Here is a 115,343-nt window from a genome sequence, read left to right as displayed (position 1 = left end):
GCCGGAATGGTTGTCTGTTCAGACCCCAGCCACAAAGCCTGCAAAGCTGATCAGAAAAAAGGAATCACCCGTGGTATTCATAACAGCTGGTTCGATCTGAGGCAGGTGGAGCTTCCGGCCGGAATGACGCTGCTGGAAAAGATGCAATACGAACATGACCCGTCGCTGATGAGTCCGTCAACACAACAGGCATTGGAGAAAGAGGTGCAGCGGCTGAAGAGCGATGGCATTCGGATGAACCTGGGCACCCTGACGCAGGCAACGCTGGCTTCGGAGGAAGCCCAAACAGTGCTGAAACAGCGGGGGATTACTGTGGTCAGCGAGCAGCGTCCCTTCGTTACCAACAATGGCAACCCGAAAGAATGGAAAATGCTGGTGCCGAAGAAGATTGCTCAGCTTGATGATCAGAATGCACCAGCAGAAGAGAGCCGATAAAAATCCATTGATCTCGCTATGAAAATACAGTTACGGAAAGTGGGACCATACAGGAACTTTTGTACCAGCCAGCCACTCTAAAGATTGTCGAATCCAACCACACGGAAGTGGGTAAATAATACGTTTTACAGGAGTATTGCCATGAATGTTGCCCAGGGAACGGGGAACCCTGTGAGCCTGAGCCCTCACTCTCAACCAAAATTTGATCGACCCAAGCCTGACAATCCTTCGGTAACAGCCTCTGGCCAATGGACAATCAGCCAACCGACCCGCAAGCAGCTACCCTGTCATCCCAGGGAGTCTGAGCGACAAGAGCTACTGCGGGCCGCTGAAAGCGGGCACCTGGCGTTTCGGCGAATTGAATTGGCTGAAGAAAAAAACTACTTTTCGGGTAAGGGTGCGCCAAGACCCTTCACCCTCGCCCTGCCGGGGGAGATGATGCCCACTGAGCCCGTGACAGAACTCTGCGGTAAGTGGATGGTAGGCACTGTTAACCCCCAATGCCTGTACGTCTACAAACGTGATGCCCACAGCTGGCGTATGGAAAGGGGTGCAGATGCCGATAAACTGCACGCAAAACTTCTGCCTGACCTGCAATCATTACACGATGGACTTCTTGGACGTGCCAATATCGTTATCTGGGGAGTTTATGACCGTTTCACCTCGGGACATCTGCGAGCGGACGGAACGTTCAGTTTACCAAAATTAAAATTCTTCAATTTTTCCCGCATGGAACGCTACCCTGAACTGGTGCTCACCGGCTATAGCAAAGAAGACATCCAATGCTTTTGCGTTTACGACGATGCACAGATAAACATTTCCGACATCCTGTGGGAGAAGAGTCAGTGTGAAAAAGTATTGGAGCTTAAACCCTTGCCTCTGGTTGTCTATTGCCACCGCACAGGCTTTGCGCAGGTCTATTTTGATGATGAACTGGACAGTATACCGCTGTGCATGAATGAGCATTCTCTGAATGATATAGCATCCTCACAGGGCGTAGACCCAGACGATTTGAGAGCCGTTCTGAATCTGCTGCCAATGTCTTTGCGGGCAGAAGCAATGAGTTCAGAATTAAGCGTCCCACAAGAAGCAGAACCCGATGCCAGGCACAAATTACAACAGGCCATGGATCTGGTAAGTAATCCCTGTTCATACAGCTACGAGAAGCTCCTGGAATTAAAACAGGGCTTACCCATTCACCAGCATTTTTTTCATGAAGGAGGTTTTACATCATTGCTTAAAATGCTGCTTGTTTCCGAAATGCTCAGATACCAGAAGCCAGAGCAGGAGCAAATTCAGAAACAGGAGGAAGCAGCTTACCGAATGTTTCAGCTGCTTGTGCAAAGTGGGGCAAGTCTGCGGAAAGATTGGTACAGGAGTTTCATCAACGGAATGATAGGTCTTGACTCTTTTATAATGCCACTGGGCATAATGAATTGCATGCTGGTTGCCTTTAGTCCATTTGAATGCATGACTTTGCCCCATCTCAGGAAGATACCTCTGACCGTCTGTCCGGGAGCCATTGTTGAATTTGACCGCATTTGCCAGAAACTGAGTCCACAACAACGGCAGGGCGCTTTGGAAAAAATATTGTGGGGATATGTGGAAGATTGTCGCCCCCCGACTCTTAATACCATCCAGACCTTCTTACTGGCACTGTTTCATTACGAGGCCTCTCCGGACAAAGGCGTTCTGAATCGTTTTAAAGCCCGATTTGCTCACCAATATCCTGAAGGTGAGAAGATTATTGATGATTTCTCTCTGAGTGATTATATCCAATGGCTTGAAAAGTTATGGCTGCAACGGGAAACGCATCCTTTCTACCGGAATTGGCCAGAGCATGTCCAGCAGGCTCAAAAGGACATCCTGGATCTGAAGCAATCTCTCGGTCTGGACGATTCTCACAACCTGGCGACACCCGAAACACCAGCGGTATTACAGTTTGTGGTGGATGCCTTTAGCAGGCCGCCGGTCTTGCCTGATAATGCCGGCGATAATCAAAAAACCATCCTGAAGGTTTTGCAGCATTATTACCGGCGTCCGGGACCGGAGCGGGTGATCCGGAGCATTGAAAGACAAACCTTGCCAACCGTTTGGAAACCGCTGCACAGCTGCAGCCATGTCCTGCGGGCCAGAAATAATGGTCACTGGTATATGGAATTGCTGGAGAAATTTGAGCAGCATTACCTGAGCCCGAAAGAAAAAGAACTCCTGGCGCTGGCGATTATCTATCATGACGCAGCCGCCGAAGATGTCGACAAATCAGCGGAAGAAACAAGATCCGCTCATTACTTCAAACGGGATCTGGCCGGGCACTACCCTGAACAGCTTCTGGATGACATGGCACTGGCGATGGTCAGCAAGGAAAATGATGTCAATGGTGGCGATAAGCAGAAATTGTCTGATTCTGTGCGCTGGTATCTGCGCATATTGCGCTTTGCGGATCGCATGGACATTATCCGTGTTTTTGGGGTTGGGCCTGATTTTCCCGGATTAACGGTGACTCAACCTCTGGGTTTTGACGCCAGGCGTCTTGACTTACCAGCGCATCTGACCAGAGAGTTTACCTCCAAGCCTGACGACAAGGGTGAATTCCAACGGCATCTTGAAGCCGCCATGCACGGTGCGGCTGATCTGGCGCAGGTAACGGGTCGGCCTATGGATCAGCGCAAAAAAAACTATACCGGAGTCTACGGTCTGAGCGGCAATGGCGAAAAGATCTCTGAAAACTTTGAATGGACAACCGAGCCAGTGCAGAGAATGAACCAGTTTATTGACGACAATGTCCGGCGAAAAATGGCTCGGGAGGCCGGAATTGTAGTCTGTTCAGACAACAGCCACAAAGCCTGCAAAGCTGATCAGAAAAAAGGGATCATTCGTGGTATTCATAACGGTTGGTATGATCTCCAGCAGGTGGCGATTCCGGCTGGCATGACACTGTTGGAAAAGATGCAGTACGAACATGACCCGTCGCTGCTCAGTCCGTCAACACAACAGGCATTGGAGAAAGAGGTGCAGCGGCTAAAGAGCGAAGCTATCCAAATGAACCTGGGCACCTTGACGCAAACCACGCTGGCTTCGGAGGCAGCCCAAAAAGTGCTGAAAAAACGGGGGATTGCCGTGGTCAGCGAGAAGCGACGCTACTTTACCGACAATGAACTCCCGATAGAGAAGGAAATGCTGGTACCAAAGAAGATAGCGAAGCCTGATGCTCGGGAGGATGGATGCTCCAGCGGGGTGGGCATGTACAATCCTTTGATCTTGCTTTGAACATGCAGTTACGGACAACAGACTGCAATGGAACTTTTTACCAGCCGTTTACTCCAAGAACGATAGAATCCCTCCTTACGGAATTGGGCAAATAATAAATTTTACTGGAGTATTACCATGAATGTTGTCCATGGAGCGGCGATCTCTGCGAGCCCGTGCCCTCAACCTCAACCTCAACCAAAGTTCGCCACCCAATCGGCAACAGCCTCTGGCCAATGGACAATCAGCGAGCCAACCCGCAAGCTGCTGCCCCATCCCAGGGAATATGAGCGACAGGAGCTACTGCGGGCCGCTGAGAGTGGACGTCTGGCATTTCGGCATATTGGATTGGTTGAAGAAAGAAATTACTTTGCTGGCAAGGGCACACCAAGACCCTTCACCCTCGCTCTGCCCGGAGAGATGATGCCCACCGAGCGAGTAACAGAAGCGTTAGATCAATGGATGGTAGGCATTACTGATCCCAAATGCCTGTATGTCTATAAACGTGACGCACTGACTAATCGGTTGCTGGAGGAGCCCAGCCTAACACCGGATACACTGACAATAAAACTACTGTCTGATCTACGATCATTACACAAGAAAAGTCGTGAGCGTGCCAATCAAATCATCTGGAGAGTTTATCCCCGTTTCACCTCAGGACATCTGCAAGCAAATGGGACATTCAGTTTACCTAAATTGAAACCCGGCGATTATACCCACATTTATAATTTCCCGGAACTGGTGCTCATCCACTATCGCAAGGAAGAGATCAAATGCTTTTGCGTCTACAACGATAAACGGGCAAATATTGCCGATATCCTGGAGTCCAAGCGTCAGTGTGAAAAGGCATTGGAGCTTAAACCCTTGCCTCTGGTCGTTTATTGTCACCACACAGGTTCTGTACAGGTCTGTTTTGATGATGAGCTGGACAGTCCGCACCTGGCCAACAATGGGCATTCTCTGGGTGATTTCGCATTCTCGCAGAGCATTGACCTGGACAATTTCAGAGCCATGTTGAATCTGCTGCCAATCACTTTGCGGGCAGAGGCACTGAGTTCGGAATTAAGCGTCCCACCGGATATGATGCACAAATTGCAACAGGCCATTGAGCTGCTGAGCGATCCCGAATGTTACAGTTGCGAGAGACTTCTGGAATTAAAACAGAGCGGATTGCCCATCGATCAGCGTTTTGTTAAAAAAGCGTCTGTTAATATTTTCGGAGTGCCTGTTAAATCTTTGCTTGATATTCTTCTGGATACCGAAGTAGCCAGACACAATGGGGGCATGGGACCGGCAACCCCTGCTCAGCAGCAACAGGAGGAAGAAGAAGCTTACCGATTATGTCAGCTCCTTTTGCAGAGCGGGGCAAGGCCGACTGAATGGGGCCTGGGCCATATCAATAATATGGAAGAATTTTTTGACTCTGCAATGCCAGTGGGCATCTTCAATTGTATGGTGGCTACCTCTGCTCCCTTTGAATTCCTCACCCTGCAACATCTTCAGCATTTTCCTTTGACCAGTTGTTCGGGAAGCGTCGTTGAATTTGACCGAATCTGCAGGAACATCAGTCCACAGCAACGGCAGACGTGTCTGAGAAAGGCACTACTTTATGTGACAAGTCTGATGCATCCAACCCTTGAACATATTCAGTGCCACTTATTGGCCCTGTTTCATCACGGGGCTTCCCCGAACAAAGACCTTCTGGATAGTGTTAGAGCCCTTCTGGCATTTCATTACCCCCGCAGTAAGAAAATTATGCGCGTTTATTCCCCGGCTGAATATATCGAATGGTTTGAAAAACTGTGGGAGCAACGGAACGAGCATCCTTTCTATCAGAATTGGTTAGAGCGTGTCCGGCACGCCAAGCAGGAAATCGCGGATCTGAAACGATCTCTCGGCATTAACGATTCTGGTGCGCTGACAACACCATTGGCAGCCGGGACACCAACGGCATTACAGTTTATGGTGGACGCGTTCAGCAAACCGCCGGTCTTGCCTGATCATGTCGGCGATAATGAAAAAACCATCCTGACGGTATTGCAGCATTATTACCGCCGTCCCGGACCGGAACGGGTGATCCAGAACCTTGGCAGACAGACCATGCCAACCGTGTGGAAACCGCTGCACAGTTGCAGTCATGTTCTGCGGGCCAGAAATAATGGTCACTGGTATATGGAATTGCTGGAGAAATTTCAGCAATGCTTCTTAAGCCCGGACGAAAAAGAACTCTTATCTCTGGCGATTATCTACCATGACGCGGCTGCCGAAGATGTCGCCAAAACAGAGGAAGAATCAAAGTCAGCTTATTACTTCAAACGAGACCTGGCCGGACACTACCCTGAACCGCTGCTGGATGATGTAGCACTGGCCATGGTCAGCAAGGAAAATGATGTCAATCATAAAGATGAGCAGAGCCTGCCTGAGCCTGTGCGCTGGTATCTGCGCATATTACGCTTTGCGGATCGAATGGACATTATCCGTGGTTGTGGGGTTGGGGCTGATTTTCCCGGATTAACGATGGCTCGACCTCTGGGTTTTGACGCTAAACGCCTTGACTTACCAATGCAGCTGACCAGGGAGTTTACCTCCAAACCAGGCAACAAGACTGAATTCCAACGGCATCTGGAAGCTGCCATGCACGGTGCGGCTGATCTGGCGCGTGTCACCGGGCCACTTCGGGATCAGCGCAAAAAAGACTACACCCAAGTCTACGGTCTGAACGACAATGGCTCAAAGATATCTGAAAACTTTGAATGGACCACTGAGCCAGTGCAGCGAATGAACCAGTTTATTGACGACAATGTCCGGCGCAAAATGGCTCAGCAGGCCGGAATGGTTGTCTGTTCAGACCCCAGCCACAAAGCCTGCAAAGCAGATCAGAAAAAAGGAATCACCCGTGGTATTCATAACAGCTGGTACGATCTGAGGCAGGTGGAGCTTCCTGCCGGAATGACGCTGTTGGAAAAGATGCAGTACGAACATGACCCGTCTCTGATGAGCCCTTCAACACAACAGGCATTGGAGAAAGAAGTGCAGCGGCTGAAGAGTGATGGCATTCGGATGAACCCGGGCACCCTGACGCAGGCAACGCTGGCTTCGGAGAAAGCCCAAAAAGTGCTGAAAGAACGGGGGATTACTGTGGTCAGCGAGAAGCGCCCCTTCGTTACCAACGATGGCGCCCCGAAAGAATGGAAAATGCTGGTGCCAAAGAAGATAGCGAAGCCTGATGTTCAGGAGGATACGCCAGCGGGGTGGGCATGTACAATCCTTTGATCTTGCTCTGAAAATACAGTTACGGACAACAGACTGTAATGGAACTTTTTACCAGCCGGTTACTCCAAGAACCATAGAATCCACCCTCACGGAAGTGGGTAAATAATAAGTTTTACTGGAGTATTACCATGAATGTTGTCCATGGAAGGCGAGCCTCTGCCAGCACGTGCCCTCAACCTCAACCAAACGTTGACACCCGTGCGGTGACGGCCTCTGGCCAATGGACAATCTGCGAATCGACCCGCCAGCTGCCACCCTGTCATCCCAGGGAGTATGAGCGACAAGAGCTACTGCGGGCTGCTGAGAGTGGTCGTCTGGCGTTTCGGCAAATTAGATTGACTAAAGAAAAAAATTACTTTTCAGGTAAGGGAACGCCGAGACCCTTTACCCTCGCCCTGCCGGGGGGGATGATGCCCATTAAGCCCATGCCGGAAATAGAGTTTGGCAAATGGATGGTAGGCATTGTTGATCCACAATGCCTATATGTCTATAAACGTGATGCAGCTACCGTACATCTGCTGGCAGATTTTGGCGCAACTCCGGAAACACTGCGAGCAAAACTACTGCCTGATCTGCAATCAACGCTCGATAGACGTCTTGAGCATGGCAATCAGGTCATCTGGAGAGTTTATCCTCACCGTTTCACTTCGGGACATCTGCAAGCGGATGGAACGTTCAGTTTACCAAAGTTGAAACCCGACAATGCCACCCCTCCACTTGATTACCCGGAACTGGTGCTCATTAAATATGGCAAAGAAGACATCAAATGCTTCTGTGTATACAACGATGTACAGACAAATATTGCCGATACCCTTCGGAACAAACGCCAGTGTGAAAAGGTATTAGAGCTTAAACCCTTGCCTCTGGTTGTTTATTGCCACCGCACAGGTTCTGTTCAGGTCTATTTTGATGATGAACTGGACAACAAACACCTGGCCAGGAATGAGGATTGTCTGGATTATTTTTCGATGTCACAGAGCATAGCCCCGGAAAATTTAAGAGGCATGTTGAATCTGCTACCAATGTCTTTGCGGACAGAGGCACTGAGTTCGGAATTAACCGTATCACCGGATACTGAGCACAAATTGCAACAAGCCATCAAACTGGTGGATGATCCTGATTCATACAGTTATGAGCAGCTTCTGAAATTAAAAGAAAGTGGCTTCCCCATTCACCAGCATTTTTTTCATGAAGGATGTTTTGAATCTTTGCTTGAAATGCTCCTGTGTTCCAAAAGGCTCAGAAACGGACAGCCTCAGGAGAAGCAAATTCAGAAACAGGAGGAAGTAGCTTGCCAAATGTTTCAGCTGCTTTTGGACAGTGGAGCAAGTCTGCCACGACATTGGTGCGTGGAATTCGTTTACTGGATGAATCGTTTTGACGTTAACCCAATGCCACTGGGCATAATGAATTGTATGCTGGCTGCCTTTAGACCATTTGAATTCCTGACTCCGCTCCATCTCAGGAAGCTACCTTTGACCGCCTGCCCTGGAGCAGTTGTTGAATTAGACCGCATTTGCCAGGGGCTTAATCAACAGCAACTGCAGGACGCCCTGGAAGAGCTGGTGCTACGATATTCAAGTGATGGTCAACCCGAGTCTCCTCTCGACATCATGCAGTCTCACTTACTAGCCCTGTTTCACTATGGGGCTCCCCTAAGCAGAAACTTTCTGGAATCTCTTAAATCCAGTTTGCAGAGGGAATATCGTGAAGGTGAGAAGGTTATAGATGATCTTGCTCCGCACGATTATATCGAATGGCTTAAAACACTCTGGGAACAACGGGAAACACATGCTTTCTACCAGAATTGGCCAGAGCATCTTCAGCAAGCTCAGCAGGACGTCGCGGACCTGAAACAATCTCTGGATATGAAGAATTCCCGCGACCTGGCGACACCATTGACAGCCAAGGCACCAACGGCATTACAGTTTCTGGTGGAGGCGTTCAGTAAACCGCCGGTCCTGCCTGATCATGTCGGTGATAATGAAAAAACCATCCTGAAGGTATTGCAGCATTATTACCGCCGTCCGGGTCCGGAACGCGTGATCAGGAGCCTTGGCGGACAGAGCTTGCCAATAGTATGGAAACCGCTGCACAGCTGCAGTCATGTCCTGCGGGCCAGGAATAATGGGCTCTGGTATATGGAGTTGCTGGAGGAATTTGAGCAGCATTACCTGAGCCCGAAAGAAAAAGAACTCCTGGCGCTGGCGATAATCTACCATGACGCCGCTGCCGAAGATGTCGATAAATCAGCGGAAGAAACAAGGTCAGCTTATTACTTCAAACGGGACCTGACCGGGCACTACCCTGAACAGCTTCTGGATGACGTGGCACTGGCGATGGTCAGCAAGGAAAATGATGTCAATGGTGGCGATAAGCAGAAACTGTCTGATGCTGTGCGCTGGTATCTGCGCATATTACGCTTTGCGGATCGAATGGACATTATCCGGGTTTTTGGGGTTAAGCCTGATTTTCCCGGATTCATGGTGACTCAATCTTCAGGTTTTGACGCTGCACGTCTTGACTTACCATCGCAGCTGAGCAGAGACTTCACCTCCGAACCTGACGACAAGGGTGAATTCCAACGTCATCTGGAAGCCGCCATGCACGGTGCGGCTGATCTGGCGCAGGTCACCGGGCAACTTCAAGATTGGCGCAAAAAAAACTACACCCAGGTCTACGGTCTTGCTGCCAATGGCGCAAAGATCTCTGAAAACTTTGAATGGACCACTGAGCCAGTGCAGAGAATGAACCAGTTTATTGATGACAATGTCCGGCGCAAAATGGCTCAGGAGGCCGGAATTGTAGTCTGTTCAGACCCCAGCCACAAAGCCTGCAAAGCTGATCAGAAAAAAGGGATCACTCGTGGTATTCATAACAGCTGGTATGATCTTCAGCAGGTGGCCATTCCAGCCAAAATGACGCTGCTGGAAAAGATGCAATACAGACATGACCCGTCGCTGCTGAACCCGGCAACACAACAGGCATTGGAGAGAGAGGTGCAACGGCTGAAAAGCGAAGGTATTCGGATGAATACGGGCACCCTGACGCAAACCACGCTGGCCTCGGAAGCAGCCCAAAAAGTGCTGAAACAGCGGGGGATTGATGTGGTCAGCGAGATGCGACACCACTTTTTTTTCAGCGACAATGACCTCCTGGTAGAGAGGGAAATGCTGGTACCGAAGAAGATAGTGAAGCCTGATGCTCAGGAGGATGCTCCAGCGGGGTGGGCATGAACAATCCTTTGATCTCGCTATGAAAATAAAGTTAGAGAGAGTGGTACCCTAATGGAATTTTGTACAGACAGTGACTCCAAATACAGCGAGATTCAATCATACGGAAGCCTGTAAATAATAAGTTTTCAGTATTCCCTAAACTGCCTCACATCATTGTCCCGTAATAAGGTTTTTGCTATACAACTATTAATAGAGAGAACCTGTGAATAGGAATTCGCCATGCCAAGGATTGGAAGCAAAAGAGATATACCTCCCTCATTCCTGTCAACGGATGATAAAACTGAAAAGAAGAAGCCAGAAAAAGAAATGCCAAAATAGTGGGTCAGCATCTGAGTCTGATAATTGATAAATAAAAAATGGATAAAATATGAAACTAAGAGGCCCATTCAGAGCAATTTGGCATTTTAATGCTACCAATGACACAAAAAAGTTAGAAGCTGAACAGAAAAAATTTAAAGGTAGGACTGTAGAAGCCGCAAGCCATATTCATGCTGTTAACTACATTCATCAAGGGCATTTTAACCTCTGTGGTGATGCCTGTGTAGAAATGCTCAGAAGATTTTATGGCGATAACCCATTACGTGCTACCACGACAAACTCAAAAAAAGTTGAATCACTTTCTACCAACCCAAGAGGAATATTTAAAGGATTGTCATTAAAAAAAGTATACGAAGAGGCTGATCATTCAAGTTTCAAATTATCTGAATTGCAATTCCCTGATTCATCTGTACCGAAAGAAGAATTAGTTAAATCTTTAACTGAACTGATTTCTGAGGCACCTATTCTTCTTTCATATAGAGAAAATAACTTCTATGGTCATTATGCCCTGTTAATAGGCATTATTGGGGATAAATTAGTCGTTCACGATCCGTGGTCCGGAGGTAGTGAAATAGAATCTGTAGAATGGTTACTGTCACTGCTTTCAGAACATGAATTAGAAGGATTTCTTGCACAAGACAAGGCTGCTGATGACATATTTCCAACAGGCATCATTACAATAAAAGTTGATTCAGAAGATCCTGAATCTTCTGAACCTCCTGAATCTACAGAAGATCTGGATAGTTTACTTGCTAGAGTAAAAGAGCGCCTTAAACGTCAAGCATGATTTGTCTCCTTCCCATGCACCTGAGACTGTCGCGAAGCCCGAAAGCAATTTGATGAGGTTTTGCGACAGTCCCCGGAGCAAGAAGCAGTCAAAAAAGTGATCACCCCACATTCGCTGCTGTAAAACCTTTTCAGAATTAAGGTTGGCGCTGCCACCATGAAGTGCTCAAGTAAAACATTGAGCAGCAGGATAGAACGCACCGGGAGTCCTGTCGGACTCCGGGCTGTCCCTCTCTGCGCTAAAAAGACTATGCTCCTCACTCTTTCCGGTGATTAAAAAAAATAATATGAACTTGCTTTTTTAGAAAATTATGTAAAAAACAATGCCTTGAAAAAAATTATTCTCTACATCATCACTGCCCTTCAATTCTGCCGCTATTATTGAATAAGTTTTCTTTCATCTCGGACAGCAATCCTCTGATTCTGTCTGAAAAAACGAACCTTCATTCTCAACCGATCATTCAAGTCATGTAATGGAACTATCAGGAGGCTGACCGGAGAGGGTCACTTCCGGTTGCGTGTGAAGCTTGTCTTACAGAAGGCGCTTGTGGTTTATCACTGCGAAGGCCCCTGCGCTTTTTTCTGAACAGCGAAATTGATCGGGAGCCGTTGACTGATGATCAAATTACTGAGAACTCCGCTTTGCAAAACCGTAGCTGCAGCTGCTATCACTCTGGGGGCAGTCCTCGGCCCGTTTCAGGCCTATTCCTTTCAGGATGATGAATTGGTGATCTGGGTAGGCGGTGACAAGGCCTACAACGGTATCCGGGAAGTAGGCAAAGGGTTTGAGAAAGACACTGGAATCAAAGTAAAGGTTGAGATTCCGGAAAATATTACCGATCGTTTTCAACAGGCGGCAGCGTCAGGTGGTGGACCGGACATTCTGTTCTGGGCCCATGACCGATACGGTGAATGGGCCCAGAGTGGCCTCCTGTCTTCTGTAAACCCGGCCCCGGATTTCAAAAGCAAAATTGACGATCTGGGCTGGGAAGCCATGACAGTCAACGGCAAAATCTATGGTTATCCTGTCTCTATGGAAGCCATCAGCCTGATCTACAACAAAGATCTGTTACCAGACCCTCCCAGCTCATTTGAAGAAATGTTTCCCCTCAAGGACAAGTTGGCTAAAAGCAAAGAAGGTAAAGTCACCACCATTATGTGGGATCAGATCCAGCCTTACTTCACTATGCCCATGCTCGCTGCAGATGGCGGTTATGTCTTCAAGAAAACACCAACAGGTTATGATGTCAAAGACACCGGAGTCAATAATGCCGGCGCCATGGCCGGTGCAAAAATGCTGACCGAGCTGATTGATAAAGGCGTTATGCCCAGAGGTGTTGATTATGGAGTCATGGAATCCAGCTTCAACAAGGGTCAGGCAGCCATGATGATTACGGGCCCCTGGGCCTGGTCAAACCTCGACAAGACCAAAATCGACGGCAAAAATCTGAATTATGGTGTGGCAGCTTTGCCTGGCATCAATGGCCAGCGTTCAAAGGCATTTGTCGGCGTCTGGGGGGCCACTCTGAACAGTGCCAGTCCCAACAAAGCCCTGTCCAGAGAGTTTCTTGAAAATTACCTGCTAACAGACGACGGTCTTCGTACTATGAACAGTGATGTTCCGCTAGGTGCTGTGGTCAACAAAAGCTACATGAAAGAATTGGAAAAAGATCCTCGCATCAAGGTTACTTACGATAATGCCATCAATGGTTTGCTCATGCCCAATGTACCGGAAATGGGAAAATTCTGGTCGGCTATGGAGTCTGCACTGATGAACATCACCTCCGGCAGACAGGATTACAAGAGCGCGCTTAATGAAGCAGCCAAGCAGATTGTCGACTAGGCTGTCAGTCTAGGAGACTGACTCTGACAGGTTCCCGACAGGCTGACTCTGACAGGCCGGTGTACCATATTTTCGTTAGCCCTTTTAGCAGTCAGCCGCCTTCCAGTTACATCAATGCTATGAAATACGACGTGTAATTTCTTGAGTGATTCCTACAGTGTCACGCTCTCGACATCAGAATATGTGAGTTAAATCTGCCCCGGGAGGCAACTTTATGGAGGCTGATCAGAAAGCACAGAGCCCAATGATCTGGTTGGTGTGGGGAGTAGTTGCCCTGATTGACCTGATACTGCTCTATGGCGTGACCTTAATGTACGCCCGGGGAGAAATTGCCTTTGCTCTGATTATTCTTTTAATTGCCTGTGTCGGTACCTGGGTATTCATCAGCCATAAGGGCTACAACTACCGGTATGTTTTCCCTGCTCTTCTGGGGGTATCGGTATTTATAGTTTTCCCCCTTATTTATACGGTATATGTCGCATTCACAAATTACAGCTCCAGCCATCTCTTATCTTTGGAGCGCGTCAAAACCCAACATCTGGGCAAAACCTACAGAGCAGAAGGTGAGTCCTATCATTTCAAGATCTATCAGCAAGGAGCCAATTATCGAATTCTTTTCATCAGCAACAAGGAGACAGACAAGCACCTCGTAAGCCAGCCGTTCAACGAAACGGTCATTCCAACGCCACTGAAAGCTGACTTTTCACCGGACCTTCCTGAAGGTAATAAATTACCACTCAGGGATACTATAAGGCTTCGGAATATTCTCAAAAAACTAGCCGTAGAACTGCCTGACAACACCGAGCTGACAATGACCAGCCTGAGAAAGTTTGGTCCCATGTCAAAAATCTACCGGGACATGGGTAATGATATTCTGCAAGATACCCGCAATGGCAACCTGCTAAAGCCTGATCATACAACGGGCTACTATATCGAAGTGCCTGAAGGACAGCCTGATTCCGCAGGTGAGCAAGTAGGACCAGGCTTTGTCGTCTATAACGGCTGGGATAATTTCGTTCGGGTTCTCAAAGATCCTGGTATCCAGGGCCCTTTTTTACAAATTTTCATCTGGACTCTGGTATTTGCTGCTCTCTCGGTACTCTTTACCATGACTGTAGGTTTGCTCATGGCCTGTCTGGTGCAATGGGAACCCCTCAAGGGCAATGGCGTTTACCGATTGCTGTTAATACTCCCTTATGCCGTCCCGGCCTTTATTTCTATTTTAATTTTCAGAGGCCTGTTTAATCAGAATTTTGGTGAAATTAATATGTTGCTGAACCTGCTATTGGGTATCCAACCGGAATGGTTCAGCAATGAGTATCTGGCTAAAACCATGGTCCTGATCGTTAATACCTGGCTGGGTTATCCCTACATGATGATTCTCGCCATTGGCCTGTTAAAGTCTATTCCGGATACTCTTTACGAAGCTTCAGCCATAGACGGCGCCTCCCCAATACAGAACTTCTTCAGCATCACTTTCCCGATGATCATAAAGCCACTAACGCCGATGTTGATCGCCAGCTTTGCATTCAACTTCAACAATCTGGTTCTGATTGCACTGCTGACTGATGGTGCTCCCAATATCATTGGTGCCAGCACACCAGCCGGTGCCACCGACATTCTGGTGAGCTATACCTTCCGCATTGCATTTGGTCAGTACGGTCAGGATTACGGCCTGGCCTCCGCTATAGCCACCTTCATCTTCATCATGGTGGGTGTCATAGCCTGGGTGAACCTGAAAGCGACCAAACGGGTAATGGAGTGAACGACTATTATGGTACAGCCTAGAAACCTGAAATACCGGGTGTGGTTCGCAAGAATTTTTATGATTCTGTTTCTCTGTCTGATCATGTTTCCCTTCCTGATGATCATTTCGGTGTCTTTCCGTTCCGGTAATTTCGCCACCGGAGACCTGATACCCCGCAACCCCAGTCTGGAGCACTGGTATCTGGCTTTTGGTATTCCCTGGGAGAATGCCGATGGCTCCATCACTCAGCCTCCCTTTCCGGTCCTTCTCTGGTTATGGAATTCTGTCAAAGTGGCGTTTATTTCCACCGTGTTGATTCTGCTGCTCTCAACCACGGGAGCCTACGCATTCGCCAGACTGAGATTCCGGTTCAAGGAGTCCATGCTGACCGCCATGATGATTTTGCAGATGTTTCCAGCCGTACTGGCACTGGTCGCCATATACTCACTGTTTGAACAGATAGGCAACTATGTTCCCTGGTTAGGACTGGACACTCTGGGTTCGGTGACTGTCGCTTATCTGGGTGGACTGGCTCTGCACATCTGGTTGATCAAGGGCTACTTCGAAACGATAGATTCATCCCTTGAAGAGGCAGCAGCGATCGACGGAGCAACGCCCTGGCAGGCGTTTCGTTTTGTGTTACTGCCACTTTCAACGCCCATTCTGGCGGTGGTATTCATCCTGGCCTTTATTACCAGTATTGCTGAATACCCGGTAGCTTCAGTGCTTTTGCAGAGTATGGATAACCTGACGCTGGCGGTTGGCTCCAGACAATACCTGAATCCACAAAATTATCTCTGGGGTGATTTTGCTGCGGCAGCCGTTCTGTCGGGTCTGCCCATCTCTATTATTTTCCTGTTGTGCCAGCGCTGGATTGTCGGTGGTCTGACTTCAGGTGGCGTGAAAGGCTAGCAGCCTGTCGGACTTAAGCGTCCGTAGCGAGGATTGCAAGAAATTGAGGATAAAAATTTCTGCTTCTGAGGAGAATAGCGAGCTATTTGACGAAGAAGCAGGAATTTTTAGACCAATTTATTGCAACCGCAGTAGGACAGCCTTAAGTCCGACAGGCTGCTAGCAGTCTGGCGGGCGCTGCGAATGAAAAACGGAAAAACTTATGGCTGAAGTTAAGCTTGTTAATATTTCCAAAAGCTACGACCAGGGCAGGACCTGGGTTCTCAAGAACATCAACCTGAACATTGCCGAGGGTGAATTTATAGCATTTATCGGGCCTTCTGGCTGCGGTAAGTCCACTCTGCTTCGAATGGTCTGTGGTCTTGAGGATATCACTGAGGGTGAAATGTATATTGCCGGGGAGCAGGTGAATGACTGGCCACCCAACGAACGCAGGGTGGGCATGGTCTTCCAGTCTTATGCGCTCTACCCTCATATGTCCGTTGCTAAAAATATGGCCTTCGGCCTCAAGCTGGCAAAAGCCGACAAATCATTGATCAACAGCCGGGTTGAAGAAGCCGCCCGCATTCTCCAACTGGAGGCCCTGTTGGATCGAAAGCCAAAAGCCATGTCCGGAGGTCAACGACAAAGGGTGGCTATCGGCCGATCCATCGTGCAGCAGCCCAGGGTGTTTTTGTTTGATGAGCCGCTGTCCAATCTCGATGTCGCGCTTCGGGTTCAGATGCGGCAGGAAATAGCCCGACTGCACAACCGTCTGCAAACAACCTCTATTTACGTTACCCATGACCAGGTTGAAGCGATGACTCTGGCAGATCAGATCGTTGTCCTGAGTCCTCTGGCTCAGGGAGCAGAAAGTAACCTGGAGCAGGTTGGGAAGCCACTGGAACTTTATCACCAACCTGCCAACCTGTTCGTTGCCGGATTTATCGGTTCACCCAAAATGAATTTCTTTGATGGTTTTATTGAAGAAACCGGCAACAACGAAACACGACTCAAGTTGACCACCGGGGAAATGCTACGGGCTAACGTTGACAGTCAGGGTGCCAACAAGGGTGAGCGGGTCGTCTTGGGCATTCGACCGGAAGATGCTCTGGCTGAAACAGACAACGGTAATGCGGTTGAAGGCAAGGTCGAAACGCTGGAACGTCTGGGAGCCGAATCTTACATATACATGAGCCACGATACCATTCGAGAAAACTTCATTGTTCGGGTAGAAGACTCGAAAAAGCGTGAAGCAGGCAGCAAGATGAAAATTGAGCTTCCGGTCCAATTTTGTCACCTCTTCAATGCTGAGGGCATAGCTTTTCGTCGTACCCGGGCGCCAGCCTACGACTTGTGAGAGAGACCGCTATGTCTGATCCTGAACTGATTGAGCAGCTGGCCCGATACTATCGCGTTTCCGGAGAATACAGTGACTGGGCGGGTAAGCCAGTCAGCGTCCCCACTGAATACAAACTGCCGATTCTTGGTGCCATGGGATTAAACGTTGAATCTGACGACTCGATAAAGCAAGCGATAGCAGACATTGAACAGCAAAAGTGGCAGCAACCACTCCATCCCGTGTCAGTCTTCACTAAAGGTCAAAGCTATCAGGTCAGCCTGTACCTTGAGGATCAGCAGCTGGGTCATCTGTTCGAAGGTGAAATAATACTGGAAACCGCTGGCCACCACTCTCTGACCCTGAATACCAGCGATATGCCCATAGAGGCCAGTCGCACATTTGAGGGAAGAACCTACCACCACTTGACGTTCAACTTACCGGATGCTTTACCCCTTGGCTACCACCGGCTCTCTCTGCAAAGTGACAAGATGCAAGACAGCGCTCTGATCATTATTGCTCCTGAAACCTGCTATGAACCTGAGAGACTTGGGAGTGGAAATAAACTATGGGGCTGTGCTATCCAGTTATACACTCTTCGAACCGATCATGATTGGGGCATAGGTGACTTTTCCGGCCTGAGTCAGTTAGCGACTCAACTGGCGGAACAGGGCGCAGACATTGTCGGCCTGAACCCTATTCACGCCCTGTACCCGGCCAACCCTCTTCATGCCAGCCCCTACAGCCCATCGAGCCGAACCTTTATTAATCCGTTGTATATCGATATCACGGCCATAACGGACTTCAGGGAATGTGAAGAAGCTCAGAGACAATTTGAAGATCCTGAGTTCAAAGAACAACTGCAACAGGCAAGAGACGAAGAGTATGTGGACTACAGTCTGGTAGCATGGCTGAAGTTTGGTTTTCTGAACACACTGTTTGATCACTTCCATAAGCAACACCTGAGCCCCGAAAGCTCGCGGGGAAAAGCTTTTCTGGACTTTTGCAGAAACCGTGGCCCCGCTCTGGAGCGACATGCCCTTTATGAAGCTATTTATGAGCACTACAAAAAGCTGGACATCAATAACTGGGGATGGCCTTGCTGGGAGTCACAGTTCCAGAACCCGGAATCCGGTGCCGTCAAAGAGTTTGCCAGCCATAACCGAAAACGCATTCAGTACTACATGTACTTGCAGTGGCTGGCTGAAGATCAGCTGACCAAAGCTCAGGAAGCGGCCATTGAAGCCGGTATGCTGGTTGGCATCTATCGTGATTTGGCAGTAGGCGCAGACACTGGCGGCGCCGATGTCTGGAGTCATCGCGACCTTTACTGTCTGGATGCAGGCGTTGGTGCGCCCCCGGATGGTGTAGCGCCCCAGGGACAGAACTGGGGTTTACCTCCCTTTAATCCTCAGGTACTCATCGCTCAGCAGTACCAGCCCTTTATTGAAATGGTTCAGGCCAATATGAACCACTGCGGGGCTTTGAGAATTGATCATGTCATGGGTCTGCTAAGGCTCTGGTGGTGCCCCAAAGGCAAAACGGCTGATTATGGCGCCTATGTCTATTATCCTCTGAATGACTTTCTGGGCATTATCAAACTGGAAAGCCATCGTCGTCAGTGTCTGGTATTTGGAGAGGATCTTGGGACCGTCCCACCTGAAATCGAAGCTTCTCTGCCTCCTGCCCTGTTTTACTCCAATGAAGTGGCTCTGTTCGAGTGTTTGGGTGATCATTTCACGCTACCTCAGGATTACAAACCCATGGCTCTGACCTGTGTCAGTAATCATGACATCCCTCCTCTGAAGGCCTGGTGGAATTGCCTCGATCTGGATTTGCGCCTGCAACTGGGCATTTATGATCACAACCGGGCTCAGCAAGAAAAAGAGGCAAGACACAGAGAAAAGCTGGCTTTGCTGAAAACACTTGCGAACGTCCATGAATTTCCTGAAGGCATGAACCCGCAGGATATTTCCACAATGGAATACTCAAGGGACTTAATGGAAAAAGTTCATTATTACCTGGCTAAGACAGCATCAAAAATCACAGTGATTCAGCTGGAAGAGGTGTTACAGATCGAATCCCCGGTGAATATTCCGGGAACCAGCGAAGAGTATCCAAACTGGCGCAGGAAGTTAACCGACACTCTGGAGAATATTTTTGCTGATGAATCCAACCGGTCGTTTTTTAACAATATGTCAGTGATTAGAAAGGGCGGTTAGGTTTAGCACAACCAAAGTATAAAAATGTATGCGGCTGCTTTAATAGTGGAAACGGCAGGCTTTAAAGATAATCACTCCGGACTTTTTCTGACCAACATATCAACCTTTTATGCTTAGTCTTATGCCTCGCCATCAATCAAGCCTTTTTCTGGAACCTAACCTGCCTCAATTTGGGCAATAGATTCGTTCAAATGTTTTATGTTGTTCGAAGATGACATTAAATGAAGGTTTTCCATCAGGTTGTTGTAGCTGTCCAGTGACATGATCACCGCATCCTCACCTTCCCGCCGGTGGATAATGGTGTGGTTAGCATCTTCGGCCACCTGATCAAGCAGCGACTTCAGATTGTTTCTGGCTTTGGAGTAAGAGATTACATTCATAACAGTATTACCTGAACAATTAATTGAACAATGTCTTTTACAAATTCAGGGCTATTTAAAGATATATCAAGATTCCCGCCACTGTCCGATAGAATGTTGACACACCCCATTCGTCCTGAGCCTGTCGAAACGTCGACAAGCTCAAGCGAACTGTCTTCGAAGGCTATCGGTCAAACAGCTGATCCACTTTTTCCAGGGTAGCCTTGATTTGATCAATCACCTTCAATGCTGCAGCACCCTGACCGGTCTTCAGGTAGTCGTATACCTGCAATTGATAGTGATACAAGACTTTCCCGGCATACTCGGTATAACCGTCTTCAAAACCGGGAGTTTTGGGGGAGTTCAGTTTATCGGCGGGCTTACCATACTGTTCGACAAAGTATTCCTCCGTATCCCTGAGAGTGTTTCCCAATTCAGCTCTTGCAAGCATAGCCCTTGCAATATCGCATGACTTAAGGTGTTTATTAACAGCATCAACATAATGCTGCCGGACTTCTTTTGTAAAAGGATCCTCTTCCACTGACAAGGCTCCTGGTATCACAGCAGCAGAGGCAGCTAAAGGAGTATTGGGCATTGAAGCAAAAGCCACCTCTGAACTTTTTATACTGATGGCCAGATGCCCTGCATTGCCATGAATAGCGACAGGATCAGGCACCGGCGGTGCAACAACACCGTAAGCTCTGGCATATTCCTTAGCCTCATTCATTAAGGTTGTTTTCCCTTTCCTCAGTTCATCGGTGGTATAGACAAGCATGCAAACTGCCTGTTCGCTGGAAAGCTTGTCATTATCGATGGTGAATTGAGCTTCAATACTTTCAGCGTTGGTAAGCCCTGGCTTTTTATACTTGATCTGACGTTCAGGTACCTTGGCTATGATGTTATGAGACTGATCGAGCAGTGCAACCGCTGGATAGAACAGCTGTTCCTTATCATCATCCTTGACCACATAGCTGTTTATAGTCACTTTATGAATGCCCGTTTGCGGCAGACTGAAAGCCAGAACCGGAGTTTCTCCGGAGGATTGTTTTAGTCTTGAAGTGAACTCGTTAACGACAATGCGAGCCTGTTTTTTGTCGGCAGGATACCTTAATGGATGACAAGTAATGTCCTTAACTGAGTTGTACACTTTACCTTCTGAGTCAGGCTGCTTTATTGTTTCTTCCCGGCTATTAAAATGAGAGCAGCCCATCAGGGTTATGACAGGGGCAAGAATACACGCGAAAAGAAACTGTTTTTTCATCACGCCAGACACTTGTCGTTCTTTATAAAACATCCCCTTTAATAATCCTTTAATTCGGCCATTTCCAGTACCGAATATTTCGATACCTCTCAGTAAACTCATAAACTGTATACCTGAATTCACGATCAACAATAAAATGCAGCATTTTTTCACTCTCAGTTACAGTATTGCTGCACAGGCTCCGGGAGCCTGTCTGCAAACATAGTCGTATTTGAGCCAGGCTGGATAAAAAACTGTATTAACTCCTCTTTTTTCTTAATTACTTTGCTGATTGTGAATCTCTGGTCTAGATTTCCTACGGGTACACCGAAAACATAATTCTCAGATCCATTCGGTTTATTTACTCAAGCCGCCATGAACATGAAATGGCTCCGAAACTCGGGAAAACCGCATCTTCATGGCAACAGACCAGAGCAGCTTAGCCAACGGTTAGCTCTGGTCAACTGTCGTACACACACAAGGTAAATGGCAATGATTCGGATACAGAGTACTCTGTCTGCTCTGGGTCGCAGTATTGGAGTTATTTCTCTCGCTTCCCTCCCTGCGCTTTCCTGGGGCTTTGAAGAAGTCAATGTTGATTTTCATGGCTATGCCCGCTCGGGCATAGGTCGTTCAGCAGAGGGAGGAGATCAGGCCTGCTTTAAAGCGGCAGGAGCACCCGCCAAATATCGTCTGGGTAACGAGTGTGAAACTTACACAGAGCTCAAGCTCGGTGCTGAGCTGTCGGATGATAACAACACTTCGTTCAGGCTGGATACCAATATCGCCTACAAAGTTTTTCAGAACAATGACTGGGAAATGCCCGGAACAGGCGACGATTATTATGGCAACAACGAATTTGCCCTTAGAGAAGTCAACTTACAGGCCAGGAATATCATGGAAGGTATGCCGGAGGCCATGCTCTGGGCCGGCAAACGCTTTTATCAGAGACATGATGTTCATATGAACGATTGGTACTACTGGGATGTTTCTGGCCCCGGTGCCGGGATTCAGGATATCGACGTTGGCATAGGCAAGTTTGATATTGCCTGGCTAAGAAATACACCCGAAGTTAATTTCGATATCACTAATCCCAATAATAAAGCCAATCTTGAAACAGATATCATTGATCTCAGACTGAAAGATTTGAGACTTATGGACAACCTCAGCCTTGAACTGGGAGTTGATTACGGGAAGGGGAATCCTCCTGATAATATTGCAAACAAGGAGCTTTTTGATAAAGACGGATGGCTGGTTACAGCTGAGCTGACCTGGGAGGTTCTGGATGGCTTTAACAAGTTTGCAGTGCAATACGCCAGCGATGCCATGACGGGTCCGGGCGTTGGCTCAACCGGCCGCTTTATCAATACAGCAGAGTGGTTTGAGGGTAACAAGCTCTATCGGGTGCTTGACCATGGTTCATTCTCTCTGAGTGACCAGATGGACATCATGTATGTTGCAGCCTGGACTCAGGTGGAATACGACGAAGAAGCTCAAAAACTGGATGCTTCCTTGCCTGACAAGAAAACCTGGCTGACTGCAGGTATCAGACCCATCTGGAAATGGACCGAAATCACCAGTACTGCTATCGAGCTGGGATGGGACAAAGTAGAGAATGCCTATTATTCATCAGCTTTGCCTGCTGACAATAATTCTTTTGATAGCCAGCTGTTGAAGTTTACCATTGCACAGCAGTTCCATCCTAAATTTGGAGCCTTTGTCAGACCAGTGATCAGAGTATTTGCCACTTACGCAGATTGGGACGCTTTTGACAATACTGATTGCAAAGCATCTGAAGCCGCTGAAAAAGCATGCAGTGCGGCAGGTCTTTCATACTTCGATACAGGAACCACACCAGATCAAATCATGAACACCTTTGGCACAGACGCCAGCGGCTGGACATACGGCGTGCAGTTTGAAGCTTGGTGGTAATCCGTAAGCTGAAATGAACAAAAAGGCGGGTTTTATGCCACGGGCTTAATCCAAGTTTGGCAGAAACACCTGGATGATAATGCGTTACTTATACTTATAACCAAAATAGGGCTGCGATTATGCAGCCTTATTTTTTCTTGTGTTTGGCTCATATCTCTAACCTTGAACAATAAACTTACACCCGCAAAGGCTTGCCAGAGAACGTCACGCAGCAGAACAACTTCTTTTTACAGCTTCTTGAACTGTCTTCTTGTTTCATTCTTCTTTGGTAAAGCTTCCCCGCTTGTTTTGGGGAAAGTTTCATACTCATTTCAATAGCCATTTTATTTTCCTTTCTGCTTGTTCAGTGCAAATCGCCGCATAATATCCGCACCGTCGGGACAGCTGCCGGATCTTTCATCACGCTCCCACGCTGGAGCATGGGAGCGAATCAATAACAGTCCGTTATGTTTGTTAACAAGTCTTTTATTCGTTTGCTAATGCGTAGCCTGTAAGCTACGATTAAACCATGAAATACGAAGTGGTCTCGACCGAAATATTTAATCAGTGGTTCCGGGAGCTGAGGGACAGACAAGCCGCCAAGGCGGTTGCCCTGCGGATTAACCGAGCAAAGGCGGGCAATCTGGGCGATACCAAACCGGTAGGCGATGGCGTCAGTGAAATGCGCCTGTTTGTGGGCAAGGGCTATCGTCTTTACTACACGCTCCGCAACCAGCAGATAGTGATATTGCTGTGCGGTGGCGACAAATCCAGCCAGAACCGGGACATTAAAAAGGCCAAAGACCTGTTGCAACAATTGGAGGATTGACTCATGGCTCTGAAACTGACCCCCATAAACCCTGTAGAAATGCTGCAGGAGAATGAAATTGCTGAATTCCTGACCGAAGCCTATCTGGACGATGATCCTGCCGTGTTCATTATCGCCCTGGGCGATGTGGTCAAGCACAAGGGCGTAACCGAGCTGGCCAGACAGACCGGGCTCAACCGGGAAAGCCTCTACAAGGCATTCAATGGCAAAGCTCAACCTCGTTGGGATACCGTACATCGACTGCTGAAAGCGCTGGGTGTCAGGCTGACTATTGCAGCCTGATCTGGTGAGTGCTTTCAACCAACCATTGATCGTTTTTTAACCACTTATTTGCAGTTTGTTATTTCCCTGAAGTTCGGAAAACCACCCAAAGGTTAATCCCAGACTTATCCACAACCTCTGGGGATACTTTTAGAAGACAGCTGACTTTAATGATAACCTGAACAGTTCAAATAGGCCGCCGCTCCTGTTAACCCCGGATGTTCAGACAATATGAGCCATGTTGGTATGCCAGACATGTAGTCTTTCATCTTGTCTCTGTTCTCAAAGGCTTTCCGGAATGTTCCCCTGGCAAACAGCGTTTTCACTCTTGGGATAATTCCACCCGCAATATAGACACCGCCCCTTGCTCCCAGAATCAGTGCCGCATTTCCGGCGGTATTGCCGAGAATCTCAAAAAAGTGGTCCAGCACTTCATAGGCCAGAGAATCATTTTGTTCCAGAGCCTGAACCGTAATATCTGCCGCCTGTAGTTTATCCATCCGACCATCGAGACTGGAGTGCGCTTCATACAATAATTCCAGACCTGAGCCAGAGAGTATTCTCTCAACCCCCAACAACCCCCCAACCTCTTTTCGGATGAATCGCCAGACACTAATATCTCTTTCAGTAGAAGGTGCAAAGTCGGCATTGCCGCCTTCTCCGGGCAGAGCCTGCCAACCCACAGGGGTTTCGATTAATCCACAAAGCCCCAGACCGGTTCCCGGGCCGATCACCAGCTTGACAGCATCAGGATCAACGGACAACTCAGGCCCAACAGGCATGAGTTCGTTTGAAGGAAGGTGGGGGACCGCCAAAGCCTGTGCGGCAAAATCATTGATCAGCGCCATCACTTCCAATTCAAAGTCCTGTTTGAACTGTTGCTGATCAATTTTCCAGTGGCTGTTAGTGAAACTGACTTTTCCGTCCACGACCGGACCGGCAACGGCAAGACAAACTCTGGTAATGGTTTCAACGCCCTGATTTTTCAAATAGAGCCGAACGGCATCTTCCAGATCGGAATAGTCAATACTCGACATTGTCTGAATACCTTCCAGCACCAGACTGTCAGGATTCACCAGAGCAAAACGGGCATTGGTACCACCAATATCCCCCACCAGAGATCGCAATACTTGAGTCATCCGATACTCCCGGGCCAACCGGCTCCATGACAAGAGAGGATGTCAGTATTATAATCCTGCGCCCGGATTCATGACCTGTAAGATTTTTACCCAAAGGCTCTCGGACTCTTTTTATGACAGTTGCTTCGGAACATTCAACCACTGGCTATGACGCCCGATTTGGAGGCAGCCGCCGTCTCTATGGCAGCGATGCCGTAGACAGGCTGAAACAGTCCCATATCTGCGTCATAGGTATTGGCGGAGTCGGCTCCTGGGCAGCAGAGGCTCTGGCCAGAACCGGGGTGGGCAGCATTACTCTGATTGATCTGGATGATGTTTGTGTCACTAACATCAACCGTCAACTCCATGCCACCACCGAAACGATTGGTCAGTCCAAATGTGAAGTGATGGCCAGCCGCATTCAGTCCATTAATCCGGACTGCCAGTGCCATGTCATTGAAAACTTTATAACAACCGAAAATGTGTCTGAGCTGATCAGTCAGGACTTCGATTATGTACTGGATGCCATAGACAGTTTCAGAATCAAGGCTGCCCTGATTCATCACTGCAAAAGAAACAAGATTCCAGTGATCACAACCGGTGGTGCCGGTGGTCAGGTCGATCCCACCCAGATACAGATTACCGACCTCACCAAAACCTGGCACGACCCTCTGGCAAAAAAAGTCAGAAATCATCTGAGAGACTTCCACGGCTTTACTAAAAACAACAAGCGGAAGTTTGGTGTCGATTGTGTCTTTTCTTCAGAACAGGCGGTTTATCCTCAGCCCGATGGAACGGTATGCCAGCAGAAACCTTCGGATCTGGGGTCAACAAAAATGGATTGTGCCAGTGGTTTTGGTGCCACGACCGTAGTGACGGCTACGTTTGGCTTTGTGGCCGTCTCTCGTATCATTAAAAAAATCATCGATAAGAAAATCTGAGTAACTGACGGAATCGAATATTTCTGGCTCATTGGGCAGGTAACTAATTGCCCCATTCTATATTGTCTTTCATTTCTTCCGGGAGTTGATTACTTTTGGCTTTTTCGAGCGCTTTGCGCATTTTCCGTGAGTCTCCTTCGCTCAGCTTTTGGGTGCCTTCTTCAATGGGTGCAAACATCTTTTCAATCCGCTCTTCCATATCTTTTGCCAGGAGCAGAATTTCAATTCTACGATTGGAGCTGGCTTCAGGGTTTTCAGGGTTGCGCAATACCCGGTCAGCCATACCCAATACCATCATAATCCGGGACTCTTCTAATCCTCCGAAAACCAGCGTTCTTCTTGCAATCTGAGCCCGGGCTGATGACAGCTCCCAGTTTGAATAGTCATTCCTCTGAAAGCCAGAGCTGTCAGTATGCCCGCTTATCATGAGGTTGAAAGAAAGTTTGTTCAGAATAGGGGCCAGTTCAAGCAGTAAATCCTGAAAAAATGGCTGCAGTCTCGCCCTCCCCTTTTCAAACATATCCCGCTTGTTATTGTCCAGAATGACAATGCGCAAGCCTTCCGGTGTTTCCTCCAAATAAATGTAATCTTCATATCTTCCGGCTGACTTACTGCCACCGATCAATTTTTGTAATTCATCGGACAGCTTGTCGAAAATCAGCGTGTTATTCAGTGTTTTGGTGTTTTGGTCAGCAATAACTTCAGTGTCTTCCCTGCCTTGTTTGCCTGGCCCCGGTTTGGGAATATCCACCACAGTATTTGCTACCCCAAAATTAATGGGCTTGGAGCTGCTTGGATGGCGGAATGAGCCCGGATCTTCAAAATAGGTCGCAATGGCTTTCTTCTGCTCCTTATCAGTGGCACTCATAATCCACAGTAGAAGAAACAAAGCCATCATGGCAATGGCAAAATCAGCAAAGGCTACTTTCCATGAACCTCCATGATGACCATCACCATGACCGCCATGCTTCTTTTTGATGACAATAACATGACCTTTGCTCATTGGCCGTCCAGTAACTCTTCCAGTTCACCGAAAGTGGGTCGTTTGTCTGAAAAAAGCATTTTTCTGCCAGAATCAACTGAAACAATGGGAGGAAACCCGGACTTGTTAGTGCCCAGCCCCACCTTAATGCATTCAAATGCTCTTATTTCCTGATTGATTGAGTGACCAATGGCCGTTGCGCATGGTCCAACCAGTCCGTAGGCCATAAATATGCCAAGAAAAGTCCCTGTCAGAGCCGCAGCAATCAATCTGCCCAGTTGATCCATCGGGCCATCTATCGCGCCCATCGTAATAACAATACCCAATACTGCTGCCAGAATACCGAAGCCCGGCAAAGCATCCGAAATCAGCTGCAGAGCATCTGCCGGACGCATCATTTCTGACTCCATGGATTCAATTTCTTCCTCAATAATGGTTTCGTATTCGTGGGGTTCAATGCCGTCTACCAGTGACAGCCTGAGGTTTTCAGCAATGAAGTTATAGATATGAGGCGTCTTCATAATCAGAGGATATTTTGAAAAAACATCACTGTTTTCAGGGTTTTCTATGTGCTCTTCAAGGGCCTTACTCCCCCCCTTTTTTTTCGCCATATTAAATAATGTATACATAAGGGAGAGCAGCTCATCATAATATTCACGATTAAAACCTGAATTGTTGACGGTATAAACCAAGTGCCGTCCCGCCGCTTTCACAACGTTAGTTGGGTTGGCAATGATGAATGCCCCCAATGCTCCACCACCAATCATCACTATTTCTGCGGGCTGCCAGATAGCCGCCATTTCACCACCAGCAGCCATAAAACCACCAAAGATGCAGCCAAGCTGGATCAGTAGCCCCAAGATTTTCATAGCATTAGTCCCTGTTCCATTCTTCCAGCAGCGAGCGCAATCGTAAGACAGCCTGACGGTGTAACTGACAAATACGGGCCTCCGTCAGGTCCAAAGCTTCTCCAATTTCTTTCATATTCAGTTCATGAACGTAATAAAGATTCATCAGATGTTGCTCTCGTTCCGGCAGCTCCTGTAATGCTTTTGCCAGAGCTTTACTGCGCTCTCCACCCATGGCAACCACTTCTACAGAGTCGTCATCATTGATCTCTATGATTCGGCTGTCAGACTCACCCTGCATCAGCCCATCCAGACTCAACAGACTGTCGGAACTACTGCCCTGTAACATACGGTGGTATCGCTCAAGACTGACGCCAAGTTCTTCTGCAATTTCGGACTCGGACGGAGCCCGTCCCAGGTTTGTATTTAACTTCTGGATGGCATTACTGATTTTCTGCCCGTGTTCCCGGTCTGTTCTGCTGCGCCAGTCCCACTGTCGTAGCTCATCAATCACTGCGCCTCGAATCCGGGTTTTGGCAAACTGTTCAAAGGGGACTTTGCGACCCGGATCATAACGACTGGCAGCATCCAGCAGACCCATCATGCCTGCTTGCAAGAGATCATCCCGGGAGATGTTGCTGCCCAGACTGCTGGCCAGATGCAGCACAATCTTCTTAACCAGGGACAAGTGCTGCTTAACCAGAACATCCCGCTGATTTCCTGCCTGTTGGCGATAAGCGTTAAGTCCTTTTTGCTGCATGTCTGCCACTAAGCTGCTACTGAATCACAAGATCCGTAATCAGACAGTCATCCACCCTTGCTCCCACCCTCTCTTTGTCCAGCAGTGCATTCACTCTTGCCAGCGTTTCAGCGCGGATAATCTCTGTGACGCCCCCGGCTTTAACCTGTTCATAAGAGAGAGAGCCCAGGTAGTTGATGACTTCATTACGAATAAGTGGCCGATAAGCTTCCAGTGTTGCGATCACCGTTTCATCCCGTACCATCCATGACAGTTTTATCTGCATATATCGAGGTCGGGCATCACTTTTAAGAGTGATAATAAACGGCTCAAGCATCATAAAACTGGGTGGCGCCAATGCTGCCACTGGTTGCTGCGGTTGCTGTTGCTGTTGCTGTTGCGGTTGCTCTTTAGGAGCCATCATTGTCATTGCTACAAAACCGCCACCACCAGCCAGCAACAGCACCAGAAGAATAATGATGATGATTAATAACTTGCTGTTGCCTGAATTTTTGTCTTCAGAGGCACTGCTTTCCTTTTCATCTGCCATGAGTCCAAAAACTCCTTTTCCGATGATCTGTTAAACGAAATGATCCAATAATCTGCCGCCATGAACCCTGAATTGTTCCTGGGCACTCTGATAACCCTTTGATTCATGACAACCATCGGCGGTGGGCAGGTATTCTGAAGATTGTTCCGATGTATCGGCCTCTTTCTGGCTACCCACATCCACTGACATTTGCCCCAGAGTCAGTGATTCACTATTAAGAGCTTCCCGCAGGCGATCGCCATGAAGCAGCAACAAGTCTCTGGCTGCCGGTGTTGCCGTTATCGCCTGAAGGCTGACAGCGTCTCTATCAACGCTCACAGTCAGCGTTACCCGGCCTAATTCCGGTGGGTCTAAGCGAAACTCCATTTTCTGCTCACCCTGCTTAATCATCTGGACCACTGTCTGCCCAAACGGTCGCTGGGCTAGTTCAGGTTGCAGGAAAGGTTGTTTAACTAGAGGTGACTGAGCGGCTGATGATGGCTCAGTCATCTGAATTGAAACAGAATGTTGTGGCGCCTGATGAGCAATGGCCGTTATTGACTCAGATTGTTGCATCAATACAGGCACTGTTTTTAGAGTGGCCTTTCGCTCCATTTCAAGATTGAACAGAGGCTGCGGAGCTGGAATTTCTTTTATTCCATTGTGATTTTTTATCTCCGGCACTTTGGCTTCTGCCAGGATTTGATCCGGTTTTAATGTGACTTCCGGCCTGAGCTTTTCTGTTTGGTGATTTACCTCCAACACCTGATTAACATCCGTTAATGGTCTTTGAGCCTGAGTCGCCCTCTGGGTGATAACCGGAGTCAAAGAGACCTCTGATGCCCGGGTTCGGACAGGCAGCTGGAGTTTTGCAGCCTTTATGGGCATTGACACATTTGAATCGGGTCGTTCAGTTACCCCTTCTGTTAAAGAGGTATTTTTTATCTCCACAGTGGCCTGTTCAGGTTTTTTCTCGCTTGTCACTATTGGCAAGTGTGTAACGGGAAAATGCTTTGTCCGTTCTGAAGCCCCCGGGCTTGCCAAAAGCACATCTGATTTTGCCTGCCAATTAACAGGCAACAATTGTGGAGATAAAAGCTCCGGAGATAAAAGCTCTGGAGAGACTAACTCTGTGGCTGCAGATTCTATTGAGGAAAACTGTTGAAGAATGGTGTCAAACGTCAACTCTGAAGAGGTTGTAGCTGCCTGAGCAGCCGCCATGACCTGCGGTTGGGCACCCTCAACCGACGGCACCGAACCGGACAAAGATAACAACGAAAAAACTGGCAGTCCCTGATTTTCCATTCAAACCGCCCCGTTACTGGATAGTTGCCATCGCAGCTTGAGGTGTGGAAATATAAGTCCAGGCTTCCTGAATTTCTTTTAACAGCCCCATCACTTCACTGATAGCGGACACATCATTACCTGTATTGGCATCTGTTAAACGTCTAATACAATAGAGATATAACGATTGAAGATTGTCGGCTAAGTCACCGCCTTTTTGAAAATCCAGTGACTGTTCCAGTACCAGCAGAATTTCGATGGCAAGGGAGAGTCGATCCGACTTGTTGGTAAAATCTTTTCGCTCAATGTAGTGGCTTGCCTTAGCCAGATTGTCCATCAGTTTAGTAAACAACACACCCACCAGCTGAACAGAATCAGACGCTTCTACACCTGCTTTTTCCTGTTGTTTATAAGCACCCAGACCTTTTTGCTTCATGACCCCTCCATGATCAGGAATTATTGTTATTCAGACTATTCAGACTGCTGGTGATCCAATCACTGGTTCCACTCAGTGATGCCAGAATACTTTCCATCGTCAGGAACTGATTCTGGTAATAACTGCGGGTTCGTTCCAGTCTCAACTCCAGTGCGGCACGATCATCTTCAATATCACTCAAGCCTTCATTAATCCTGTCTTCCCGACTGTCAAGCGTTCCGCTACTTTCAAGGTGAGGTGTGAGAACGGCTGCCAGTTGACTCATTAAGCCATCTTCACCGGCCAGCACTTCTGCCAATTCATCAAAGTTGTTAGCCAGAGCTTCATCCAGACTATCGGAATCCAGATTTAACGAGCCGTCTTCGGTGGTTGTCAGCCCCAATTGCCCGAGCGTTCTGAATGTGTCACCGTCTTCACCGTATAAAGAGCTGATGACACTTCTCAACTGTCCCTCAATAGCCCGGGCCTGGGCATCACCATTAAGAGGCCCCGCTGTAATACCGTTGAAATCCGTCAGGTTATCAAGGGTAGACTTAACATTGTTCCAGGCATCCACAAACCCCTGCATAGACTCTTTCAGGCTGTCTTTGTCTATGGAAATATTTACGGTTACCGGATCTGTGCTGACGGCTTTCAAATCAAGCGTGACGCCATCAATAAGATTTTCGAGCTGGTTATCTTCGGAAGTAATAGTGATGGCAGAGGCCCCTGAACCAAACCGTATGCTGGCATCGACTGCCACCTGCAAGTCGGTAAAGGATCCCAGAGTTTCTGATCCACCGGAAAGGCCACTGAAATCACTCGTTATGGTGTTTGCTGCGCCAGATTTCTCGCTAGTCAGCATAAGACGTTGCTGACCGCTTTCATTGATAATTGTTGCCTGCACTCCGGAGTTATCAGCAGCATTGTTTATGGCATCACGTACATCAGTCAGGCTCTCTGTTCCCGGTTCGATAACAACAGAGAAGCTTTCACCGTTAACCGAGAGGTTGACCGTTCCGGAACCAACGGTGGCATCTGAAGCAATAGATGTGGATACCGTCTGATGGCGGGTGGCCAGCTGATCCACATAAAACTGATAACTGCCTGCCCCGGCGCTGCTGGAAACAGTTGCACTCAGAACTGACTCATTACTGATGCTGACTGCCCTGGGACTGAATTTACTGATGCTATTCAGGCTTTCTATCTGGGTATTAAAATCATCCAGAGCAGACTTTAGCGTCCCAACAGCAGAGAGTTCCACGTTAAAGGCCTCCTCTCTGCGGGCATAACGGCTTTCGGTCGGAGCACGCTCAGCCTCCACCAAAGCGTTCACCATGGAGCTCACATCGAGTCCCGAGAAAATGCCATTCAAACTGAACATAATCAGCCTCTGATTAATGCCTGCTTTTATTCAGTCGGCACTGCTTTGAGAAACATAACCGAATAACAGACAGCTCTATAAAAAAATGGGAGCTGGTTAGCTCCCACAAAGACGATCAGCATTAAAGCTGACTGAATTTTACAAACTGTCCTGAAGCGATTATCGCAGCAGAGACAGAATGTTCTGAGGTATAGCGTTAGCCTGAGCCAACACAGCAGTACCGGCCTGTTGCATGACCTGATACTTACTCAGATTCGCTGTTTCTGCAGCAAAATCAGTATCCACGATACGGCTTCTGGAAGCACTCAGGTTTTCACGGATATTTGAAAGGTTATTGACGGTAGTGGTCAGTCGGTTTTGGGATGCACCAAGACTGGCCCGAACAGCGTCGTAGGCGGCAATATCGACATCCAATGCACCCACTGCCGTTTGAGCTGTGGCGGCATCGGTAAAGGTAACAGCCGTCAGCGCAACGGCAGTAAAATTGAGGTCTATGTTATTGGTGGTAGCATCGGTATAGTCAACTGCAATTTCGACAGTACCTGCGCCAAGAACGGTTGTCCCGTTAAACTCAGTCGTTGAGGCAATACGGGTAATCTCAGCCAGTTGAGCATCGTATTCGGCTTGCAGGGCAGTCACATCAGCAGCCTCATAGGTACCACTTGATGCCTGCAAAGCCAGATCCCTCATACGCAGCAAAGAGTTAGTGATCTCGCTCATAGCACCTTCAGCAGTCTGGGCCATGGAGATGCCATCGTTGGCATTTCGGATAGCGACACCCAGTCCACCAATTTGTGCAGCCATTTTATTCGCAATCTGCAAACCGGCGGCATCATCCTTAGCACTGTTAATACGCATACCAGAAGACAGACGCTGCATGGCGGTCTGAAGACCTGTCTCAGTCTTACCCAAATTACGCTGGGCATTCTGAGAGAAGATATTGGTATTTACGGTCATTGCCATTTTACTAATTCCCTATTCAGGTTTAATCGCTTGATTACTTCAACGTACTGCCTGTTGATAAGTACCACTCGGAAGGGATTCTGAATTTCTTAAATAGAGCTGCCGTTTTTTTTAATTAATCGCGTAAGGAGAATATTTAACAAAATTTGTCATTTCTTTAAGTCGTTTTTAAAGTAAAAAAATGTTTTTATATATTTATAACGCATTTATTTTTATCCAGAGGAAACCCCATGACACCGGAAGTTGTGGCAGACCTTTTTCGTGATGCGCTGACCCTCATTGTTCTGATGGTCTCGGTAATTGTGATGCCCGGACTGCTGGTTGGCCTTGTGGTCAGCACACTGCAGGCAGCGACTCAAATCAATGAACAAACCCTCAGTTTCCTGCCCCGTTTGCTGGCGACACTGGTCACTATAGGCCTCACTGGCCCCTGGCTGATTCAGGAATTTATGGATCTGTTTCTCCGGTTGTATGAATTTATCCCGGAGATGCTGGCCTGATGGGGACCTTTACCTTCTCTGAGGTGGTAGGCTTGATCGGTCAGTATCTCTGGCCATTTTTTCGTATCGGTGCACTCTTTCTGGCGATGCCCATTATCAGTAGCCAGGTAGTAGCACCCAGAATCCGGGTTATTCTGGCGATGGCCATCACTATTATTGTTGCCCCTATGTTACCTGCGGTGCCCGCTGTTGAACCATTATCGGGTGCAGCCCTTTTGATCACTGCACAACAGCTGGCTGTCGGGCTTTTAATGGCGATGGTACTGCAAATCTATTTCGCTATTTTCACCTCCGCCGGTCAGATGCTCTCCCTGCAGATGGGTCTGGGTATGGCGGTCATGTTCGATCCGATGAATGGCGCCCAGATTCCGGTTATCAGCCAGGTATTCCAGCTACTGAGTTTCCTGATGTTTCTGGCGGTTGATGGGCATCTGGTCGTCATTTCTATTGTTGTAGAGAGCTTTAATACCATTCCCATTGCACCCTTTTCTGTCAGTCAACTGGATATTCACCAAATGCCCGCCATGGGCGGCTGGATGTTTGCCAGCGCACTATTGATGGTTCTACCTGCCATTGTTGCCTTATTAATTGTCACTTTCACCTTTGGTGTCATGAACCGCTCAGCTCCGCAATTCAATATTTTCAGTCTGGGTTTTCCTCTGACCATGCTGGCAGGCATATTTATTCTGATGCTGATCAGTTCGACCCTGAACGGTGTCTTCACGCGATTGACTCAGACCGTTCTGGCAATTCTACGATCTCTGGTTCTTTAGGTATTTCAAGATGGCAGAAGAAGGACAGACCGGGGAACGCTCAGAAGAACCCTCAGAACGAAAACTTCAAAAGAGCCGTGACGAAGGTCAGGTCCCCCGATCCCGGGAACTGGTCACCTTTGCCCTACTGGCTTCAACTCTGGCCGCTTTCTGGCTCAGTGGTGGGCTCATTCGTGACCAGCTGTTTCAGGTTATGCACAAAAGCTTCAGGTTTGAAAGAGACGCATTGCGTCAGGAAAGCTGGCTAACGGAGCACCTGATCATCAGCATAACTCAGGGCTTCTCCGGCCTGCTGCCCTTTATGTTGATTGTCATTCTGGCTTCAATAGCCGCTTCAGCGGCTTTAGGAGGCTGGATATTCTCAAATAAACAGATACGACCCAAGGCTGAACGCATCAGTTTCTTCAAAGGCATTAAACGCATGTTTTCTGCCAACTCCATGATTGAGTTGCTAAAGTCCATTGCCAAAATCTCGCTGCTGGCTTTTTCTCTCTGGCTCATTAATCAGTGGTTCTTTCGGGATGTACTCTGGTTGAACCGGCTGCCGCTCGTTCATGCAGTGTCAGAGGGGCTGAGCCATCTGGCCATGGCCATCACAATTCTGGTCAGCGCCCTGCTGCTGATCTGTTTTATCGATGTGCCTTTTCAAAGATGGAACCACATGAAAAAACTGCGCATGACACACAAGGAAATGCGTGATGAAATGAAGGAGTCTGAAGGTCAGCCAGAACTTCGTTCAAAACTGCGAGAGAAGCAACAGGAAATTGCTGGCCGCAGAATGATGCAGGCCGTTCCTTCAGCAGATGTAATAATCACCAACCCAACTCACTTTGCTGTAGCTCTGAAGTATGATCTGGATAAGGCCAGAGCCCCTTATGTCGTGGCAAAAGGAGTTGACCGGGTAGCCCTGCGCATCTGTGCTGTAGCGCGGGAATATAATAAACCGGTGGTACAGTCTCCGACGTTAACCCGGGTGATTTATCATACGACACAGTTGAATCAGGAAATAGCCGACGACCTGTTTTTGGCCGTTGCTCAAATTTTGGCTTACGTCCATCATCTGAATGACTTTCAGGCCGGACGCAGAGGCAAGGCACCCGATTTACCAATACCGGAAATCCCCAGTGCCTTCCGGGAAAAATGGGATAAAAAGAGACAATGATCAAGGAAGCTCAACGTCTGCTATACATGATGTCGCCCAAAAGCGGCAACCTGAATATCGGGATTCCGCTGATCGTTCTGATGACGCTCGGTATGGTTACACTGCCCATGCCGCCTTTTATGCTGGATGTATTCTTTACCTTCAACATCGCATTGTCGCTGCTTATCCTTTTGGTCAGTATCTACACACTTCGGCCTCTTGAATTTGCCGTGTTTCCAACCATCCTGCTGGTTTCCACTTTATTGCGCCTCGCCCTGAACGTGGCATCGACCCGGGTCGTTCTCCTCAATGGACACACCGGCAATGGCGCTGCCGGAAAGGTGATTCAATCCTTTGGTGAGGTCGTTATTGGCAACAGTTACGTCGTCGGACTGGTGGTGTTCTTTATTCTGGTGATTATCAACTTTGTCGTGGTCACTAAAGGCGCTGGTCGTATTTCTGAAGTGACCGCCCGCTTTACTCTCGATGCTCTGCCAGGCAAGCAGATGTCCATCGATGCAGACCTCAATGCCGGCGTTATTGATCAGCAGGAAGCGCACGACCGGCGGGAAAGTGTACGTCGGGAGGCAGACTTCTACGGCTCAATGGACGGTGCCAGCAAGTTTGTCCGGGGCGATGCTGTGGCCGGTCTGCTTATTCTTGCCATCAATATCATTGGTGGAATGCTGATAGGCACCATTGGTCAGGGGTTATCCGCCGGGGAAGCCTTTGCTGTTTATTCTCTTCTGACGATTGGTGATGGCCTGGTGGCTCAGATTCCTTCGCTGCTTCTGTCCACCTCTGCGGCTATCATGGTGACCCGTGTTTCTGAATCTGCAGATGTGGGGCATCAGGTTTCCGAGCAGATGTTTTCTTCTCCAAAAGCTTTGGGCCTTACTGCCATGATTTTAATGGTGATAGGTATTGTTCCCGGTATGCCCCATGTGCCCTTTCTCAGCCTGGGCTTAATTGTGGCTTTTCTGGCCTGGTGGACCAGCAAAAGTCAGAAGGATGATCCCGAATCCAGCCCGACTCAGGCCAATACAGAAGATGTTGGTGAATCTACACCCTGGTCATGGGGAGATATTCCCCCGGTAGATACCCTGGGGCTTGAGCTGGGATATAAACTCATTCCTCTGGCAGATGAAAAACAGGGTGCACAATTACTCACTCAACTTAAAGGCATTCGTAAAACCCAATCCCGGGAGCTGGGCTTTCTGATTCCCAGTGTGCACGTGAAAGATAACCTGAACCTGAAACCAGACAGCTACAACATCTTGCTCAAGGGTGTCATTGTCGCCGAAGGACAGATTGAGCCTATGCGTTTATTGGCGATCAATCCCGGTGAAGTGTTTGGTGAGATAAATGGTATTGCCACTTCAGAGCCTGCTTACGGACTGGAAGCACTCTGGATTGAAACTTCCGAGCGGGAACATGCTGTTGGACTTGGTTACACGGTAGTCGACGCTGCGACAGTTATTGCTACACACCTTAATAAAATTATTGATGAACACGCCAGTGAGCTGCTTGGGCATGATGAGGTGGTGCAACTGCTGGATAAGCTGACGCACTATTCCCCGAAACTGGCTGAAGATCTTATTCCCAAGAAACTATCCATGAGTGTGTTTTCCCGGATACTCAGAGATTTGCTGACCGAAGATGTCTCTGTCAGCGATATTCAAACCATCGCCAGCACCCTGCTGGAATCGTCTGAACGGATTACAGAACCACACTTGCTGACCTCTGAAGTTCGTATTGCCCTGCGGCGCAGCATTATTCAGAACCTGGTAGGTAACACCTCTGAAATACCGGTTGTCACCATGAGCTCAGAGCTGGAACAGATCATTATGCAAAGTTACCAACAGGCCCGACAGAGTAACGACTTTTCCCCTGACACACTGCCACTTGAACCACGAATTGCGGAGCAACTGCAGGTTCAAATGCCAGAAGTTTCTGCCAACCTTGCTGCTGAAGGAAAAGTGCCTGTTATGCTGGTCAATGCATCACTTCGCCCGGCCATGGCCAGATATGCCCGCTTATGTACCGAGGGCATGCATGTGTTGTCGTTTAATGAAATCCCTGAAAATAAAGAAGTCATTGTGGTAGGCAAGATTGGCTGATTGTCTTTATCAGCTAATAGCGGTATGTTTTTTAATAACAAGAATTATCTGGTTATAAGCCAGTTATATGGAATTTCCCATGGAACGGAAATCTTTATCAGACAATACCAAATCCAGCCTATCGGGTGAAACAAAGACTCGCCGTATTCACCCGCCTTCAAAATTCAAGGATCTGACAACTTATGATCTGACAAACCCGGATTATAAGATTCATGACCTTTTGCCAACCCTTGAACTGATCTACCGGCGATTCTCCCAATTATTTCGTCACAGTCTCACTGCTGTTTTTCGTCGACCGGTAGATGTTCATTTTGAATCTGTAGATTCCCTGCAAATCGGTGATTATCTGCATCAGGAAGATATACCTGATGTGCAGTATATCTACCGCTCTACAACACTGAAGTGTGCTGGTTTCATGGCCATAGAGACACCGCTTTTATATTCTCTTGTGGACATTTTTTTCAGTGGTACCGGCGAGTTTCACGAAAGCCATGAAGAGGAGCTGACTAACGCCGAGATTCGCATCATGGAACGCCTGCTAAAATCTGCAGCGGATGATCAGACCGAAGCCTGGAGTAGTATTCTTTCTTTCAAAATACGCCTTGCTGAAAATCATAACCGCCCCATTTCCACCGTTTTTCGCTCGGATACCGAGATTATCCTGTTGAGTCGCTTCACTATTTCCCTGGGCTCCACGGAAAGCCCATTTCATATCATCATGCCTTATCAGGCTCTGGAACCGGTTAGAGAAAAGCTGCAGGCCTTTAAATTCACTGAACAGGACCCCACCTGGCAACGTAACATGATGGCCGGGGTTATGCAGGCGCCTTTGGAAGTCTCTGCCCGATTATGCGAGTTGAAGCTGAGCCTTCGCGATGTGCTAAGGCTGAAAGCCGGACAGATCATTCAGGCAGATATTCCCAGCAGTGTCACGGTCAAGTTCGCAGGCATTCCAGCTTACCGTGCTGACGTCTGCACTGTGAATAATATGCTGGCCATGAAAATTCTTAAATCTCTGTATTCAAAAGAGACAGACTAAAGTCTGACCGAGGAAGAGACGTTTATGAGTAATGAAGAAAATGAAAACGAGCAGGAAATGGCCTCGCCACAACCTGCAGAAGATGGTGTCAGTCTTCAGGACAGTCTGGAATCAGAAACCACCTCCAGAGAGTTAGAAGATACCAACAACCTGCCGCAGTCAGTCAGTGACTTGGGCATGATTCTTGACATTCCGGTGACACTGTCTCTGGAACTGGGCAGCACAGAAATAAACATTGGTGAGCTAATGCACCTTAATAAAGGCTCAATTGTTGAGCTGGAAAAAGAAGCCTCCGAGCCTCTGGAAGTGAAAGTCAATGGCACTCTGGTAGCCTACGCCGAAGTTGTGGTGATCAACGACAAGTACGGCATTCGCCTGCTGGATGTAATCAGCGAATCAGAACGTCTGAAAAAACTGGCCTGATCTGTACTTATGAGGTCGCTGATCTATGCCCTTTGTGGCCTGACTTTGCTCCTGACTTCGTCACCCATCTGGGCGCAGGAAGGCTTTCCATTAATGACAGTCACCAGTAATGGTGATTCTCAGGAATACAGCGCCAGTCTTCAGATTCTGATTCTGATGACGGCACTGAGCTTTATTCCTGCTGCACTGTTAATGATGACGTCTTTTACCCGGATTATTATTGTTCTGGCAATTCTGCGTCAGGCTCTGGGCTTACAACAGACACCGCCCACTCAAGTTTTATTGGGTATAGCACTGGCACTGACCCTGATTATAATGCAACCATTATTTGGGGTTGTTTATGCCCAAGCGGTTGAACCTTATCTGGATGACCATTTAACACTGATGGAGGCTTTAAAACAGGCAGGCATTCCAGTCAAAGATTTTATGCTGCGCCAGACCAGAGATACGGATCTGGAATTGTTTTATCAAATTGCCGATACCACTCCACCGATAAATGTTGCAGATACGCCTTTCTCCATCGCCATTCCCGCTTTTGTGACCAGTGAATTGAAAACTGCTTTTCAAATTGGCTTTGTTATCTACATTCCCTTTCTGGTGATTGATCTTGTCGTTGCCAGTGTTCTGATGGCCATGGGCATGATTATGCTGTCGCCCCAGATGATTTCGCTGCCTTTCAAATTGATGCTGTTTGTTCTGGTAGACGGCTGGGCCATGATTATGGGTACCCTGGCATCAAGCTTCTTTTAGCAGTTCATTTTCTATCATTCGGGCTTTATCACGAATAAAGCGAACCTGGGCATAGAGTTTGAGAATTTCTCTGTGAGACTGTTCTGCCTGCTGCTGTTCAAAGGAAGACCACTCGGGAACAGGAAGTTGTTTTAAATCATTGCCATGAATAAACGGTACCTGACTTTCTGTACAAATACTATCAAGCAATATCTTGCCAGTTTGTGAACGCAGGAACCGAAATAAAACAATAGAACTATTGAGATAAGTATTTTGCTTTAGTCGTAAAATAACAAAGGACTGATTAGCCACCCAGTTTAATCCACAGACATCGGGTACGATGGCGATTCGCCCCGCCTGTCCCTTAATGACCACAAGAACATCTCCTGGTCTCAGTAATTGTTGTTTTGCTCGTTTCAGCCCTTTTTCATCAACATGAATTTCTTTTTCAGGGTGCTCAACCTCTCCAGCCTCATTAATGTCATTGGCTGTCACTTCCAGAAAGGTCTGTTTTTCCAGATTATTATCACGTAGAGCCTGAGCTCTTATGATATCAACCAATGACTCTAAATGAGTGGCAGCGACGGGCTTGCCGAGTAAATCAATGCGTCGGGTGTCAGCACAATAATGTCCGGGATCGAGAATAACACTGCCCTGAATGAGCTGCCTTTTATCCACTTTTTTTGAGAAACGGGGGCTAGCCGTTTCCTCATTCATTTGTTCCAGAATGACATCGACATTATTCAGCTGAATTCTGGCTGCTCCTTTTTTGCGCACAGGAGTCGCTTTAAAATAATCACTGCTGGCGTCTATCAAATGCATATTGTTAGTAACTTGTCGTTTTGCTACAAGCACGTAGAGTGGTGTGGCCCGCCCGGGTAGCAGTCCTTTAGGCAGTTTAATAATAGCGTGCAGCCTGTTCTGTTTTAATAACCAGCGGCGAAAGGCAATATGATGCTCGGTATTTTTCTGAAGAAATCCTCCTGACACAGCAATAACAACCTGCTCTGAACAGCGCCAGAACATATGACGGATAAAAAGCATTTCTTCATTACGAACCCGGGTATCCAGCCGTTGGAAAATATCTCTGACTTCATTCACTTTGTAACGGCGGTCTGCTGTAAGAAGGCCTACCCCATGATCAAACTTTTGCAGTTGGCCCGATTCAAAAAAAGCAGGCTCAAGTACCGGATGCCCCTGCGCAATATGAATATCCGGATTAATCAGAACACTCAGAGCATCCAACTTACTGATAGAGGACTGCTCAGAATAAACCTGACCGGTAAGCGCAAGATCCGCTCCCAAAATAAAGCTATCGGCATTGGGCAGATAACAACTGCCCCCTGATCCTGACAACGCTTGCAGCAAACCGCCAATGGCTTCGGGCAATGCAAAGGAGTGTGGTCTGAATCGATGATGTAAGGCCAGAGGAATCTCATTGTATTTCAGTAAATTATGCCTCTTTGCGGTCATCACTGAGTGGCAGGCTCGGGTAATTTCATCGACTGGGATCTGTTCAGGTAATTCATCTCCCTGTTGCCAGGCTATTTGCCAGATACGTTGATCCCTATTGGCAAAAGTCTCTGGTACTTTTCTCTGCCCGATTTCTCTGAACAGCTGCTCGAGTTCAGAATGTTTGTCTGGCAACTCCCGCTCGGGCAAAAACTCCAGTTCCGACAACCTTGCCCAGGCAAACAGCTGGCCAAGCAAAATCAGGTAAGCCTGGTACCAGTTTTTACTCTGTAACGTACCCGGAACAAGGGCATTAACGATGTCGCGGCTCATAAAATCATTCTCTGAAAGGGTTAATTTAATGGTTACTGACTAAATCATCTGCTGATTAATTAATTTTTTGATAAATCACCTAATCAGACGCTGATTAATGTATTCAGAAAAAAATTAGTGATGAATTCGAACCTTCCCAGTGCTGATCACTTCTGCATGGACAATTTTTCCGGAAGACCGGTTTCTTACCCGTATTGTTTCGTGTATTTCGCCATCATCCAGAGATGCCCCAGACATAGAAACCTCTAATCCATTACCGCCGGCAATAATCTGAACAATTTCCCCCTTGCGAATCACATAGTCTTTTTCAAGCATATTGGCTGAAATCAGTTTCTGTGCACCAATACTGCGTTTGATGACTCTCCCCCTGATTTCACTGATCTCAGTAAAAAACTGACCTCTCAGCCTGCTGTAATCGACTTCCAGAAACTGAAGAGCATCGGCGGTCAGCCTCTGACCTCTGGCCAGTGCTCGGATACTGTGAATAACGGGTACCAAAATTTTATTTTCAGCCATCACTGTCATTCGCCATTCACCAGGGCACTCTACTATTCGTTTGACTGCCCCCACAGGCGGTCGTGTCCCGGAACCTGCAGAGACAGATAGATTGCCTTGGCAAGTTCTTCGGGACTTACTGGAAGAAAGAGGGCGAACTTTTAGTTCATAGCGGGCACCGGGAATCGATTGAATAAAACCGGCCACTTCTTTTTCAACGGATTGATACACTCTGCGTTCAATCTCTTTTGCAAGGTTTGTATCAGAAGAGGTGTGAGGAGAAAATAGAGAGGCGATGATGATGGATGATCTGAAAAGCGGTCTGAAATGCGATATGACAAGCGGCATAGATGCTTCCCTGCATAAAATACCTGACGAAATATCAGGTTAACACAGGCAAGCCAGAATTAGCGAGGGGAGCGCTGCAGCAGTCGGTCTGTCTCCTGAAGTTCATCCCGAAGCTGTTTTTGCTGCTGTTGCTCGTTTGCTTTGTTTTTCAGATGTTCAACGCCGCTGGTCATTCTGCGTTCTTCTTCCAGCCGCTGGTTAATTTGCTCAAGATTTCCAGACTCTGCTTTAATCTTCTCTTCCAGCAAAACAGAAACATCTGCAAGCAATTCAACAAACTGACTGCGGCTCCAGCAGGATAGTGAGGAAAGTTTTTCTCCCGGACAACTATCGCAGGATTTCCGGGCATCATTTAACAGCTTTTTCTGGGTATTGAGAGAGGCCAGACTCTGTTCCGCGTGCTGCTTCTCTCTTTCAGTGAACTGGCTCTTTTTTTCCAGTGCGGACCGGGCTTTTTCCAGACGCCGAGCCTTGCTCATGATGTAACAACCTGATCAGAGCGCCAGATATTTATTAGTTGTTCAATGCTGCCAGAGAGATCAACCTGTTCATAACGGCTTTGCTGTAAAAAACGTTCCATCTGCGGACGATGTTCAATAGCTTTATCAAGCTCGGTATCTGCTCCGGGTTTGTAAGCCCCGATAGCCATAAGTTCTCTGAATTCATTATACCGGTTGTGATAGCGTCGGAACGCCTGAGCACACTTTTCATGTTCTTCTGTTATCAGCTGAGACATGGTTCTGCTGATGGAGGCTTCCAGATCAATGGCCGGGAAATGTCCTCTTTCAGCCAGCTCGCGACTGAGCACAATATGTCCATCCAGAATGGAGCGGGCAGTATCTACCACGGGCTCCTGCATATCATCACCTTCTGCCAGTACGGTATAGATGGCCGTTACTGAACCTTCACCTATTCCCGTTCCGGCCCGCTCCAGCAGTATCGGAATCTTGCTAAATACTGAAGGAGGAAAACCTTTCGCTGCCGGAGCCTCACCCACAGCCAGCGCAATTTCACGGTGAGCCTGGGCATATCGGGTCAGGGAGTCCATCAGCAGCAGAACCGTTTTGCCCTGATCTCTGAAATACTCTGCTATTTGGTGACAATAAAGTGCAGCACGGATTCTGCGGACAGGCGATTCATCCCCGGGTGAAGCCACCACAACGGCTTTTTCCCGACCTTCCATACCCAGAATCTGATCAACAAACTCCTTTACTTCGCGACTACGTTCACCGATCAGACCGACAACAGTAACATCCGCCCGGGTATTGCGCGTCATCATGCCCATCAGTGTGCTTTTACCAACGCCACTGCCAGCAAACAACCCTACTCGCTGTCCTTTTCCTAAAGTCAGCAGACTGTCGATCACTCTTACGCCCACTTCCAGTGGCTCATCGACCGGCTTTCTGCTCATAGGATTCAAGGGGGAGGAATGAATTGAGATTCGGTCAGATAAACTCAGAACATTGGAATCAAGCGGCTTACCCATGGCATCTACCACCCGCCCCAACAACTCTTCACCCACAGGCATGGTGTGATTGAGAGAGACGGGAATTATTCTGTCTCCGGCAGCCAGACCTTCCATTGTCGTTGAGAGAGGCATCAGAAACTGACTGGCACCGTCAAATCCAACCACTTCTGCCTCCACCTGACGGCCACTCTGCATGTTGATATGGCAAAGCTGTCCGATGGGTAATCGTAATCCTTTAGCTTCCAGAAGAAGACCTTTAATCGCCGATATCCTCCCGGACATTTTGGCAACAGGCACTGACTTCAGTTTTTGAATAAGTTCATCAGAGAGCGACATTAACCCGCGTCCTCCATTGCGGCAGGCAAGTTTTCACGAATAATATCCAGACACTCCACCAGCCGGGATTCCATTCGAGCTTCCGCTTCTGTCTGGCTGGAAATGATCCGGCAGTCGTGCATTGGTAATTCCTGATCTTCGACGACCTGCCAGGCCGCACCAAAATCTGGCTTGAGTTGTTTGAGCAACTCCGCGTTGACCGGATTCACATGGATGGTGTACTGAGCATCCTCAGGCATGATACTCAGAGTTTCCCTGATGACAGAGACGATCTGTTCCGGAGAAGTCATCAGCTCACGACGCACCACCTGGCGACAGGTTTCTTCTATTACTTTTCCAAGCCAGCTGATCTTTTCGTCGCGACCATAACTGGCACCAGAGCGAAATTCAGACATTTCTTTTCGCAACAGGGATACCAGTTTTTTCTGCTCCTCAGTGGCAATACGCCCACCTTCTTTGACGCCCAGCTCTCTGCCCTCTTCAAAGCCCATTCGACGGCCTTCTTCCACACCTTTGGCATAGCCTTTCTCAATACCCTGCTCCAGAATACTTTGCAGAACTTCAGCAGAGGGTTCAACGGATTCCTGTGATGTCGGTACTGTATTCTGAACCTTATCGACAGGCTGAGAAGCACTATCACTATAGTCAGATTGTTGAGTTATCTCTGGAGTCTCTGATGTTTCTGAATTCTGAAACTCACCGGGCTTTTGGTGAACCGGAAAGAGAAACCGTTTGAAGGCCGCTGTTTCAGGCTGCCATATTTTTTGTCTGTTTGTCATGAACCAACCTGTTGTTATTAGTATGAAGAAAGTGATGGGTATTGATTGGCATTAACCGATCATCTCGTCCTCATCATTAAAGATCAGCTCTATCTCACCGGATGCAGCCAGCTGTCGCGCTGCCCGAAGCACATCGTTGCGGGCAGACTGAACCTGACTGGCACGAACCGCGCCAAGATTTTCAATGTCTTCAAGCAGGAATTTGGCGCTTCGCTTGGTCATGGTACCTACAACGACATCAATCATCTCCTGAGCGGCCCCTTTGAGCGCCAGAGCCAGAATATCCTGGCTGACCTCCGCCATAACCTTACGCAGTGCATCTTCGTCCAGACGCATAAGGTGTTCAAAGAGGAACATTTGTTGTTCAATCTGCTCAGCCAGTTTCTTATCCTGCTCCTTAAAGTAACTCAACAGACTCTGCACCGAAGTGTCGTTCATCCGGTTCATTATATCGGCCACCTGACGAAGACCACTGACGGTGGTATTCTGACTGGTGCTCATTTTGCCGATATTGGCATCAAATATAATGTTGAGTTCTTCAAGGATGGATGGATGTAATTCCTGCAGTCGGGCTACTCGTGACAATAGATCCTGGTGACTTTTGGCTGGAAGGCGCATTAATACGTCGGTAGCCTGTGTAGCTCCCAGATAGGTCAAAACCACTGCCTGAAGTTGCGGGTGCTCATCAACAATCAGTTCGGTGATGGTTCCCGAGTCCATCCATTTCATCGCTTCCAGACTGTTGCTCTCACCGCCAAAAATAGAGTCCATGACACCTTTGGCTTCTTTGTCACCCAAAGCCATCTTCAAGGTCTTGTCAATATATCCTTTGGAGGAACCAGAAAGGGCGCTGTCATACCGATAAGTGTGGAAAAACAGGTCCAGAACTTCCTGAACCTGATCTCTTTTCAGGGGTGCGATGGTCGCCATGGTCGTGCTGATCTGTCGAACTTCCCGCTGGCTAAGGTGTTTGAATACCTGCGCCGCACCTTTTTCCCCCAGACTGAGAAGCAGGATAGCAATGTCTTTGGGAGTCGGCGGCCTTGATGGCAAGGTTCTTTGATTATCACTCATAACTGTTCATCCATAGCTTGATCACCTGTGCTACCCTGGCAGGGGCCTTGGACGACAGTTCTCGCATCTGAGTCACCTGAGTTTCAAAATCTGCCAACTCAGGCGGCAAAAGATCAAAAGTGTCATCAAATATTACTTTCCTGCCTTGCTGGTCGAACTGGGTAGAATCCGTTTCCTCAGAGATTTGAGGTAACACGGCTGGCTCATCCATCTTGATAGTGATCTGTTTCATCATGGGTCTTAAAAGAAACATAATCACAAGAATCCCCAGCAAAGTACCGCAACCATATTTGACGTAGTAGAGCACCTGCGGCTGTTGCCACCAGGCCAGCCCGACAGGTTCAACATGAGTGACTGGCACAAACGGTGCGGTATGAATACTGATCTGATCACCACGAGCCTGATCAATACCTGTCGCATCAATAATCATTTGTTGAATCGTGGCAATTCTTGCCTGATCCCAATTACCAATACCCAGAGCTTCATCGGGCTGCTCATTGAGAACAACGGCAACGCTGAGTTTCTGTACTCTGCCCTGCTGATTGGCCACCTGCCTGATCACTTTGTCTACTTCATAGTTGCGGACAAACTCTGAATGAGTATTATTGCCCTGCTCCGCCTGAGCTTGCTCCCCTTCTTCCGGTGGCTGATTAGCGAGAGCACCGGGTATGCCTCTGGCTCCCTGCCCGCTATTAAGCACTTCCTTTCCCTGCTCACTTCTTAACACGGGAGCACCGGGCTCATATTGCTCTACCGTTTGCACCACCTGTTCAAAATCCACATTGGCGGTAACCTGGGCCCTGAAATTGACAGACCCCACCAGAGGTTCAAGCAGGGCACTGATGCGCTGTTGAAAATGAGCTTCAACCTGACGCTTGAAGTCCAGCTGTTTACTGGCTTCACTGAGCACACTGTTACCCAATAAAACATCTGAAGAGAGCAGTTTGCCGGACTGGTCAATAACAGAAACATCGCTGCGATTCATATTAGTGACACTGGCGGCCACCAGATTCACAATGCCTTCAATCTGCTCATTGCTCAACCTGTATCCTGGAAACAGATCGACAAACACTGAGGCCGATGGTTTTCCCTGTTTGCGAATAAAACTGCTCTGTTTGGGCAGAGCCAGGTGGATTCGGGCATTGCGGACGGGTTTCAGGCTGATAATGGTCTGAGCCAGCTCGCCTTCAAGACCACGCCGGTAACGGACATTTTCCACAAACTGGCTGGTACCGATTTCCTGCCCATCGAGCGTTTCCAGTCCTTCCGGCGTTCTTGCCTGAACGCCCGATACAGCCAGCTGCATACGGGCATCGGAGAGCCTGCCGACATCCACCATGACCTGACCCGAAGCCGGGTGAATTTTATAAGCAATACTGTTTTGTTCCAGTACATTGACCACACTGGCCACATCATAGAGTTCCTGATTGCCATACAGTGGCTGGTAATCCGGAGATTGTGACCAGAGCCAGAAAACTGACATCAGGGCAACCGATACTGCAAACAAGACCATCAGCACCACTTGATAGTTACGATTGTTTTTCAGAACTTCGGACACCCTGTCCAGTGCTTCACGCCAAACAGGCTTCACTTCTTTTTCTTCTGGTGCCTGCTCCGGGGTGGCATTTGTTTCTGATTCTGCCATGGTATTTTTCTACCTTAGATCTGCATGCGCATGATGTCTTCGTAAGCAGTCACTGCCTTATTGCGAACCTGCATCAATGCCTGAAAGGAAATACTGGATTTCTGCATGGCAATCATGGTGCCCATGAGGTCATCACTTTCCCCGGTTTCAATCTTGTGCATCATGCCGCTGGACTCTTGTTGCAGGTCATTAACCTTTGCAATGGCCTGTTGCAGCAGATTGCCAAAACCGTTGGTAGTCATGCCTTCAGATGCAACTGAGGAAGGTAAAATCGGAGCAGGTCGGTTTTTCAGGAGTACACTGAGGGAATCCGGGTTTAGACCTTTGATGTCCATTGAGCCGCCATCCACTGTTGTTCTGTGAAATGTTGTTCTGTAAAAGTGCCCGGTAAGCACAGGCTCTTTCCGTCAGTTGACGATTTATTGTCAGAATTATTTATCGGCGGCTCAGGGTAATCTTTACCCGTCGGTTTTTATTTCTTCCTGCAACAGTCGCATTGGTGGCTACAGGATAGCGGTCACCATGAAAGCGCATGGTAAGACGCTGTTCGGAAATACCTTTTGATCGTAAATATCTATAAACCCGGCTTGCACGCACTTTTGACAGCTGAAGGTTTTCCAGCCTGTCACCCCGGGAGTCTGTGTGAGCGTCAATAGCAACATTGGTGATACTTTTATCCACCAGAATATAGGTGGCCAGGTCATCAAGATGTGACAATTGTTCCGGGCTTATATGGGATCTTGATGACGGGTAATAGAGCAGTGTTTCTTTTGCCTGTTCGTAGTTCAGAGCCAGCAATTCTCCATAACATTGATAAAATGTTGCTGCTGTTTTTTGGAAATTCATAGCGGGTATTTTAATATGAACAGGGTTTACTGCTTCCCTCTGAATCTCAACAACCAGCTGATGCCCCTGCTGCAGATCTTCAACAACACGGGCAACATTGATTCTCATTTCAAACTGTTTATCCGGCTCTGCTTCAACACCTCCGAGAGCGTTCAGGTAATGGCTATGACGCCAGGGGGATTGTTGAACCGCAACACGAATATGCCGGGCTTCTTTAATAAAAAAATCCGGTTCCAGGGTTATATAATGCACACCTCCGGCAGCCGCATTCAGAACGATACTGCCCAGCCCTGTCACGTTGCTGTTCAGGCGACACTGGAAACGGGAAGTGGTCAACTCCCACTTATGCAGGGTGAGTTCCTGAGGGAATTCTCTGACTGAGTTGGCTGATGATCGGGAAAGCAGCAACAAGGAGAAACCAAAAATCGCGAGGCCAAAAATCAACAGTTTCCGAAATCGCCGCAAATCATCAGAAAACAACATGCTGATCAGCCCAGCTTTCTTTCACAGATGCCCTGCTGGTTATAGGGCGAGGGTTCCTGACTGGAAAAAACCACATCAATAATCTGGTTAGTGCTGGCCGCCAGACGACTCAAGAGCTTGCCGTTTGCCTGATTCAGACTACGGCAACGGCCTGCTGTAATTTCCAGTTGATGCCATTGTTTCAGTGTGGCTTCAGCTTTGGGTGTAGAACATATAATTTGCAGAAATGATCGTATACCTGCCGGGTCCGGTGACAGCCCCGCTTCTTTCAAATAATGCTCTCTCAGGGAAGCATTCAGATGCAGCATGTCCAACAGTTTGACCTGAGTTTCAAGATGCGTTTCCAGAGCTGCAATATTCCTTTCCAGCATCAGGTTATGGGCCTTGCTCAGAACAACTTCCAGTTTGCGGGTTAAAGCCAGTGCATCACGGATATTGCCCAGCAGTTTTTTTTCAACAGAAACGCTATAAGTACCACTTTTATTGTCATTCTTTTCTGTGGTCATCAAAGTCATCGGAAAGCTCCAGAATTTTGTTGGCAAGCATTTGATAATCGACCGGCATTTCTCCTTTTTTAATCGCTAGCCGAATGCTCTCCACTTTTTTCCTGTCAATTTCATCTATGTCTGACAGAGATTGGAACAGTTCTTCAATATTCTGGGCTTCACCGCTCAACCTTAAACGATCATCATTGACCTTGGGAGGCGCGGCTGCTTTTACATCATTTTTGACTGCACTTTGGCCTGCTATTGGACTGGCTGCTTTTTTTGACCCGGTGCGATTTATTCCCGGCATGCTTTTCACCACTCGTCTGTGATGGGTACAGAACTCCAATCGGCAAGGTGTCAAAAAATCTTAAATTCCCTGAAATGGGGATTTTTTTTTGCCAATGGCCCGTCAGAAATAATTGAACAGAGACAGTTGCTTGATGTTGGCATAAACCTGCTGGCTGGCACTGAGAAGGGTCTGCTGCTGAGCCAAATCAGTGGCGGCCTTCGTCATATCAACATCTTCCAGAGATGAATGAAGTTTTTCCAGCATCAGTTTGATATCGGCATGGCTTTCACCCACCCGATCAAGCACAGTCTGATTACTGCCTGCCTTGGTCTGGGCGATCCCTACCCTGTCCAGAGTGGCATCAATCCATGTCATCGCGTCTGACAGAACGGCATTCAGACTCACAGGGTTTCTCAGTTCATCCACCGCACCAGAAAGGGCGTCAAAGATACTGTCTATCGGTGGTGTAGCGGTTGGGTCGAAAAATAGATTTTCTGCCGACTCATTGAATGTCACCTGGGCAGAGCCACTGATATTGACCAGACGAAGGTTATTATTGCCATTGTATGAATAATCACCAGCGACTTCGTCAACAGGCTTCTGAGTGCTCAGGGTTCCGGAGAAAATGTACTGCCCGTCTGCCTGCTGATAATTGGCCAGGCTCAGCAAAGACTGAGCAATCGTATTCAGCTCCTCTGCCAATGGCTCATAGTCCTGATCAGTCAGAGTGCCGTTTCTGGACTGCAAAATAATGTCTCTGGCACGCCATAATTGCTCAGTCATTCCACTGTATAAAACATCTTGCTGCTGCAGTATTCTTCTGGCCGAATCAATATTATCTTCATACTGTTTTATAGCCGTTACTTCATTCTTGATCTGAAGAATTTTGACTGTATCAACGGAGTCATCCGAGGGTTGCAGGATACGTTTTCCGGATGCCATCTGTTCATTGGTTACAGCCAGTCTGGCCATACCGTCCTGCATAGCCCTGAGCATGACATTATTGAAATTGATGCTGCTGATACGCATATTTTTGGCTCCCTGTCTTTATCAGAACATTCTGAGCAATGAATCAAATGTCTGCCGGGCCACTGAAATTACCTGAGCATTAGCACTGTAGAGTTGCTGAAAGCGTAAAAGGTTGGCAGCCTCTTCATCCAGATTGACACCACTGTAGGCATTGCGGCTTGCTTCAGCCTGCTCAAACAGTTTTTTACCACCATCGGCTTCTGTTTTCGCCTGAGAAGTTTGTACCGCAATATCGCCAATAAACCGGGTATAGCTTTCAGTCAGGCTACTTTGCCCCTCTATCAGAGCATCATTCTGAAGTTGCAGAATTGTCTGCAAGTTCGAATTATCGGCCACACCACTACCCGGTGCTGCCAGAGCCAGAGCAAAAGGTTCCGTCAGAACAGCATCAATATCTCTTGCACCATAACGCACCGGTGACAACCGGTAAGCCTGATCAGTAGCGGCACCGTTGATATCAATCTCAACGCCATCAAAACTCAGGGTATCAGTACCTGCTCCGGACAAGCTGCCACTGAACTGAACCCCATCGCTCAACCGGGTAATAACATAGTTGCCGGTGTTATCTACCCGCAGATCATAGTCACTGGCTTTCAGCTGGGAACTGTCAGTAATTCTCATATCGGACACTGAGGTGGAGGCGACATCCAGCGAAAAGATACCACTGGCAGGATTAGTCAGATCAGAAAAAAGATCCACGCCGGAGTTGCCATTGACATCCTCCCCAAGTCTTAGCTGGGCATTGATCGTCGAAGCTATGACTACTGCCAGACGCCCAATCTCATTCTGAGCCTGTCTTAAAGTGCCATTCTGGTAATTCAGGATGCCGCCAATGCTGCCCCCCGGATCACCGTGCACCTGAAGGGAGGCAGAATCACTTTCAAACGCCAATGAAAAGCCATCAGGATGGCTGGCTGAGCCAGTAACACTCAGGCTGTTTCTCTGATCACCGATCAGCAGTGGCTGACCTGATTTCAGGTAAATATTGAGATTGCCATCAGGCTGCTCCAGAACATTGATGCCCATCAGCTTTGATAATTCTTTGACGGCGAGATCCCTTTGGTCAAGCATCTCGTTGGCAACCTCACCACTGGCACTGATCTTCTTTAGTTGGTCATTAAAGCCCGCTATATTTGCCAGCAAACCATTCGCTTCTGCAACCGAAGCCTCCAATTGCCTCCCGGCTAAACCCTGATGACCGACAATTTGGTTATTCAGTGTTGTAAACTGCTGAGCCAGCTTATTACTTTCGCTGAGTATGACTTGTCTGGCAGCACTGGAATAAGGATCAACCGTTGCGCCATTAAGTGTTGTAAAGAAACTCTCAAGGCCTGAGGTAAGCGATGTGCTGTCATCGCCCAACCATTTATCCAGCGAGTCGATGTATCCCGAAAAAGTGGCTGTCTTTTCCGCCAGAGATTGACTCTCCCACATCTGGGCAGTAAGAAAACTATTGGCTATTCGGTCGACGCTGGATGCATTAACACCGGTTCCCTTGGTACCGACTCCCGGATGCAAAGTGTAAGTCGGGAACCAGTAAACTCTTTGACGGCTATAGCCTTCTGTTTCGGCATTGGCAATATTGTTACTGGCGACATTAAGCGATGTCTGGCTGGCCTGTAATCCAGAAATACCTATCTGTGTCAGACTCATGTCATCTACCCCGATTAACGTTCAGTATTAAGCCTGTCGTCTTTATCACCCAACTGCCTTACCAGTGCTTCAGCTATGCCCAGCCCGCCTTCTTTACCCAGATGTCCGGCAATATGGCTGTCAAACATCGATTGAAAAAACTGCACATCTTTACCCGACATCGGCAAGTCTGAGCTGCTCATCATCGCTTCATTGGCTCTTCGCATACTCTTGAGTAATTCGTTAACAAATATGGCTTCAAAGGCCTCTGCTGCTTCTTTCAGGTCTTCCGGACCTTTTCCCTGACCGGGTTCCGGCTGATAAATATTGGCCAGATGTTTAGCTGACAGACTGCTTCCAATATCCATATCGAACGCCCTTATCGTAAATCCATTTAAATCACAATTAACTCAGCTTCCAGAGCCCCGGCTGCTTTCAGAGCCTCGAGAATGGACATCAAGTCTGTGGGTGTCGCTCCGACACCGTTAATAGCCATGACCACTTCCTGCAAAGTAACGCCTTCTTTAACCATATAGATGGCAGCATTCTGCTCTTCTATTGTGACATCACTGTTCAATATGGCTTCCGTCTGACCTCCCTGAGAGAATGCACCTGGTTGTGATACCGAGGTTGTCTGCCGGACTTTAACGACGAGGTTGCCATGACTGACTGCAGCCGGGCGAACACGAACATGCTCGCCCATTACCACAGTGCCTGTTCTGGAATTGAAAATAATACGTGCCGAAGGATCTGCCGTTTCAACATTCAGTCCTTCCAGCATGGACATAAATGCCACCCGCTGGCTACTGTCTCTGGGAGCCGAGACCAGAATAGAAACTCCATTGCTGGCATTGGCGACTTTGGGGCCAAAGTGATTATTAATGGCTGTCACTACCCTGCGGGCATTGGTATAGCTCGGTTCTTTTAAATTCAGTACCAACTGCTCCCCAAAGTTAAAAGCGCTCTTCACTGAACGCTCAACCAATGCACCTCCGGGAATGCGACCGCCGTTGGTAGTGTTAATCTGTATACGGCTACCAGCGATGGGCGCATCCGCCGTTCCTGCCAACCCTTCAGCAGAAACTCCGCCCACAATCAGGCTTCCCTGGGCGACTGCGAACACCTCACCATTGATACCTTTCATCGGTGTCAGGAGCAGAGTTCCTCCTCTCAGGCTCTTGGCATCACCAATAGAAGACACTGATACATCTATTTTCTGACCCGGACGGGCAAACGGAGGCAAGCTGGCATGGACGGTTACCGCTGCAATATTTTTTGAATTCACATCCGAACTGTTGATGGTCAATCCAAACTCTCTGAGCATGTTCACCAGCGACTGTTTGGTGAATGCTGATTTATCTCCGGTACCATCAAGCCCGACCACCAGACCGTAACCAATCAACTGATTATTTCTGACCCCTTCAACATCCACCATATCCAGCAAACGACGGGCACTGGCATTGCCCGCCACAACGAGCATAAGAAAAATCAGTCCCCACCGTGTTAAAGACATAGTGACTCCCGTCAAAATGGAAACCATGGGCTGTTAAGCATTTTGCTCACCCAGCCCGGTTCATGGGCATCGGAGTTAATGCCCAATGCCACGTAATCAATTTTTGCTTCAGCCAGTCGCTCAGACGAAACCTTGTTATCCGTTTTGATATCTTCCGGACGGACCAGCCCGCTGATCTTGATCAGCTCCTTACCCGAATTGATGGTCAACCATTTTTCTCCCTCAACCCTCAGGGTGCCATTACTGAAAACCTCGACCACCTTCACGGCAATATTACCCTTCAGGCTATTTCCACGGCTGGCGGAAGTATTGCCTCCGTAACTTCTGGAAGGCTGAACTTCAAAGGCCAGAGATCGGCCCCCGCCAAGAATAGCTGCACTGGTTTTACCCAACAGGGTCGGATCAGGAATGCTGATGGCATTATTTTTGTCGACTTTACTTAAACCACTCATGCTGATATTCGTGGTACCTTCCAGCTCGATGGTCAGAATATCGCCCAGACGGTAGGCACGGCGGTCGGAGAACATAAAGTTGCCATAGTTGGCATTAAACAGGCTGCCATTGGGATAAACTGATTCGTTGTGGGAGCTTTCCTTTTGAAAGACAGCGTTATCAGCAACCATTTTTTCCGCTTCAGGTTCGGGGCCCTTTGTCACCTGCTGATGTTGACCAGCAGGTTTGGTGTCACCCTGGCGGGGTGCACTCGAACAACCAAACAGCATAAACATGGCTATAAAACACAGAAGTCTCATTCTCTGTCCTCTATCCAACCCTTTTAAAGAGTCTGGTTAACGAACTGCATCATTTCATCAGCCGCAGCAATGACCTTGGAGTTCATTTCATAGGCTCGCTGTGCCGATATCATATTGACCAGCTCTTCCACTGAGCTGACATTAGATGTTTCCAGAGTAAACTGTTTCAGCGAACCCAAACCTCCCTGACCGGCAGTGCCTTCTATCGCGTCACCACTGGCGGCAGATTGCAGGTACAGATTCCCCCCCAGAGCCACGAGACCAGCCGGATTAACAAAATTAGCAATGCTGATCTGGCCTATTTCTGTCGGATCAACCTGCCCCTGAATGGTTGCCATAACAATGCCATCTTCACTAATACTGATTCCGGTGGCGTCAGCGGGTACGGTAATGCCCGGTTCCAAAGGCAAACCACTGGCATTCACTATTTGACCATCTCCATTCAGGTGAAACTGACCATTTCTGGAGAATGCAGCGGTTCCATCGGGCTGTGTAAACTGAAAAAAGCCATTACCAATGATTGCCACATCCAGTGCCTGTTTGGTGGTTTCATAACTGCCGGGAGTAAACACTTTCTGGGTTCCGGTAATTTTTACGCCAGTTCCTATCTGCAAGCCGGAAGGCAGTTCGTTGTCCTGGTCTGACAGAGCCCCCGGCTGCTTTTCAATGTGATAAAAGAGATCTTCAAAGCTGGCCCGATCCCGTTTGAAACCGATGGTATTGACGTTGGCCAGGTTGTTGGAAATGATGGACATCTGCTTTTCCTGAGCAGCCAGCCCTGTCTTACTGACCCATAATGCGGGATTCATAGGCTCGTCCTCTGAGCTATAAGTTGTTATCTGCTGTCCGTTATTGATCTCTGACTAATCGGTCACCCGCAGAAGCCATGTCTCCTGCGGTTTTCATCAACTTCATCTGGGCCTCAAACTGACGGCTGAGGCTTAAAAACGACACCATTTCTTCCAGGGCATTCACATTGCTGCCTTCAAGAAAACCACTTCGTAACCTGACTTCCGGATCGGCCTCCAGTTCTCCGCCCTCAATAGAACGAAAAAGCCCGTCTGCGCCTTTGGTAATTTCTGTAATAGCCGGGTTCACCAGCTTTAACTGGCCTACCTGAACAGGATTGCCGCCCTCAGCAGGCACGATACTTATTGTACCGTCTACACCAAAGGAGACAGACTGATTATCCGGTAACTGAAGAGGTCCGCCATCTCCGATAACGGCATCCCCCCGGGCGGTTAGTACATTGCCTTCATCATCTATTTTGAACTGTCCGGCACGGGTATATGCTTCATTGCCATCACTGCCCTTGACCGCAAACCAGCCACTGCCACTGATCGCAACATCCATTGCACGACCAGTAGTATCCATTGAGCCGCTGGCGAAACGGCTACCCAGTCCACGCAGCTTGGGCATCACCCGTCCTTCATGACCATCACCCGACATTTCCACAGCCATACTGCTAACAAAGTCCCGGCGGAATCCGGGGGTAGAGACATTAGCCAGGTTATTGGCATGCACCTGTTGGGCTTTCATGGCCAGATTGGCTCCGGCGGTGCTGATATAAAGTACTTTATCCATCAGATAATATTCATCAGTGCCTGGGTAAGGTTATTACTGGTTTCAATGGTCTTGGCGTTGGCCTGATAGTTACTCTGGGCCTCAATCAAACGCACCAGTTGCAGGGATATATCGACATTAGATTGTTCCAGTGCTCCTGACTCCAGTGACCCCATAACACCGGCCCCCGGAATACCCAAAGCTGGGTTACCTGAAGCGAAGCTCGACTGCCAGAGACTGTCCCCCATAGGAATCAAACCACTGTCGTTAGCAAAATCAGCCAGAACAATCTGCCCCTGAACCTGAGTTTGTCCGTTGGAGTAAAGAGCCTGAAGAATACCGTCTGCAGTAATCTGAATACCGTTGAGTGAGCCCGGAGGAAAGCCATTCTGGGTTACCCGGTTTACCGCTGAGTCAGTGCCCAACTGAGTGAAATCTGAAATATCTATGTCGAAGCTCATTGCAGCAGCACCCGATAGTCGGGCATCCCCGGCTGGAATACCCAGAGTTACCCCGCCACCGACAGGCGTTGCCAGTGTTCCATCGTTATTAAACGTGACAGGCTGGGTCAAGTCAGGCCCCTGTCCGTCAAAATAAAATTCAATGTCCCAGGCGTTATCTGCCGTTTTTGCAAAATACATACTGACGGTGTGGCTTCCACCCAGACTGTCATTAACATTAAATGCCATAGTGGAATTAAAGGTGGACGGGTTGGTTGGGTCTATTGGCACAGCGGGAGTAATGGCATCCGTTCTGGCATCCAGATTAGCCAGCGTCACCACATCGGTAGTAGCCTGAGCGGGTATAGAGGTCTGGTTGATTTTCAGGTCGGTCTGGGTACCAGCCAGTACGTTGCCCGATGCATCCGCTGAATACCCCTGAAGCCTGAGGCCCTTATTATTCACCACGTTATTATTGGCATCTAACTGAAAGAAGCCTGCCCGGGTGTAATTCATTTGGCCATTGTCATTAACTACGAAAAAACCCTGACCATTAACCGCCATATCAAGAGCATTTTCTGTGGAAGTGATATTGCCCTGGGAGAACTGCTGGCTGATAGAGGCCACCTCAACACCTGCCACCTGACCATTACCGCCTCCTATCGAAGAAGCATAAACATCAGAAAACTCTGCGCGGGACCCTTTAAAGCCAATGGTATTACTGTTGGCAATATTATTACTGACAATTTCCAGATCCTGCTGTGCAGCATTTAATCCGGTCAACCCAATTCTAAACGACATTCCTTACCCTCCCTGATAGTCTCAGTTGCCAATGATCGAGATAGAAGACAGTGGCACAGATCCCATGCCCTCAAGCCTTAATTCAGCTCCGGCATTGGTCATATTGATACCAGACACCGTAGATTTCATAGACAGCGTACCGCTGTATGCTTCATTACCGTTGACTCCGGTTGCCGTGACTGTGTATTGCCCGGGAACAAGATCATCGAGAGTGAATGGAACGATACCTGCGGACTGTTGACCCAGTGATTTGGACTGAACCAGACTACCATCCGGCGTATAAACCCGAATAAGGACGTCCGAAGCATTGACCTGCAACTCAGTCCTTCCGCTGAACTGACCTGCCTCTTCTACCGACAGACTGTTGGACTCAACCCATACTTCTTTCCCTACCAGTCCAGCAGCCCCCAGAGACTGGGACTGCTGAAGTGAACTGGTCAAACCACCAATGCGATCGTCAATCGAGTTAAGGCTTTCAACAGAGGATATTTGGGAAAGCTGGGTCAGCATCTGGTTTGTGTCCATCGGCGCCAGGGGATCCTGGTTGTTCAATTGTGCGATGAACAGTTCAATAAATTGGTCCTGGTTGACCTGTAGCGTTCGGCTGTCATTGTTCACAGGGTTAGCGCCGCTGCCTGATGAAACCGGATTAATGCCTGTCATAGTGCTCCTTTTTACTCACCAAGCGACAGCAATCGTTGCTGTAATTTCTTGGCGCTCACCATCACTTCCATACTGCTCTGGTAGCTGCGAGTGGCCGACAGCATGTCAGCCATTTCCTGCATCACATTAATGTCGGGATAGAAAACATAACCCTCCTGATTCGCCAGGGGGTTATCAGGTTCGTATCGTTTATTTTTTTCACTGGGTGGCATTTCCAATACATCATCAACCTGCACCCGGGCAGCGCCTGCATTCTCTCCAACAGTCTGCTTGTAGAAAGCAGAAAAAAGAGGTCTGACGGGACGGTATGCTTCTTCAGGCGTGCTACCCGCACTGGAGATATTAGCCAGATTACTGGCAATGGTATTAAGGCGAACCATCTGGGCATTCAACGCCGAACCAGATATTTCATAGAGGTTGTTCAATTTCATTTATAGTCCTCCCTTAATAGCCTGCTCAAGGGAGCCCAGCTTTTTACGCAGAAAAATAAGGCTGGTTTGAAAATCCATAGCATTCTGGGAGAAGGAAGCCTGCTCAACGCCCAATTCAACCGAATTGCCATCAGTACTTTGCTGGAATGGAATGCGATACATCATTGAACTGTCTTGTGCTGAGGGTGGCATGTCCAGATGCCTGTCGTCGGTAGAAGCATCTCCGGAAAGTTGACCCTTTAAGATGCTTTTAAACTCTACATCCCGGGCTTTAAAACCCGGTGTATCAATGTTTGCCAGGTTTCCGGCAATCACTTCAGCACGGATTCCACGAAACGCCAGCGCCTGGGGATGAACACCCAACGCAGACTCAAAGCTGATGGCCATAGGAGTTAAGCTCCTGCTTTATCGTTATTGATTTACTCCTAATCGACGACAACCCTGCTTTTATTCATTGCTATTTATTCATTGCTGAATTAAGCAGCTTGCACAGCAAAAACAGATTGCCTGTGTCAATGCTCGCTTTGCCACTCTTATATCTCTCAGTGGTCTGTCACCCAAGTTCACGTTGACTTAAGATTTATCTAGCGACCCGGGAAAATCTTTAGTAACTAGCGATTAATAATTGGAGTGCAAAAAACCTTCATGCTTTTAAATACAATGACACGACTGTTTCCTCTATGGGCTGTTATCTTTTCAGCTCTGGCTTATTCCTTCCCCGAGAGTTTTGATCATCTGGGCTACCTGATTAGTCACGGACTCAGCCTGATCATGTTGTTTATGGGACTGACCTTATCAGTGAACGACTTTGCCCGGATCAAAGATCGTTTACCCGCGCTCTATACAGGGGTGATGCTGCAATTTGGGATCATGCCTTTTGCCGGGTTATTGATTGCACAACTTCTGAGTCTTCCTGTGGATCTGACGATAGGCATGATTCTGGCGGGCAGTGTTGCCGGAGGAACCGCTTCAAACGTACTGTGTTATCTGGCAAAAGGCGATGTTGCCCTGTCCATTTCCATGACAGCTTTATCAACCCTGACAGGCGCTTTCGCTACCCCCTTGTTAATCAGTCTTCTTGCCCACCAATATATTGAAGTGGAACCACTGGCAATGATGTGGAGTCTGGCCAAGGTGGTTATTTTTCCGGTGGCGCTGGGGATTCTGGTCAACCATTTCTGCCATGGTTTCGTGCAAAAACTGAACCCCCTGTTTCCACTCTGTTCCATGGCAACTATTCTTCTGGTCATTGCCGTCGTAGTGGCGTCTAACGCTCAAGAGCTTCCAGAAATTGGACTCATCACCATTCTGGCAGTGGCACTGCACAATGGCACAGGTCTGAGTCTGGGTTATCTGGTAGCGCATCTATCAGGCTTTGACCGGAAAACCTGCAAGACTGTCGCCATTGAAGTCGGTATGCAGAACTCCGGCCTGGCGGTAGTATTGGCTACTAAATTCTTTACGCCTGCCGCAGCCCTGCCGGCCACCTTCTTTAGCATCTGGCATAACATCACAGGCTCTGTTCTTGCTACCTGGTGGGCAAAGAGAGATAACGTTACTCAAACCGGTGAGCAAGAGACCTGATCTCGTTTATAATCGCCCTGAGCCCATTACCCCGTGAGGGACTCAGATGGTTATAAAGATCCAGTCTGGCAAACCAACCATCCATATCAAAACGACTAATGTCTTTTGGTGTGCAACCGTTAAAAACGGAGAGCACAATAGCGATCAGTCCTCTTATCACTCTGGCATCGGAGTCCACAGCAAAGTAAATGTTCATGGTCTGCTCATCATAAAAGTGGTGCAGCCAGACAGTACTTTCACAACCATGGAGTCGTGACTCTTCCGTTTTCATGGCTTCTGGCAAAGAGGGCAGTTTCTTACCAAGCAACATAATATGCAGGTATTTGTCCTGCCAGCTCCGGGAAGCAGTGATGGCCTGGAAAATCTGGTCTTTTGTGAACTCAGCAGCATGTTCACCTTCAAGCTGATTGAAGAAGGCTGAATCACCCTTAACCTCTTTACTCTCATGAACAGAATTAAACTCGCCTTTCACAATACGGATGAGCGCTTTCAGAAACGCCTCCACATCTTCGAGCGTGTTATAGACGGAAAAAGAAGCTCTGATGGTTCCTGCCAATCCCAGATGCTCCATCAACGGCATGGTGCAATGATGGCCGGTCCTTACGGCTATACCCTGTTGATCCAGCAAAAGACCAATATCCTGATTGTGAAACTCTTCGACCACAAACGAGACAACAGAGACTTTATGTCTGGTTTCCCCCACCAGGGTGACTCCCGGAATATTTCTCAGACCTTCTTCAGCTGTTTTTCTCAACCTGTCTTCATGCTGGGCAACCTCTTCCATATCCAGCGACCTCAAAAACCGGATAGCTTCCCTAAGTCCGATCACGCCCGAAACATTGGGAGTACCGGCTTCGAACTTGAACGGTAATTTGTTAAACGAGGTGCCACTGAAACTGACCTGCCGAATCATTTCTCCCCCGGCCTGCCAGGGCGGCATGGCTTCCAGCAAAGCTTTTCGACCGTATAAAACACCGATACCCGTCGGGCCAAACACTTTATGGCCGGAAAAAACATAGAAGTCGCAGTTCAGTTTCTGTACATCAACACTGCAGTGCGCCACCGCCTGAGCGCCATCCACTAACACCAGTGCGCCCACGGCTTTAGCTTCAGGTATAAGCGTTTCAACCGGATTCACTGTTCCAATCGCATTGGAGACATGGGTAATGCCAAGAATCCTGGTCCTATCCGTCAACTGTGCACGAAAACTGTTGAGGTCAAGCTCCCCCTGCTCTGTGATATTAATAACTTTGATCACGGCTCCCGTTTGTTCGGCTACCAGTTGCCAGGGCACAATATTGGCATGATGCTCCATGGCCGAAAGCAGAATTTCATCACCCGGCTGCAACTGACTTCTTCCCCAACTTTGAGCGACCAGATTCAGAGCTTCTGTCGCTCCCCGAGTCCAGATAATTTCATCTGAACTGGCGGCATTCAGGAAATGCTTGACCTCCTCCCTTGCTTCCTCAAATGCGTGGGTTGAGCGAGCACTCAGGTAGTGTGACGCACGATGTACATTGGCATTGGCTTCCCGATAAAAGCGATTGATGGCTTCAATGACCGGGAAAGGCTTCTGGGTAGTGGCAGCATTATCTAAATACACCAAAGGATGACCGTGGACGTTCTGCTCCAGAATGGGAAACTGCTTTTTCAGGTTCATGTGAGCCTATCCTGATTCGATTCGGGCACTGTATTGATTAATACGGATTATTATCGATTGACGATATTGATAGTGACAATATTAAAGTCCGGAGCAGTTTCGATGCTAAACCTGCAAACTCTCAAGAAACGGGATGCTATCTATCTGATGGTTGCTCGTTTCTATTATCAAGGATTTGTACCCGAACAAACGACAGCCTCCCAGCCCGAATATTTCATAAATAAGAGCAGGTTCCTCCCAATCACCTGATATGATTGGGTCGACCAAAAGAAAGCTTCGGAAGAAGCAAACCGGAACCTGCTATGGCGAAACATACACAAGAAGCTCTTCGTTTTCACCCCGTTAATGGTAAAACTGTCAGAGCTGATTTTAACTGAAGGGAGTTGTCCTTCGATTTTGGTGCTTTACTGCTTCATGAAATGGCCATCTGTACTGAGCTCATTCCCCGGCTCATTAAGGCAATCCGGGACAAACGACATCAATCTTATACTGACCATTCCAGTATGAAAAAGAGGAGCCCTGATCCGGGAAAATATTCGATCATTAATCGTTCTTCCATAATTCAGTGATTCTCAACTTGTAATCTTCATCGACGGTCACCACATGTCGGCTATCGGCGCTGAAGTCGGCTGAGGTAACTGCATCATTATGTTGAATGATGGCTTTTACCCGCCATGATCCACCCGCTTGCAGGCCACTGATTTTCGCCGTGCCGTCATTACTGGCGGTCACAACATGGAGGCCATCGGTGCTGAATGTGGCTGAGCGGACACCATCGTCATGAACAATTGTGGCTATTTCTTGCCATGATCCATCGTCCTGCAGGTTAAAGATTTTCGCCGTACTATCATAACTGGCGGTCACCAGATGGCGGCTATCGGCGCTGAATGTGGCTGAGACAACAACCAGGTCATGCTCACTTGTGGCTATTTCCTGCCATGATCCATCGTCTTGCAGGCTAAAGATTATCACTTGGCCATCCCAGCCGACGGTCGCCAGGTGGCAGCTGTCGGCACTGAATTTGGCAGAGGCGGGGGTACCGTATACACGGGTGTTTTTTTCTACCCATGATCCAGCAGCCCCCTGAACATAAATTTTTTGAATTGTATCATCACCGATGATCACCAGATGACGGCCATTGGGGCTGAGCTTGGCCGAAATGATCCATCTTTGATGAATAGTGTCCTCTACTTCCCATGATCCATCGTCCCCCTGGCTAAGGATTTTCACTTCATCACTTCCGGTGGTCACCGCATGACGGCTATCAGCACTGAAGGTGGCTGAAAGGACCGGGATAGTATGGGTAATGGTGTTTTTTATTTCCCATGATCCATCCTCCTCCAGACCATAGATTTTCGCTGTTTTATCGTTACTGGCGGTGACCAGATGACGGCCATCGGCGCTGAAGGTGGCTGTATTGATCTTGCAAGTGTGGGTAATGGTGGCTGTTATTTTCGATGTTCCATCGTCTTCCAGACCATAGATTCTTGCCGTTCTATCGACATTGCCGATCACCAGATGACGGCCATCACGGCTGACGTTGGCAAAGAGGACACTACGATCATGGGAAATGGCGACTTTTGGTTCCCATGATCCATCGTCTTTCTGAACATAGATTTTATGGCTGCCGTTCAACAGATGGCGGTCATCGTGACTGGCGGTCACCAGATGGCGGCCATCGGGGCTGAAGGAGGCTGTCTTGACTTGGTTTACATGGCGGATTTCGGCTTTATCCACTAACTTGAACTTCTCACATTGAGACATCAGTTTACTGTTGATGAACAGTAACTGAGCAGGAAAATAAAGACTCTTTTGTTGTTCTATGAGTGACTCGACAGCGCCCCTATCCGCAAACGGCTTCAACCAATGACGGAGTTGTTGCTCGTCTTTTGCCCTGAGTATGGACTCTAGTTGAAATGGGTACGGCGAAGGAATCTGGCGATACCAAGCTCTTTCCTGAGCTTTATCGTTTTCAACAAGATCGCGAAGATGTTTGCAGACCTTTTTTAAACGGGTAATCTCACGAAAGCCCAGATAGCGAATAATCATGCGCTGTGTTAATTCGGGCAAATCCAGGAATAAACTTTGACTTTTCTCATAGACAGTCACTTCCCTGCCTGCGCTGAAACCCGATGGTGCTTGCTCCGGCTGAATTTGCTCAGGTGTTGGCCAGAGTGAATTTTCAATGCTGGCATTGCTGTTTATCAGGTCCATTTTTTTTAAGCTCCAAAGTCAGTACTTACCCCCGCCTGGAAAGGGCATTCGAAATTGATTCGATCTGTTTGAGTCGATTTTATAATGGAAGTTCAAAACAATGAGGTCAGTGGAGTTAAGAGAAAGAAGCACCCTGATCCGGGAAACAGCCAGCCAGCCTGCCCCACGGTGCTCAACAGTACAGCCTGTTTAAACCAAATACGGCAATACCTGCTACGTTTGTTCAAAAAAACATCAACCATTCGGACTGTAGCAGTGTTTATGAAATATTCGGGCTAGAATAAATGCTGCATTAATGCAGTAGGAGATTTGATCATGTCGAGGCAGAATGCAAATCCAACTTTCAGGCTGGCGTTTTTGACGATTTTATTATCGATGTGCTCTCTGAACGTATTCTCCGTTGGTCTGGCACAGATAGAATTCTTGCAGGGAGCCGGTGCCGATAGCTTCACAGTGACTACAGGATTTCCAAGATTATGCATCGACCATGTCTCGCCATGGACTCTGCAAACGCTCCCGGGGAGCGGACAGACCATGAATATTTATTACCTCCAGGGTGCGGGTTTCTGCGACGTAGATCCGTCTGTCCAGCTGTTCGAGGTGAAAAGTAATCAACATCCTGACAAGCTTGCCCAATTTAAATGGTTAAAGGACGCCGGTGAAGACCCAACTTTGGTGGACATCTATGACCCTGATCGGTTATTAACCATTGATGCCGACGATGTCTACCATTTTAAAGTCTGGGCCAGTTATAGTGGTCAGTCTCGCTGAGAACTCTGGCAAATTGAATCACTTCAATGTGGAGACAATAAAATCAGACAACAGGTTAACCAGAACATCACATAAGTCACTTTCGACTCAGATTAATTTTCACTGACTGAGAACCCACCGACTGCATGATAAAAAGTTCGGCAGGTCAATAGGAATAACCTCTTATTCCAGAACAATCGAACCAATTAGAAAATAGCGCATTACTTTAAGAATCTACTGAACAGACAATGCGCATAAATCCATATCGCGAACAAAAACTAAAATTTGTTGGAGCCTCCCTACTCCTGGCTGCAGGACTTCAAGGCGCGTTTGCTGCGGAGCCTGCAGGTGAGGACTACGATTTTGCCGGCGTACCCTTCCTGTTCAGTTCTGAAGACTGGGGCACCGCTCTGGGTGGTGCCGGAGTTATCAAGGGCGTTGGACAACCACAAGCCTCTCTGTTCGGAACCGCCATCGCCTCCAGCAATGGTTCCGCGATGGTCTATGCCGGTCTTTATAATCTCACCATTCCTGATCTTGATCAGATGCTGGTGAGTGTGAATGCTCTTTATGGAGACTACACACGATCCAGTTATTACTTGCCCGGCAACCCTCACTTTTCCGGAGAGCAACCCGGCAGTAATGACTCGAGTAAGGACAACTTCATTACCACAGGCAGTATTGAACAAAGCTACACGGCCCGTTTCAAATACATTTTGCCCATTGCAGAAGGTCGAGACGGTGCGATGTCCAGCCTGAAACAGGATGCTTTGGGCAATGCCGCTGCGGGTCAAGTCTGGAACCCTCTGACATCCGGCATCAGCTCTTTCGAGGTTCAGCCTTTCTACAAAAGTCAGGAACTGGATGACTACTCAACAGATTCCGCAGACAAGGCAGCTGGCATCAAGTTGATTCTGGATTACGACAATCGTAACGCCAGTCAGCTGCCGTCCCGAGGCAGTCGGACAACCTTCACCTACACCAGAGACTGGGGTAGCGAAAGCCGTACAGACTGGACGACCTGGGAATTTGAGTTCAGCAAGTTCTTCAACCTCGGCAGCAATGAATATCTTGATCAGCAGGTCATCGCAGTGAACGCCTGGCTTGCTGATACGCCCACCTGGAACGACACTACCCATGTCAATGGCGAGCAAGAGTTCAAGCGCCCTCCTTCTTTTGCCGGGGTTTCTCTGGGGGGGTGGGATAAGCTGAGAGGTTACACTACTGACCGTTTCCATGGCCGGTCGGCGGTTTCTTACAGTCTGGAGTTCCGCGCTATTCCATTCTGGCAGCCACTTGAGGATCTGCCTGTGGTCGGACCTCTTTACGATATTCCATGGTGGCAATGGACTCTGTTTGTAGATGCTGGCCGCGTTGCTGACGACTTCGACCTGGGAGAACTCCATACCGATATGAAGTACAGCGTGGGTGGTGGCATCCGCTTTAAGGTGGAAGGTGTCACCGTAAGAACTGAAATCGCCAGCAGTAAAGAAGACAACCGGCTTCGATTCTTCATTAACCAGCCTTTCTGAATTTTAATTTTCTGGCACATATTGACTGTGTGTGTTATACCTGAAAATACTTTAAACAATCTGAATAGTATTTATTGGTTATGAAACTCAACCTCATCAGCAACATAATTCTCCTACCCGTCGTGGTGATTAACATCTCCGCGCGGGGGTCTGTTGGCTGACAGATCAGAGTTTCAAGGAACCCCCCGCACCGAAAGGTCCGGGGGGTTTTTTCATATTTGGGGCCTGAAAACCCCGGGAGCACAGACAAGATGACGGCTCCGGACAAAGAGGATAGAACCATGCTAAACCTGAACAACCCAATAATTATTGCTATTCTGAGCCTGACCATTGTGGCAATCATCAGCCTTCCGGAACTGCTGCTGATTATCCTCCCTGTTGCCGTTTTGTTCTCTGCACAGCAGTGGTTTGAAATGAGCGTTAGCAAGCCTGTTCGCATCAAGGCTGAAGCTCATCGCGGGCACGAACGAGGTCAACCCCATGAACGGCGCTAATGCACTGGTAAAAAATCTTTCTCAGCGAGGGATTCAACATGTTTTCGGTTATCCCGGTGGCACCATCATGCCAGTCTATGACGCCTTTCTGGATTCCAATGTTGAGCACCTTCTCTGCAGACATGAACAGGGAGCCGCTTTCGCCGCCATAGGCTACGCCAGGGCCAGTGGTAAAACCGGTGTCTGTATTGCCACCTCCGGCCCCGGCGCAACGAACCTGATCACTGCTTTATCCGACGCCATGCTGGATTCCATTCCTCTGGTGGCCATCACAGGTCAGGTGCCTACTGCCATGATGGGAACGGATGCCTTCCAGGAAATCGATATTCTGGGTATGACACTGGGTTGTACCAAGCACAGCTTTCTGGTGACAGACCCGAATGATATCTGCGAAACCCTGAACAAAGCTTTCGACCTGGCCCGATCTGGCCGCCCGGGCCCTGTTCTGGTTGACCTGCCAAAAGATATTCAGCTGGCAGAGGCTCACTACGTGCCACCACTCAGCGTGATAAAAGAGAGAGCTGCCGACAGTTTTGACAGGATTAATGCTGCGATCTCTTTGCTCCGGAAAAGCAGCAAACCTCTTGCTTACGTAGGTGGCGGTGCAGGAATGGCGGATGCGATAGACGAGCTCAGGACATTCCTGACAGAAACCGGTCTCCCCAGTGTTTGCACCTTGAAAGGAATCGGAGCGATTCGTCCTGACGATCCCGGCTACCTTGGTATGCTGGGTATGCATGGAACCCGGGCTGCCAATCTGGCAGTGCAGGAATGCGACTTGCTGATAGCCATCGGAGCCCGCTTTGATGACCGGGTCACAGGCAAGCTTGAGAGTTTTGCCCCTGGTGCGAAAGTCATCCATCTCGATATTGACCCTGCAGAGCATGGTAAGCGTCGCCCTGTTGATGTCAGTCTTTGTGGTTGCCTGAAGAAGAATCTAAGCAGTCTGACCATTACTTTAGATCAGGGTGACTGGTTACAACACTGTAAGAACAGCCGCGCTGCCAGCCAGTGGTGTTATGACAAACCCGGGGAAGACATCTTTGCGCCTCTGCTTCTGAAACAGTTATCTGAGGCCACCCGCGAGAACTCTGTGATCAGTTGTGATGTGGGTCAGCACCAAATGTGGGTAGCTCAACACATGAGCTTCTGTCATCCGAATAACCACCTTTCCAGTGCCGGGCTTGGTACCATGGGCTTTGGTCTCCCGGCAGCGATAGGCGCTGCTATTTCAAGACCGGAAGACGATGTGATACTCGTCTCCGGAGACGGCTCTTTCATGATGAATGTGCAGGAGCTGGCCTCGATCAAAAGAAAACAGCTGCCCGTCAAAATGGTCTTACTCGACAACCAGCGACTCGGCATGGTGAAGCAATGGCAGGAACTCTTCTTTGACCAGCGCTACAGTGAAACTGACCTCTCGGACAATCCTGATTTTGTCACTCTGGCCAAAGCATTTGGCATTGAAGGCAGAATAATTACCAAAAGACATGAAGTAATCCCCGCTCTGGAAGAAATGCTTCAGGCTCCGGAGGCAAGAATACTTCATGTCTGTATTGATGAGCGGGAGAACGTCTGGCCCCTGGTGCCACCCGGTGCCGCCAACCACGAAATGATGGAGGCAAGAGCATGAGCGATTCCAAAACCCATTACTCCCTGACTATCCAGTGCTATAAAAAGCCAGAGGTACTGGAGCGGCTTCTGCGGGTAGTCAGACACCGGGGATTTGACCTTGAGAGCCTGTCCATGAACAGCTCCGAGTGTGGGAAAATGGTTTCTGCTGCTATTAATGTCTCCAGTGAGCGCCCCATAGAAACGCTTACCCGTCAGATCGAGAAATTATATGATGTTCTCGATGTGTGTCAGCCTGCAGCAACAGAAGCAATCCCTCGGGAAAGTATCATTTGAGGACAGGGTCAGGAAAGCGGAGTACTCTTCTCTTCCTGACTTTCTTCTGACTCAGTGACAAACATATCGAGGTCTTTGCTCTGGATATGTTCCAACAATGCATTACTGATGAACTCCCTCATCCAACGATGCGCTCTGTTCATCTCCCAATACTCAGGCCAGACAATATCAAAGCTGACTTTCGGAATATTTTTTGGGCACTCCCTAATCACGAAGCCAGACAGCTCTTCCATGAACATAGGCAATGAAGCCGGAGCCATAAACACGCAATCTGTTCCCTTGATCAACGCCAGACTGACCGAAAGACTGGGCGACCAGGTTTTCACCTGAACCGAACTGAGGAAACGGTTGATCTCACTTTGCTGATGTAGATTGATATTGTCCCTCTGCACCACAAAGGAAAAAGACCTGAGAGCCTCTTCTGAAAAAGACTCATGGGCCAAAGGATGGTTTTCACAGAGAATCAGGCACATCCGATCTTTCATCAGTGAAAAGCAGGATAAACCTTCTTCCCGGGCGCCCATATAACCAATAGACAGATCCAGCTTTCCGGTTGCAACATCAACAGCTGGATTGATGGCCTGCAACTCAAAGGTCAGCCCGGGTGCCAACGCCCATATTTTTTGCAGTACTTCAGGCAGAATCCGTTCCAGCACCGTGTGTCCTGAAGCAATCCGGAAATGTCGCTGGGTGGTTGAGATATAAAACTGTTGGTTTTCAAAAATACTGCTGGCTTCCGTGACAACTCTGTTCACATCTTCATGCAGGGACATCGCCTTCTCGGACAAGAAAATTCGATTGCCTTTTCTCACCAGAACCGGGTCATTCAATGCTTCCCTTAACTGGGCCAGAGTTCGACTCATGGCAGACTGGGTAACACACATTATCTGCGCTGCTTTGGAAACACTCTGGGTGTCCAGCAGGGCTTTCAGACCAGGCAGCAGGTTCAGGTTCAGTCTGGAAAGATTCATAAATACAGCAGAGGGAATGACAGAAAATAAAAGTATGGCTAAAGAGCCCTACATTATGAATAAAACCTTTCAGAAAACCTTTCTTGAAAGACCACTCCGCTTAAAAGTAACACCTTAAGTCACCTGTTAGAAGAGCAGCTCCATGCCTTTACGTAGCACCCGAAGAGTACTGACGTACAAATACTTATTTAACCTTTCATTTGATTCGCAATCAGGTACACTGGAAATGTGCACTCGTTTACAGGCATTACTGAAAGCGCAGTTAAGGAGGGTCCATGAACCATAACAAGTACAAAGAACTGCAGGATCTGGTGGACAACTACCTGGACTCGGGGTTATCGGCCAGAGAGTATGTTGAAGCCTGTGTGGATGCAGGCGATATCAGCGCTGCAGAAGCCCTGAAGTTGCTGTCTGTTCTCAGGGAAGCCCAGTCAGTTACATTCAAGTTGGCCGAAGTCACGGATTATGAGAACCCCGGCCTTCAAATGACGCTCATGCGAAAAGGAGAGGAGTATGAAAATGATAATCCTCTTTTCAATATCACTTTTGATGAAAGCCTCGATCCTGACAGGGAGGAAGTGATCGATCTTTTACAGAGCTTTGCCAAGGACCTGGCAGTGTTGGCGACCCGCGGGGAGCTGAATGAAGCCGAAGCAGTGGACTCCATCGATGAGAGCCCTGAAGAATGGCTCGATCACCCTAACATCATGCCAGCCAGTGAAACCCGCCATTAACCGGATACTTCATTTCATCACCCGGGTAGATGAAACGAACGACTTCCCGGAGACCTGAGTTCCAGCCAGAATCAGCCAAAGCGCCCCTTCAAGGGCGCTTGCTTTTGTCTAGCAGCCTGTCGGACTTAAGCGTCCGTAGCGAGGATTGCAAGAAATTGAGGATAAAAATTTCTGCTTCTGAGGAGAATAGCGAGCTATTTGACGAAGAAGCAGGAATTTTTAGACCAATTTATTGCAACCGCAGTAGGACAGCCTTAAGTCCGACAGGCTGCTAGATCAAAGTAAACTCTTCTGAAATCAACTGGTCGAGCCGCTTTAACGCTTCATGTGCATGAAGACCGGAAAGCCTGATACCCAGAGTCTCACCGCAAACCAGCTCAAGGCCGAGCAGTTTGACCAGACTGCGGCCGTTGACATACTCACCATTCTTGCTGACATTGCGCACATATACACGGGTGTCATAGTGCGTAAGGGCGGCAATCATGGCACTGCCACATCTGGCATGTAAACCATTGATATTGTTAATGAGATACTCCCTGGTCAGCTCCCTGCTTCTAGTGCATGTGCGACTGACCCAGCCTCTTTCAGAGGTTTCTCTCCGGCTTTGATTTAAGTAAGCCTTTTGCCATTCACTGAGACTGCCAAGCCCCGGTAGAGGTTTGCCCTCCAGCGCATCGATAATTTTTTCAGGCTCATGGGTACGAGCCAGATAACGGCATAGAAGGCGATCATCCAGAACCCGGGTAAGCCCCCCCAGAATCCTGAGGTGCTCATGGCAGTGGGCCGCTACGCCAAAGGCCAGAAAAACGGGCTGATTCACTCCCCACTCAACGCCCTCAGGAAACTGAATGACCACCACACCCGTTTTTTTAATGGCATGGCGAGACTGAGGCATGCCGTGGGGTATGGCGATACCGTTGTCCAGAAAAGTGGAAGCCAGCGTCTCCCGGGCGTGAATGCCCGGAAGGTAGTCGGCTGAAACCAATCCGGTTTCCAACATTTTGCTGCCAGCCAACTGCAAAGCCTCGTGCTTGTTTTTAGCCTCCTGCTGCAAAAAGATCTGTGTTTTTTCGAGTTTTAACATCAGTGAACGAACCGCGCTAAATCGTCCCAGCCAACAAACTATAGCCGAAACGCAAGAAGGCATTTATAGCCAGTTATCCTTCGGGTCAGTGTTTTTATAGTTTATGCCCCTTACAAAGTAGACCGGGACGAGACAGAATTCACTACAGAAGGGCTGATCCTGACTTCAGGCTTGCTCAACCCCCACGAATTGCAGATCCGCCTGCCCTTCACTCTGATGGGAGTTAATGGCTAACTGCCCTTTAGCCAAGGCACGCTTTAACCAAAAATTGGCAAGCCAGGTACCCAAAAAAGGCACTCTCGCACTATGAACTTGAAGGGAAGGTTGACTGAGTTGGACTACATCCTCTTTCAGGGGAGCCTGAACCGATAAAGACAGATCAGATCCCACCAACCAACTCAACAGCAAAGGTAACTTGCCCAGAACCTTGAGAACAGGCGCTTTCAGGGCAAAGCTCACTTGCGGTGTGTGACCATTAACCCTTGCTTTCAACTGACTGACCCCCGGACAACGGCTTAGGTCGCCCATACGAATCTCTGTCTTGGACAGTACTGTTTTTTCACCGCCCTCCTGAAGTGCCCTGAACACTTGCTTCTTGCTTTCACCTTTACTCTCTGACAAGGCATCGCTATTAACTCCCGGGGTTTCAGAAGGAGGACTCGATGTTTGTTTTGATCTTTGAGGGAGCGAATTAACTCTAATATCACCTTCTTGATTGATGACTGGAGTCACCTCAACGTCTTTAGGTAAGGATGTCGGTTTAGCAGGACTCGATAAATCTTTCTGCTCATTAAAAGGAGAAGGAGCTTCCGGAGATCTTGAGACTGAGACTTGTTCAACGGTATTTTTGAGGGGTGCATCCACTAAAGCCGCAGGGTTCATCAAAGGTTCCGGTTCCCCCAGCAAGCCCAGACAAAGCAGGTTCATAAGCTGACTGGACGACTGAGGATTCATACCCATTTCTTCTTGAAACAGCTGACCCAGCTCGCCGACCTCAAGCTTCTGTCCCATAAGACGAGAGACGGCAAGAACCATCAACTCTTTATCTTCATCCGGTCGCTCTACAGCTTCAATCCGAACATCCCCGTCTGCCAAACGAGCCATACTGCCTATGTCGACAGAAAAGTAACTGGCCACATTAACAGGCTCATGGGCACCAAGAGAGCTGTAATGTTCAGAGGTACAAGCCTGATACTGTTTCCATAGCCGTTCCAGTGCCCGAAACTCAAGAGGAAAGTCCAGCAGCAGTATTTCATGGACAATCCTTCCCATGGGTGAACTCACTTTCAGAGAGACGTCTTTGAAGCTGGCCGGAAACGCTTCACAGGTATCAGACACTTCGTTGACCAGCCCCAGATTCAGGGAAACATCAGGCACTTTGATTTCAAGCACACCATCATCACCCAGGCTGAACCCGGAAAGCTTGAGAGACGCGGACGATAATTCGGCATGGGAAGTGTCTGTGAAGTCAATGCGCTGCTCGCTGAAATGAATCGATTCAGACGCTGACTGGCCTGACGTTTGCCTTCTGGTAATCCCTCTTAAGGTATGAAAGAGCTTCAGGGCATTTTGGTAAGACTGGACAGATTTTCCGGCATTGGCCTCTCGATACACAACAGCCGCCGTATGATTTTTCTGAGCCGATAGCGCCTCTTTCTTCTTCTGCAACACATTTCGGGATCGCTTCAGGTCTGTCCGGTATTCCGCCAGTATGGCCTGACAGGCTTTTTTCGTCTTACTTTCCTTGATCTTTGGAAGATCCTCTTTCAACATCTTTATCGATTTTTCTCTTACCTGACACAGGGCTGCAAAACTTTCGGCTTTCACAGTATCGCCAGCTTCTTTAACTCTGGACTCTTTAAGGCTATGGGCACCCAGTTCTTTTTTCCAGGTTGTCACAAGCGGAGAGAATAATCGGATGATCCCTTCTCCCATTGCTTCAGTGAACAGATCTGACTTCACTTCCCCCCCAGCCATTTCCAGACCATCAACCGAACACTGAATGATGTCGCCCAGCCGCCTTTGCGCAGCCAGTCCGGATGTTTCTGCAGACAGGGAGTTCAATGCTTCGGAAACTTTTTTATAGGCGCTAAAAATCTCTGTCTTTCTACAAGTCAATAATTTGTTCAAGGGTTCAGCAAGAGGTTCACCAATGCGAACCCGGCAGCTCCCCTTCATCTTGATGGGGCCAACTGCTTTGCTTTCCCCCTCAGAAAAACAATGGGCAGAGAGCTCCGGCACTTCCAGCTCAAGATAACCCTTCTCAAAACAGAAACGCCCGACATTGACCACCAGATTTTTAACCTGAAAATCATAACGGTCAGGATCGGTCACTTTGATATCGCCCAGACGCATTTCAAACACCTTGCCCTGGTGCTTCTTTTTCTGGCTTTTATTAAAAACATCTTTCAGTAGCATGAGGGCTTCAATGCCGGTTGAGATATTCTCTTCCAACACTTTCATATTCAGAGACTGTTGACTTTTACTGGCAGACAGACTCTGTTCATAAGATTGCACCTGCTCAACGGTTTTTCTTAAATGAGCCCTCTTGATAACCAGCTGCTCGTGTTTTGTGAGCTGCTTTGCTATCAGATCACCGTATTCGCCTATCTGTTCAGGAGTCAGAAGCTCGACACTTTCGCGCAAAGTTTGCAGTCTCCCCTCAATAGGCTTCAAACCTTCCTCAAGCTTTTTAATATCTCGATGGATTATTGTCTGGTTTTCCAGCTGTCTATTGATTAAATCGCGAACTTCTTTCTGACTGTTGCTGGCAACCGATGCAATCGCAGAGCTGAAGAAAGACAGAAAACTGGACGACAGTGAACTGAGTGCACGGGTCAACAGACCGGGTTTAACGGGAACCGCCTCAATCCCCCTTTCAGCCAGTGACCGGAAGGGTTTGTGTTCTGAGCGAGACACTATCTGCTTGCGGGTAATCTCTTTCTTGTGAACCCCCTGGACTTCATTGGGCAAGTCTGAAGATGGAGCCAGATGTGGGAGCTTCCTGCCCGTTCCTTCGCTTCCTAATTTCATTATTTTGCGTTTCCTATCGCCTCGTACAAAAGTGTAACACGCTCGAACTCAACGCAACGACTTTATTGCAGCGAGCTTGCACGGGTTCGCCAAGGCACACCTACCGTCTCACCTTTCATAAGCGCACAATATTTTGCTATCCAAAAATTTCACTCCTGAGCTATCTGGTCCCATGCTCCCCGGCGTCAATAAAAGACAATGGTCAAATCCACGGGCGGTAGCGTCAATTTTTACGTTCATTAGATGAGTTCATGAAGGATCATGATTTGCTTCAGGTGATCTGCCGGGTCAATCGTCTGGATACAGAAGTGCACATCAGGATAAGGCCTCAGCATGAATGCTCACTAAATCACTGGCCGGATGTTACCGGACTGAGTGACCGAATGCACCGGAATAGCCACAGACCTGAAGAGAAAACAAAAGAAAGCCGCTATGAGTACACGTTATCTGCCTGAAGTCCTTGCTAGGAGCCTGACCGAGAATAGCGCCCGTAGCGAGGACGGCAGAAAATTGAGGATGAAAATTCGGTTTTGTGAGGAGAATAGCGAGCTATTTGACGAACAAAAGCGGATTTTCAGACCAATTTGCTGCCGCCGCAGTAGGGCAGCTATTCTCGGTCAGGCTCCTAGGCAGGCACTTTCATGATTTTGCCGTGTTACGCTCACTGCGTTTGCGCCCTTACTGCAGGCGTTATGCATCTTGATTAAACTTCAAGCTTGGACGAAAATAGTTCTGTATTTTGCATATAAATGCCATATTTCGCATCTAAAAGGCGCATTAGAGTTGAATTTAAGCTAGAATTACTGTTAATAATTAACTTCGGTAACCCAATGATTATTGAATTTTTTGTAGAAAACTATAAATCAATTAAATCACGGCAATCTTTAAACCTAACAAAAATGCTGGGTAATGAGATGGTCGATAATTCGTTTGAAATTAAAGCATCTAAAAAACTATCTTTATTAAGATCTGCTGTAATTTATGGAGCTAATGCTGCTGGTAAATCAAACTTTGTTTCAGCATTGAAAACCATGCAGTCTATTGTAAAAAAATCGGCTAAGGACTCTCAAAGAGGTGACAAGCTTCCAGTCTCACCGTTTCGCCTATCAAATAAATCTGTTAAAGAGCCAACAGAATTTGAAATTGTCTTTCTTGTTCAAGGAGTAAAATATCAATACGGTTTTTCTCTAACTGAAGATCAAATCAGAGATGAATGGCTTTTTGCCTCTCCCAAGGGTAGGCCGCAGAGGTGGTTTATTCGAGCTTATGATAGTGAAGCTCAAGAGTATGTTTGGGATTTTTCATCGCACTTCCAAGGGCAAAAGCAACTTTGGAAAGATGCGACTAAATCCAACTCTCTTTTCTTATCAACAGCAGTAATGCTGAATAGTGAACAGTTAAAGCCTGTTTTCGACTGGTTTAATAAGTCTTTAAGAGTAGCGGGAATTGACGGCTGGGGACCAGGACTCACCACAAATTTATGTAATGATAAAGACTCAAAGAGCGAAGTTTTAAATTTTTTGAAATCTGCTGATCTAGATATCAATGATATTCATTTAGAAACAAGAAAAATTGAAAAAGATTTTCTGCCAAATAATATGCCAGACGAACTTAAAAATAAAATTATTAATGAATTAGAAGGAAAAGAGATTGTCGATATCAAAACAGTTCACAAAAATTCTGAAGGTGAAGATGTATTTTTTGATCTAAATGAAGAATCTGACGGGACTAGGAAACTATTCTCTTTTGCTGGTCACTGGCTTGATTGCTTAAGAAATGGAAAAGTATTGTTTATTGATGAGCTACATAACAGCTTACATCCAAATATGGTTAAATTCTTAATCAAGTTATTTAATGATCAAAAGACAAATCCACATAATGCACAATTAGTATTTACAACACATGAAACTTCTGTCTTAGATCAACATGTGTTTAGGAGAGATCAGATTTGGTTTTGTAATAAAGATAAAAATCAATCGACAACGATTTATCCTTTAACAGATTTTAGCCCTAGAAAAGGTGTCTCTAATTTAGAGAAGGCATATCTATCAGGTCGTTATGGTGCTTTGCCGCTAGTAAGCAATTTTCAGTTTTTGGGGTCTAATGATGGGCAGTGAAGATTTATTTCACAAAAGAAAAGCTAGAAAAGCAGAGGATAATAAGAGAAATCAAGCTAAGAGAAAACCTTATGATAGAGCATTAATCGTTTCTGAAGGGGAAAAAACAGAGCCGTTTTATTTCGAAGAAATTAGATTGTTTCATGACCTTGACTCTGCAAATATTGAAATAGATGGTTCTTGTGACTCAAGCCCTATAAACGTAGTTAATTATGCTTACAATCTATATCGTAGAGAGCTTTTGTCAGGGGATACATATAATGTAATTTTTTGTATTTTTGATAGAGATCGGCACTCAACATTTTTCGATGCAATTCAGCGTGTTGACGAAATAAATACGGTACTTGCTAAAGACAAATTGGATGATGAAGTAAAATTCATTGCAATAACGTCAAATCCTGCTTTTGAGTTTTGGCTGTTGCTCCATTACAACGCTACGACAAAACCTTATGCTCCTACTCAAAAGAAGAGTGTAGCGGATCAAGCAATTGACGACTTAAGAAAATATCTGCCTGAGTACAAAAAAACTCAAAGAGGATTATATGAGAAATCAATAATTGAAGGAACATTAGCACCTGCTATTGCACACTCGTCAAGAATTTTTGCTAAAGCTAACCGAAATAATGATGCAGAATCCTGTACTAATGTACATGAACTTGTTGTTTACTTACAAAACATGAAGGAAATCAAGAACGACGCATAATCGGGTAAGAGTTTGTCTTTCTCCAACTTTCCCCACACCACTAGGGAAAAATCATGCCCCCCTGAGATCATTGGCCTGTAGCTTATATTTGCTTTCTTTTTAATACGTCTACGGTCTTATAATTGCGCATCAGGATAAAGCCACAGCATGAATGCTCACGATTTGATTTCACAACTCTTTATTATCAGTGACCCACGCCAAGCTTGGAAAGTCGACCACAAGCTAATCAGCTCTGCAGAGCTAACGGCTGAGCAATTGGGTAAGGCCAGCCGAGAGCATTGGCACACCGAGAATAAGCTTCACTGGAAACTCGATGTTGCGATGAAAGAAGACGAGAGTCGCATCCTAAGAAATGACGGAGCACAAATTTCAGGAGCCTGTCGGACTTGAGCGTGCGTAGCGAGGATTGCAAGAAATTGAGGATAAAAGTTTCTGATTCTGGGGAAAATAGCGAGCTATTTGACGAAGAAGCAGGAATTTTTAGACCAATTTATTGCAACCGCAGTAGGACAGTCTTAAGTCCGACAGGCTCCTGGCAGGCTTTAGACATATTGCAGTCAATCTGCTGAACAACACGAAAACCTTCAAAGCAGGCCTGAAGAGAAGAGAAAACAAAAGAAAGCCGCGCTATGAGTACACGCTATCTGGCTGAAGTCCTTGCTGGGCAGGCACTTTCATGATTTTCGTGGCGTTAGGTGTCTCTGTGCAATCTCTCAATGTCTGCTACGCTCATGGCTCATTCAATAAAACAGGTAGTACCTATGTCACCAGGAGCCAAAGTAAACGCTCTTGACTATGCTTTCCAAGAAAACGACAAAATTCTTGAAACTACTCACTGAGCTGTCTCTTTGATCCTCAATGAACAACGTGAGAAGTTCAAAGAGGTTGATGCGTTTATTGCAGAACAAAAAGCATTCAACAAAGCGATTGACCGGCGTTTTGGCAAAAGCGAAGAGCTTCTGATCCAGATCGTGAAGCACCTCGTCGGCAAGTAACACGCTAACTAACAACACGCTCAACAGGACGCACATACTGTGCGCCCGACAGCTTTGCGGTTAGGTGCCTGTCTATATCTACCAACCAATACATCTCAAACGTAAATGGGCAACAAACGTTGAGAGTGTTATATATAACAGCGTTGCAATTACGCCATGATCGATATATGTGTTTACTCCAATTAGGAAGAATGATGTACTCAGAAGATCCCTTAGCGGCTCATTAAGTGTTAAATAGTAATATGATATAACACAAGAACTAGAAGTTCTGCTTAAATAAACAGCTATCAAATTAGTTGTTGCATTATCTTCAAAACAATAATCAGATATCCTTTCTAAAAAAACATTTATAAAGGTTGTAGGCAATATAACAACCAGAAAATCCCCTACCGAGGACAATAAATTCGCAAAAACAAATTCCAATACGCTAGAGTTTTTTATGAACAAATCAATTTCATTTAAGTCATACTTGTTTTTTGTGAAAACCACATTAGATGCTGTGCTAACTGCTATATAAACAACACTGTTAATAATACCAAAAGTTACAAACTGTGGATTTTTTTCTAAATTTATTATTTGAGAAAAATTGACCTGAGGTTGTTTTTGAGTGTACTCATGAGCGAACAAGTATGGACAAAATACTAATAGACACAACAGTAAAGACACGTGTTTCACCTAATGCACTCCTGAGTTTCAAATGCTCAGAATAGCACCTAACACAAAAAAGAACGGGCGGCCCTGGCAAAGAATCACGTTAAGCCTACCGCCTCAGGCCGCTTCACCCTGAAAGATTTTGCCTTCGATAAACAGGAAGAAACATCATCATTGTCGGGTCTGCCCGATAAAAAAGCTCAGTGCCTGCGCAAACCTGATCAACCCTCAGCGCGTTCCGTAGTGCTCCGTTACAAACTGGAAGGCTACAAGAAGCCCAATGCTCTGCAGCTGATGAAAGACAGGATCGACAGCCCGGCAGGAAAACGGATTTACAGAAAACGACTCGCCATTGCCGAGCCGCCTTTCGGCCATATGCAGGAGATGGGACTCACCCGGTTCACGTTTCGAGGACGGCCCAAGGTCAATGCCCGGTGGCAGTTGACGTGCACTTTGCACAATCTCAAGAAAGTCCATGGTTCTGGCGGCGAGAAACTGCTAAAGCGGATGGAGAAGATCAAAAAGAAACGCTGAAACGACACTGATCGGTGTTTGTGTGAACAGTTTGCCCCACCAGAAGCGCCTGCAGTGTTCTGAACAGTTCTCAGACTGGTAATAAGCCAGAATGGAAAATTTATAAATTAACCGGGAGCCTGAAGATCACCGATCAGCACTCGCTAATAACAAGAGCCGCAAATTTTACGGCTTTGTTTTTGGGTTTTTCTACAGGCTCGTTATGTTGCAAAAATAATAGTAAAAGTAGCATTTGGTTCAATAGAGTGGCCAAATGAACAAAATTTTAGCAAAGATACTCTTTACCTCTTCAGTATTCCGGTAAGCCCCTCCAAAACAAAACAAAACAAAACATTGAGACCGTACATATCAATTGCGTCGTGTCGCCAGCAAGCTGGCTGGGACGCGGCCTGTGGCGGCGCCCCACACGCGGGAACTTTATGCGCTTTGATATAAGAACATATCACAATAAAAGGAAGGCCCACTAATCAGTGAAGGGTTAAACTGGGCCAGAGGCTTCTTTGATGCTGATAACTAGCTATCCACTAAAAAGCCTCAAACGAGGAAGTCAACTACCCGCCCTAAAGGCTATCTCTTAATCAGATCTCCACACCCCGTGTCATCCGGTAGGTGTGGAGACGGTCTTGCAGTTTCGCCCAGCCTTCCCAAACAACTAACCATCCGGGAATGCTTGTTCGTTAAGAGCCACACCAGCCACCCGCTTTCGCTATGGTTTGGTTTACGACGATTTCGCTAAACCCGGAAACCCTCACAGGCAGAGGCTCAAGCCTTGATTCCGAGCAGCATCGGGAAGCTCCGCAATGGCTAAGCAATAATAAAGTCAGCAGCCCTCTGAGGATCTGTATAGAATATTTCAGTTCGCTGAATTTTGGTAAAAAGCACTTCCTGCCTGAGGAGCCTGTCTATAATGAGCCTGCATACCAATCTGACAGGAAGGTTAAGGAACACGAATCTGCGCAAGAGTCATGGACTTTTCCCGGTTTTTGAAGCCGTTGTTAACTCTCTACAAGCCCTTGAAGAAAACGACAATCTGCTCACAGGCGGCACTGTGACACTCAAAATACTACGCAGTCAGCAGGCTTCCTCTGAGCTTGACAACTCTGAGTACTGCTCAGAAATAGTCGGCTTTGAAATTCACGATAATGGCATAGGCTTCAACGAAGAAAACATGGCATCATTTGAAACCCTTGACTCTGATCATAAAATAGCAAAAGGGTGCCGGGGAGTGGGTCGTTTATTATGGCTCAAAGCATTCGATAGAGCGGATGTTACCAGCGCCTTCAAATCAGACTCGTCAGGTATCGTTAAACGGCAATTCTCGTTCACTGCCGCTCAGGGGATAAAGACTCAGGATCCTGAGCCTGACCCGAACGGCGAAGGGCCTTTCTCTATCCTCACATTATCTGGATTCGATAAAAAGTATCGTGATGCCTGCCCAAAAACGGCGACCAGCATCGCTAATGCTTTATTAGAACATTGTCTTTGGTATTTTGTCAGAGAAGATTCTGTACCCCGTATAACGATAAAGGATGGGACAGAAACTATTGCCCTGGAAAACTTGTTTGATCAGTACATGCATAGCAAAGCCAGTAAAGAAACTATCGATATAAAAGGCTATTCGTTCAGACTGACCCACATAAAATTTCATGCTTCGACCAAAAAGAAGCACTCTCTCGCCCTTTGCGCGGCTAACAGGCTGGTGCAGGAAATCCCCATTAGTCATCAAATCCCGGGGCTGTTTGGCAAAATATCGGATGAGGCTGGTGAGTTCATCTATACCTGCTACATTTCATCCGACTATCTGGACGACCATGTTCGTCCCGAGCGCACTGCATTTGATATAGCGGATGATATAGGGGGGATTCTTGAGGATGTCGAAGTCAGTTTCAAAGATATGCAACGTCATGTTCAGGCCAGAAGCAAGCAGTACCTGAGCAATTATCTGAGTGAAAACCTCAAGGCCGGTCGTGAGAGAATCAACCAGTTCGTCTCCGAAAAAGCCCCCAGATACCGACCGGTAATGCACCTGATCAATCAGCAGGAGTTTTCTGTTGACCCCAGGATGAGCGATAAAGAACTGGATACATTGTTGCATAAACAGTATTCCGACATTGAGCGCCAGTTGCTGGTAGAGGGTCACGAGATAATAAATCCGGCCATTGAAAGTGATATGGGCTTATATCAGAAGAAACTGAAAGCCTACCTCAAAAAAGCAGAGGATTTTAAGAAGTCAGACCTGGCCAGCTATGTCTCTCATCGACGTGTTATTCTTGATTTGTTAGAGAAATATATTGGACAAATGGACAACGGGAAATATGTTCATGAAGAGCTGATTCATCAGCTTATTATGCCCATGCGGAAAACCTCTGAAGAAGTCTCCACAGATGCCTGCAACCTCTGGCTTATTGATGAAAGACTGGCTTTCCATGATTTTCTGGCCTCCGATAAATCACTTCGATCCATGCCCATTACGGATGATAGTTCTACGAAAGAGCCTGACTTGTGTGCACTGAACATTAATGATAATCCCATTTTGGTTTCTGAAAAAAAATCAATGCCCTTAGCCTCCCTGACAGTGGTTGAGATCAAGCGACCTATGAGGAATGATGCCTCAGAAGGAGAAGACAAAAACCCTATTGAGCAAGCTCTTGGCTACCTGAAGCGCATCCGTGAAGGCGAGGTAAAAACCACATCAGGCAGACCTATCAGGAACAGTCTGGAAATACCCGGCTATGTCTATGTCATTAGCGACCTGACCCCAACCATGGTAGAACGATGCGAGCTGGCGAGCCTGACCGAAATCTATGATGGAATGGGTTTCTTTGGTTATAACAAGCCTCGAAATGCTTACATTGAAGTCATATCTTATGATCGCCTACTGCAATCAGCAAAAGAGAGAAACCGGGCTTTCTTTGACCAGCTCGGCTTACCTGCGTAATGAAATCTACCTTTAGCCGGTTCAACCACTCACCCGGCAAAGGAAGTCGAAACCAACGCCACACTCCGGGCAGCAGTCGGCGAGATCGATGGGGAAACCGACGTTTGAAGCTTGTTTTCAAACTGGTTAATACTCTGGATGAGAACATTCAGGTCATCATGTTGAAGGCTGCCACCGCCGTAACGAATACCGGTCAGGCGCGGCTGGTGAAAACTGTCTTTTCCTGATTTAGATTTCCCGGTGATATAAAACAGATCCGCCGCTTCTTCACCCTCATGTTTCACTTTCACTTCAACTTCAACAACGCCATGACTTTCCGTTAAAGTGATTTTATTGATAGCCACATCGCCAAAATCCAGCTCCAGATTTCCCTCTCCCAATACCTGTATAAGGTCTCTGCCTCCCCATTTTTCGTATTTATAAACCATTTTCCCCGGGGATCGATGCCTTATATGGTCATCGTCCGGCCCTGATTGAACCTGCCCATTCGAGGCAGATGAGCCCAGCTCAAGGGTGTTGGCAAGATCATTTCCCTTTAACAAAACATCTGTCTTACTGTCCCATTTAAAATCCCTGATCTCTTTAAGAAGCACATCCAGTGCCTGACCCGATGTAACCCGTTGCAGACCAAGATCGACCTCTACCGGCTGATTGTACTCAGCTCGCATTGAAGCGGCCGGGCCCTGACACTGCATGTAACAGTCGATAGCGTCTCCATAAGAAAGGGGCGTTAACTGAGGGATCTTGTAATCGTCATCCGTCGTTGAACCTGTTACATTACAGGGCAAAAAGCATTCATGCTGTATGGGCAAAGGAGAAGCAGGAGAGGCACCAGTTGGCACCAGAGGCGTACAGGACGCAGAGCAGTTTACCCCCGATAGCGACCATTGATCACCCTGAAGAACCAGCGGTTGGGGTGCCTGCTGATTCTCAAGCAATTCGACAGAACTTTCATTGCACTGAAGCCTATTGTACGAGAACTGACTTTTATTACCGGTAGCTGAAGCAGGCAAGCCACTGGCAAAACAAGGCAGGGTCTCAAGCTCCTTGAACACAGGCTCATCCGAGTTTGCTCTGCCAATCAGCTCACTTAACCCCGTTATCTTTGGTAATTCAGGCGACTCCTGTTTAAGAACAGTCAATGGAAAATCAGGAAACTCAAGGGGTGGAACACTTGGCTCTAATGGGGTGGGAGTCGGTGTTACCTGAATAAACTGAGTGCTTTTTGTGGGGGTAAACGGATTTTCGACGGTAGCTACAGGCTTTGCAGTTGAGGGTACCGGAGCGATGGTGGCGTTCACCGAACTGGCAGCATCAGGGCTAACCGCTGACGCCTTCAATTCAGCATCTTCCCGGAAGCTTCCTAAAGGTGTCATGCCCTTGCTCTCAACAAAGGCCGTATGCCATTGATCCAGAGTTAAGAGCTGCTGACCCACAGTGACCGTCTTTGGATTGCCCCCTTTGACCACCACTCCCAGCTCAGGGGAATCGATTCGTTTTAACCGGGTCAACTTTCCTGTGGGTGTTTCTGCCAGCAAACGTGCGGTTCTGGCGTTAACGCTGTCAGCCACCAAAACCACAGCGTCCAGCCAACCCCTGGCATTGTCGCCTATCTGCGTTCTGCTGCGCATAGCCACAGGCAGAGGGGCAAGCGTTTCAGACTGGATAAGCCGGCCATTTTGATAAATCATCAAATGGCTTTGATCCTGGGACACCAGCAGGTGCGTTTTTTTGCCCGCTGGGAAAAAGTCGTTGGCCACGATCCTTCGTTCACTCCCCTCAGCAGGCAATACCCTGATAACCAGATCCTTCCCCTGACTGACCAACAGGGTCATTGACCCCTTGTCGCTGTCCGACAAGTCAGAAAAATCAAACAACTCAACCTCGGCAGAAACAGACGCATCAGGACTCACAAAACAGGACAGCGTCATCTCTCCACCCGTCAGGGTATTTTCAAACGTTGTTACTGGCTCAAACTTTTGAACCATCAGGTCAGATAACCTGATGCCCGGATGGTTAAAATGGACGTTATCAAGCCCGGTCCCATCGTCCTTGCAGGAGAAGGTCACCGAGTGCCAACCGGTATCCAGCAGTCGGACAGTCCCGGTGCCACCCACGACAATGCTGTCCAACTTGGCTCCGGTTTTGACCTGCACATCACCGAGGGTAACCGTTAACCGGGTCACCTCCGGTGGTGGGATGAATTGGCCGGAACCGGGTACCTGCCAGTGAATGAACTCAAATCCGGACACTGAGCCTTGCACCTGCCCATCAACGACAATGTGCTGATGGTTTCCGTCCACAATAAACGACGCACCGACAGTGACCACAGGGGCAAGCACCAGTGAATCATATCCCTCACCGCCTCCGAGATAATCCCAGCGTAAATCCGTTACCGTGAACTGATCATCACCGCCCAGCCCAAAAAAGGCACCCGTCTCCCCTGATGAGTGCCAGTTATCAGCATCCGGAGTACCCAGGCGTACTGTGCAGTTTGATGAGGACCCGGCATTGTCATTTAATGGGCAGAACCCAGCCGTTTTCTCAAAGACATTACGGGCACTCAGCTTCAGCAAGTGTTCGTCACTGATGTCCGAGCCGGAAAGCAACACCTGACCGTAAGCCCTGGCCAAGCCTCGCCAATCCATGGCCGACATGGAACAGACTGCCTTCGCCCCTCTGGTGGGCAGAAGCGTCTGGCAGCTTACTGTGACTAATGGATGATGACTCTCATAGTCATCCCAGGCAACGGGCCACAACTGACCCAGCGTCATGCCCAGGGGAAAATGGTTCCCGCCAAAGAACAGCATCAACTGCCCCTGGCGTTCCAGCACCCTGACATCCTCAAGTTTTGCCCTGTTGAGGATTTTTGATGGTTTGGGAAAATCGCGGGTGAGCGACCAAACGTCTTCCGACAGCAGAACCCGATGATTGAGTTCGATACGCTCAACCCGGTTTAAATGATTGCTATTAAAATAACCCTGATAGCGTCTCCGATCCGAAATGCCGGTCAAAGAAGCGGTTTCCAGGCTTTCGCCATCCTTGAAAAGATAAATCAACAAATCATCATTCTGTTTGCGAAAAACAGCCTGGTTATCCCGATTAACCTTCACCACCAACAAGTCGGCACGCCCCGGAGCCTCGACAATCTCACTGTAACCATCGCCCTGCTGAAACAACCCCTTTTTGCTGTTGTCATCCGCGACAAAGATGTGTCTGCCATCGGCTACAGGAACCATACCCGGTAAACGTTCAACGGACTTGAGCCAGGAACGGACAGTCTCCTGACCATCAAGGTAGTGCCTGTCACCCAACTCCAGGTAGTCTGGACAATCGGTCAGGGCCACCTCAATCGAATCACACTCAGACGACAGCTTCAGCAGATTTCCGCTGGGGGATTTGGCCAGCTGGCTAATGGCTTCCTCTGCCATCGAATGATCGACCACCATCAGCCCGGCAACAGTCAAAGTGGCGTTACTGGGATTTTGAGTGCCCAGCGCCACCGCTTCCCGACCCAAAAAATTCATGGGCCTGATCATTCGTTTTGGCACCTCAACCCTGACGCCTTGCAACACGTTTTTCCCATCTTTATAAATGTCCACAAGGCCTGCACGATTGACCCGCAGCGTCAGGTGCACCCACTGGCCATCCTGAAAAAAATCAGGGACCCGCTTATGTAAGATAGTTTCAGCAGCAGCATCGGAAAATGTCAGTACCAGATCATCACGGTTGGTTTTATCCACCCTGATGCCATGACGACCAACGGCATCAGCAAAATAAATAATGGGAAGAAAGGCCTGGTCCAGACCAGAAACCCGCAACTGTAATGACAGTGTCATGGCTCCACCCGTCACTAAGCCCGGTATTTCCAGCCATTGACTTCTTTCAGTTAACTGCCGGGCATTCTTGAAGCCTGCACTGTTTTCACCAGTAAGGGCCCCGCCATGGCTGACCAGTTGCCCTGGCTCAACGGAATGCCAGTTAGTGGCCCTGAGCTGTTCTGGCGGAGATGGCAAAGAGAGCCCGAAGGTTTGCGATTGATCCGAATCAAAACTGACAAACACTTTGGCCTGTTTACCCGCAGCAAGCCGGTTATGGCCTGGTCCCGGATAGACGTCCGCTGTTGCGTTGCGAACCAGGAAAGTATCATGGCCCTCTTCACCGTAGAGCTTATAATGGCAACCGGGAACCCCTTCAGTCTGGTTGAGTTTCCGGCAACCCAGCGCCATTAAGTCATCATTGCCGATGCCGGAACGAACGACCTCATCGTCAGCCTCTGCAATCATGATGTTGTCCAGTCGGATATCCCTTATCAACCGGTCCTGATAAAAAAGCTTTAAACCTTGCTTGGTCAGGGGAGCGGCAGTGGTTTTGTTGCCTTTTGCTGTATCCTCAATGCGCAGATAAGGAAAATGCTGATGGAGTGCTTCGACAAAATGCCCGGTGTCCAGGCTGCCATCAGGACGAACTCTTCTTGGCACAGCGTCCATGGTGAGGGTGACCCAGTAATATCCCTGGTCTTGAAAGTACAGCTCACTGAAATTCCCATTCAGTACCAGCCCGATGTTGTCAAAAGTGGCTCCTTCGCCCCTGAGCATCAGCATATTGCCATTATCCGGGTCAGAAATTTCTGTCCCCCTGGCTTGCCAGTCGACGAGATAAAAATCCTTGCCTTTATCGCCCATCAGCCGGTCTGCATCCTGATCCGCAATCATTTTATCATCGCCGGGACCGCCATAATGGACATCGAAACCTGCTCCCCCCAGCGTGGTCGTGCCCTGGCTATCGTTACGATAGCTGGCATGGAGTATGTCATTCCCTTTTCCACCTCTCAGGGTTGCCCCTTCAGACAGATCCACCAGGCGGTCATTGCCATCAGCGCCACTGGCTAAAGTTTTGGCTAACGTCAGGAAAAGGACATCGTCACCTTTGCTGCCAAACAGATTTTCAATGTCGTATAACTGATCCTTGATGCCTCGCGGTTCGGGTAAAGTTGGATTCTCCCCATAAAGAAAGACGACAAAGCCTGAACGACAGGTGGCGGAAACATTGGTTGCCCCTCCAGCGGTGTCGTTATTTGGACAGGGTAATCCGGCCTGTTCGGCATAGCCTGACCAATCCGAACCAAACCAGGTGGTGGCATTAAACCAGGTGGTGCCATTGAACCAGCCCTGACCGTCTGACAGTGCCCGGTAATCCTGCAGGGCCATCACACCCGTGGTGCCGGGGGGTAATACCAGGGCCTGATAATCGACGGTATCCGTGCCATTACCGCCAGCAACCAGGTGGGTTCCTTCAGACAGCAGAAAGTGATCATTGCCGCCTCTGCCATAGACTTTCTGGTTGTCACCTGCCCGGGGAGTGAGCACATTATCAAGCTCATTGCCGTAAAGGGTATCGTTAGCAATACTGCCAGTGACCCGCTCAAATCCCCCAAGATCAAATACCTTCCCGGTTCCAATCCTGCCCTGGCCAGCTTCCAGGTCCACCCAGACGCCCTGACGCGTTTCAAACACCAGGGTATCGTTGCCGCTGCCCCCCTTCAGGCTGGGGCTTGCCGGTTCCTGCCCGGAATCCAGGACCACAACCAGATCATCTCCTCCGCCCATATCCACGGTATCGTCACCACCGCCTGTAGTGTACTGCTCGTCATCGTCCGATCCGGAATAGCGATCGCCATTGCCAGTACCAACAACATGGTCAATACCGGTAAACCGATCTGAAAATGATTTATCGGGATACTGTCTGTCACTGGCTTTCCAGACATGACGAACGCTGCGGCTGGCCATATCCACCGAAATAGAATCCAGTGTATAGGGAATAAAGGGCCGGTTTTTCAGCCAGGTCTGGGTCATCACCTGATACAAAAGCGTGTCGTATCCAGAGCCGGCGGTGATATTGTTATTTCCCATTCCAACGGAGAACTGGTTATCCCCGCCCATGTCAATTAAATGATTGTTGCCGCTGCCCCCGATAAGTTTATTATTTTCACCGGGGTTTCCTGTTATCGTGTCATCACCATCCTGGGTAATCAGGGTATTGACATTCTGCACCTGCAAACGCCCATCTTTTTTATAGGTTAAATCGATGGTCACTGATGGCGAATCAATGGTTGAGAATTCAACCTGCCATTTGGACTGGCATTTTTTCCTGTACGTCGTGGTGCCCTCTTTTGTGTTGTCTTCACGTGCCCACTTCAGGTCAACATCAACGGTGGTAGTAGAAATAAGCGGCTCCAGACTGGCGTCCATAGATACACCCTGAACAATACCTCCCCAGTTTATGGTTGCCTCTCCTTTGATAAAGTCAGCCAGTGCCACTTTTTTTACTTTCTGCTTCCCCTCCAAATCAAACGACAACTGAAACACGCTATCCTTGGAAAATTTATCTTCAGGCTTTATTCTTGTTTTGCCTTTGGCGTCATCATAGACACCCAGAACCTTTAGCTTTAATGCATTATTGGCAAGATCCACCACCAGCTGGACAGGTGCAAAATCTGTGCATTGGAGTTCCGCCGAGGGTAACAAAGCGGGTTGAGCAACAGTGGGTCGAGCAAAAAATTGAGGGACAACAATTGCCAGATGTGGGAACAGTGCAAACTCTGTTGTTGACTGCGTGCGCGGAACAACCGTAGAAGCCGACCATTGCTTGAATTTCAAAGTAATACGGGGTCGCAAATCACTGATGAGCCGATTATTGCCTCCTCCGCCCTGAATCCGATGCTGGGTGTGGGTGGTGTCCGAAAAATAAATTTCATCATCGCCTGTGCCACCCTCGACAATATGATTCCCGGCCTTCAGGAAAACCTTATTATTGCCTTTTTCCAACCGGATTTCCGTGCGCCCACCATCAGCCAGTACAGTGTCATTACCCCCGCGGGTATACACCAGGTTATGGCCAGCCCTGGGAATAAAGGTCGTGCTTTCATCATTCCCCTTTATGATATCGTCATAATCGGTTCCCTCGAAGACTTCGACATTGACATACACATCTCCCCCATTTTTATCCGACAATTGACTTCTATTTAGGGTCAGGTCAATGGTCAAGCCCTGTTTACTTCGGGCGTATGAGACCCTGTCAACATCAGGGCCGCCATCGACGTATTTACGGCTTTTCTCTGAGGCTTCAATAGAGATCGTATCCCGCCCAGCCCCGCCATAGACCTCATCAAACTCACTCCCGGTCACAAACCGGTCATTGCCAGATAATCCCTTGAAGAAATTACGGCCACTCTGACCTACCATCAAATTGTTCTGGTCATCGCCGATTATTTTGGTGCTGTAAGCACTGCCAACCACGTTTTCAATATTTTTGACGACCCCGTGGGTTCCAATAAAATCCATAAGACCCGCGTAAAATCGAACCACCGGGTTATTAAGGTGGGTGTGACGCACCCCACTGCTCTTATCGACTGAGGTTGCAATATTGGCAAACTTAAGCAGCTGTTTATAATCAAACTTAATCAGGAAATCATTATTATCACTCAAAAAGTACATACTCATTGAACGGCTCTGCCCCTGCGTGAACCCCTTGGTATGTATATACAGAACCCCGTTGTGCACATCTTTGTTTTTAATGTAATCAATGCCCTTCACTTCATAATCAACACAGCAATTTTCATGAGTCGTTGTTGCTGATTTTTTTGCACAACGGGTCTTTTTTGCCAGCAACTGACAACCGCCACCGGGCATTTTTTTATCATTCACCTTCCCAAAATGTCGTCCTATTGCATCAACCCTCAGGCTATTAAAAGAATAATGACGATGCTTATCCGCATTCAGGGCATAGGTTTCATCATCCGCCTGCGCCTTATAAAGCTTTTTGTAATGTCCACCGTTAAAGTGCTCAACTTTTTTTCTGGAAAGAATGCCGATCACAACATCGCCCACTTTATAACGTTCTAATGCGGGGATTTGGTTGAAAGCCTGAATGTCAGCATCAGAGTCCGTTAGTTTGCTGGCCGGCACCACATCATCATCATCAGGGCAACCTGAGTCACTTCGGGATGTGTACGTTTTGCCTGCACATTTTTCCAGATTAGAATAATCATGCACCAGAAACGCCGTTGGGCCGCCCGCATAATTGATAAAGTTAATATCTACTTCCTCATCCTTATGATCCTTACCCTTAACCCGCAGGCTACCTTTGCTCAAACCATACAGATCCTTCAAGATACTGAAGTCATCGCCCTGCTGCTTCAACAGTTCAATCAGCTGGTTGGTGAACGTTTGTTTTGAGAGATCGACTTCAAACAGGTAGGGAATTTCACCCAGCCACGTTTTCAGCTTACCTTGATTGAACTTGGCAACCACATCAGGTGAACTAAAGATTGCTTTTTCCTTGCAGGAGAGAACGCTATATCGCAACCTATGGAAAGCATTAATGTACCGTGACTTTAAATCAGTTTTCAGGCATTGCACCTGGTTCATTCCCCTGAAACGGGTCTCAAACACAGGGCTGGGCAATTTCACAGTGTCAACACCGGTATTACCGTCAATATCAGAAAATCCGGTACCAGGACGAATGTCATCGTCACCTTCCCCTCCCCGCTGAATCACTTCACCGAGAGCATGCTCGAGACTGTCATCCCCGCCACCACCCCACTGTTCCTCTCCTCCCACCAGCGTGTCATCGCCAGCGCCACCATAGGCTTTCCCCTGGTGCATCTCCAGAAAAATCTTGTCGTCGCCTCCCAGTCCATAAACGGCTTTGTTGCCTTTTGCTACCACATAGTCGTCTTTATCCGTGGTGTCCGCCACCAGCCGGTCAGACAGTGCATCCATATCCCAGATTTTGATGCCTTTTTTACCGCTGCTCTCTAAATCCTTGATGACCTGATGCCGTATAGTTCGCAAATCATCTTCATATTCTTTATAACGATCTTTGAGATGCTGCTCTCCCGTTTCCCTCCAGGCAAATCGGCTATAGCCTTCCTCTGCCGCATCCCCGGCCATCTTATCGATATACTCTTTAAACCCCTCACTGGCTATCAGGGCATCAAAGTCCTGGCGGGCGTTGGTGGGCGGGGCAAAAAGCGCGATGATGGTCTGAACCAGTCCAAGCAGGGTGGAAAGTAAATCCAATACAAAAGCGACCGGTGCCAGAACCAGCGTGACTTCCAAAGCGCCACTGACGGCATCCATCACAACAGTAATGGCGTCCAGTGCAGCCATCACTGCATAAAAAACCACCTGGTCTTCATTGCCTGCCTCAGCAGCATCCTCTGCAGCCATGGCATTGGCGGCCATGGAAGCGACGCCTGCCGCCACGGCAACGAAGGTTCCCGCGAAGGGAATAAACCTGGCCAACCGGGATGTGGTTTTCGCCGATAATTGGATGGCGCTTTTTCCTACCAGCCTTGGCGCATTTTTAATGGCCGCACCGGCAAGACCCAACCCCTCATCAGAAAAGCCGGCGGCTTTGGACAGAACCGAATGCGCGGTTCTGGTCAAACCGAAAATGCTGCCAGTGTACCCCAGCGCTACCCCGGTAATGCCCATGGCATAGGTTTCTGGTGACAGAGAGTCCCGGAATTTATTCAAGTTGTACAGCGACACCGAGCTTTGGGCCAGGCCCGATATCCCCATACCCACACCTAAGCCCATCTGGGCCGGGCCAAACCAGGATTTGGCGGCTAGTTTTGCCTGAAAGTTCTGAAACTTTTTCAAGGTCGGGGATTGGTCAACCCCCTTTTTCCTGAGCCAGCGGTCAATCATGTTTTCCCGCAAAGCCCCGGCCTGTTTCAAGGCATCACTGCTTTCATGGCTGCCTTTTTGATCCACCATGGAGTCGACAATGGCCTTGAATTCATCACTGCCCCTGATAGCCTCCTTCAAATCGCCAATGTCTTCCTCAAACCCTGCCTTGCTGTATATCTCCAGGACTCTGTCCATGGCCCCTTCCACGGAAGCAGCTTTACCCGCCGACAACAACTGCACCAGCTCCGTCATCACCTTCCGCTGGAGTTTGCTGTCATCGGCGGGGCTGACTGCCGAGACGGCAGCAAATCTCTGGTTGGCAAAGAGATTAATGGTTTTCAGCAGCTCTGCCGCCTTGCCTTCAGTACCCGATGCCCTCAGTTGCTGTTTTAGCGACTCCAGCTCCCTGCTGGTCAGTGTTTTATCCAGCTCGTCATCCACGAGATCAAGGGTTTGGATGACAGAACGACCACAGCTGTCCCCCGCAGCCCTGCGACAAACCACCTTTGGTAAATCCGGATCGGGCAGGTTCAGCGTTCTGCTAAAAGCGTTAAGCCGTTTGCGAAAAGGCTCCCCGGCGATATTCCAGTTGCTTTCATCGCCGGACAGGGTTTGCAGCAAGTCAACGCTGTTTGAAATTCCCTGTCGCAGTGACCTCGCAATGTCTGCACCAGTGTCAACAGCGTCCAATTCTTTGACTAAGTCAGCGGCTGTTGCCAGACGATCCAGTTTGGCGACCACGTCCAGGCGGGCGGGCATCACCCTTACCCTGCCCGGGTCGTTGATGGCGAGACCTTCAGAATTATTTCGAACCCCAAGCGCTACCAGGTCACCGCCGGTGTGTTCTCCCGCAATCGCCTTGTCCAGCACCTTAAAAAGCGTTAAGGCGCCAACGGCCACCAGCCCCTGCGTCATGGTGGTGCCAATAACCATCCGGTTTTGCCGGGTATCCACCCAGGATGCATCGAGAGTCAGAGTCGGATTGAGCTCCACTTCAACCCGGCTTCCCCGGACATCCAGCGGCAAAGTCACCACGTCAGTCAGCGTGCTTAACCTGTCCACCCGTCGGCACTGAACGTCGTCAAGGCGTTCATCCGCTGCTATCTGTCCGGCAATATCATTGAGTTCAAGTTTCAGCAGCTCACCGGCCAGTTCAGAACGTGCCTGCCATTGGCCAGGATCAGCGACAATGCCTGTCTTTTGCTCATCACTGACCCGATCAATCAATGCCTGCCCAAGTCGATTCCGATCACTGGTACCCAGTTCACCTACTCGTTTGGCAATGTCTTCAGACAGGGACGGCGGAGGATCGGAAACATCGCTGAAAATCGCTTCCAGATTCTTGATAAAGGCCAGGGTTTCTGAATCTGTGCGACCAATGCCCGACTGCCGGGTTAATTGCAGTAACCCATCCACTTCCCCTGAGCCAAGGTTTTGCCACGAGGCCACTCGTTCGGTATCAACACTCACCATGCCAAACACCCGGTCACCACTCTTGACCAGTGGCTGGCGTTGCCCTTCGCTAATGGCTACCGGGTCAATGACACGGAGGCCGTTTCGGGGGCTCAGCGACATGGGCTCAACAGGTAACTGGAACGCCTCTCCTTTTGATATCCTGAGCGACAGAGTTTCCGCAAAAACGCTGTACACGGATTTATCGAACAGATGCCCTCTTAGAACATTTTTATCAATATTGGCGAAATCAGTGATGCGACGGGCAGACGCTTTAACAGCCGCAGTGAAAGCATCAAAACCTTTTTTTTTCAGTGTCTCGCTCAACTCTATCGCCGCATTTTGCGGTAACTCACCGGCTACCGCGTCACTGACACCCGTCAAGGGCATGAACCCTGTGGAAACGTCAGGCGTCACTTGTCTGGCAATTTTGGTAATGCTTTGAAACAGGAAGTTGGTAAACAGGGACTTAATATAAGATCGGTGCTGGCTGCCAACAGGAATATATCTCAGCGCCAGTTGCTCTGCTTCTAAACGACACTTGGCAAGAAACCGTTGTACACTTTCACTGGGCATCAGGCGGTTCAGGCCGGATAGCGGGCTTCCCCAGGACTGTAAATTGACGAACACCCGATGGTTGACCGGTGACCCTTTGGGGGACGTTGGTTTAGCATCAATAAAATCAGGCAGGGAAGTCTTAATTTTTTCAATCAGCTCATTGTTCACCGCTTTAAAACGCAGCGGTTTGCCTGAATTCAGTTCCATCAGTTGTTGGTTAACACGCTCAAGATTTTGAACCAGATAGCGACCGTTCGCCTGATCATCACGCAGCGTTTTGGTTAGCAGCTCACGGATCGTTGCCACTTCCAGACCGGAAACCGCCTTAAACGACTCAGGATCACTGATTTCCAACCGCAGGGAGTCTACAGTGTCCATCACCAGCCGTGCATAAGGCTTGCCATCCTTCCCCGGAGGCATTTCTGCAACAACAACCTGTCGATTAAATTGGTCATAAGCCCCCTGTTCATCAATAGTCAGACGCAGTCCCCGGGCTACCTCAATGGATCGGACGACAAGTTGCTCATCTCCCCTGGCTATGGCGTCCGAGGTTTTTTGCTCAATGGCGGGCAATCCCAGACTTTCCCTGATGCGGTTTTCATACTCAAGCTCACCACTGGCAGGCAACAGCTCCGGAAACACACTGGCCAGCCTGGGAAACAGCTGGGTGCTATCACTGATTTCAGCTCCCTGCCTGATGGTTGACGGGTCTATCTTTATTGTCACAAACCCATTTTGTCCCTGGTAGCGCTCAAGGCGATTATTCTGGCTAATAGTGGTGTCCAGTGTCAGCAGAACCCTGGCCTGACCGGGAATGAGGCGGGAAACTTTTCCTTCGGCTGCCTGGGAAACCTGCGGGAGATCACTCAAAGAAACTGGCCGGGCCAGCTCTGTGGCCAATGATTCCAAACGTGTTTTTAATGCCTTGCCTTCGTCGGTACTCTTAAAAAAAAGCTCCAGCGAATGATGCATTTTTTTTACTTTCTGAATGCCATCAATGTTCTGGTCAGCCAGTCCTGCGGGGAGATGAAAGAGAATGAACCTCAGTTCCGGGTCAGAAGCAGTAAATAACCAGCCTTTCTTGGGCTGACCTGTTGTGGGGTTCAGTTCGCTGTCCACTGCAATAGCGTCCTGAATGTGCCGGACGGTTGTTGTCTCAGCGAAGGGCACGATCCGCACATGCTTCGGTGCGCTGTTTACATCCGGTTGCTGTCCATCACTTTTAGCATTTTGTAGAACGATCCCATACTGACCACTGTCTTTCATCCTGACCAACCAGAAACGCGAGTCCTCTCCCGAACTGACGACTTCTGTTGTCTTAATGTTTTGGGGGCTCTGCAAAAAGGGGCTGACCTGTGGCTTTATCAAGGCGGCTTTATCAAGGTTCAAAACCAGACGGTCAGTGCCTGAATCAACATCAGTCCTGACCAGCCTGATCTCACCACTGGAGTTGTTAATCAGCAGCTTAAACGCCAGCCGCTCATAAGAGGCCGCTTTGCTCCTGTAAACAAGCTGCCTCTGCTGACCGTCATAATCACTGATGGCAAATTCAAGAGGTTGCCTGCCACTGTATTCAAACTCGGAAGGATCAAGAACCACCACTGCATTGCCGGTGGATGGAAACTCGACCCGCGCCAGACCATCATCTCCCCTAACCTGCCTGAGCACTGACCGCAATGCTCTGGTCATGGATACGATCGTTTTTTGCTGGCCTGACACAGCGTAGTCTTTCATCCTGGTCAGATGTTCAGGACCGATGGCTTTTAACAATGCGTCTGCTTTTTCCCGGTTGCCATTAACCGGGTGACTCAGGGTTTCATAGGTTTTGGTCACAGCCAAAATAAAGAGGGCACGCTCCGCTTCCGACACCTGGCCAAGGTATTGAAAGGCCCGGGCAAACACCTGCCTGAGTCGTTCTGGTGGTAAATGTTTAAAGGCCACCTCGAAGTCAGTAAATAGACCGAAACGAATCTGCCAGTTGTGTTCCTGACCGACCATTATCTTGTGATAAAGGCTGTCTGTTGACCTCGGTACCTCGACCAGGTCATAACGAGCCGTGAAGCCAACGGTATCGACAAAGTCAACAAGGAAATCCTGCCGGATATTTTCATTCCAGATCGTACTAATCAGCTTTCTTCTGCCGTCAGTCAAGGCTTGTGCCGGGTCAGGTTTGTTCGTGTAACTGGCGGCCAGGGCTAACGGGTACAGGGTTTTAACAAGACCGGGAAGGCTTTCCCCTTCGGCACGAAGGGTTCCCAACTGCACTTGCACTGGCCGGGCCGGGTCATCCCGGTCATACATCAGTATCCTGCTCTCAGCCGGCGACCACTCTGGCATCAATTCAATGCGGATGCCCCTGCCCGCATTTAAATCAAGCTGGTCACCGGCTTTAGTGCCCAATGCCTCCAGTTTTTCCACTATTCCTTTTTCTGAAAACTGGCGGACGATCGCATTAATATCCAGCTGCAACTGATGCTTGTTCAGGCTTCCGGAGAACAGTGCCTGCCTGTAACGGTTTTTATCAATCACCAGAATCGTTTTTGGTAGAAGATCTACCCTGTTTATTTTGATCTCATTCAGGTCGATGCCGTCGTAGGTTACCCGGTAGTTGCTGTCGTCCATGTCGTAGGCAAGATCGTTCCTTACGCCAACCACCAGGGTTTTCAGACCGTCCTGATCTTTCCGGTGAAAATCCCTCATTGACCTCCCTGCATCAAATTCCAGCTTGATGGTCGTCTTCCCACCAGCAGTCTCAAACTCAACCGGAGGCGTTTTAGAAAGAGCATGGAGTTGCGCCAGCCTGATAACCCTTTTACCGGAATCTGGCCGACTGTCTGACTGACCATAGAGCAGATCGGTGTACAGCTCACGGGCCCCGCGCCTGATCAGCTCACCCAGCAAATATTGCCTGCTGGCATCACCAATAAAGGCAGAGTCTTCTTTCCGGCTCAGATCAATGAAAATGTCTTCCACTTGCCGGATGCGGTCATCCGTCAGGCCGACCAGCTTGTCCTGCAGACTTTCATAAAAAAAATCGCTCTGGTTAAGCACGGCGTAACTCGCCGCTTTGCGTCCCAGGCCTGAAATAAAGTGCCGGGTTGCCTCAGGATTAGTACCCAGGGCATCGGGGTTCAGCATCAGTGCCAGCCAGCCGTTCAAGCCTGAAGCGTCGGGTGATTCTTGAACCAGTGAGATTATCTTCGAGTCAGTATGCCTGATTTCCATTTTGACATGATGTTGACCATCAGCCGTTGCCACAATCGATAGTCTGGAGCCAGGATTAAGCATTCCGATATTAAGCAGCTCACTTTTGCCTTGTGCGATAGGAATGATATCGCGGCCTGTTGAAATAATCGGAGTGCGAACCGGAGCCTGAAAAGCACCATATTTCTTCCTTACCGTAATGGCTTCCACAACGCTTTCGATCCGCTGCATTAGCTGTTGTCTTTTAGTTTCCGGAAAGGTTCTGTCCTCGGGAAATCGCGACAATATATCTTCATGCATATCATCCGTCAGGCTTTCAATAGAATCCCAGGAAAAAAAACGATCCAGTGTGTCGACTTCCCGGTCACTCAGAATGGAGGTAATGGCCTCGACTTCCGCAAACCTGAACAGAAAATTCACTCTCGTCTTTTTTTCCTGATCAGGATCAGACGCTCGATAGATGAAATATCGTTCGAAGAAAAAATGGGTAAGGAAAGACCTTATATTCTCGCTGACCGGCCCCGTATCAATGCGCTTTGCGTATTGATGAGCCAGGATCCGGGCATTCAGGAAATCGGGGAACACTGATTTTGTGCTTTTTCGATGAATAAGATCTTCAACCATGGCAAACGGGTCACCAATGGCTCGATAATTACCATTTAATGTTGCCTGGGTTCTGACAGCCCAGGGTTCCCGTTGCTCGTTACGAGTGAACCTTATGTTTTCAAGTGGCGTATTACCGGTAAAATCAGGATTAAGGCGAAGTTTGTACTCTTCGGCATCATCACCTAATGACTCCAGGCTTTTATTAAACCGGTCAACAAAATCCTGCAGCGACTCCACTCTGGACTGGGGAACAGCCCTGAAGCTTTTTTTCAGCTTTGACATTACCCGGTAGTAGGTTTTCTCATTATATTCATCAAGGGTCAGAGGCCCGGCGATGACCTCAATGATCGTTCTACCACGATGAGAATCCGTTGATATACTGAGAAGATTCCAGCCCCGACGACGGCCTTCCGAAAAGGCGAGGAGTTTTCGTTCATCACCTTCCGGGAGGGGATCTTGTTCATTAAGGACGTATATATTGAGATACTCTTGCTCAAAGCCAAGCCGGTTGGGTTGGTCATCCATGGCAACAGGGACAACCTCGGCATTGGCTTTTAGTTTGCCATACAATTGCGTGAAAGTTTTAGAATCCCCATCTTCAAAATGAATGTAAAAATCCCGGTGCATTCTGTTCCTAATATCAATGGCGCTCAGGTTTACACGACGACTATTGAGTACCTCCCTGGCCACTTCTGCCAGACTGCTACTACCGATACCTTTACCGGCGACAGGGGCCGTCGCGGCCATTATTTCCACAGCGACCCTGAAGAAGTTGTATTCATAGTTCCATTCACCAAATGCTTTACCCAGCGTTGGGTCTACCCGCAACTGGGTAATTGAACCGGATACGCCCGGCTTGTTGCCTTGCGCAGCCTCGGGGTCGAAGACTTGTATTCGTCTTTTATCTAACCCGGACTCCGACACGCCCCCCAACCTGGAAAGATTTTCCGGAGTGTCAAAAACCAGTATTAACTTGAGCTCTTTTGGAAAACGCTCCCCGGGCAGACCGGAATCCAGGTCACTCAACTTTCTAGGACGAGCCAGGTTCCCTGGCAGGTTTTGAAGGTATTGATTGAAACGTTGGCCGGTATCATTATCGCTTAAAAAATCAATCAGACTCTCATTGAACCGGTCAACAAAATCATCATACTGATCACTTTCTGCAAATTCAGGTGTATTGGCTAATAAGCCAATCGTGTTGCCGCTTTCCGGCATGATAACCAGGAGAGATTCTTTTTCTGAAGCTTTTGTTGAAACAAAATCATTGGCAGCTTCAGCGGCTTTTAAAAGAGCATCGGGTGTTTGCCCGGAATTGAACAGGACAACATCGCTGGTCTCTTTATTATTAATCCTGACACCAAATGAATAGAGCCCGTCGGGCTGTTTTATGTACTGCCATCGACCATCCTGTGTTTTCAGTGCAACGGATGTCCTGTCATTTCCATCAATGGCAAAAATCTTATTACCGGCCAGCTCGATTTGATCAGGAAGCTGATCAAATCGTTGATAATTGGCCAGGATAAAATCCTGAACCGCTTTGATTTTTTTCGGATCGTCCGGATCATCGACCTTGATTATTTTTTCCGTTCCGCCCTCATCCCAGGGGCTGACCCAAAACCCATCATCCTCTTTTACGACAATGATATTCAGCTCTGACCGCAGCAGATAGAAGGGTATTTTTTTCCGCAATACCCGGTCAACCAGATCGGCTTTCACCGGCACATCGACAAAGTCACTCTTTATGTAATCCCCTGCGGGCAGTCGGCTTTTTAACTCAGCATTCAGGCTACCATAGCGCACCTTCATGGTAATACCGTCGATCAAACCCTTTCCCAGGGGCTGGTCACGCGGTGGCTGCAATACCGGTGGGCCAGTCACTACCCGAATATCGGTAACCCTTACCTCCTTTTCCAAGGCTCTTAAAATCGGCAGCTCGGCATTCCAGAAATAATTGTCGTACCTCAGCCCACCTTCCGTGAAAACATAAACCCTGCCTTGAGCACCCGCAGCAAAATAAGAGCTCGTAATGACAACATTCCTTTTAAATAACTTATAAAGCACATCTTTAGTTTTTTCCGGGTACTGCCCCCTGCTTAGTTTCCGAAGTTCGTCACCCATTGACAGCAGCTGGGCCAAACCATTCAAATCCATATCAGTAACGACTTTCTGCTTTGTGTAGTTTTCGACCATTATTTTATAACCAAGCAAAGCTTCACGGCGTTTTCCATACCAAAATGCCATATTACTTTGGTCGTCTGCATCGAAACTGAATCCCAAACGTTCCATACGGGAAATCAATATCCCTGTTTTTGGCAAACTGCCTTCCAGCACGGAGTCCACAAACAGTGTTGCCAACCTGTTAGCCTCAGTCTCGTTGACGAAAACGTGAGGAAGCGGATTCTCATTTTTCGGAATTCTTTCAGAAATCGAGCTGATCAGGGTTTCCCTTACATTGGCCGGTATCGCCTCTTTAATCGCCTGTTGATCAAGCCCCGGAATAACGACAGGAAGAGACTCGCCATTATCCGCCTGAATACGTCGGTGAACGTCTTCAATGAGTTCCAGTTTTTTCAAAACCCAGGGCGAAATATCCGGGGATTGCGGGGTATCAGGAAGGGGGCGGTCTGGCCTTGCACTGCGAACCAGGTCAACAGTCTGGCCGGACAGGGTTTCCAGTTTCAGTATCGGGTCAGCATCAGCCAGTTGAATGGCTTTTGCGTAATTCTTTTCCCACTGAAACATCAGGCCGGTCTCTTTTTCTACCAGAATGTCCTTAATTTCAACGGAGCTGGCAGGTATCGGGATGGGACGCCCTTCAAAGCCGCCATCGCGCTTTTTCTGTTCTATCTGGCGATGAGCAACCACCAGCGAGTCCGCACCGACCGCCAGACGTCCCTTGATGAGTGAGCCACTCTCACTGATGACCTGATAAATTCCCCCCTTAAAGGCCGCATAACGATAAAGCCGGAACCGGGCAGATGGTTGATCCTCACCAACCATGTCCGTCAATACATCAATAACACGCCGTTCTATCGGTTGGTCAGAGAGCAGAACCCGCATTGAACAGGAAGCACCCACCACTCTTTTGCAGGTTTTGGAAAGGACGATGCCAACAGAATCTTTACCGTCGTCGGCACGGATGATTTTCGTGCCAGAAGGCTGGTATTGCTTACCATTGACCAGATAGAAATTCCCCCCCGAATCACTCCGGACAATCGCCCGGGATCGTGCCCTGACCATAGGCTCAAGGTCTGTTTCCGAAGGGTCAAGGACGGTATAGGGATTTCCTGAGTTATCAGCAGCAAGGTCTGCCATACCGTCCGCTACGGCCAGGTCTCCTTTGCGATTCCCTTTTGCTGCCAACTCAGCCATTACCGTCATACGTTGCCGGGCAGGCTGATCCAGCAGAGTCTGTTTGGACAGCTCCTGCCAGAGTTCCTCACTGATAGCGGCAATGAATTTCTGCTTATCCCAGGCGGCCGCCCCATCGTAGTGAGCCAGCAAAAACCTGACCCATTCGGTAATGGCACTGTCCTGCGGATATTGCCGGATGTACTCAATAACCTGACCGACCGCTTTACTGGCTTTGGTAGAGGGATGTTCTCGCACCAGCCATTTCAGGGAAGCCTCAAAGCCAGCCTTGTCACCATTGAGCATTTTCAGGTCGTGGGGTGCTTCATTAACCAGAGTTTGGTATAAGCGGTTATTCTGGACATCGGGCAATGCCGTTGGTTGCAGATCACTGAATAAGCCAATTCGTGAACCCAGTTCATCAAAAGAGCGCGGGTCCTCGCCCCAGACTTCCTGAACCAGACTCTGCGCGCCCTCGAAGGAATCCTTCCGTTCAGGCGGGGTTCCGGGCAGGGGGTTTTCAGTGGTGGAGCGAATGAATAAACCAATTTGGTCCTTGTAGCGAGCCATCAATCGGTTGGTGTCTTCATGCTCGACATTGGTGGCCTCGCCAACCACTCGAAAACCATCCTGTTGCAATTGCTTCCTGAGTTTTTCGGCCTGCTTGCCCAGGTTTTCGTTATCCGAAAACAACATCAATGGCAGATGCCTGGACACCTTGCGCAGGTTTTCTCTGATATTAAACCGTTTTGCCAGGCTATTGATCAAACGGCCAGTACCGGGGACAACACTCAGGCCATGAGCCACGACACTGGCCCCAAGACTGGCCATGGGACGATCAAGAATAAACGCCGCAGGCAACTGTTGCCGAACCGCAGCCATCTTGGCCAGATGCGCTCCGACAGAGGCTCCCATAGAATAGCCGTGAATCACAATACGACTGGGGTCTATATTGCGATCGTTAATCAGGTACGACAGCATGGTCCGGGCATCATCCGTCAGCCCTTTCATACCGGGAGAGCCATCACTGTCGCCAAACCCCCGTCCGTTGACCGCCAGGAGATCCATGCCCTGGTTACGGTAATGCATCCAAGCGGTTTTGACCTGTTCTTCACAGGATGAATGAGTTCCATGGAGAAACAGCACGACCTTTTTATCCGCTGCCGGGCCATCATTGCCATGATGAAAATACCCCTTGAGCCTTCCACCTGTGCCCTCCAGGGTGATCCGTTCCGAGCGGCCTCTTTTCACTGCGTCGTCAAGGAGTGCATGGGTAGACTGATCCATGTAACGCCGGTCATCCGTTGAACCATAAAGCTGATCGTTCAGGGCTCTGCCAATGGAGCTGGCTGGTAGTTGATCTACCGGAGGAATTTGATCATTGGCCAACACCACCGATTGGTAATCAGACGACAGTGCATTAGTTTTTTTCCCCACAGGGTTATTGGCCTTCACGGGATCGCCCTGACTCTGGGAAGACAGCGTCCCGAGGCCTGAACTATGAGCGGCTGCCAACCCGAACAAGCGGCTGACGGTGCTGCCAAATACCTTTTCAGTAAACTGCTTTCTGTCTGCCATCCCCAGTCGCACGATCACCGGAGAATCGCCGGGGCTGTCAGAAGCAGGGGCAATCACCTGGCTTTGCTCCAGCTTCAGGTCCGGACGCAGCACCATCTCAATGTTACGACCGGTGGTTAAGTCAATCCTGTGCTCATGGGCCAGGAGCTGGGCCATACGACGTTTTCCACCCAGCTCGCCGGGGCCATTCAATTTAATCAGGGTGTCGACATCTTCCTGCAATGAACTGGTCCAACCCCGAAACACAGCCTTTTCTTTATAAAGATCCAAATCCCAGGTGATCCGCATTTGCGGAAATACCATGGCATCGTCTGCACTGCCCGTCAGAAGGATGCTGGAGGGGCCGCCCTGTGACGGTTCAATGGTGTAACCCTCTCCGGACTTGATAGCAAACCGGTCAAACGTTCCGATTCCCAGAGTGTCAGGCTGGCCCGGTGCACCCGGCGTCATGCCAATGGTTCCCACAGGCTGATCGGTCTGCAGGACCATCCTTTTGATGGTTGAGCTTTCCCCGGACTTAATCGTCAGGCTCTTCAGACCCGTCATCTCCATCAGGCGGGCTAAGGATTCCAGCGATTCACTGGTCACCGTCTTGCTGGCCCATTGCCCGGCAACAAACTCCGCAAGGGGTTTTACCATTCTGTGAGCCAGCTTTTTCATCCCCGGACGATTATCCATCCCGTTCGGGTCATGGCGGGCTACTTTGACCAGTTCCCTGCCCAGACTTTCCAGGCTCTGCTGATCAAGCCCTGAAATCACCGTGCTCAGCTCGCCATTAAAATGTTTACTTGATTGCGCAAGATGCTTATAGGCTCGGTCAACTTGTGAAAGAAACAGCCCGTTCTGAGCGGGATCAGCCCCCGGTTTAATACCCTCCTTCAGGGCAGAAAGTTGTGCCAGTAGGTCAGCAGGTGGAATCCCACGGCCAGAGCGTTGATTTAACGGACTTTCCTGACCCCAAAACTGCATCAGTATATTGGGGGACGAAGCACTGGCCCCAATGACTGGCTGCCTTGTGGCCTGGGGCATCATTCTGTGAAGCACCCGTTCCGTACTGTCAGGCTTCACCGGCTGCCAGGGGCTACCGGTATGGCTCACGGGCAATTGATAGGCAGGGAGCACCTTCCCATCCCGGTATCTGAGACTGAGGGCATGGTCAAACACCTCGGCAACCGCCGTGTGAAAATCCCGCTTGACTGAATGCCCGGCAGGCAGTTGACCAAAGCGACCCAGCGAGAGTTTATCCAGCGCCTCTGACAGTTGCCCGGTAAGACCCGTCAGTTTTCGCTTGCCCAGATAGGTTTTAATCGTCTCGATATCGCTCTCTGGCAACACCGACACCAGGGCATCGGTTGGCGACACCATCAGCCCGAAGCCATCAGTTTTGGGGCTGACTTGTTCCAGGGTGAAATAGTATTCAGTCAGTAAAAAGTGCATTAAAAAGGCGGTGAGGGAACGGCTCGGCGTCTTGCCACTGTTGTCTTTAGCCAACTCATTAACCAACCCAGTGGCAATGGTTTTTGCCCTTAGCACCCGATCCTGTTGTATGGATGAAGTGTTGAACCGGCCAAGGACCGAAAATGAATCAGCCAGGTTTTCATAACGGGTTTCTACATAACTGGTGGGGACATAACTGACCGGGTGCCGTTCATATTGTTGTATGGCGATGTCGGTGCCAATGGTATTTCCCAGCCGGTAGGCTGACTGATCATTCCCCGTTATCTCTTGCAGCTGCTGGTTATAATCGGCAATGACCCTGTCCAGGGATTTCTGCTGTTCCAGTTTTATACGGGTAAAACTCCTGAGCAGCAGCCGTTTGGCCTGCTGGAACTCCTTATCAGCCACTTGCCCGGCCGGAACGACCAGAATAATTTTCCCTCCATCCTCTCCGGGTTCGGCTTTTAATCCGAAGCGGATATTCGTGGGTTCATCCGTATCGACAGCCGCCGTCAGCAGGCGCTGGTAACCCGCCTCCGGTTCGCCGGTAAGCCAGACGCCCTGAATGATATCTTCAAACCACTGGACACCCTGGGCACTGGTTTTGGGAACCGGCAGTGGATCCGATGGCAAAGGTTTGCGGTTCAATGGATCGAACCCCAGTGTTTTTCTGATCAGCGCCTGCTGTTCTGTACGCCGTTGCTCCGGAAAGGCCGATGATTTGCCTGCAACCTGAAAAGCTGAAGCCGTCAGTTCAGAGAACAGCCCGGTATGTTGTGACAACCAGTTGGAGGTCATGCCTCTGTCACTGGCATAACCAGGGTCAACATGAATAACACTGAGTGACCCCTGACGATTATCGGAAGCCTGCCGGTCAAAGGGCACAGCCTGGTTGAATGGTTGTCCATCAACCTTATCACTACTCTGATGGCCTGAGTGTTTCAGGACAATCAGCTGCCTCGTTTCCTGAGGCAGCGCGACCTGCGCTTCACGGCCCGTGTCACCGGCCATCAATCCCGACCGGACCAGCTCAGCCAGAGTGGCTGGCCTGCTGGGACTGTCAGTGGCAGACAGCAGCCCGGTATACTGCCGAAAAGGCTCCGTAGCATCCGCAAAGTAGCTGGCCAGGGTATTCAGCTTCGCCAGTTCGTCCCTGACATTGCCGCCGGAATCAACGACAACTTTCTGGTATTCCGGTGAAACCCAGACGAGTACCCGCCCCCCCTGGCCCAGCCTTTTGAAAGGATAAAGGCCGGTATAGTCGGTTCCACCCGGCTGGCGAATAGTGTGGAGATTGCGGGAATCCCGAACCAACAACCCACTCTGGTCGGAATTATGGTCCAGAGACTGAAAAATATCGCCCAAACCCGCACTGACTTCCTTAGACTCAACATCAGTGATGCCAATGGACAATGTGCGGGAAGTGGTTATGTCCTGTTTCGCTTGCGGGCGGACTGCTTTCAAAAAACCTTCCGGCAGCTGTCGTATTGAAAAAGAGTGCCCGGTCTCAGGGTTTCTAACAGACAATGCCAGCGGTGGCTGACTGCCTTTGCCAGTCAAGCCCAATGATTCAGCTGGCTTGCCATCAGAGCCATCAGAGGGTTGCTGGGCGTTTTTATCCGTCGAAGTCACCGCATACAGTTGATTTCCGGCCTTGAAGACTCTTACCCCGTCCTGAAGATGAATGGCGCTCTCTTTCTCAAGCGTTTGATAGATTTTTTTCAGGGCACCCTCTGCCCTTTTCGAATTTTTGTGAAGGACTCTGCCTAAATCAACGTCTCTCTTTGCCTGACGTAAAATGATATTCCTGTACTCTTCCTTTGACGACACCGGAAGATCAGAAAGAAGAGCCGGGTCAATAACCAGAGAGGGGCGAGCATCTTGCTGCAAATCCCGGGCAACGCCCTCCAGTTTGCTCACCGCCTGATTTTTGATAAGCGCAATATCCTGATGAATATCAACACCAAGGCGTTTAAATTTATTGCTGGTTTTATCCAGGGATTCGAGCCATCTGCCACGATAGACACCCAGAGCCAGCCTGAATTGCTTTCGGGCATCCGGTGATTTGAGGGTGTCATAGTAATCAGCAACCGCTCCCGCCAACTCAGACAACTCAGTGGGTGAATAGCGAGTCTGGCTTTTATGAATTTGTTCAATCCTTTCATACAGCCTGCCAGACTGATGAATGGCTCTTACCGCCCGAAACATATCGGAATGAGGTTCGGACCAGATTCTGAGGTTGTGTGGCTCTTCGGCGACTAAATCACTATAAAGCGATGCCCCGGGAAGATCATACAGGGGAACCAGCCTGAAGCTCTCATCCATCCCATAATACTGACCCAGGCTCAGCAACTGGCTGGTGCTGTATTTCCAGATATTCCCTGCCGGTCCCATGTCATCTTTGCCTGCTAACTGGACAGACCTGAGCAACGCCGAACCCAACAAACCGGAAACGGCTTCCCGAAGCGTTGAATCGGGTATGCTCTCAATACCCCTGGTGCCGATTTCAATCACCGGTTTGCCGTTCTCGGGGATAAGGACATGACTCTCAAACAGAGCTTTATCGGGATGAACCAGAACACGAACCTGTGGCTCACCGGCATAACGGATACTTTTTACGGTTTTCCCCAATACCTTAAGCTTGTCGTTTAATGACCCGGTCAAAAATACGTCCGTTATTTTGCTGATATCATACTGAAGGCGTGAAGTGGGAAAATCGTGATTACGCACGCCCTTGTCATAGTGGCCAATATCAAACTCCATGGAGATATAACGGGCAGGAAGGTCAAGTCTCTTTTCCGGATACAGAACGATCTTCAGTCGTCCCGGACTTTTTTCTGTCAAATAATCCGGGCCAAACAGCCGATAGGAAAGCCCTTCCTCTCCTATGGTTGACACAGGTGCCCGGTCTGGAATAGCAGGGCGGGCAGGTTCATTGAGCTGTCCTGACTCAAGGATTTGCAATAGCGGGGCCAAACTAAACCGTTCACGAAAACTGATCCGGTTGTCTTTTCCAAGCCTGTTCCTGATCTCCGATGGTGTTACACCAAGAGGCTTGTAGGAACGGTTTCGATAGGTCAGGAACCCATCCACAACATCGTAGTATTTGAGGATACTGGACACCTGTTCAAAGGTATCCGTTTGATAAACCCGACCTTCAGGATCAATGAATAAAATTTTATCATCCCGCTCGGGGTATTTGATGTTGTCCTGTTCTGTGCCATGGTGACAGACTTTGGGCAAACCCACTTTCGCCGCCGCTTCATTGATCTGGTCGATCATGCTTTCCTGAAAATGAGTCAGGGTTCCCTTGTTCGGATCAAACCTGCGCCTCTCACGCGTACCCAACCCTTCAGTCACACGTCGATAAGCGGACAGCCAACGCGCTCTGGCCAATTCGCTGGAAAACTGCCCCGCGCCCTTGTTCGCGGATAACCGTTCAATTCGAGCCGCCTCTTCCCTGATGCTATTGCCCAGGTCGGCTGAAGAACTGTCCAGGCGCTTGAACAGGGCAAACAGGTCAATGTCTGCCGTAAACAACCGATGGGAGCCATCGTCATTGACTTCTGCCATGACCTTCAGGGGGCGAAAATCCTTATATTCCGGACGCTTAATGCCGTACTCTTCACTTTTATACTCGACACTCCAGAGGGAATTGGACTGCCGGGTCAAACGATACTGGAACAGCACCGGGCGCTCACCGGCCCTGCCATCGCTGGATTCAATGGCGCGAGTCACCGTTGCCAGATAGCTGCCATCCTCCAGAGCTGTCAGCGAGCCCAGCTTTCCCTGTGCCAGTCGGCGCTCAATGGCGCTCCAGTCCATTTGCAGCTGAACGGCCGCCATTCCCGGCAGGCGGGATGAATGGACATTCTGGCTGTTCCCCTTTTCAATATGCGACCAGTGTTCCAGGCCGTCTTTTCCAAAGACCTTGGACAACGCGGAATCAAAAGGAATCAGGCCCGCCTGTATGCCCCAGTCCGCACTTTTGCCCTTCACGCTTAAACCTTTTGTGGCAATTTTTATACCCTTGCCCAAACCATGATTGAGCAGGTCGGACGCGTCCGGGTTAATGGGTCGGGTGGCAATCAGTGCCTGGTTTTTACGGGCTATCTCCCTGAATCCTTGCCAAAGGGCCTGCGGTACACCAGAAGCCGCAAAAGCCTGGTCACCCTGGAGCAGATTTCCCGCCCACTGTTCCAGAGAGACGGGCTGCACTTTCGAGGGGGCCGACTCATCGGGACTGCGACGCTGTCTGTCACTTTGCCGGAGGCTTTCTGCTATCGGGTCATGACGTGAGAATTCCAGGATGGCACCTGTCGGGTAATCCTGGAGCAGCGTAAAATATCGGGTACGGGTCAACTGAAACCATTGGCCTGCACCATTCACCCGTACCTCGCGCTCGCCGCTGTAATCCCAACCATCAGCCTTGGCCAGGCTGATTTGTAAATCAGCCATTTCCTGTTGCTGTTTGATGGCCGTTGCAATCACTTGAAAACGATGGTTCCAGCCTTGATACAGAGCCATACGACGATCGTCCGGCAAGTCATTGCCAGGAGGTTGTCTGTAAAGCAGCGTATTCAAAGCTGAGGCTGAAGCCGGAGGTAAAATCCGGTTTTGCATCAGGGCCGTCAGTGACTCCGCAACAAAATGGAGTCTGGATTGGCGTGCCAGAGGTGACACAGCCTGAGTGTCATCTTGAATCGTATCGGGAACCGGCGTCGACTTCCGGAGCGGCTGGCAACTTGCATCCCCGTGAAAGGCGCTGAAATCGTTCCAGAACGCCTCCGGTTGCAGCCGCTCATAAATGACCATGGACAAATAGTGAAGGAGAATTGAGCTGCCCCGGTCGCTGTCTGGAGCCAGCTCAGCCAGAGCGGTGGACTGAAACGGGGCAAGATCAGAGTCCAGGAAACTGCCATCCAAAACCAGCTTGGCCCCCTCGCCGGTGATATAGAGACCACTTTTTAGCCAGGGGCTCAGAGACACCAGCACCGTGAAACGGTCCGTCATGTCATCAGGCAAGCCTGAATAACCCAGCAACCGGGTAAAGGCCAGATCGACGTCTCTTTCGATCTGGCGAATGTCCCGGGATGAGAAAAAGTACTCAGGCTGGTTGCTGTCATTGGCGGTCACTGTATCCAGCATCAACTGAATATTCAGTTCGCCTTTATTTATAATTTTGCTGAATAGATAACCGCTTTCATTAACATATCCAAGCTCCCGCAAAACCGTTCGATAATGCTCTCTGGCCAGGTCAATGGCTCTGGAGATATCATTGCGTGGAATCACTTCCTTTTGTCCCAGGGCAAAATCTGAGGGCTGGATTTTCCACTGACCTCTAGGGGTTCTGTAACAGGTCCAGTGCTGTCCATTGCCGCGCTGCCATGACAACTTTTCCCGGGCATCAACCGAAGCGACCCAGGGCTGGCCAAGATCATCAACCTGGGTCAGCTCACGGGCCACTTCCAGAGTGTTCAAGGTTGCCAGCCCTGCTGGCAGGGCAGTCAGCACCTCCCGGAAAAATCTGACAATGCGCTCATCGCCCAGGGCGGGATCAGCAAGACAGTATATCTTTATTCGGTGCCTGGACTCATGCAACCACTGACTGGCAAGACCGGCCGCCAGGGCTGACCCGGAAAAGCCTGATAAACGACCATCTGCTGCCAATCGGCCCACCAGCACCAACAGCCCTGACGATGGCGGTTCAGCAAAAAAGTCCAGGGCATGGCCAGCATTGAGGGAAAGGGCCGATAGCCACTGTGTCGCCTGTGGGTAACTTTGATGGAGGAATCCGGCGACGGCCTGAATGCCCTCTTCCTGACCCAAAGGAAGAACATATTGCTTGAGCCTGCTGTTGTTTTTTTCAAGATGAAATGAAAGGCTTTTTTGCTGAGGATCCACCGCCAGGGCCAGGTGTTCTTCGGTCGACAAGGTCCCCCAGCTGGTCAGCTGCTTCCCTATTGGGTGCTGCTCCGGGGGCAAAGGCTGTCCGCCCAGCGATTGAATGTATTCGGTCATCGCCTCCCTGAGTAACTCATCGCCATTGAGAAACAGGTTAAGGCTTTCATCCCCGCGCAGCAGTCCCAACCGGTAAGCACCGATCCGGGCCAGGTCCAGGGGGAAACCATGATCCTTCGCCGCGTCCAGCTGGCTGAAATAAAACCGTCGGGTCTCCTGCCAGTTGTAGGGTTCAGCCGCCCCCAGGGCACGGTCTAAAAATCGGTACCTTTTGACCATCAAAGCCAACACCCGTTGTACGACAGGTGATCCCTGCCGGGCTGCCATCATGCTGGCGGACAGACGCCCACGGGATTGCCCAGCCTGAATAGTACCGGGAATCAGGCCCACCTGATTGATTGACCGAAAGGGTTGCCGGGTGACACTGGCTGCCGCCAGCAATTGCTGACGAATCCCCGGTTTGAGATCATCCAGCAGCTTGAGGCTGTCAATGTAGCCACCGCGAAGCGGTTGCCGGAGTTTGTCCTGACGGTGAGGGAAGTCGTCCGGGTGGCTCTCCAGGACCGCCTGGACAATTCCGGCTTCCAGCATCTCTTTTGGCAGGCCATCCCGTTCAATTCCGGTTAACCAGTCCCGATCTATGCCGGGCAGGCTATCCGGCCTGACAATAAAGCCACCGGCACTGAACAGGATCTGAAACCGGGCCAGATTTTCCGCTCCGTTGATATTTCCTCGCAGCAGCTCATTGAAGTAATCACTGGTCAGAATGTTCCCTTCTGGCCATAGCGATGCAATATCCCGAACGTTAACCCGCGCCTGATTTCCGCCGTCACTTAACTGGCTCAATGCTTTCCTGGCATAGAGAATCTGCTGATTAAACTGCTCCCTTTCAACGGCCAGTTCTTTGGCAGAAACGTGAGTGTATGAAACCAGAAAATCCTGCACCGCCCGATCAATGGAAGCCCCCTTGTCGTAGCTATTGAGAACATGACTGACAGCACGTCGCTGGGCATCGATGATTCGACTGATTAATTGTCCCGAAAACGGCTCAATGTCCCGGGCATTGGCAACATCGGCGAGTGCCCACTCTATGATGTATTTTCGCATCAGAGCGGCCAGGGAAACCCTCTGGTCCTGCCAGAGATGGATTTGATAATCCGGGTTGGCCCTGATCCAGGCTTTCAAATAATCCAGGCCATTCCTGTCCAGTGGCTGAAGCAATAACATGTGAATGGTTTTGGGCGGTTCTTCAAGGGTGCTCTCGAGAAAAGCCTGAACGGGGGATAACACCGCGGTGACCCAGTCTTTCTTAAAAGGTTCCTGCTGCAGGTACTCCTTCGCCCTGGTTTCTATCTGGCTGGCAGCCAGCCAGCCTTTGGCGGATGTTTTCTCCCGGATGGCATCGAAAGCGCTGTAACTCTCCATTAACTTGCGGTAATGAACCGTACTGCGATCTTCCAGAGATAGCTCGTTGTCGGCCATTTCCAGAAACTGGCTGAAATCAGGCTCTGATACTTGATGACGTTTAGCATTCTTACCAGACATTTTTTTAAAACCTTTTGCGATAGCCTTTGTGCATTTTCGTGATCGGGGTCGCTATACGCTGTAAAATACAAAATATAAACGACAAACGATGTTTTTTTATGAGATGCTCAGGTTAATACGAAAATCTGCTATCCTTCCCGAGAGCCAAGGATCCTTGCCTGACGTTATGCAGTCCATCTGCACTCAAGGGGTTTCTTCGCTTTAAAACAATCAACCCATTGGCACCTTCACCTGAGCTCCATTGGTTAGTGTTTTGAATCAATATATTTTGTTATGCCAATACGCGAAGACCGGCCTTCACCGGTTAACAACAATTACGTATAGATTCAGTTTCTGGCGTGGACCCACCATTTCCAAGTCAGGTACTACGACAACGTTGTTGATGACTGATTACAGTACACGCGGGTTTAATTTGCCAGCCGGTGTGTTTTATTTTCAGTCTGATGACCTGATTCAGGAGGGTCGTTGTCTATGTACCACCGAACGCGCCGAATCTATCGAAAAGACCGCGATACGAATCACGTCCACACTGACTTTCTGGTGTTTTTGATTATGAGATCTGAAAATATAAGATCAAAGACGTTTTTCCCCATCTTTGCCCTTATGTTCATTGCTGTTATATGGATCGCCAGCTCCAGTGGAGCGGAAGAAACCCGGCAACATCGTCTGCTGTTAATGAACTCCAGCGGGTTGGCTGCCAATGGGGAACCCTTGGATGTCTATAAGGGTTCTGTTTCGTTCTACAACACTTCCCATATTCTGCTGACTGTTGATAATGCTACTAATTCCAGATCCAGCTTTTTGGTTGATTTCAACAACCTTGACGTTATTCAAAAATGGTCGGGAGTCCTTACCCCCAGCACTATAGTGCCAGACTCTCGCTTCGGGGAGCCATTAGCCCGATACCAGGGCCAAAAAGCAGGTCCTGTGGTCACTATCCCACTGTCAAACCTGACATATATTGCGGCTTTTAATGAAATACAGGAAGTTGATAATGGTATAGCCATTACCAGCTCGCTGATTAAACTTGATAAACAATGGCAGGAGAATCAATGGCGGAATGTCACTCTCGCTTCATCTTCAGACATTCCGGCTCTGAAAGACATTGTTAGCATGACACTATCACCGGATGGACACTTCCTTGCTGTCGTTGCTGCCGAAACCCAAACCCTGCTGATTTTTCGATACGATCAGGGACAATTGCATCTGATGCAATCAGTCTCCAACCCGGAAGATCTTGAGAAAGTGGACAGCTGGTTCGGAGTGCACGATGTAACCATTGCCAAACTACCCGATGATTCCACCACCGCCTTTATTGCCTCTACCGACCGGTTCGTCCATCTGGTGGCTTTTAACAAAGAAGATCAGTGGGAAACTCAGGAGGCTCAACTCATTGACTTTCAAAACATGCCCCAGGCACTCACCAGCATAGCCTCCAGTCCGGATGGCAGGAAAATAGCCGTGATTGGCAAACGGGGCACAATCCATACCCTGAAGCTCGTTTCCCCCCCTTTATTCGCAGAATGGCGAGACCCTCCTGTGTATGACTACGATGAATACGACAGGGATAAGGGCCAGTTCGAAGTAGGGCTTATGAATGTGACAGACCCCAATCAGCCAGACAGCAACGATAATTCCCGATTGATCGTCAGGGTTCACTGTGAAGACCATCAAGACCATTGCCCGTTCACCTGGCAAAACAACAGTTTAGTGGTCAATCCTGATAGTGATACCCCTTTGAGTAAAGAAAGCGGTGGTTGGGCACTATCGGAAAGATGGCCCCTGACTGTAACAGCAGCTAACCCACACAACCAGTTCAGTCAAATACGAACAGTGGTCAGCGTAAAACCAGCCGATTACACCTCGCGAATACTGAAACGGGTGTTCGCTGGTCTGTTGCCACCGCTGGCCATAGTAGGCTTTGGTACTTGCGGCCTGGTTAAATGGTGTAGATCAAGGAGGAAAACCTATGAACTCGATCACGAGGCCATGGCCGATGAATATACAGAAAATACCAATCATCGCCCTGAAAGCAATGATCAACCAGCACCGCCAGCCGGTTTAATTGTTCACTTTGATCCTGCATCAAATGAACTGACCCAAGTGCTGGTGCACCCGGCAATAGGTAATACAGACTCTGATTTAAGTTTAACCCTGTCTTCCCCTGCACCTGACGTTATAAATATGATCACTGCAGATACCCCTGAAGCTACAAATACGATCATTCCAGATGCCCCTGAAGCTACAAATACAACCACTGCAGATGCCCCTGAAGTTATAAATACGATCACTGCAGATACCCTTGAAGCTACAAATACAACCACTACAGATGCCCTTGAAGCTACAAATACGATCACTGCAGATGCCCTTGAAGCTACGAATACGACCACTGCAGATGCCCTTGAAGCTACAAATACAACCACTGAAGATGCCCTTGAAGCTACAAATACAACCACTGCAGATGCCCTTGAAGCTACAAATACGACCACTGCAGATGCCCTTGAAGTTACAAATACAACCACTGCAGATGCCCTTGAAGTTACAAATACAACCACTGCAGATGCCCTTGAAGCTACAAATACAACTACTGCAGATGCCCTTGAAGCTACAAATACAACTACTGCAGATGCCCTTGAAGCTACAAATACAACCACTACAGATGCCCTTGAAGCTACAAATACGACCACTGCAGATGCCACTGAAAATCGCGTATGTGGGGATGGGGAGCCAACTATTCCACATCATGCTCTCAGAATACCGAAGGGTTATGGAAACGCGCAGCTTAACCAACGAGGATTGCAAATTTATTTTAAATACTTTGGTGTTGAGATCCAAAATAACAGAACAAAAGAGCAGTGATCTCATGTGGCGCCGGACTTCAGGCTTTCTGAAAAACAACAATCTGAACAAACAGGTGAGGATCTCAGTGCTCTCACACGTCAGAAACTACTGCCTGTGGGTGCTACCTAAAAATTCACTGCACCCGCTTAAAAACCCAACGATATTTCATCTAATCCCCATTGCCAAACCTCGGTCAAAGGCTGGTACAATCGTTTGATCGTATCAGCCTGAACTCACCTCACTGTTAACCGTTCCTTCTCAGGCTCATCGAGCCGTTCAGCTATGTTACCCTTGGGGCGATTACGTGAACAAAAAGGAACTCAGTGAACGAGGTATCTGCACCAAATTCATCACAGCAGCACTAGCAGCCTGTCGGACTTAAGGCTGTCCTACTGCGGTTGCAATAAATTGGTCTAAAAATTCCTGCTTCTTCGTCAAATAGCTCGCTATTCTCCTCAGAAGCAGAAATTTTTATCCTCAATT

76 protein-coding genes (1 of these 76 running past the window's edge) are annotated in these 115,343 nt (G+C 48.6%); 36 read left to right on the top strand and 40 right to left on the bottom strand.

Annotation, left to right across the window (positions count from 1 at the left end; translation table 11 throughout):
• The 10 genes from KBW69_RS08790 to malQ form a co-directional block, all read left to right on the top strand.
• Positions 1–435, top strand: partial view of a hypothetical protein gene (locus tag KBW69_RS08790; protein WP_257280627.1) — the 3' end only. It extends 2,661 nt beyond the left edge of the window; 435 of the gene's 3,096 nt are visible here — the last part of the coding sequence; its start codon lies off the left edge, out of view; the stop codon is at positions 433–435.
• A 141-nt stretch (positions 436–576) separates the two neighbouring features.
• Entirely contained in the window at positions 577–3,705 is a 3,129-nt protein-coding gene (locus tag KBW69_RS08785) for a hypothetical protein (protein ID WP_257280626.1), read from the top strand.
• A 117-nt stretch (positions 3,706–3,822) separates the two neighbouring features.
• The gene (locus tag KBW69_RS08780) at positions 3,823–6,957 is read left to right on the top strand and encodes a hypothetical protein (protein WP_257280625.1); all 3,135 of its coding nucleotides are present in this window, start codon (positions 3,823–3,825) and stop codon (positions 6,955–6,957) included.
• A 128-nt stretch (positions 6,958–7,085) separates the two neighbouring features.
• Positions 7,086–10,193 (top strand): hypothetical protein, encoded by a 3,108-nt coding sequence (locus tag KBW69_RS08775; RefSeq protein ID WP_257280624.1) that lies wholly within the window; start codon positions 7,086–7,088, stop codon positions 10,191–10,193.
• A gap of 367 nt (positions 10,194–10,560) precedes the next feature.
• A complete protein-coding gene (locus KBW69_RS08770) occupies positions 10,561–11,298 on the top strand; it encodes a C39 family peptidase (RefSeq protein ID WP_257280623.1) in 738 nt (245 codons plus the stop codon).
• Between the two features lie 615 nt (positions 11,299–11,913).
• Positions 11,914–13,140 (top strand): maltose/maltodextrin ABC transporter substrate-binding protein MalE, encoded by a 1,227-nt coding sequence (gene malE, locus KBW69_RS08765; protein WP_257280622.1) that lies wholly within the window; start codon positions 11,914–11,916, stop codon positions 13,138–13,140.
• Between the two features lie 214 nt (positions 13,141–13,354).
• Complete coding sequence (malF, locus tag KBW69_RS08760) at positions 13,355–14,905, top strand: maltose ABC transporter permease MalF (RefSeq protein WP_257275911.1); 1,551 nt, start codon at positions 13,355–13,357, stop codon at positions 14,903–14,905.
• A gap of 9 nt (positions 14,906–14,914) precedes the next feature.
• Positions 14,915–15,799 (top strand): maltose ABC transporter permease MalG, encoded by an 885-nt coding sequence (gene malG, locus KBW69_RS08755; RefSeq protein ID WP_257275909.1) that lies wholly within the window; start codon positions 14,915–14,917, stop codon positions 15,797–15,799.
• 202 nt (positions 15,800–16,001) lie between these two features.
• The gene (locus KBW69_RS08750; protein WP_257274828.1) at positions 16,002–17,138 is read left to right on the top strand and encodes an ABC transporter ATP-binding protein; all 1,137 of its coding nucleotides are present in this window, start codon (positions 16,002–16,004) and stop codon (positions 17,136–17,138) included.
• A gap of 11 nt (positions 17,139–17,149) precedes the next feature.
• A complete protein-coding gene (gene malQ / locus KBW69_RS08745) occupies positions 17,150–19,339 on the top strand; it encodes a 4-alpha-glucanotransferase (protein ID WP_257280621.1) in 2,190 nt (729 codons plus the stop codon).
• A 155-nt stretch (positions 19,340–19,494) separates the two neighbouring features.
• On the opposite strand, the gene KBW69_RS08740 is transcribed toward malQ, so the two are convergent.
• Entirely contained in the window at positions 19,495–19,719 is a 225-nt protein-coding gene (locus KBW69_RS08740; protein ID WP_257280620.1) for a type II toxin-antitoxin system Phd/YefM family antitoxin, read from the bottom strand.
• A gap of 163 nt (positions 19,720–19,882) precedes the next feature.
• The gene (locus KBW69_RS08735; RefSeq protein ID WP_257280619.1) at positions 19,883–21,061 is read right to left on the bottom strand and encodes a MalM family protein; all 1,179 of its coding nucleotides are present in this window, start codon (positions 21,059–21,061) and stop codon (positions 19,883–19,885) included.
• Between the two features lie 369 nt (positions 21,062–21,430).
• Here KBW69_RS08735 and lamB point away from each other — a divergent pair, with 369 nt between their 5' ends.
• The 3 genes from lamB (at position 21,431) to KBW69_RS08720 (ending at position 23,960) form a co-directional block, all read left to right on the top strand.
• The gene (gene lamB, locus KBW69_RS08730) at positions 21,431–22,870 is read left to right on the top strand and encodes a maltoporin LamB (protein WP_257280618.1); all 1,440 of its coding nucleotides are present in this window, start codon (positions 21,431–21,433) and stop codon (positions 22,868–22,870) included.
• 508 nt (positions 22,871–23,378) lie between these two features.
• Complete coding sequence (locus KBW69_RS08725; RefSeq protein WP_257276295.1) at positions 23,379–23,678, top strand: type II toxin-antitoxin system RelE/ParE family toxin; 300 nt, start codon at positions 23,379–23,381, stop codon at positions 23,676–23,678.
• A gap of 3 nt (positions 23,679–23,681) precedes the next feature.
• Positions 23,682–23,960 (top strand): addiction module antidote protein, encoded by a 279-nt coding sequence (locus tag KBW69_RS08720; protein WP_257276296.1) that lies wholly within the window; start codon positions 23,682–23,684, stop codon positions 23,958–23,960.
• A gap of 146 nt (positions 23,961–24,106) precedes the next feature.
• Here KBW69_RS08720 and glk read toward each other — a convergent pair whose 3' ends face one another.
• Positions 24,107–25,078: a glucokinase gene (gene glk, locus KBW69_RS08715; RefSeq protein ID WP_257280617.1), complete on the bottom strand. Its 972-nt coding sequence runs from the start codon at positions 25,076–25,078 to the stop codon at positions 24,107–24,109.
• 113 nt (positions 25,079–25,191) lie between these two features.
• Here glk and tcdA point away from each other — a divergent pair, with 113 nt between their 5' ends.
• A complete protein-coding gene (gene tcdA, locus KBW69_RS08710; RefSeq protein WP_257275737.1) occupies positions 25,192–25,998 on the top strand; it encodes a tRNA cyclic N6-threonylcarbamoyladenosine(37) synthase TcdA in 807 nt (268 codons plus the stop codon).
• A gap of 43 nt (positions 25,999–26,041) precedes the next feature.
• On the opposite strand, the gene KBW69_RS08705 is transcribed toward tcdA, so the two are convergent.
• The 8 genes from KBW69_RS08705 to KBW69_RS08670 all read right to left on the bottom strand — a co-directional run bounded on the left by KBW69_RS08705 (position 26,042) and on the right by KBW69_RS08670 (position 33,142).
• Positions 26,042–27,001, bottom strand: coding sequence for a flagellar motor protein MotB (locus tag KBW69_RS08705; RefSeq protein WP_257275738.1), 960 nt, complete (start codon positions 26,999–27,001; stop codon positions 26,042–26,044).
• Positions 26,998–27,849, bottom strand: a complete 852-nt coding sequence (motA, locus tag KBW69_RS08700; protein ID WP_257275739.1) for a flagellar motor stator protein MotA — start codon at positions 27,847–27,849, stop codon at positions 26,998–27,000. Before motA ends, KBW69_RS08705 begins: the two co-directional genes overlap by 4 nt.
• A 4-nt stretch (positions 27,850–27,853) precedes the next feature.
• The gene (locus KBW69_RS08695) at positions 27,854–28,588 is read right to left on the bottom strand and encodes a sigma-70 family RNA polymerase sigma factor (protein WP_257275740.1); all 735 of its coding nucleotides are present in this window, start codon (positions 28,586–28,588) and stop codon (positions 27,854–27,856) included.
• A gap of 16 nt (positions 28,589–28,604) precedes the next feature.
• Positions 28,605–29,117 (bottom strand): flagellar basal body-associated protein FliL, encoded by a 513-nt coding sequence (gene fliL / locus KBW69_RS08690; protein WP_257275741.1) that lies wholly within the window; start codon positions 29,115–29,117, stop codon positions 28,605–28,607.
• Positions 29,118–29,147: 30 nt separating this feature from the next.
• Positions 29,148–30,401, bottom strand: a complete 1,254-nt coding sequence (locus KBW69_RS08685) for a flagellar hook-length control protein FliK (RefSeq protein ID WP_257275742.1) — start codon at positions 30,399–30,401, stop codon at positions 29,148–29,150.
• A gap of 13 nt (positions 30,402–30,414) precedes the next feature.
• Entirely contained in the window at positions 30,415–30,816 is a 402-nt protein-coding gene (gene fliS, locus KBW69_RS08680; RefSeq protein ID WP_257275743.1) for a flagellar export chaperone FliS, read from the bottom strand.
• 13 nt (positions 30,817–30,829) lie between these two features.
• Positions 30,830–32,179, bottom strand: coding sequence for a flagellar filament capping protein FliD (fliD, locus tag KBW69_RS08675; protein WP_257275744.1), 1,350 nt, complete (start codon positions 32,177–32,179; stop codon positions 30,830–30,832).
• Between the two features lie 159 nt (positions 32,180–32,338).
• On the bottom strand, positions 32,339–33,142 hold the full coding sequence (locus KBW69_RS08670; protein ID WP_257275746.1) for a flagellin: 804 nt from the start codon (positions 33,140–33,142) through the stop codon (positions 32,339–32,341).
• 230 nt (positions 33,143–33,372) lie between these two features.
• On the opposite strand from KBW69_RS08670, the gene KBW69_RS08665 reads away from it, so the two are divergent.
• From KBW69_RS08665 to fliP, 7 genes are all read left to right on the top strand, one after another.
• Positions 33,373–33,642: a flagellar biosynthetic protein FliQ gene (locus KBW69_RS08665; RefSeq protein WP_257275747.1), complete on the top strand. Its 270-nt coding sequence runs from the start codon at positions 33,373–33,375 to the stop codon at positions 33,640–33,642.
• 32 nt (positions 33,643–33,674) lie between these two features.
• Positions 33,675–34,415, top strand: a complete 741-nt coding sequence (fliR, locus tag KBW69_RS08660) for a flagellar biosynthetic protein FliR (RefSeq protein WP_257280616.1) — start codon at positions 33,675–33,677, stop codon at positions 34,413–34,415.
• A 10-nt stretch (positions 34,416–34,425) separates the two neighbouring features.
• On the top strand, positions 34,426–35,577 hold the full coding sequence (flhB, locus tag KBW69_RS08655) for a flagellar biosynthesis protein FlhB (protein ID WP_257275749.1): 1,152 nt from the start codon (positions 34,426–34,428) through the stop codon (positions 35,575–35,577).
• Positions 35,574–37,676, top strand: a complete 2,103-nt coding sequence (gene flhA / locus KBW69_RS08650; protein WP_306670780.1) for a flagellar biosynthesis protein FlhA — start codon at positions 35,574–35,576, stop codon at positions 37,674–37,676. The genes flhB and flhA overlap by 4 nt, the downstream gene beginning before the upstream one ends.
• Before the next feature lie 79 nt (positions 37,677–37,755).
• Positions 37,756–38,715, top strand: a complete 960-nt coding sequence (locus KBW69_RS08645; RefSeq protein WP_257275750.1) for a flagellar motor switch protein FliM — start codon at positions 37,756–37,758, stop codon at positions 38,713–38,715.
• A 24-nt stretch (positions 38,716–38,739) separates the two neighbouring features.
• Entirely contained in the window at positions 38,740–39,138 is a 399-nt protein-coding gene (fliN, locus tag KBW69_RS08640) for a flagellar motor switch protein FliN (RefSeq protein WP_257275751.1), read from the top strand.
• A 93-nt stretch (positions 39,139–39,231) separates the two neighbouring features.
• The gene (gene fliP / locus KBW69_RS08635; protein ID WP_257280615.1) at positions 39,232–39,888 is read left to right on the top strand and encodes a flagellar type III secretion system pore protein FliP; all 657 of its coding nucleotides are present in this window, start codon (positions 39,232–39,234) and stop codon (positions 39,886–39,888) included.
• Here the strand turns inward: fliP and KBW69_RS08630 are convergent.
• From KBW69_RS08630 to flgB, 22 genes are all read right to left on the bottom strand, one after another.
• The gene (locus KBW69_RS08630) at positions 39,874–41,652 is read right to left on the bottom strand and encodes an N-6 DNA methylase (protein ID WP_257280614.1); all 1,779 of its coding nucleotides are present in this window, start codon (positions 41,650–41,652) and stop codon (positions 39,874–39,876) included. The genes fliP and KBW69_RS08630 overlap by 15 nt on opposite strands.
• Before the next feature lie 114 nt (positions 41,653–41,766).
• Complete coding sequence (gene flgA, locus KBW69_RS08625) at positions 41,767–42,495, bottom strand: flagellar basal body P-ring formation chaperone FlgA (RefSeq protein WP_257280613.1); 729 nt, start codon at positions 42,493–42,495, stop codon at positions 41,767–41,769.
• Between the two features lie 59 nt (positions 42,496–42,554).
• Complete coding sequence (locus KBW69_RS08620) at positions 42,555–42,974, bottom strand: hypothetical protein (RefSeq protein WP_257280612.1); 420 nt, start codon at positions 42,972–42,974, stop codon at positions 42,555–42,557.
• A complete protein-coding gene (locus KBW69_RS08615; RefSeq protein ID WP_257280611.1) occupies positions 42,971–44,299 on the bottom strand; it encodes a FliI/YscN family ATPase in 1,329 nt (442 codons plus the stop codon). Before KBW69_RS08615 ends, KBW69_RS08620 begins: the two co-directional genes overlap by 4 nt.
• Positions 44,299–45,078 (bottom strand): FliH/SctL family protein, encoded by a 780-nt coding sequence (locus KBW69_RS08610; protein WP_257275900.1) that lies wholly within the window; start codon positions 45,076–45,078, stop codon positions 44,299–44,301. The genes KBW69_RS08615 and KBW69_RS08610 overlap by 1 nt, the downstream gene beginning before the upstream one ends.
• Positions 45,079–45,129: 51 nt before the next feature.
• Positions 45,130–46,152, bottom strand: coding sequence for a flagellar motor switch protein FliG (gene fliG, locus KBW69_RS08605; protein ID WP_257275899.1), 1,023 nt, complete (start codon positions 46,150–46,152; stop codon positions 45,130–45,132).
• Complete coding sequence (gene fliF / locus KBW69_RS08600; RefSeq protein WP_257275898.1) at positions 46,145–47,797, bottom strand: flagellar basal-body MS-ring/collar protein FliF; 1,653 nt, start codon at positions 47,795–47,797, stop codon at positions 46,145–46,147. The genes fliG and fliF overlap by 8 nt, the downstream gene beginning before the upstream one ends.
• 14 nt (positions 47,798–47,811) lie before the next feature.
• Positions 47,812–48,132 (bottom strand): flagellar hook-basal body complex protein FliE, encoded by a 321-nt coding sequence (gene fliE / locus KBW69_RS08595; RefSeq protein ID WP_257275896.1) that lies wholly within the window; start codon positions 48,130–48,132, stop codon positions 47,812–47,814.
• A gap of 100 nt (positions 48,133–48,232) precedes the next feature.
• Positions 48,233–49,126 (bottom strand): OmpA family protein, encoded by an 894-nt coding sequence (locus tag KBW69_RS08590; RefSeq protein ID WP_257280610.1) that lies wholly within the window; start codon positions 49,124–49,126, stop codon positions 48,233–48,235.
• A gap of 5 nt (positions 49,127–49,131) precedes the next feature.
• A complete protein-coding gene (gene flgN / locus KBW69_RS08585; protein WP_257280609.1) occupies positions 49,132–49,641 on the bottom strand; it encodes a flagellar protein FlgN in 510 nt (169 codons plus the stop codon).
• The gene (gene flgM / locus KBW69_RS08580) at positions 49,613–49,921 is read right to left on the bottom strand and encodes a flagellar biosynthesis anti-sigma factor FlgM (RefSeq protein ID WP_257275892.1); all 309 of its coding nucleotides are present in this window, start codon (positions 49,919–49,921) and stop codon (positions 49,613–49,615) included. Before flgM ends, flgN begins: the two co-directional genes overlap by 29 nt.
• A 102-nt stretch (positions 49,922–50,023) precedes the next feature.
• Positions 50,024–50,932 (bottom strand): flagellar hook-associated protein FlgL, encoded by a 909-nt coding sequence (flgL, locus tag KBW69_RS08575; protein ID WP_257275890.1) that lies wholly within the window; start codon positions 50,930–50,932, stop codon positions 50,024–50,026.
• Positions 50,933–50,953: 21 nt separating this feature from the next.
• Complete coding sequence (gene flgK / locus KBW69_RS08570; RefSeq protein WP_257280608.1) at positions 50,954–52,585, bottom strand: flagellar hook-associated protein FlgK; 1,632 nt, start codon at positions 52,583–52,585, stop codon at positions 50,954–50,956.
• A 14-nt stretch (positions 52,586–52,599) separates the two neighbouring features.
• Complete coding sequence (locus tag KBW69_RS08565; RefSeq protein ID WP_257275887.1) at positions 52,600–52,932, bottom strand: rod-binding protein; 333 nt, start codon at positions 52,930–52,932, stop codon at positions 52,600–52,602.
• Positions 52,933–52,958: 26 nt separating this feature from the next.
• Entirely contained in the window at positions 52,959–54,077 is a 1,119-nt protein-coding gene (locus KBW69_RS08560) for a flagellar basal body P-ring protein FlgI (protein ID WP_257275885.1), read from the bottom strand.
• Between the two features lie 11 nt (positions 54,078–54,088).
• Positions 54,089–54,829, bottom strand: a complete 741-nt coding sequence (locus tag KBW69_RS08555; protein ID WP_257275883.1) for a flagellar basal body L-ring protein FlgH — start codon at positions 54,827–54,829, stop codon at positions 54,089–54,091.
• A 23-nt stretch (positions 54,830–54,852) separates the two neighbouring features.
• Positions 54,853–55,638 (bottom strand): flagellar basal-body rod protein FlgG, encoded by a 786-nt coding sequence (gene flgG, locus KBW69_RS08550; protein ID WP_257280606.1) that lies wholly within the window; start codon positions 55,636–55,638, stop codon positions 54,853–54,855.
• 40 nt (positions 55,639–55,678) lie between these two features.
• On the bottom strand, positions 55,679–56,413 hold the full coding sequence (flgF, locus tag KBW69_RS08545) for a flagellar basal-body rod protein FlgF (protein ID WP_257280605.1): 735 nt from the start codon (positions 56,411–56,413) through the stop codon (positions 55,679–55,681).
• Positions 56,413–57,633: a flagellar hook protein FlgE gene (gene flgE, locus KBW69_RS08540; protein ID WP_257275879.1), complete on the bottom strand. Its 1,221-nt coding sequence runs from the start codon at positions 57,631–57,633 to the stop codon at positions 56,413–56,415. Before flgE ends, flgF begins: the two co-directional genes overlap by 1 nt.
• Before the next feature lie 21 nt (positions 57,634–57,654).
• Positions 57,655–58,296 (bottom strand): flagellar hook assembly protein FlgD, encoded by a 642-nt coding sequence (locus KBW69_RS08535; protein WP_257280604.1) that lies wholly within the window; start codon positions 58,294–58,296, stop codon positions 57,655–57,657.
• Positions 58,297–58,307: 11 nt separating this feature from the next.
• Positions 58,308–58,727, bottom strand: coding sequence for a flagellar basal body rod protein FlgC (gene flgC / locus KBW69_RS08530; protein WP_257274469.1), 420 nt, complete (start codon positions 58,725–58,727; stop codon positions 58,308–58,310).
• A complete protein-coding gene (gene flgB, locus KBW69_RS08525) occupies positions 58,728–59,114 on the bottom strand; it encodes a flagellar basal body rod protein FlgB (protein WP_257274470.1) in 387 nt (128 codons plus the stop codon).
• A gap of 258 nt (positions 59,115–59,372) precedes the next feature.
• On the opposite strand from flgB, the gene KBW69_RS08520 reads away from it, so the two are divergent.
• The gene (locus KBW69_RS08520; protein WP_257280603.1) at positions 59,373–60,311 is read left to right on the top strand and encodes a bile acid:sodium symporter family protein; all 939 of its coding nucleotides are present in this window, start codon (positions 59,373–59,375) and stop codon (positions 60,309–60,311) included.
• Here the strand turns inward: KBW69_RS08520 and KBW69_RS08515 are convergent.
• Together KBW69_RS08515 and KBW69_RS08510 are read right to left on the bottom strand one after the other, a co-directional pair.
• Positions 60,283–61,971: a SufS family cysteine desulfurase gene (locus KBW69_RS08515; RefSeq protein WP_257280602.1), complete on the bottom strand. Its 1,689-nt coding sequence runs from the start codon at positions 61,969–61,971 to the stop codon at positions 60,283–60,285. The genes KBW69_RS08520 and KBW69_RS08515 overlap by 29 nt on opposite strands.
• A 543-nt stretch (positions 61,972–62,514) precedes the next feature.
• Positions 62,515–64,185 (bottom strand): F-box protein, encoded by a 1,671-nt coding sequence (locus tag KBW69_RS08510; protein WP_257280601.1) that lies wholly within the window; start codon positions 64,183–64,185, stop codon positions 62,515–62,517.
• A 315-nt stretch (positions 64,186–64,500) separates the two neighbouring features.
• Here KBW69_RS08510 and KBW69_RS08505 point away from each other — a divergent pair, with 315 nt between their 5' ends.
• The 5 genes from KBW69_RS08505 (at position 64,501) to ilvM (ending at position 68,869) form a co-directional block, all read left to right on the top strand.
• A complete protein-coding gene (locus KBW69_RS08505; RefSeq protein WP_257280600.1) occupies positions 64,501–64,956 on the top strand; it encodes a hypothetical protein in 456 nt (151 codons plus the stop codon).
• 227 nt (positions 64,957–65,183) lie between these two features.
• Entirely contained in the window at positions 65,184–66,467 is a 1,284-nt protein-coding gene (locus tag KBW69_RS08500; RefSeq protein WP_257280599.1) for a hypothetical protein, read from the top strand.
• A 281-nt stretch (positions 66,468–66,748) separates the two neighbouring features.
• Positions 66,749–66,961, top strand: coding sequence for a hypothetical protein (locus KBW69_RS08495; RefSeq protein ID WP_257274986.1), 213 nt, complete (start codon positions 66,749–66,751; stop codon positions 66,959–66,961).
• The gene (gene ilvG / locus KBW69_RS08490) at positions 66,948–68,594 is read left to right on the top strand and encodes an acetolactate synthase 2 catalytic subunit (RefSeq protein ID WP_257274985.1); all 1,647 of its coding nucleotides are present in this window, start codon (positions 66,948–66,950) and stop codon (positions 68,592–68,594) included. The genes KBW69_RS08495 and ilvG overlap by 14 nt, the downstream gene beginning before the upstream one ends.
• Entirely contained in the window at positions 68,591–68,869 is a 279-nt protein-coding gene (gene ilvM / locus KBW69_RS08485) for an acetolactate synthase 2 small subunit (RefSeq protein WP_257280598.1), read from the top strand. Before ilvG ends, ilvM begins: the two co-directional genes overlap by 4 nt.
• 8 nt (positions 68,870–68,877) lie before the next feature.
• Here ilvM and KBW69_RS08480 read toward each other — a convergent pair whose 3' ends face one another.
• A complete protein-coding gene (locus KBW69_RS08480; RefSeq protein WP_257274983.1) occupies positions 68,878–69,840 on the bottom strand; it encodes a LysR family transcriptional regulator in 963 nt (320 codons plus the stop codon).
• Between the two features lie 275 nt (positions 69,841–70,115).
• Between KBW69_RS08480 and KBW69_RS08475 the strand changes: the two genes are divergently transcribed.
• Positions 70,116–70,574, top strand: coding sequence for a hypothetical protein (locus KBW69_RS08475; RefSeq protein ID WP_257274982.1), 459 nt, complete (start codon positions 70,116–70,118; stop codon positions 70,572–70,574).
• A gap of 271 nt (positions 70,575–70,845) precedes the next feature.
• On the opposite strand, the gene KBW69_RS08470 is transcribed toward KBW69_RS08475, so the two are convergent.
• A complete protein-coding gene (locus KBW69_RS08470) occupies positions 70,846–71,658 on the bottom strand; it encodes a PTS sugar transporter subunit IIA (RefSeq protein ID WP_257274981.1) in 813 nt (270 codons plus the stop codon).
• Between the two features lie 165 nt (positions 71,659–71,823).
• Positions 71,824–74,691 (bottom strand): hypothetical protein, encoded by a 2,868-nt coding sequence (locus tag KBW69_RS08465; protein WP_257280597.1) that lies wholly within the window; start codon positions 74,689–74,691, stop codon positions 71,824–71,826.
• Positions 74,692–74,942: 251 nt separating this feature from the next.
• On the opposite strand from KBW69_RS08465, the gene KBW69_RS08460 reads away from it, so the two are divergent.
• The 5 genes from KBW69_RS08460 to KBW69_RS08435 all read left to right on the top strand — a co-directional run bounded on the left by KBW69_RS08460 (position 74,943) and on the right by KBW69_RS08435 (position 78,506).
• Complete coding sequence (locus tag KBW69_RS08460) at positions 74,943–75,146, top strand: hypothetical protein (protein WP_257280596.1); 204 nt, start codon at positions 74,943–74,945, stop codon at positions 75,144–75,146.
• A 375-nt stretch (positions 75,147–75,521) separates the two neighbouring features.
• Positions 75,522–76,808 carry an ATP/GTP-binding protein gene (locus KBW69_RS08455; RefSeq protein WP_257280595.1) on the top strand — a complete coding sequence of 429 codons (1,287 nt, stop codon included), beginning with the start codon at positions 75,522–75,524 and terminating at the stop codon, positions 76,806–76,808.
• A complete protein-coding gene (locus KBW69_RS08450) occupies positions 76,795–77,511 on the top strand; it encodes an RloB family protein (protein ID WP_257280594.1) in 717 nt (238 codons plus the stop codon). Before KBW69_RS08455 ends, KBW69_RS08450 begins: the two co-directional genes overlap by 14 nt.
• A 147-nt stretch (positions 77,512–77,658) precedes the next feature.
• Positions 77,659–77,901, top strand: coding sequence for a hypothetical protein (locus KBW69_RS08445; RefSeq protein ID WP_257280649.1), 243 nt, complete (start codon positions 77,659–77,661; stop codon positions 77,899–77,901).
• A 458-nt stretch (positions 77,902–78,359) separates the two neighbouring features.
• Positions 78,360–78,506 carry a hypothetical protein gene (locus KBW69_RS08435; protein WP_257280593.1) on the top strand — a complete coding sequence of 49 codons (147 nt, stop codon included), beginning with the start codon at positions 78,360–78,362 and terminating at the stop codon, positions 78,504–78,506.
• A 78-nt stretch (positions 78,507–78,584) separates the two neighbouring features.
• On the opposite strand, the gene KBW69_RS08430 is transcribed toward KBW69_RS08435, so the two are convergent.
• Entirely contained in the window at positions 78,585–79,181 is a 597-nt protein-coding gene (locus KBW69_RS08430; protein ID WP_257276351.1) for a hypothetical protein, read from the bottom strand.
• A 150-nt stretch (positions 79,182–79,331) separates the two neighbouring features.
• On the opposite strand from KBW69_RS08430, the gene KBW69_RS08425 reads away from it, so the two are divergent.
• Together KBW69_RS08425 and KBW69_RS08420 are read left to right on the top strand one after the other, a co-directional pair.
• Positions 79,332–79,691: a transposase gene (locus KBW69_RS08425; protein WP_257276350.1), complete on the top strand. Its 360-nt coding sequence runs from the start codon at positions 79,332–79,334 to the stop codon at positions 79,689–79,691.
• Between the two features lie 907 nt (positions 79,692–80,598).
• Positions 80,599–82,629, top strand: a complete 2,031-nt coding sequence (locus tag KBW69_RS08420) for a hypothetical protein (RefSeq protein WP_257280592.1) — start codon at positions 80,599–80,601, stop codon at positions 82,627–82,629.
• A gap of 29 nt (positions 82,630–82,658) precedes the next feature.
• On the opposite strand, the gene KBW69_RS08415 is transcribed toward KBW69_RS08420, so the two are convergent.
• Complete coding sequence (locus tag KBW69_RS08415) at positions 82,659–112,019, bottom strand: anthrax toxin-like adenylyl cyclase domain-containing protein (protein ID WP_257280591.1); 29,361 nt, start codon at positions 112,017–112,019, stop codon at positions 82,659–82,661.
• Positions 112,020–112,490: 471 nt separating this feature from the next.
• Here KBW69_RS08415 and KBW69_RS08410 point away from each other — a divergent pair, with 471 nt between their 5' ends.
• The gene (locus KBW69_RS08410) at positions 112,491–114,878 is read left to right on the top strand and encodes a hypothetical protein (protein WP_257280590.1); all 2,388 of its coding nucleotides are present in this window, start codon (positions 112,491–112,493) and stop codon (positions 114,876–114,878) included.
• The last annotated feature ends 465 nt before the right edge of the window (positions 114,879–115,343 follow it).

This window comes from Endozoicomonas sp. ISHI1 (genome assembly GCF_024606225.1).
Lineage (GTDB): Bacteria > Pseudomonadota > Gammaproteobacteria > Pseudomonadales > Endozoicomonadaceae > Endozoicomonas_A.
This window is presented reverse-complemented; position numbering and strand designations above follow the sequence as displayed.

Bases quoted from the DNA above. Each gene is read 5' to 3' on its own strand.
- KBW69_RS08535 (WP_257280604.1), bottom strand. From the start codon at position 58,296: ATGACAGGCATTAATCCGGTTTCATCAGGCAGCGGCGCTAACCCTGTG.
- KBW69_RS08720 (WP_257276296.1), top strand. From the start codon at position 23,682: ATGGCTCTGAAACTGACCCCCATAAACCCTGTAGAAATGCTGCAGGAG.
- KBW69_RS08775 (WP_257280624.1), top strand. From the start codon at position 7,086: ATGAATGTTGTCCATGGAAGGCGAGCCTCTGCCAGCACGTGCCCTCAA.
- KBW69_RS08450 (WP_257280594.1), top strand. From the start codon at position 76,795: ATGATGGGCAGTGAAGATTTATTTCACAAAAGAAAAGCTAGAAAAGCA.
- fliE (WP_257275896.1), bottom strand. From the start codon at position 48,132: ATGGACATCAAAGGTCTAAACCCGGATTCCCTCAGTGTACTCCTGAAA.
- KBW69_RS08420 (WP_257280592.1), top strand. From the start codon at position 80,599: ATGAGCCTGCATACCAATCTGACAGGAAGGTTAAGGAACACGAATCTG.
- fliP (WP_257280615.1), top strand. From the start codon at position 39,232: ATGACAGTCACCAGTAATGGTGATTCTCAGGAATACAGCGCCAGTCTT.
- flgL (WP_257275890.1), bottom strand. From the start codon at position 50,932: ATGCGTATCAGCAGCATCAATTTCAATAATGTCATGCTCAGGGCTATG.
- KBW69_RS08565 (WP_257275887.1), bottom strand. From the start codon at position 52,932: ATGGATATTGGAAGCAGTCTGTCAGCTAAACATCTGGCCAATATTTAT.
- lamB (WP_257280618.1), top strand. From the start codon at position 21,431: ATGATTCGGATACAGAGTACTCTGTCTGCTCTGGGTCGCAGTATTGGA.
- ilvG (WP_257274985.1), top strand. From the start codon at position 66,948: ATGAACGGCGCTAATGCACTGGTAAAAAATCTTTCTCAGCGAGGGATT.
- flgC (WP_257274469.1), bottom strand. From the start codon at position 58,727: ATGAAATTGAACAACCTCTATGAAATATCTGGTTCGGCGTTGAATGCC.
- glk (WP_257280617.1), bottom strand. From the start codon at position 25,078: ATGACTCAAGTATTGCGATCTCTGGTGGGGGATATTGGTGGTACCAAT.
- KBW69_RS08665 (WP_257275747.1), top strand. From the start codon at position 33,373: ATGACACCGGAAGTTGTGGCAGACCTTTTTCGTGATGCGCTGACCCTC.
- KBW69_RS08515 (WP_257280602.1), bottom strand. From the start codon at position 61,971: ATGAACCTGAAAAAGCAGTTTCCCATTCTGGAGCAGAACGTCCACGGT.
- KBW69_RS08725 (WP_257276295.1), top strand. From the start codon at position 23,379: ATGAAATACGAAGTGGTCTCGACCGAAATATTTAATCAGTGGTTCCGG.
- tcdA (WP_257275737.1), top strand. From the start codon at position 25,192: ATGACAGTTGCTTCGGAACATTCAACCACTGGCTATGACGCCCGATTT.
- fliD (WP_257275744.1), bottom strand. From the start codon at position 32,179: ATGTTCAGTTTGAATGGCATTTTCTCGGGACTCGATGTGAGCTCCATG.
- malE (WP_257280622.1), top strand. From the start codon at position 11,914: ATGATCAAATTACTGAGAACTCCGCTTTGCAAAACCGTAGCTGCAGCT.
- KBW69_RS08470 (WP_257274981.1), bottom strand. From the start codon at position 71,658: ATGTTAAAACTCGAAAAAACACAGATCTTTTTGCAGCAGGAGGCTAAA.
- fliG (WP_257275899.1), bottom strand. From the start codon at position 46,152: ATGAGTGATAATCAAAGAACCTTGCCATCAAGGCCGCCGACTCCCAAA.
- KBW69_RS08615 (WP_257280611.1), bottom strand. From the start codon at position 44,299: ATGTCGCTCTCTGATGAACTTATTCAAAAACTGAAGTCAGTGCCTGTT.
- KBW69_RS08415 (WP_257280591.1), bottom strand. From the start codon at position 112,019: ATGTCTGGTAAGAATGCTAAACGTCATCAAGTATCAGAGCCTGATTTC.
- KBW69_RS08520 (WP_257280603.1), top strand. From the start codon at position 59,373: ATGCTTTTAAATACAATGACACGACTGTTTCCTCTATGGGCTGTTATC.
- KBW69_RS08685 (WP_257275742.1), bottom strand. From the start codon at position 30,401: ATGGAAAATCAGGGACTGCCAGTTTTTTCGTTGTTATCTTTGTCCGGT.
- KBW69_RS08705 (WP_257275738.1), bottom strand. From the start codon at position 27,001: ATGAGCAAAGGTCATGTTATTGTCATCAAAAAGAAGCATGGCGGTCAT.
- KBW69_RS08495 (WP_257274986.1), top strand. From the start codon at position 66,749: ATGCTAAACCTGAACAACCCAATAATTATTGCTATTCTGAGCCTGACC.
- KBW69_RS08785 (WP_257280626.1), top strand. From the start codon at position 577: ATGAATGTTGCCCAGGGAACGGGGAACCCTGTGAGCCTGAGCCCTCAC.
- fliS (WP_257275743.1), bottom strand. From the start codon at position 30,816: ATGAAGCAAAAAGGTCTGGGTGCTTATAAACAACAGGAAAAAGCAGGT.
- ilvM (WP_257280598.1), top strand. From the start codon at position 68,591: ATGAGCGATTCCAAAACCCATTACTCCCTGACTATCCAGTGCTATAAA.
- flgA (WP_257280613.1), bottom strand. From the start codon at position 42,495: ATGCCGCTTGTCATATCGCATTTCAGACCGCTTTTCAGATCATCCATC.
- motA (WP_257275739.1), bottom strand. From the start codon at position 27,849: ATGAAAATCTTGGGGCTACTGATCCAGCTTGGCTGCATCTTTGGTGGT.
- KBW69_RS08620 (WP_257280612.1), bottom strand. From the start codon at position 42,974: ATGAGCAAGGCTCGGCGTCTGGAAAAAGCCCGGTCCGCACTGGAAAAA.
- KBW69_RS08505 (WP_257280600.1), top strand. From the start codon at position 64,501: ATGTCGAGGCAGAATGCAAATCCAACTTTCAGGCTGGCGTTTTTGACG.
- KBW69_RS08445 (WP_257280649.1), top strand. From the start codon at position 77,659: ATGAATGCTCACGATTTGATTTCACAACTCTTTATTATCAGTGACCCA.
- KBW69_RS08780 (WP_257280625.1), top strand. From the start codon at position 3,823: ATGAATGTTGTCCATGGAGCGGCGATCTCTGCGAGCCCGTGCCCTCAA.
- KBW69_RS08465 (WP_257280597.1), bottom strand. From the start codon at position 74,691: ATGAAATTAGGAAGCGAAGGAACGGGCAGGAAGCTCCCACATCTGGCT.
- KBW69_RS08750 (WP_257274828.1), top strand. From the start codon at position 16,002: ATGGCTGAAGTTAAGCTTGTTAATATTTCCAAAAGCTACGACCAGGGC.
- KBW69_RS08555 (WP_257275883.1), bottom strand. From the start codon at position 54,829: ATGAGACTTCTGTGTTTTATAGCCATGTTTATGCTGTTTGGTTGTTCG.
- fliF (WP_257275898.1), bottom strand. From the start codon at position 47,797: ATGGCAGAATCAGAAACAAATGCCACCCCGGAGCAGGCACCAGAAGAA.
- KBW69_RS08740 (WP_257280620.1), bottom strand. From the start codon at position 19,719: ATGAATGTAATCTCTTACTCCAAAGCCAGAAACAATCTGAAGTCGCTG.
- KBW69_RS08735 (WP_257280619.1), bottom strand. From the start codon at position 21,061: ATGAGTTTACTGAGAGGTATCGAAATATTCGGTACTGGAAATGGCCGA.
- KBW69_RS08610 (WP_257275900.1), bottom strand. From the start codon at position 45,078: ATGACAAACAGACAAAAAATATGGCAGCCTGAAACAGCGGCCTTCAAA.
- malQ (WP_257280621.1), top strand. From the start codon at position 17,150: ATGTCTGATCCTGAACTGATTGAGCAGCTGGCCCGATACTATCGCGTT.
- flgK (WP_257280608.1), bottom strand. From the start codon at position 52,585: ATGAGTCTGACACAGATAGGTATTTCTGGATTACAGGCCAGCCAGACA.
- flhB (WP_257275749.1), top strand. From the start codon at position 34,426: ATGGCAGAAGAAGGACAGACCGGGGAACGCTCAGAAGAACCCTCAGAA.
- KBW69_RS08480 (WP_257274983.1), bottom strand. From the start codon at position 69,840: ATGAATCTTTCCAGACTGAACCTGAACCTGCTGCCTGGTCTGAAAGCC.
- KBW69_RS08410 (WP_257280590.1), top strand. From the start codon at position 112,491: ATGTACCACCGAACGCGCCGAATCTATCGAAAAGACCGCGATACGAAT.
- KBW69_RS08560 (WP_257275885.1), bottom strand. From the start codon at position 54,077: ATGTCTTTAACACGGTGGGGACTGATTTTTCTTATGCTCGTTGTGGCG.
- KBW69_RS08455 (WP_257280595.1), top strand. From the start codon at position 75,522: ATGATTATTGAATTTTTTGTAGAAAACTATAAATCAATTAAATCACGG.
- KBW69_RS08770 (WP_257280623.1), top strand. From the start codon at position 10,561: ATGAAACTAAGAGGCCCATTCAGAGCAATTTGGCATTTTAATGCTACC.
- flgF (WP_257280605.1), bottom strand. From the start codon at position 56,413: ATGGATAAAGTACTTTATATCAGCACCGCCGGAGCCAATCTGGCCATG.
- KBW69_RS08645 (WP_257275750.1), top strand. From the start codon at position 37,756: ATGGAACGGAAATCTTTATCAGACAATACCAAATCCAGCCTATCGGGT.
- KBW69_RS08670 (WP_257275746.1), bottom strand. From the start codon at position 33,142: ATGGCAATGACCGTAAATACCAATATCTTCTCTCAGAATGCCCAGCGT.
- KBW69_RS08695 (WP_257275740.1), bottom strand. From the start codon at position 28,588: ATGCAGCAAAAAGGACTTAACGCTTATCGCCAACAGGCAGGAAATCAG.
- flgB (WP_257274470.1), bottom strand. From the start codon at position 59,114: ATGGCCATCAGCTTTGAGTCTGCGTTGGGTGTTCATCCCCAGGCGCTG.
- KBW69_RS08475 (WP_257274982.1), top strand. From the start codon at position 70,116: ATGAACCATAACAAGTACAAAGAACTGCAGGATCTGGTGGACAACTAC.
- KBW69_RS08460 (WP_257280596.1), top strand. From the start codon at position 74,943: ATGAAGGATCATGATTTGCTTCAGGTGATCTGCCGGGTCAATCGTCTG.
- KBW69_RS08630 (WP_257280614.1), bottom strand. From the start codon at position 41,652: ATGAGCCGCGACATCGTTAATGCCCTTGTTCCGGGTACGTTACAGAGT.
- KBW69_RS08590 (WP_257280610.1), bottom strand. From the start codon at position 49,126: ATGTTGTTTTCTGATGATTTGCGGCGATTTCGGAAACTGTTGATTTTT.
- malF (WP_257275911.1), top strand. From the start codon at position 13,355: ATGGAGGCTGATCAGAAAGCACAGAGCCCAATGATCTGGTTGGTGTGG.
- flgN (WP_257280609.1), bottom strand. From the start codon at position 49,641: ATGACTTTGATGACCACAGAAAAGAATGACAATAAAAGTGGTACTTAT.
- flhA (WP_306670780.1), top strand. From the start codon at position 35,574: ATGATCAAGGAAGCTCAACGTCTGCTATACATGATGTCGCCCAAAAGC.
- flgE (WP_257275879.1), bottom strand. From the start codon at position 57,633: ATGTCGTTTAGAATTGGGTTGACCGGATTAAATGCTGCACAGCAGGAT.
- flgM (WP_257275892.1), bottom strand. From the start codon at position 49,921: ATGCCGGGAATAAATCGCACCGGGTCAAAAAAAGCAGCCAGTCCAATA.
- fliL (WP_257275741.1), bottom strand. From the start codon at position 29,117: ATGGCAGATGAAAAGGAAAGCAGTGCCTCTGAAGACAAAAATTCAGGC.
- malG (WP_257275909.1), top strand. From the start codon at position 14,915: ATGGTACAGCCTAGAAACCTGAAATACCGGGTGTGGTTCGCAAGAATT.
- KBW69_RS08500 (WP_257280599.1), top strand. From the start codon at position 65,184: ATGCGCATAAATCCATATCGCGAACAAAAACTAAAATTTGTTGGAGCC.
- KBW69_RS08510 (WP_257280601.1), bottom strand. From the start codon at position 64,185: ATGGACCTGATAAACAGCAATGCCAGCATTGAAAATTCACTCTGGCCA.
- fliN (WP_257275751.1), top strand. From the start codon at position 38,740: ATGAGTAATGAAGAAAATGAAAACGAGCAGGAAATGGCCTCGCCACAA.
- flgG (WP_257280606.1), bottom strand. From the start codon at position 55,638: ATGAATCCCGCATTATGGGTCAGTAAGACAGGGCTGGCTGCTCAGGAA.